At 64.8% G+C, this 113,606-nt stretch carries 103 protein-coding genes and 2 tRNA genes (2 of these 105 only partly in view); 58 read left to right on the top strand and 47 right to left on the bottom strand.

Annotation, left to right across the window (positions count from 1 at the left end):
• From nusA to ACTIEY_RS09830, 8 genes are all read right to left on the bottom strand, one after another.
• On the bottom strand, positions 1 to 979 hold the 5' portion of the coding sequence (nusA, locus tag ACTIEY_RS09865) for a transcription termination factor NusA (RefSeq protein ID WP_439518927.1). The gene continues 521 nt to the left of window position 1, outside the view; only the first 979 of its 1,500 coding nucleotides appear in the window; the start codon lies at positions 977 to 979; its stop codon lies off the left edge, out of view.
• A complete protein-coding gene (gene rimP / locus ACTIEY_RS09860) occupies positions 976 to 1,638 on the bottom strand; it encodes a ribosome maturation factor RimP (RefSeq protein ID WP_439519437.1) in 663 nt (220 codons plus the stop codon). The genes nusA and rimP overlap by 4 nt, the downstream gene beginning before the upstream one ends.
• A gap of 142 nt (positions 1,639 to 1,780) precedes the next feature.
• The gene (locus tag ACTIEY_RS09855; protein WP_439518926.1) at positions 1,781 to 2,002 is read right to left on the bottom strand and encodes a DUF2788 domain-containing protein; all 222 of its coding nucleotides are present in this window, start codon (positions 2,000 to 2,002) and stop codon (positions 1,781 to 1,783) included.
• Between the two features lie 2 nt (positions 2,003 to 2,004).
• Positions 2,005 to 2,760, bottom strand: coding sequence for a DUF2189 domain-containing protein (locus tag ACTIEY_RS09850; protein WP_439518925.1), 756 nt, complete (start codon positions 2,758 to 2,760; stop codon positions 2,005 to 2,007).
• 63 nt (positions 2,761 to 2,823) lie between these two features.
• Entirely contained in the window at positions 2,824 to 4,512 is a 1,689-nt protein-coding gene (locus tag ACTIEY_RS09845) for an ABC transporter ATP-binding protein (protein WP_439518924.1), read from the bottom strand.
• Positions 4,509 to 5,561, bottom strand: coding sequence for an ABC transporter permease (locus ACTIEY_RS09840; RefSeq protein ID WP_439518923.1), 1,053 nt, complete (start codon positions 5,559 to 5,561; stop codon positions 4,509 to 4,511). Before ACTIEY_RS09840 ends, ACTIEY_RS09845 begins: the two co-directional genes overlap by 4 nt.
• Positions 5,545 to 6,573 carry a microcin C ABC transporter permease YejB gene (locus ACTIEY_RS09835; RefSeq protein ID WP_439518922.1) on the bottom strand — a complete coding sequence of 343 codons (1,029 nt, stop codon included), beginning with the start codon at positions 6,571 to 6,573 and terminating at the stop codon, positions 5,545 to 5,547. The genes ACTIEY_RS09840 and ACTIEY_RS09835 overlap by 17 nt, the downstream gene beginning before the upstream one ends.
• Before the next feature lie 5 nt (positions 6,574 to 6,578).
• Positions 6,579 to 8,444, bottom strand: coding sequence for an extracellular solute-binding protein (locus tag ACTIEY_RS09830; protein ID WP_439518921.1), 1,866 nt, complete (start codon positions 8,442 to 8,444; stop codon positions 6,579 to 6,581).
• A 39-nt stretch (positions 8,445 to 8,483) separates the two neighbouring features.
• Here ACTIEY_RS09830 and fabI point away from each other — a divergent pair, with 39 nt between their 5' ends.
• Both fabI and ACTIEY_RS09820 read left to right on the top strand, forming a co-directional pair.
• Positions 8,484 to 9,281, top strand: coding sequence for an enoyl-ACP reductase FabI (fabI, locus tag ACTIEY_RS09825; protein ID WP_439518920.1), 798 nt, complete (start codon positions 8,484 to 8,486; stop codon positions 9,279 to 9,281).
• Positions 9,282 to 9,289: 8 nt separating this feature from the next.
• Entirely contained in the window at positions 9,290 to 10,153 is an 864-nt protein-coding gene (locus ACTIEY_RS09820; RefSeq protein WP_439518919.1) for a DNA ligase, read from the top strand.
• 12 nt (positions 10,154 to 10,165) lie between these two features.
• Here the strand turns inward: ACTIEY_RS09820 and ACTIEY_RS09815 are convergent, their stop codons facing one another.
• Positions 10,166 to 12,442 carry an Orn/Lys/Arg decarboxylase N-terminal domain-containing protein gene (locus ACTIEY_RS09815; protein WP_439518918.1) on the bottom strand — a complete coding sequence of 759 codons (2,277 nt, stop codon included), beginning with the start codon at positions 12,440 to 12,442 and terminating at the stop codon, positions 10,166 to 10,168.
• 234 nt (positions 12,443 to 12,676) lie between these two features.
• Between ACTIEY_RS09815 and ACTIEY_RS09810 the strand changes: the two genes are divergently transcribed.
• From ACTIEY_RS09810 to ACTIEY_RS09790, 5 genes are all read left to right on the top strand, one after another.
• Positions 12,677 to 13,102, top strand: coding sequence for an NfeD family protein (locus ACTIEY_RS09810; RefSeq protein WP_439518917.1), 426 nt, complete (start codon positions 12,677 to 12,679; stop codon positions 13,100 to 13,102).
• A 64-nt stretch (positions 13,103 to 13,166) separates the two neighbouring features.
• A complete protein-coding gene (locus ACTIEY_RS09805) occupies positions 13,167 to 14,081 on the top strand; it encodes an SPFH domain-containing protein (RefSeq protein ID WP_439518916.1) in 915 nt (304 codons plus the stop codon).
• A 22-nt stretch (positions 14,082 to 14,103) separates the two neighbouring features.
• On the top strand, positions 14,104 to 14,496 hold the full coding sequence (locus tag ACTIEY_RS09800) for a DUF2237 family protein (RefSeq protein WP_439518915.1): 393 nt from the start codon (positions 14,104 to 14,106) through the stop codon (positions 14,494 to 14,496).
• A gap of 34 nt (positions 14,497 to 14,530) precedes the next feature.
• Positions 14,531 to 14,620, top strand: a tRNA-Ser gene (locus ACTIEY_RS09795).
• Between the two features lie 295 nt (positions 14,621 to 14,915).
• Positions 14,916 to 15,836, top strand: coding sequence for an FkbM family methyltransferase (locus ACTIEY_RS09790; RefSeq protein ID WP_439518914.1), 921 nt, complete (start codon positions 14,916 to 14,918; stop codon positions 15,834 to 15,836).
• A gap of 16 nt (positions 15,837 to 15,852) precedes the next feature.
• On the opposite strand, the gene ACTIEY_RS09785 is transcribed toward ACTIEY_RS09790, so the two are convergent.
• The 8 genes from ACTIEY_RS09785 to ACTIEY_RS09750 form a co-directional block, all read right to left on the bottom strand.
• Positions 15,853 to 16,860 (bottom strand): glycosyltransferase, encoded by a 1,008-nt coding sequence (locus ACTIEY_RS09785; RefSeq protein WP_439518913.1) that lies wholly within the window; start codon positions 16,858 to 16,860, stop codon positions 15,853 to 15,855.
• Positions 16,861 to 16,927: 67 nt separating this feature from the next.
• Positions 16,928 to 18,331: an oligosaccharide flippase family protein gene (locus ACTIEY_RS09780; RefSeq protein ID WP_439518912.1), complete on the bottom strand. Its 1,404-nt coding sequence runs from the start codon at positions 18,329 to 18,331 to the stop codon at positions 16,928 to 16,930.
• An 80-nt stretch (positions 18,332 to 18,411) separates the two neighbouring features.
• Positions 18,412 to 19,524 (bottom strand): glycosyltransferase family 2 protein, encoded by a 1,113-nt coding sequence (locus ACTIEY_RS09775; RefSeq protein WP_439518911.1) that lies wholly within the window; start codon positions 19,522 to 19,524, stop codon positions 18,412 to 18,414.
• Positions 19,524 to 21,047 (bottom strand): O-antigen ligase family protein, encoded by a 1,524-nt coding sequence (locus ACTIEY_RS09770; protein ID WP_439518910.1) that lies wholly within the window; start codon positions 21,045 to 21,047, stop codon positions 19,524 to 19,526. The genes ACTIEY_RS09775 and ACTIEY_RS09770 overlap by 1 nt, the downstream gene beginning before the upstream one ends.
• Positions 21,048 to 21,173: 126 nt before the next feature.
• Positions 21,174 to 22,016 (bottom strand): CpsD/CapB family tyrosine-protein kinase, encoded by an 843-nt coding sequence (locus tag ACTIEY_RS09765; protein WP_439518909.1) that lies wholly within the window; start codon positions 22,014 to 22,016, stop codon positions 21,174 to 21,176.
• Between the two features lie 40 nt (positions 22,017 to 22,056).
• Positions 22,057 to 23,598 carry a GumC family protein gene (locus ACTIEY_RS09760; protein ID WP_439518908.1) on the bottom strand — a complete coding sequence of 514 codons (1,542 nt, stop codon included), beginning with the start codon at positions 23,596 to 23,598 and terminating at the stop codon, positions 22,057 to 22,059.
• A gap of 13 nt (positions 23,599 to 23,611) precedes the next feature.
• Positions 23,612 to 24,715 carry a hypothetical protein gene (locus tag ACTIEY_RS09755; protein ID WP_439518907.1) on the bottom strand — a complete coding sequence of 368 codons (1,104 nt, stop codon included), beginning with the start codon at positions 24,713 to 24,715 and terminating at the stop codon, positions 23,612 to 23,614.
• Between the two features lie 2 nt (positions 24,716 to 24,717).
• The gene (locus tag ACTIEY_RS09750; protein ID WP_439518906.1) at positions 24,718 to 25,278 is read right to left on the bottom strand and encodes a polysaccharide biosynthesis/export family protein; all 561 of its coding nucleotides are present in this window, start codon (positions 25,276 to 25,278) and stop codon (positions 24,718 to 24,720) included.
• Positions 25,279 to 25,775: 497 nt separating this feature from the next.
• Between ACTIEY_RS09750 and ACTIEY_RS09745 the strand changes: the two genes are divergently transcribed.
• From ACTIEY_RS09745 to ACTIEY_RS09735, 3 genes are read left to right on the top strand one after another with little or no spacing between them, the layout of a single operon-like run.
• Complete coding sequence (locus ACTIEY_RS09745; RefSeq protein WP_439518905.1) at positions 25,776 to 26,750, top strand: glycosyltransferase; 975 nt, start codon at positions 25,776 to 25,778, stop codon at positions 26,748 to 26,750.
• 18 nt (positions 26,751 to 26,768) lie between these two features.
• Positions 26,769 to 27,338, top strand: coding sequence for a hypothetical protein (locus tag ACTIEY_RS09740; protein ID WP_439518904.1), 570 nt, complete (start codon positions 26,769 to 26,771; stop codon positions 27,336 to 27,338).
• Positions 27,335 to 28,180, top strand: coding sequence for a glycosyltransferase (locus ACTIEY_RS09735; RefSeq protein WP_439518903.1), 846 nt, complete (start codon positions 27,335 to 27,337; stop codon positions 28,178 to 28,180). Before ACTIEY_RS09740 ends, ACTIEY_RS09735 begins: the two co-directional genes overlap by 4 nt.
• Before the next feature lie 13 nt (positions 28,181 to 28,193).
• Here the strand turns inward: ACTIEY_RS09735 and ACTIEY_RS09730 are convergent, their stop codons facing one another.
• From ACTIEY_RS09730 to ACTIEY_RS09720, 3 genes are read right to left on the bottom strand one after another with little or no spacing between them, the layout of a single operon-like run.
• Complete coding sequence (locus ACTIEY_RS09730) at positions 28,194 to 29,399, bottom strand: glycosyltransferase (RefSeq protein WP_439518902.1); 1,206 nt, start codon at positions 29,397 to 29,399, stop codon at positions 28,194 to 28,196.
• A gap of 53 nt (positions 29,400 to 29,452) precedes the next feature.
• Positions 29,453 to 30,745 carry a glycosyltransferase family 4 protein gene (locus ACTIEY_RS09725; protein ID WP_439518901.1) on the bottom strand — a complete coding sequence of 431 codons (1,293 nt, stop codon included), beginning with the start codon at positions 30,743 to 30,745 and terminating at the stop codon, positions 29,453 to 29,455.
• Positions 30,746 to 30,749: 4 nt separating this feature from the next.
• A complete protein-coding gene (locus ACTIEY_RS09720; RefSeq protein WP_439518900.1) occupies positions 30,750 to 31,490 on the bottom strand; it encodes a WecB/TagA/CpsF family glycosyltransferase in 741 nt (246 codons plus the stop codon).
• Between the two features lie 215 nt (positions 31,491 to 31,705).
• Here ACTIEY_RS09720 and ACTIEY_RS09715 point away from each other — a divergent pair, with 215 nt between their 5' ends.
• The 7 genes from ACTIEY_RS09715 (at position 31,706) to ACTIEY_RS09685 (ending at position 47,856) form a co-directional block, all read left to right on the top strand.
• Complete coding sequence (locus ACTIEY_RS09715) at positions 31,706 to 32,605, top strand: ExeA family protein (RefSeq protein WP_439518899.1); 900 nt, start codon at positions 31,706 to 31,708, stop codon at positions 32,603 to 32,605.
• 95 nt (positions 32,606 to 32,700) lie between these two features.
• A complete protein-coding gene (locus ACTIEY_RS09710) occupies positions 32,701 to 39,144 on the top strand; it encodes a type I polyketide synthase (protein ID WP_439519436.1) in 6,444 nt (2,147 codons plus the stop codon).
• Complete coding sequence (locus ACTIEY_RS09705) at positions 39,141 to 40,124, top strand: glycosyltransferase family 2 protein (protein ID WP_439518898.1); 984 nt, start codon at positions 39,141 to 39,143, stop codon at positions 40,122 to 40,124. The genes ACTIEY_RS09710 and ACTIEY_RS09705 overlap by 4 nt, the downstream gene beginning before the upstream one ends.
• A gap of 28 nt (positions 40,125 to 40,152) precedes the next feature.
• Complete coding sequence (locus ACTIEY_RS09700) at positions 40,153 to 44,790, top strand: MupA/Atu3671 family FMN-dependent luciferase-like monooxygenase (protein ID WP_439518897.1); 4,638 nt, start codon at positions 40,153 to 40,155, stop codon at positions 44,788 to 44,790.
• A gap of 2 nt (positions 44,791 to 44,792) precedes the next feature.
• Complete coding sequence (locus tag ACTIEY_RS09695; RefSeq protein ID WP_439518896.1) at positions 44,793 to 45,542, top strand: 4'-phosphopantetheinyl transferase family protein; 750 nt, start codon at positions 44,793 to 44,795, stop codon at positions 45,540 to 45,542.
• Positions 45,539 to 47,083: a GMC oxidoreductase gene (locus tag ACTIEY_RS09690; protein ID WP_439518895.1), complete on the top strand. Its 1,545-nt coding sequence runs from the start codon at positions 45,539 to 45,541 to the stop codon at positions 47,081 to 47,083. The genes ACTIEY_RS09695 and ACTIEY_RS09690 overlap by 4 nt, the downstream gene beginning before the upstream one ends.
• Positions 47,080 to 47,856, top strand: a complete 777-nt coding sequence (locus ACTIEY_RS09685) for an SDR family oxidoreductase (protein ID WP_439518894.1) — start codon at positions 47,080 to 47,082, stop codon at positions 47,854 to 47,856. Before ACTIEY_RS09690 ends, ACTIEY_RS09685 begins: the two co-directional genes overlap by 4 nt.
• Before the next feature lie 86 nt (positions 47,857 to 47,942).
• Here the strand turns inward: ACTIEY_RS09685 and ACTIEY_RS09680 are convergent, their stop codons facing one another.
• The 3 genes from ACTIEY_RS09680 to ACTIEY_RS09670 all read right to left on the bottom strand — a co-directional run bounded on the left by ACTIEY_RS09680 (position 47,943) and on the right by ACTIEY_RS09670 (position 51,295).
• Positions 47,943 to 49,130: a branched-chain amino acid ABC transporter substrate-binding protein gene (locus ACTIEY_RS09680; protein WP_439518893.1), complete on the bottom strand. Its 1,188-nt coding sequence runs from the start codon at positions 49,128 to 49,130 to the stop codon at positions 47,943 to 47,945.
• Positions 49,131 to 49,316: 186 nt separating this feature from the next.
• Positions 49,317 to 49,766, bottom strand: a complete 450-nt coding sequence (locus ACTIEY_RS09675; RefSeq protein WP_439518892.1) for a DNA polymerase III subunit chi — start codon at positions 49,764 to 49,766, stop codon at positions 49,317 to 49,319.
• A gap of 23 nt (positions 49,767 to 49,789) precedes the next feature.
• Positions 49,790 to 51,295, bottom strand: a complete 1,506-nt coding sequence (locus tag ACTIEY_RS09670; protein ID WP_439518891.1) for a leucyl aminopeptidase — start codon at positions 51,293 to 51,295, stop codon at positions 49,790 to 49,792.
• Positions 51,296 to 51,320: 25 nt separating this feature from the next.
• Between ACTIEY_RS09670 and lptF the strand changes: the two genes are divergently transcribed.
• Genes lptF through ACTIEY_RS09645 form a run of 5 tightly spaced genes read left to right on the top strand, consistent with a single transcriptional unit; the run spans position 51,321 to position 56,059 of the window.
• Positions 51,321 to 52,439, top strand: a complete 1,119-nt coding sequence (gene lptF, locus ACTIEY_RS09665; protein ID WP_439518890.1) for an LPS export ABC transporter permease LptF — start codon at positions 51,321 to 51,323, stop codon at positions 52,437 to 52,439.
• Entirely contained in the window at positions 52,436 to 53,554 is a 1,119-nt protein-coding gene (gene lptG, locus ACTIEY_RS09660) for an LPS export ABC transporter permease LptG (protein ID WP_439518889.1), read from the top strand. The genes lptF and lptG overlap by 4 nt, the downstream gene beginning before the upstream one ends.
• 6 nt (positions 53,555 to 53,560) lie before the next feature.
• A complete protein-coding gene (locus ACTIEY_RS09655) occupies positions 53,561 to 53,926 on the top strand; it encodes a sirohydrochlorin chelatase (protein ID WP_439518888.1) in 366 nt (121 codons plus the stop codon).
• Complete coding sequence (locus ACTIEY_RS09650) at positions 53,923 to 54,867, top strand: CysB family HTH-type transcriptional regulator (RefSeq protein ID WP_439518887.1); 945 nt, start codon at positions 53,923 to 53,925, stop codon at positions 54,865 to 54,867. Before ACTIEY_RS09655 ends, ACTIEY_RS09650 begins: the two co-directional genes overlap by 4 nt.
• Before the next feature lie 10 nt (positions 54,868 to 54,877).
• Entirely contained in the window at positions 54,878 to 56,059 is a 1,182-nt protein-coding gene (locus ACTIEY_RS09645; RefSeq protein ID WP_439519435.1) for a pyridoxal phosphate-dependent aminotransferase, read from the top strand.
• Positions 56,060 to 56,062: 3 nt separating this feature from the next.
• Here ACTIEY_RS09645 and ACTIEY_RS09640 read toward each other — a convergent pair whose 3' ends face one another.
• Positions 56,063 to 56,779 carry a (2Fe-2S)-binding protein gene (locus ACTIEY_RS09640; protein ID WP_439518886.1) on the bottom strand — a complete coding sequence of 239 codons (717 nt, stop codon included), beginning with the start codon at positions 56,777 to 56,779 and terminating at the stop codon, positions 56,063 to 56,065.
• 286 nt (positions 56,780 to 57,065) lie between these two features.
• On the opposite strand from ACTIEY_RS09640, the gene ACTIEY_RS09635 reads away from it, so the two are divergent.
• Positions 57,066 to 58,022, top strand: a complete 957-nt coding sequence (locus tag ACTIEY_RS09635; RefSeq protein ID WP_439518885.1) for a FecR domain-containing protein — start codon at positions 57,066 to 57,068, stop codon at positions 58,020 to 58,022.
• Positions 58,023 to 58,046: 24 nt separating this feature from the next.
• On the opposite strand, the gene hrpA is transcribed toward ACTIEY_RS09635, so the two are convergent.
• Positions 58,047 to 61,841 (bottom strand): ATP-dependent RNA helicase HrpA, encoded by a 3,795-nt coding sequence (hrpA, locus tag ACTIEY_RS09630; protein ID WP_439519434.1) that lies wholly within the window; start codon positions 61,839 to 61,841, stop codon positions 58,047 to 58,049.
• A gap of 152 nt (positions 61,842 to 61,993) precedes the next feature.
• Between hrpA and argA the strand changes: the two genes are divergently transcribed.
• Positions 61,994 to 63,334: an amino-acid N-acetyltransferase gene (gene argA, locus ACTIEY_RS09625; RefSeq protein WP_439518884.1), complete on the top strand. Its 1,341-nt coding sequence runs from the start codon at positions 61,994 to 61,996 to the stop codon at positions 63,332 to 63,334.
• Here the strand turns inward: argA and ACTIEY_RS09620 are convergent.
• A complete protein-coding gene (locus ACTIEY_RS09620) occupies positions 63,327 to 63,854 on the bottom strand; it encodes a disulfide bond formation protein B (protein WP_439518883.1) in 528 nt (175 codons plus the stop codon). The two genes, argA and ACTIEY_RS09620, sit on opposite strands and share 8 nt — an antisense overlap.
• A gap of 10 nt (positions 63,855 to 63,864) precedes the next feature.
• Entirely contained in the window at positions 63,865 to 64,635 is a 771-nt protein-coding gene (locus ACTIEY_RS09615) for a ferredoxin--NADP reductase (RefSeq protein ID WP_439518882.1), read from the bottom strand.
• Between the two features lie 233 nt (positions 64,636 to 64,868).
• Here ACTIEY_RS09615 and ACTIEY_RS09610 point away from each other — a divergent pair, with 233 nt between their 5' ends.
• Positions 64,869 to 65,147, top strand: a complete 279-nt coding sequence (locus tag ACTIEY_RS09610; RefSeq protein ID WP_439518881.1) for an oxidative damage protection protein — start codon at positions 64,869 to 64,871, stop codon at positions 65,145 to 65,147.
• A complete protein-coding gene (locus ACTIEY_RS09605; protein ID WP_439518880.1) occupies positions 65,144 to 66,304 on the top strand; it encodes an FAD-dependent oxidoreductase in 1,161 nt (386 codons plus the stop codon). The genes ACTIEY_RS09610 and ACTIEY_RS09605 overlap by 4 nt, the downstream gene beginning before the upstream one ends.
• Here the strand turns inward: ACTIEY_RS09605 and ACTIEY_RS09600 are convergent.
• Complete coding sequence (locus ACTIEY_RS09600) at positions 66,301 to 67,113, bottom strand: hypothetical protein (protein ID WP_439518879.1); 813 nt, start codon at positions 67,111 to 67,113, stop codon at positions 66,301 to 66,303. The genes ACTIEY_RS09605 and ACTIEY_RS09600 overlap by 4 nt on opposite strands.
• 168 nt (positions 67,114 to 67,281) lie before the next feature.
• Here ACTIEY_RS09600 and ACTIEY_RS09595 point away from each other — a divergent pair, with 168 nt between their 5' ends.
• From ACTIEY_RS09595 to ACTIEY_RS09550, 10 genes are all read left to right on the top strand, one after another.
• A complete protein-coding gene (locus ACTIEY_RS09595; RefSeq protein WP_439518878.1) occupies positions 67,282 to 68,073 on the top strand; it encodes a sulfite exporter TauE/SafE family protein in 792 nt (263 codons plus the stop codon).
• A gap of 21 nt (positions 68,074 to 68,094) precedes the next feature.
• Positions 68,095 to 69,870 (top strand): nitrite/sulfite reductase, encoded by a 1,776-nt coding sequence (locus tag ACTIEY_RS09590; protein ID WP_439518877.1) that lies wholly within the window; start codon positions 68,095 to 68,097, stop codon positions 69,868 to 69,870.
• 9 nt (positions 69,871 to 69,879) lie between these two features.
• On the top strand, positions 69,880 to 70,269 hold the full coding sequence (locus ACTIEY_RS09585) for a DUF934 domain-containing protein (protein WP_439518876.1): 390 nt from the start codon (positions 69,880 to 69,882) through the stop codon (positions 70,267 to 70,269).
• Positions 70,270 to 70,290: 21 nt separating this feature from the next.
• Positions 70,291 to 71,040 carry a phosphoadenylyl-sulfate reductase gene (locus tag ACTIEY_RS09580; RefSeq protein WP_439518875.1) on the top strand — a complete coding sequence of 250 codons (750 nt, stop codon included), beginning with the start codon at positions 70,291 to 70,293 and terminating at the stop codon, positions 71,038 to 71,040.
• Positions 71,037 to 72,002, top strand: a complete 966-nt coding sequence (gene cysD, locus ACTIEY_RS09575) for a sulfate adenylyltransferase subunit CysD (RefSeq protein WP_439518874.1) — start codon at positions 71,037 to 71,039, stop codon at positions 72,000 to 72,002. Before ACTIEY_RS09580 ends, cysD begins: the two co-directional genes overlap by 4 nt.
• Positions 72,002 to 73,330, top strand: coding sequence for a sulfate adenylyltransferase subunit 1 (locus ACTIEY_RS09570; RefSeq protein WP_439518873.1), 1,329 nt, complete (start codon positions 72,002 to 72,004; stop codon positions 73,328 to 73,330). Before cysD ends, ACTIEY_RS09570 begins: the two co-directional genes overlap by 1 nt.
• 102 nt (positions 73,331 to 73,432) lie before the next feature.
• Positions 73,433 to 73,762 carry a ferredoxin FdxA gene (gene fdxA, locus ACTIEY_RS09565; RefSeq protein ID WP_439518872.1) on the top strand — a complete coding sequence of 110 codons (330 nt, stop codon included), beginning with the start codon at positions 73,433 to 73,435 and terminating at the stop codon, positions 73,760 to 73,762.
• 11 nt (positions 73,763 to 73,773) lie between these two features.
• Complete coding sequence (locus ACTIEY_RS09560) at positions 73,774 to 74,850, top strand: NAD(P)/FAD-dependent oxidoreductase (RefSeq protein WP_439518871.1); 1,077 nt, start codon at positions 73,774 to 73,776, stop codon at positions 74,848 to 74,850.
• A 25-nt stretch (positions 74,851 to 74,875) separates the two neighbouring features.
• Positions 74,876 to 74,951: transfer RNA gene (locus ACTIEY_RS09555), tRNA-Asn, on the top strand.
• Positions 74,952 to 75,201: 250 nt separating this feature from the next.
• Positions 75,202 to 76,086, top strand: a complete 885-nt coding sequence (locus ACTIEY_RS09550) for a J domain-containing protein (RefSeq protein ID WP_439518870.1) — start codon at positions 75,202 to 75,204, stop codon at positions 76,084 to 76,086.
• A gap of 23 nt (positions 76,087 to 76,109) precedes the next feature.
• Here ACTIEY_RS09550 and ACTIEY_RS09545 read toward each other — a convergent pair whose 3' ends face one another.
• The 9 genes from ACTIEY_RS09545 to ACTIEY_RS09505 are packed head-to-tail and all read right to left on the bottom strand — an operon-like array spanning position 76,110 to position 86,039.
• A complete protein-coding gene (locus ACTIEY_RS09545) occupies positions 76,110 to 77,078 on the bottom strand; it encodes an NAD(P)H-dependent flavin oxidoreductase (protein WP_439518869.1) in 969 nt (322 codons plus the stop codon).
• Between the two features lie 2 nt (positions 77,079 to 77,080).
• Entirely contained in the window at positions 77,081 to 79,225 is a 2,145-nt protein-coding gene (locus ACTIEY_RS09540; RefSeq protein WP_439518868.1) for an acetate--CoA ligase family protein, read from the bottom strand.
• A 10-nt stretch (positions 79,226 to 79,235) separates the two neighbouring features.
• Entirely contained in the window at positions 79,236 to 80,108 is an 873-nt protein-coding gene (locus ACTIEY_RS09535) for a MaoC/PaaZ C-terminal domain-containing protein (protein WP_439518867.1), read from the bottom strand.
• Between the two features lie 4 nt (positions 80,109 to 80,112).
• Positions 80,113 to 80,931 carry an enoyl-CoA hydratase/isomerase family protein gene (locus ACTIEY_RS09530; protein ID WP_439518866.1) on the bottom strand — a complete coding sequence of 273 codons (819 nt, stop codon included), beginning with the start codon at positions 80,929 to 80,931 and terminating at the stop codon, positions 80,113 to 80,115.
• Between the two features lies 1 nt (position 80,932).
• Positions 80,933 to 81,928 (bottom strand): Bug family tripartite tricarboxylate transporter substrate binding protein, encoded by a 996-nt coding sequence (locus tag ACTIEY_RS09525; RefSeq protein ID WP_439518865.1) that lies wholly within the window; start codon positions 81,926 to 81,928, stop codon positions 80,933 to 80,935.
• 15 nt (positions 81,929 to 81,943) lie between these two features.
• The gene (locus ACTIEY_RS09520) at positions 81,944 to 83,074 is read right to left on the bottom strand and encodes an acyl-CoA dehydrogenase family protein (RefSeq protein WP_439518864.1); all 1,131 of its coding nucleotides are present in this window, start codon (positions 83,072 to 83,074) and stop codon (positions 81,944 to 81,946) included.
• A gap of 2 nt (positions 83,075 to 83,076) precedes the next feature.
• Positions 83,077 to 84,249, bottom strand: a complete 1,173-nt coding sequence (locus ACTIEY_RS09515) for an acyl-CoA dehydrogenase family protein (protein ID WP_439518863.1) — start codon at positions 84,247 to 84,249, stop codon at positions 83,077 to 83,079.
• Between the two features lie 5 nt (positions 84,250 to 84,254).
• Positions 84,255 to 85,253, bottom strand: coding sequence for a Bug family tripartite tricarboxylate transporter substrate binding protein (locus ACTIEY_RS09510; RefSeq protein ID WP_439518862.1), 999 nt, complete (start codon positions 85,251 to 85,253; stop codon positions 84,255 to 84,257).
• 12 nt (positions 85,254 to 85,265) lie between these two features.
• Entirely contained in the window at positions 85,266 to 86,039 is a 774-nt protein-coding gene (locus ACTIEY_RS09505; RefSeq protein WP_439518861.1) for an SDR family NAD(P)-dependent oxidoreductase, read from the bottom strand.
• A 174-nt stretch (positions 86,040 to 86,213) separates the two neighbouring features.
• On the opposite strand from ACTIEY_RS09505, the gene ACTIEY_RS09500 reads away from it, so the two are divergent.
• The 7 genes from ACTIEY_RS09500 to ACTIEY_RS09470 all read left to right on the top strand — a co-directional run bounded on the left by ACTIEY_RS09500 (position 86,214) and on the right by ACTIEY_RS09470 (position 91,386).
• On the top strand, positions 86,214 to 87,383 hold the full coding sequence (locus ACTIEY_RS09500; RefSeq protein ID WP_439518860.1) for a thiolase domain-containing protein: 1,170 nt from the start codon (positions 86,214 to 86,216) through the stop codon (positions 87,381 to 87,383).
• A 4-nt stretch (positions 87,384 to 87,387) separates the two neighbouring features.
• Positions 87,388 to 87,789, top strand: a complete 402-nt coding sequence (locus tag ACTIEY_RS09495) for a Zn-ribbon domain-containing OB-fold protein (RefSeq protein WP_439518859.1) — start codon at positions 87,388 to 87,390, stop codon at positions 87,787 to 87,789.
• A gap of 67 nt (positions 87,790 to 87,856) precedes the next feature.
• A complete protein-coding gene (locus ACTIEY_RS09490) occupies positions 87,857 to 88,636 on the top strand; it encodes a FadR/GntR family transcriptional regulator (protein ID WP_439518858.1) in 780 nt (259 codons plus the stop codon).
• Complete coding sequence (locus tag ACTIEY_RS09485; protein WP_439518857.1) at positions 88,633 to 88,971, top strand: VanZ family protein; 339 nt, start codon at positions 88,633 to 88,635, stop codon at positions 88,969 to 88,971. The genes ACTIEY_RS09490 and ACTIEY_RS09485 overlap by 4 nt, the downstream gene beginning before the upstream one ends.
• A gap of 30 nt (positions 88,972 to 89,001) precedes the next feature.
• The gene (aat, locus tag ACTIEY_RS09480; protein WP_439518856.1) at positions 89,002 to 89,772 is read left to right on the top strand and encodes a leucyl/phenylalanyl-tRNA--protein transferase; all 771 of its coding nucleotides are present in this window, start codon (positions 89,002 to 89,004) and stop codon (positions 89,770 to 89,772) included.
• A complete protein-coding gene (locus tag ACTIEY_RS09475; RefSeq protein ID WP_439518855.1) occupies positions 89,769 to 90,506 on the top strand; it encodes an arginyltransferase in 738 nt (245 codons plus the stop codon). The genes aat and ACTIEY_RS09475 overlap by 4 nt, the downstream gene beginning before the upstream one ends.
• A gap of 79 nt (positions 90,507 to 90,585) precedes the next feature.
• On the top strand, positions 90,586 to 91,386 hold the full coding sequence (locus ACTIEY_RS09470; RefSeq protein WP_439518854.1) for an IclR family transcriptional regulator: 801 nt from the start codon (positions 90,586 to 90,588) through the stop codon (positions 91,384 to 91,386).
• A 13-nt stretch (positions 91,387 to 91,399) separates the two neighbouring features.
• Here ACTIEY_RS09470 and ACTIEY_RS09465 read toward each other — a convergent pair whose 3' ends face one another.
• The 6 genes from ACTIEY_RS09465 to ACTIEY_RS09440 all read right to left on the bottom strand — a co-directional run bounded on the left by ACTIEY_RS09465 (position 91,400) and on the right by ACTIEY_RS09440 (position 98,960).
• Positions 91,400 to 92,536, bottom strand: a complete 1,137-nt coding sequence (locus tag ACTIEY_RS09465) for a serine hydrolase (protein ID WP_439518853.1) — start codon at positions 92,534 to 92,536, stop codon at positions 91,400 to 91,402.
• A gap of 218 nt (positions 92,537 to 92,754) precedes the next feature.
• Positions 92,755 to 94,296, bottom strand: a complete 1,542-nt coding sequence (locus tag ACTIEY_RS09460; RefSeq protein ID WP_439518852.1) for a 2-isopropylmalate synthase — start codon at positions 94,294 to 94,296, stop codon at positions 92,755 to 92,757.
• A gap of 201 nt (positions 94,297 to 94,497) precedes the next feature.
• Complete coding sequence (gene pssA, locus ACTIEY_RS09455; RefSeq protein ID WP_439518851.1) at positions 94,498 to 95,307, bottom strand: CDP-diacylglycerol--serine O-phosphatidyltransferase; 810 nt, start codon at positions 95,305 to 95,307, stop codon at positions 94,498 to 94,500.
• 201 nt (positions 95,308 to 95,508) lie between these two features.
• The gene (gene ilvC / locus ACTIEY_RS09450; RefSeq protein WP_439517214.1) at positions 95,509 to 96,525 is read right to left on the bottom strand and encodes a ketol-acid reductoisomerase; all 1,017 of its coding nucleotides are present in this window, start codon (positions 96,523 to 96,525) and stop codon (positions 95,509 to 95,511) included.
• Between the two features lie 53 nt (positions 96,526 to 96,578).
• Positions 96,579 to 97,070: an acetolactate synthase small subunit gene (ilvN, locus tag ACTIEY_RS09445; protein ID WP_439518850.1), complete on the bottom strand. Its 492-nt coding sequence runs from the start codon at positions 97,068 to 97,070 to the stop codon at positions 96,579 to 96,581.
• 114 nt (positions 97,071 to 97,184) lie between these two features.
• Positions 97,185 to 98,960 (bottom strand): acetolactate synthase 3 catalytic subunit, encoded by a 1,776-nt coding sequence (locus ACTIEY_RS09440; RefSeq protein ID WP_439518849.1) that lies wholly within the window; start codon positions 98,958 to 98,960, stop codon positions 97,185 to 97,187.
• A 243-nt stretch (positions 98,961 to 99,203) separates the two neighbouring features.
• Between ACTIEY_RS09440 and ACTIEY_RS09435 the strand changes: the two genes are divergently transcribed.
• Genes ACTIEY_RS09435 through ACTIEY_RS09425 form a run of 3 tightly spaced genes read left to right on the top strand, consistent with a single transcriptional unit; the run spans position 99,204 to position 100,758 of the window.
• Positions 99,204 to 99,758, top strand: coding sequence for an RDD family protein (locus ACTIEY_RS09435; RefSeq protein WP_439518848.1), 555 nt, complete (start codon positions 99,204 to 99,206; stop codon positions 99,756 to 99,758).
• A complete protein-coding gene (locus ACTIEY_RS09430) occupies positions 99,755 to 100,174 on the top strand; it encodes a diacylglycerol kinase (RefSeq protein WP_439518847.1) in 420 nt (139 codons plus the stop codon). The genes ACTIEY_RS09435 and ACTIEY_RS09430 overlap by 4 nt, the downstream gene beginning before the upstream one ends.
• Entirely contained in the window at positions 100,171 to 100,758 is a 588-nt protein-coding gene (locus ACTIEY_RS09425; RefSeq protein ID WP_439518846.1) for a TIGR00730 family Rossman fold protein, read from the top strand. Before ACTIEY_RS09430 ends, ACTIEY_RS09425 begins: the two co-directional genes overlap by 4 nt.
• A gap of 4 nt (positions 100,759 to 100,762) precedes the next feature.
• Here ACTIEY_RS09425 and ACTIEY_RS09420 read toward each other — a convergent pair whose 3' ends face one another.
• Complete coding sequence (locus tag ACTIEY_RS09420; protein WP_056274681.1) at positions 100,763 to 101,101, bottom strand: P-II family nitrogen regulator; 339 nt, start codon at positions 101,099 to 101,101, stop codon at positions 100,763 to 100,765.
• A gap of 96 nt (positions 101,102 to 101,197) precedes the next feature.
• Here ACTIEY_RS09420 and ACTIEY_RS09415 point away from each other — a divergent pair, with 96 nt between their 5' ends.
• Positions 101,198 to 102,211, top strand: a complete 1,014-nt coding sequence (locus ACTIEY_RS09415; protein WP_439518845.1) for an asparaginase — start codon at positions 101,198 to 101,200, stop codon at positions 102,209 to 102,211.
• Here ACTIEY_RS09415 and ACTIEY_RS09410 read toward each other — a convergent pair.
• The gene (locus ACTIEY_RS09410) at positions 102,208 to 103,902 is read right to left on the bottom strand and encodes an NAD+ synthase (protein ID WP_439518844.1); all 1,695 of its coding nucleotides are present in this window, start codon (positions 103,900 to 103,902) and stop codon (positions 102,208 to 102,210) included. The genes ACTIEY_RS09415 and ACTIEY_RS09410 overlap by 4 nt on opposite strands.
• Positions 103,903 to 103,958: 56 nt before the next feature.
• On the opposite strand from ACTIEY_RS09410, the gene ACTIEY_RS09405 reads away from it, so the two are divergent.
• Genes ACTIEY_RS09405 through ACTIEY_RS09380 form a run of 6 tightly spaced genes read left to right on the top strand, consistent with a single transcriptional unit; the run spans position 103,959 to position 107,203 of the window.
• Positions 103,959 to 105,140 (top strand): GNAT family N-acetyltransferase, encoded by a 1,182-nt coding sequence (locus tag ACTIEY_RS09405; RefSeq protein WP_439518843.1) that lies wholly within the window; start codon positions 103,959 to 103,961, stop codon positions 105,138 to 105,140.
• 5 nt (positions 105,141 to 105,145) lie between these two features.
• Positions 105,146 to 105,463: a hypothetical protein gene (locus ACTIEY_RS09400; protein WP_439518842.1), complete on the top strand. Its 318-nt coding sequence runs from the start codon at positions 105,146 to 105,148 to the stop codon at positions 105,461 to 105,463.
• An 18-nt stretch (positions 105,464 to 105,481) separates the two neighbouring features.
• Positions 105,482 to 105,910: a bactofilin family protein gene (locus tag ACTIEY_RS09395; protein WP_439518841.1), complete on the top strand. Its 429-nt coding sequence runs from the start codon at positions 105,482 to 105,484 to the stop codon at positions 105,908 to 105,910.
• A 26-nt stretch (positions 105,911 to 105,936) separates the two neighbouring features.
• Positions 105,937 to 106,458, top strand: coding sequence for a bactofilin family protein (locus tag ACTIEY_RS09390; protein WP_439518840.1), 522 nt, complete (start codon positions 105,937 to 105,939; stop codon positions 106,456 to 106,458).
• Positions 106,459 to 106,467: 9 nt separating this feature from the next.
• On the top strand, positions 106,468 to 106,791 hold the full coding sequence (locus tag ACTIEY_RS09385) for a hypothetical protein (protein ID WP_439518839.1): 324 nt from the start codon (positions 106,468 to 106,470) through the stop codon (positions 106,789 to 106,791).
• A gap of 4 nt (positions 106,792 to 106,795) precedes the next feature.
• Positions 106,796 to 107,203: a bactofilin family protein gene (locus ACTIEY_RS09380; protein ID WP_439518838.1), complete on the top strand. Its 408-nt coding sequence runs from the start codon at positions 106,796 to 106,798 to the stop codon at positions 107,201 to 107,203.
• A gap of 4 nt (positions 107,204 to 107,207) precedes the next feature.
• Here the strand turns inward: ACTIEY_RS09380 and ppa are convergent, their stop codons facing one another.
• Positions 107,208 to 107,747: an inorganic diphosphatase gene (gene ppa, locus ACTIEY_RS09375; RefSeq protein ID WP_439518837.1), complete on the bottom strand. Its 540-nt coding sequence runs from the start codon at positions 107,745 to 107,747 to the stop codon at positions 107,208 to 107,210.
• 308 nt (positions 107,748 to 108,055) lie between these two features.
• Here ppa and ACTIEY_RS09370 point away from each other — a divergent pair, with 308 nt between their 5' ends.
• The gene (locus ACTIEY_RS09370) at positions 108,056 to 110,119 is read left to right on the top strand and encodes a sodium-translocating pyrophosphatase (protein ID WP_439518836.1); all 2,064 of its coding nucleotides are present in this window, start codon (positions 108,056 to 108,058) and stop codon (positions 110,117 to 110,119) included.
• Between the two features lie 40 nt (positions 110,120 to 110,159).
• On the opposite strand, the gene ACTIEY_RS09365 is transcribed toward ACTIEY_RS09370, so the two are convergent.
• Positions 110,160 to 110,750 carry a TetR/AcrR family transcriptional regulator gene (locus ACTIEY_RS09365; protein WP_439518835.1) on the bottom strand — a complete coding sequence of 197 codons (591 nt, stop codon included), beginning with the start codon at positions 110,748 to 110,750 and terminating at the stop codon, positions 110,160 to 110,162.
• Positions 110,751 to 110,852: 102 nt separating this feature from the next.
• Between ACTIEY_RS09365 and ACTIEY_RS09360 the strand changes: the two genes are divergently transcribed.
• The 4 genes from ACTIEY_RS09360 to moeA all read left to right on the top strand — a co-directional run.
• A complete protein-coding gene (locus ACTIEY_RS09360) occupies positions 110,853 to 111,683 on the top strand; it encodes a metal-dependent hydrolase (protein ID WP_439518834.1) in 831 nt (276 codons plus the stop codon).
• A gap of 71 nt (positions 111,684 to 111,754) precedes the next feature.
• Positions 111,755 to 112,870: a GTP 3',8-cyclase MoaA gene (gene moaA / locus ACTIEY_RS09355; protein WP_439518833.1), complete on the top strand. Its 1,116-nt coding sequence runs from the start codon at positions 111,755 to 111,757 to the stop codon at positions 112,868 to 112,870.
• Positions 112,871 to 112,873: 3 nt separating this feature from the next.
• Positions 112,874 to 113,497 (top strand): molybdenum cofactor guanylyltransferase MobA, encoded by a 624-nt coding sequence (gene mobA / locus ACTIEY_RS09350; protein WP_439518832.1) that lies wholly within the window; start codon positions 112,874 to 112,876, stop codon positions 113,495 to 113,497.
• 20 nt (positions 113,498 to 113,517) lie between these two features.
• Positions 113,518 to 113,606, top strand: the 5' end (the start) of a protein-coding gene (gene moeA, locus ACTIEY_RS09345; protein ID WP_439518831.1) for a molybdopterin molybdotransferase MoeA. Its footprint extends 1,189 nt past the window's final position; the window shows 89 of its 1,278 coding nt (coding positions 1-89); the start codon lies at positions 113,518 to 113,520; the stop codon falls past the right edge of the window.

Here is a 113,606-nt window from a genome sequence, read left to right as displayed (position 1 = left end):
CGTTCTGACCGCCTCGGCCAATGGCGATGGCCAGGTTCTCCTCGTCGACCACCACGTCCATGGCGTGGCGCTCTTCGTCCACGACGATGGAGACCACGTTGGCCGGCGCCAGCGCGCCAATGACGAACTGGGCCGGGTCTTCCGACCACAGCACGATGTCCACGCGCTCACCGGCCAGTTCGTTGGTCACGCCGTTGACACGCGAACCCCGCACGCCCACACAGGTGCCGATGGGGTCGATGCGGCGGTCGTTGCTGTGCACGGCGATCTTGGCGCGCGAACCCGGATCGCGGGCGCACGTCTTGATCTCCAGCAGGCCTTGCTCGATCTCGGGGACTTCCTGGCGGAAGAGCTCGATCATGAAGGACGGCGCCGAGCGCGACAGCAGGATGGGCGCGCCGCGCAGCGTGAGGTCCACGTCCATGATCATGGCGCGCACCCGGTCGCCCGTGCGGAAGTTTTCCTTCGGGATCATTTCGCTGCGCTTGAGGCGGCCTTCGACACGACCGCTCTCGACGATCAGGTCGCCCTTGTCCATGCGCTTGACCGTGCCCACGAAGATCTTGTCGCCGCGCGACATGAAGTCGTTGAGCAGCATCTCACGCTCGGCGTCGCGGATCTTCTGCAGGATGACCTGCTTGGCCGCCATGGCGCCAATGCGGCCGATCGGCACGCTCTCCACCGGCTTCTCGATGTAGTCGCCTTCTTCAATGTCGGCGAGTTCCTCGCGCGCATCGGTGAGCAGTTCTTCGGCATCTGGATTCTGCAGGCCGGCCTCATCGGGCACGACCAGCCAGCGCCGGAAGGTCTCGTAGGCGCCCGTGTCCGGGTCCATCGCGACGCGGATGTCCACCTCGCCCTTGTAGAGTTTCTTGGTGGCCGAGGCCAGAGCCAGTTCCACTGCGCCGAGCACCACGTCGCGTTCGACGTTTTTCTCGCGCGAGATGGCATCGATCAGCATCAACATTTCGCGGTTCATTTCACTCGCCCACCTTTCCGATTAGCTTGTCCTGTTTCAGGACGCTGGGTTCCATCATTTGCATCTGTCTGCGGCGCCACTGCCGCCCCGGGCGCTTTGCGCCCTTTGAAATCCACAATCGGCGCGAGTCGCGCCTGCTGGACGTCGTCCAGCGAAAACTGCATGGCCTGCATCGGCACGGGCTCGCGCTTCTTGCTCACCCGTTGCCCTGGCTTGGGCTCTGGCGCATCGCTCCAGACCACCTGCCACTGCACACCGTCATCGGCACGCTCGAGCGTGCCGCGAAATTTCTTGCGATTGGCCGCCACATCGGACGCCGTTGCACCAATGGGTGCCTTCAGCGTCAGATCCACCACGTGGCCCTCGAACCGCACATAGTCGATCTCGCGCTTGAGCGGGCGATCGATGCCAGGCGATCCGACTTCCAGGCGCCGGTATTCCAGTCCCTCGACCTCCAGCAGGTAATGCAGCTGCCGCGTGACCTTCTCGCAATCCTCGACCGTGACAAACCGCTCCACCGGCCCCGGAGCCCCTTCCTTGGGCTGCTCCCACGGGTAATCGATGGTGACCCGCAGCAAACCTCCGGCGGAGCGTTCGAGCTCCACCAGATCCAGTCCGAGTCCGGTGACGGTTTGCTCTACGGTTTCTTGCCAGGCCATTGTGGTGTTGCGGTTCCTGAAATCTGGTGCTGAAAAGCGTTCGGCCAAAAAAAATGGGCCGGTAGTTACCCGCCCATTTGGTCGTGAAGCTCGCATTGTAACGCCGATACCCCCCTCTTGCAACCGCTCCAATTCCGGTATTTCAGATGTCCAGCACCCATTGAATGAGGTTCTTGGCGAGGAAACCCAGCATCCCGAAGGACAGCACCAGGAAAAGCACGAATGTGCCGAACTTGCCGGCCTTGGACTCCCGGGCGAGGTTGAACACGATGAACAGCATGTAGAGGATGAACGCACCGACTCCGAAGGTGAGGCCAAACTGGGCAATCTGGCCTTCGGTGAAGCCGAAAACGGTGGGCTCCATGGTCAGCCGCCTGTCCGCCGGCCGGTACTGGCATCCAGCTCGCGGTAGGCGTGCCAGCTGGCGTGTCCGATGAGCGGCAAGGCCACGATCAGCCCCAGCAGCGCAGTGGCCATGCCCAGCACCACGAGCAGCACGATGATCACGGCCCAACAGGCCGCAGGCCCGGGATGACTGGCGACGTCGCGCCAGCTTTGCGCGACCGCCTCACCCACGGACATCGGCGTGTCCACCAGAAGCGGCAGCGCCACCACCGTGGAGGCGTACACCGGCGCGGCCAGAAGCGCGCCGAGCAAGAGCCAGGCCTCGAAGAGGCCGAGCCGCGGTTCCAGCACCACATGGCGCAGGAAATCCACAGGCTTCTGGATGGGTACAGGAGACCACAGCGTGATGAGCCCGGCCGAGGTGAGCACCCAGCCCGTGCCAGCCAGGCCCAACAGCATCCCGAACCGCACCAGACGGCCGTCCCGCGAGCCCCAGAGCGCCAGGACCTCAGCCAGTCCGACACGCCGTCCGGCCTCCCCCGCGCGGCTCACGGCATACAGGCCGGTCGCCAGCACGGGTGCAACGATCAGGAAACCGGAGAAAGCCCCCGCCAGCAGCCAGAAACGGTCGCTCGCGACCCACCACAACGCGGCACCAAAGGCAGCGAGCAACAGCCCGTGGGCCAGGCCGGGCCATGGATTGCGCCTCAGGTCTCCAAAACCCAGGGCGAGCCAGCGCAGCGGGGATCGAAGGGTGACGGGTGGTGTCTGTGCCATGAGGCACTTTTATAGCCCCGCACCCGGGCCCGGCGACTGACCCAGATCAACCGGCCGGCGAACTCACGCGGCGGCCTGCACCAGCACCCGCGTGTAGGGGTGCACCGGGTTTTGAAGCACCTCGTGGACATCGCCGCTTTCCACCACGGCACCGTCTTTCATCACCACCACCTGGTGGGCCATGGCGCGGATCACGTCGACGTCGTGGGTGATCAGCAGGTAGCTGAGCCCCCGCTCGCGCTGCAAGCGCTGCAACAGTTCCAGCACCTGCTTCTGCACGGTCACGTCCAGCGCGCTGGTGGGTTCATCCAGCACCAGCAGGCGGGGTTCGACGATGAGCGCACGGGCAATGGCCAGGCGCTGGCGCTGGCCGCCCGAGAATTCGTGGGGGTAACGTTGCAGCCAGTCGCCGCCGCGAGCTGGATCGTCGACCAGTCCCACGTCGGCCAGCGCGCGCACCACGCGCTCGCGCCGCTCGGCCACCGAAAGGCCAGGCTGGTGCACCAGCAGCCCTTCGCCCACGATCTGTTCGATGGTCATGCGCGGCGACAGGGACGAGAAGGGGTCCTGGAACACCACCTGGATGCGCTGGCGAAGCGACCGCAAGTGCCCGCGTTCTTTCGCCAGGTTCCAGTCGGTGCCCGTGACACTCAGTTTTCCCTGATGCGGCAACAGCCCCAGCGCCGCCAGCGCCAATGTCGATTTGCCCGACCCGGATTCCCCAATGACACCCAGCGTCCGGCCGGCCGCGAGGTCCAGGTCGGCGCCCTGCACGGCCACGAACTCGCCCTTTCTGAACCAGCCCTTCAAGCCCGCCAAAGGCACGGGGTAAACCACCCTCAGGCCGCGGGCCTCGAGCACGGATTCGGCATCGGCCGACGCAGGCGCTTCCTCCACGTGGCGCTCGGGCTTGCTGGCCAGCAACATCCGGGTGTAGCGGTGCTGCGGGGCCTCGAACACCTCGCCCACCACGCCCTGCTCCACCAGGTGTCCCTGCTCCATCACCGCCACGCGGTCGGCGAAGCGGCGCACCAGATTCAGGTCGTGCGTGATCAGCAGCACCGCCATGCCGTGCTGGCGCTGCAGATCGGCCAGCAGGTCCAGAATCTGCCCGCGCAGGCTCACGTCCAGCGCGGTGGTGGGCTCGTCGGCCAGCAGCAGCTTGGGCGCGCTGGCCAGGGCCATGGCGATCATGGCGCGCTGGCGCTGACCCCCGCTGAGCTGGTGCGGAAACGCGGTGGCCCGGCGCTCCGGCTCCGGAATGCCGGTGGATGCCAGCAGTTCGACCGTGGCCGCCAGCGCCTGTCGCGGCGTGAGGCCCTTCTTGAGCTGCAACACCTCGCCGATCTGGTCGCCCACCGAATAGAGCGGGTTGAGCGCACTCATGGGCTCCTGGAAGACCACGGCCACTTCGTCACCCCGCACGGCGCGCAGCTGGCGCTCGGTCAGGGCCAGCAGGTCTCGCCCGTTGAGCAGGGCCGTGCCGGTGACCTCGGCGTTGTGCACGAGGCGCAGCAGCGACAGCGCCGACACCGTCTTGCCCGATCCCGATTCACCCACCAGCGCCAGCTTCTCGCCGGCCCTGATGGAAAAGTCGATGCCGTGAACGACCTCCTGCCCGCCGAACGAAACGCGCAGGTTCTTCACCTCGAGCAGCGTGGGGGCGAGCCCCGCTGCCGGGCCGCCCCAAGGCGGGGCAGCCCCCTCGGGGGGCAGCGAACCACGCGCAGCGGGGAGCGTGGGGGCACTCATTGGTCCGCCTTCCGTGGATCGAGCGCATCGCGCAGGGCGTCGCCCATGAAGGTCAGGAGCAAAAGCGTGATCACCAGCACGGCGAAGGTGGACAGCGAAATCCACCATGCGTCGATGTTGTTCTTGCCCTGGCTGAGCAGCTCGCCCAGCGAAGGCGTGCCGGGCGGAACGCCCAGCCCGAGGAAATCGAGCGAGGTCAGCGCCAGGATGGCGGCGCTCATGCGAAACGGCAGAAAGGTGACCACCGGTGTCAGGCTGTTGGGCAGCACGTGGCGCCAGATGATCTGCCAGTTCGACAGACCCAGCGCTCGCGCCGCGCGCACGTAGTCCAGCTGGCGGTTGCGCAGGAATTCGGCGCGCACGTAGTCCGACAGGCCCATCCAGCCGAACAGGCTGAGCAGGATCAGCAGCAGGCTGATGCTGGGCGAGAACACGGCGGAGAAGATGATGAGCAGGTAGAGCTCCGGCATGGAGCCCCAGACCTCGATGAAGCGCTGGAAAGCCAGATCGGTCTTGCCGCCGAAGAAACCCTGGATCGCACCGGTGATCACGCCCAGCACCACCCCAATGAAGGTCAGCGCCAGCGCAAACAGCACGCTGACGCGGAAGCCGTAGATCAGTTGAGCCAGCAGGTCGCGGCCGCGATCGTCGGTGCCGAACAGGTTGTCGCGCGTGGGCGGCGAAGGATTGGGCAGCTTGGCGAAGTAGTTCAGCGTTTGCGGCCCGTACGGATTGGGTGCGTACACCGCCCAGTTCTCGCCCTTCGTCAGCTGTTCGCGGATGAAGGGGTCGAGGTAGTCGGTGGGTGTGTCGAAGTCCCCACCGAACACCGTCTCCGCGTAGTCCTTGACGATGGGGAAATAGGTCGTTCCTTCGTAGCGGACGATCAGAGGTCGGTCGTTGGACAGCACCTCCGCCAGCAGGCTGCCCACCACCAGCATGCAGAAAATGGTGAGGCTCCAGAAGCCCAGGCGATTGCGCCGAAAGCGCCGCCAGGCTCGCTGGCTGGGCGACGTCGAGGGTGGGACCGCTTCAGTCGAATTTGACACGTGGGTCCACCCAGACGTAGCAGAGGTCGGATATCAGCTTGGTCACGAGCCCAATCAGCGTGAAGAAGAACAGCGTGCCCAGCACCACCGGGTAATCGCGCCGGATCACGCTCTCGTAGCTCAGCAGGCCCAGCCCGTCGAGCGAGAAAAGCGTTTCAATGAGCAGCGAGCCGGCAAAGAACGCGCCGATGAAGGCGGCGGGGAAACCGGTCACGATGGGAATCAGCGCGTTGCGGAAGATGTGCTTCCACAGCACCTGCCGCTCTGAAAGACCCTTGGCGCGCGCCGTCATCACATACTGCTTGCGGATTTCCTCCAGGAAGGCGTTCTTGGTGAGCATGGCGGTCACGGCAAAACTGCCCAGCACCATGGCGGTGACCGGCAGGGTGATGTGCCAGAGGTAGTCCACGATGCGAGCGCCCCAGCTCAGCTCCTCCCAGTTGGCCGAGGTGAGGCCCCGCAGTGGGAACCACTGCAGTTGCCCACCAAAGATCACCAGCAGGGCCACGCCCAGCACAAAACCCGGAATGGCATAGCCGATGAGCACCAGCAACGTGGTCACCAGATCGAACCGCGAGCCGGCACGCACCGCCTTGGCCACACCCAGTGGCACCGCCACGCCGTAGCTGATGAGAAAAGTCCAAAGGCCCAGTGTGATGGAGACGGGCAATTTCTCCATGATCAGCTCCGACACAGCCTTGTTCTGGAAGAAGCTCGTGCCGAGGTCGAAACGAGCGAATTGCCCGACCATCTGGAAGAACCGCTCGTGCGCGGGTTTGTCGAAACCGTAGAGCGCCTTGATCTGCTCGATGCGCTGGGGATCCACGCCCTGCGCGCCCCGGTACACCGATCCCCCTTCGGCACCGGCAGCGCCCGCGCCGGCGCGGGCCTCTGCCAGGTACTGGTCGACGGGACCACCCGGCACGAACTGGATCACCACGAAGGTGAGCAGGAGTACCCCGAACAAAGTCGGGATCATGAGCAGCAGGCGCTTGAGGATGTAGACCCACATGGTGTTCAGTGCTTCGCGGTGGCTGGATCCAGCGCCCACCACGTGTCGATGGCCCAGGTTTCACCGGCGGCATACGGTGGCATGTCTTTGGGCCGGCCCAGCCGCCAGGCGTTGTAGGCCATGCGGTGGGTGGTCGCGGTCCACTGCGGGATCAGGTAGTGGCTGTGACTGATGACGCGATCGAGCGCGCGGCAGGCAGCCAGAAAAGCAGGCTGCGTGCTGGCCGCCGTCATGCGCGAGATGATCGCATCGATCGCCGGGCTGGCCACACCGGCGAAGTTGCCCGAGTCGTCTGTTTTCGCCGCCTGGCTGCCGAACAGGTCGGCGTACTCCGAGCCAGGGTTGTTGGTGCCCTGGTAGTTGATGGAGATGATGTCGAAATCGAACGTGCGCAAGCGCTGCTGGTAGAGCGCGAAATCCACCGGACGGAAACGCAACTCCACGCCCAGCTTCTTCAGGTTGCGGATCCAGGGGGACACGACCCGCGCGCCGGTTTCGTTGCTGTCCAGGTATTCCAGTACCAGGGGTTGTCCCTGGGCATTTCTCAGCTGGCCCTCCTGCACCGTCCAGCCAGCATCACGCAGCATGGCCTGCGCCTTGCGCAGATTGCCGCGCAAAGAACTGTCGCCGTCGGTGCGGGGCGGCTGGACCATGGGCCCGAACACCGCCGGGGGCAACTGCTGGCGCCAGGGTTCGAGCAATGCGAGTTCTTCAGGCGCCGGGGTGCCGGTGGGCGCGCAATCGGTGTTGCCGAACAGGCCCTGCACGCGCTGGTACGCGTTGTAGAACATCTGCCGGTTCATCCATTCATAGTCCATGGCCAGACCCAGGGCCTGGCGCACACGCATGTCATCCAGCGGAGGACGGCGCGAATTGAGCACATAGCTCTGGAATCCCATGGGCAGGCGGTGCGTGAACTCACCCTTGACCAGTTCGCCGGTGTCGAATCGCTTGCCGTTGACGCGGCGTGCCCAGTCGCCGGCGGAGAAGAAGCGCATCAGATCGAACTCGCCGGCTTTCAACGCCTCCAGCCTGGCGGTGTTGTCCTTGTAGATCTTGACCGTGATGCGATCAAAATTGGCGGTGCCACGACGCACCGGCAGGTCGCGCGCCCAGTAGGCAGGGTCACGCACATAAGTGATGTCCTTGCCGAACTGAACTGGCCCGATCTTGTAGGGTCCGCTGCCGATCGGCACGTCCATCACCACCTGATCAAATGCCTTGCGCTGACCCGTCTTGGGGTCGATCGCATTGCCCCAGGCCCGACTGAACACCGGCAACCCACCCACCACCAGCGGCAGTTCCCGGTTGGGCAGCTTGAACCGGTACCGGACGGTGCGTTCGTTGATCACGTCCAGCCCGGCCACATCCTGCAGCACGGTCTTGTAGGCCGGCGAAGTGTGCGGCCCCATGAGGATGTCGTAGGTGTGCTTCACGTCGGCCGCGAGCACCGGGTCGCCATTGTGAAAGCGGGCGGTGTCGCGCAATCTGAAGGTCACCGACAGACCGTCGGGCGCTGCGACCACATCCTCGGCCAGCAGGCCATAGCCCGCTCCGTTTTCATCCATGGCGCCCGACAGGAGCGAGTCGAACATGAGGTTGGACAGGTAGGCCGGTGCGTTGCCCCGCATGGTGAAGGGGTTGTACTTGTCGAACGTGGAGGTGCGCAGATTGCTCACCAGCCGGATTTCTCCGCCTTTGGGCGCCGTGGGGTTCACGTACTCATAGTGCGTGAATCCATCGGGGTACTTGAGCTGCCCCCAGAGGGCATAGCCGTGGGCAGCAAAGGCTTGGGGGCTCCATGCGATCAGCAGCGCGGCCACAGGCAGGGCGGCAAGGCGGTGGCTGAGACGTGTGAAGCAAAAGCGCATGCGACAATTCTGCTGGATTTTTCACCGGAGTTTTCAATCATGGGTTTTCTCGCTGGCAAGAAGCTGCTGATCACGGGCGTGCTGTCCAACCGTTCGATTGCCTATGGCATTGCCAGGGCCTGCCATCAGCAAGGCGCCGAGCTGGCATTCAGCTACGTCGGTGAGCGCTTCAAGGACCGCATCACCGAATTCGCCGCCGACTTCGATTCGAAGCTCATCTTTGATTGCGACGTGGGCGACGACGCCCAGATCGAGAAGATGTTCACCGACCTCGCGCAGACCTGGCCCAAGTTCGATGGTTTCGTGCACAGCATTGGCTTTGCGCCGCGCGAAGCCATCACCGGTGATTTCCTGGAAGGCCTCTCGCGCGAAGCCTTTCGCATCGCGCACGACATCAGTGCGTACAGCTTCCCCGGCATGGCCAAGGCCGCCCTGCCCTACCTCAATGAAAAGGCCTCGCTCCTCACACTGAGCTACATGGGCGCCATCCGCGTCGTGCCCAACTACAACACCATGGGTCTGGCCAAGGCCAGCCTGGAAGCCTCTGTGCGCTACCTGGCCGAATCGCTGGGTCCCATGGGCATGCGCGTCAACGGCATCAGCGCGGGCCCCATCAAGACACTGGCCGCCAGCGGCATCAAGGACTTCGGCAAGCTGCTCAACCTGGTGGCCAGCGCGGCCCCGATCCGCCGCAACGTGACGATCGATGAAGTGGGTAATGTGGCGGCCTTCCTCCTGTCCGACCTGGCCTCCGGCGTGTCGGCCGAGATCACGTACGTGGACGGTGGCTACGCCCAGACCACCGGCGTGAGCCGCGACAGCCAGCCGATGCTCTGACGCGGGGCATGCTCCTGCGAAGACGCGAGCTGCTGTGGCGGCTGGCCGCCGCCGTGCTGGCTGCTCCGCCCCTCCTTGCAAAGGCCGCGACGCCGCCGGCCTTGCTGCAGGCCGCGGTGTACCGACCCGGCATTCCACTCGACGCTTATTGGCTCAGCGAGAAATACGACGGCTTGCGCGCCCGTTGGGATGGCCAGCGGCTGGTCACGCGAGGGGGCGAAACCATTGCGGCACCCGCCTGGTTCACCGCCGGCTGGCCGGCGAAGGCCCTGGACGGCGAACTCTGGGCGGGGCGCGGTCGCTTTGAAGAAGCGCTGTCCATCGTCCGGCGGCTGAAGCCAGATGAGGCCGCCTGGCGCGGCATCCGGTTCATGGTGTTCGACCTGCCCGGTCACCCTGGCGCGTTCAGCGAACGCATTGCCGCGTACCACGGCGTGGTGCAGCAGATCGACCAGGCCTGGGTGCAGGCGGTGAAGCAGGAACGCGTGGCCAGTCATGCCGCGCTCATGGCGCGGCTGGATCGGATGGTGAAGGATGGCGGCGAGGGACTGATGCTCCACCGCGGCGACGCGCCCTACCGCGCGGTGCGCGACGACACCTTGCTCAAGGTGAAGACCCACGAAGACGCCGAGGCGCGTGTGCTTGCGCATCTCCCAGGAAAAGGTCGACACGAAGGCCGCATGGGCGCGCTGCTGGTGGAGACGCCGGAGGGCGTCCGCTTTCGCCTGGGCACGGGTTTCACCGACGCCCAGCGCGAGCATCCACCGGCCTTGGGCGAATGGGTGACCTACCGATTTCGCGGCGTGAGTGCCGCAGGCGTGCCGCGTTTTGCCAGCTTCATGCGCGTGCGACCAGACGCACCCGCTCGCTGAATCGCGCCGTCTTCAGGCGGCCTTTACGCAGTCAGCAAAGTAGGTCTTACGACCGTCCACGTCCGAGACCTCCACCAGACCGTGGATGTCGGTTTCAAAGCCGGGGCATTGCACATTGAATTCGCGAGCGAACTTCAGGTAGTCCACGATCTTCTTGTTGAACACCTCGCCGGGGATCAGCAATGGAATGCCGGGCGGATACGGCGTGACCAGGCTGGTGGTGATGCGCCCTTCCAGCGCATCGATCGGCACGCGCTCGGTGGTTCGCTGGGCGATGTGCGCAAAGGCGTCGCTCGGCTTCATCGCCGGGGTCAGGTCGCTCAGGTACATCTCGGTGGTGAGCCGGGCAATGTCGTAGCGCGCGTAGAGCGCGTGCACATGCTGGCACAGGTCGCGCAGGCCCATCTGCTCGTAGCGCGGGTGCTTCTGGCAGAACTCGGGCAGGATGCGCCACATCGGCTGGTTCTTGGCGTAGTCGTCCTTGAACTGCTGCAGTGCGGTCAGCAACGTGTTCCACCGGCCCTTGGTGATGCCAATGGTGAACATGATGAAGAAGCTGTAGAGGCCCGTCTTTTCCACCACCACTCCGTGTTCGGCGAGGAACTTGGTGACGATGGACGCGGGGATGCCTTCAGGTTCAAACCGACCGTCGAGGTTCAAGCCCGGCGTGACGATGGTCGCCTTGATCGGATCAAGCATGTTGAAGCCCGGCGCCATGTCGCCAAACCCGTGCCAGTCCTTGCCGCCGGGTGCGTCGGGCGGGTTCAGCATCCAGTCGCTGGTGCTGCCCATGCCCTCTTCCGCCAGGTCGTCCGGCCCCCAGACCTTGAACCACCAGTCGTCGTCGCCAAACTCCGCATCGATCTTGCGCATGGCACGCCTGAAGTCAAGCGCCTCGAAGATGCTCTCCTCCACCAACGCCCGTCCACCGGGCGGCTCCATCATGGCCGCGGCCACGTCGCAGCTGGCGATGATGGCGTACTGGGGGCTGGTGCTCGTGTGCATCAGGTAGGCCTCATTGAAGAGGTGGCGGTCGAGCTTGACGTTCTGCGAGTCCTGCACCAGCACGTGGCTGGCCTGGCTGATGCCTGCCAGCAGCTTGTGGATGGACTGGGTGGAATACACCACCGACTCCAGCGGACGCGCGCGCTTCTTGCCCATGGCGTGGAAGTTGCCGTAGAACGGATGGAACGCCGCGTGCGGCAGCCAGGCCTCGTCGAAGTGCAGGTTGGCCACATAGCCGTCCAGCATCTGCTTGATGGCTTCGGTGTTGTAGAGCACACCGTCGTAGGTGGATTGCGTGAGTGTGAGCACGCGCGGCTTCACGGACGTCACGTCAACACCCGCCAGCAATGGATTGGCGCGGATCTTGGCCTGGATGGCCTCGATCTCGAACTCACTCTGCGGAATCGGGCCGATGATGCCGTAGTGGTTGCGCGTGGGCTTCAGAAAGACGGGGATCGCCCCCGTCATGATGATGCTGTGCAGGATGGACTTGTGGCAGTTGCGGTCGACCACCACCACGTCCCCCGGAGCCACGGTGTGGTGCCAAACCATCTTGTTGCTCGTGCTGGTGCCGTTGGTGACAAAGAAGCAGTGATCGGCATTGAAGATGCGCGCGGCATTGCGCTCGCTGGCTCCGATGGCGCCGTTGTGGTCGAGCAGTTGCCCCAGTTCCTCCACCGCATTGCACACGTCGGCGCGCAGCATGTTCTCGCCGAAGAACTGGTGGAACATCTGCCCGACCGGGCTCTTGAGGAACGCCACGCCGCCGGAGTGGCCCGGGCAGTGCCACGAATAGGAGCCGTCCTCTGCGTAGTCCAGCAATGCCTTGAAGAACGGAGGCTGGATGCCTTCCAGGTAGCTCTTGGCCTCGCGGATGATGTGGCGCGCCACAAACTCGGGCGTGTCCTCGAACATGTGGATGAAGCCGTGCAGCTCGCGCAGGATGTCGTTGGGCAGGTGGCGGCTGGTCTTGGTTTCACCGTAGATGTAGATCGGCACATCGGCGTTCTTGCGGCGCACTTCGTCGATGAAGTTGCGCAGGTTCAGCACGACAGGGTCGGTGTCTTCCCCATGGCTGAACTCTTCATCGTCGATGGAAAGGATGAAAGCACTCGCGCGGCTTTGCTGCTGCGCGAACTGGCTCATGTCGCCGTAACTCGTCACACCGACCACTTCGAACCCCTCCGCCTCGATGGCCTGCGCGAGTGCGCGAATGCCCAGGCCCGAGGTGTTCTCGGAGCGGAAGTCCTCGTCGATGATGACGATGGGGAAACGGAATTTCATGCAGATCTCCAGCCGCGACCCACGGCCACCGGAAAAAATAAACCAAGGGGTGGAAACCCGATGACGGCAAAACAGGCGCGAAGTGTACGGAAAACGTGTGGCAGCACGCGCTGGCCGTCGGTGTTTTTGTCGCAGAATGTGGCGCTGGTCAGACAATAGCACCTGCCGTGGAGGGTGGGCTCGCATCGAGTGACCGCGCCCCTGGATCGAAGACAACAAATGAGAGGTGCCTGAATGGCGGAATCAACCCTTTGGTGGCTGCTGGCGGGTTCAGCGGTCGTGCTTGAACTCTTCACCGGCACCTTCTACCTCCTCATGCTCGCGCTGGGCATGGTGGCTGCTGCACTGGCCGCGCACGCGGGCGCCGGTACCACCGTGCAGCTGATCGTGGCAGCCCTGGTGGGCTCGGCTGCCGTCGTGGGCTGGTACCTGGTGAAGAAGCGCCGTGACGGCGATCCCTCGGTGCGGTCCATGCGCAGCGTCAACCTCGACGTCGGCGAGGTCATCCAGATCGACGAATGGAACGCCGATGGCACTGCAAGCGTCAAATACCGGGGCGCACAATGGACCGTGATCCAGCGTCCCGGCAATGCACCCACACCGGGCAGCTACCGGGTGGCCGAACTCGTGGGCAACCGGTTGCTGGTGGACAAGGTCTAGACCCTGCCCTCCCTGCACACACGCCACTCCGCTTCCTGCAACCTTTCAACAAGAACTGCGCACCATGGAAATTGCCATCCTCCTCGTCATCATCGCCGCCATCTTCATTGCCCGCTCCGTCAAGGTGGTCCCCCAGCAGAATGCCTGGGTGGTGGAGCGACTGGGCAAGTACCACTCATCGCTGGCACCCGGCCTGAACTTTCTCGTGCCCTTCATCGACAAGGTGGCCTACAAGCACAGTCTCAAGGAAATCCCGCTGGACGTGCCCAGCCAGGTCTGCATCACCAGGGACAACACCCAGCTGCAGGTCGACGGCATCCTGTATTTTCAGGTGACCGATCCGATGCGCGCCAGTTACGGGTCGTCCAACTACATCGTGGCCGTCACCCAGCTTGCCCAGACCTCGCTGCGCTCGGTCATCGGCAAGCTCGAGCTCGACAAGACCTTTGAAGAGCGCGACATCATCAACGCGCAGGTCGTCCACGCCATCGACGAAGCGGCGCTGAACTGGGGCGTGAAGGTGCTGCGCTACGAGATCAAGGACCTGACTCCACCCAAGGAAATCCTGCTGGCCATGCAGGCGCAGATCACGGCCGAGCGCGAGAAGCGTGCCCTCATCGCTGCGTCCGAAGGTCGTCGTCAGGAACAGATCAACATCGCCACCGGCGAGCGCGAGGCATTCATCGCGCGCTCCGAAGGTGAGAAGCAGGCCGAGATCAACAACGCGCAGGGTGAGGCATCGGCCATCCTCGCGGTGGCCGAAGCAACCGCAGAAGCCATTCGCAAGGTGGCAGACGCCATTCGACAGCCCGGTGGCCAGGAAGCCGTGCAACTCAAGGTGGCCGAGAAGGCCGTGGACGCCTACAGCAAGGTGGCCGCAGACGCCACCACCACCCTCATCGTGCCCAGCAACATGACGGAAGTCTCTGCGCTGATCGCTTCGGCCATGAAGATGGCAGGCACCGGCAAGTCCGTCTGACCCGGTCGGACTCGGCATCGCCATGACCATCTCTCGCAACGTGCTGGGCGGCAAACTGCTGCCTTGCTCCTACGACCCGCTCACAGGTTTCTACCGCGACGGCTGCTGCGAAACCGGCCTTGACGACCAGGGCACACACGTCGTCTGCGCACGAGTCACCGCGGCATTCCTCGACTTTTCGCGCGCGCGGGGCAACGACCTCAGCACACCCAGGCCTGAGTGGCGCTTCAATGGTCTCAGGCCCGGCGATCGCTGGTGTCTGTGCGTACAGCGCTGGCTAGAGGCACTGGCCGCCGACGTGGCGCCGCCCGTAGTGCTCGAATGCACCAATGCAGCCACCCTGGAGCACGTATCGCTGGAGGTGCTGGAGAAACACGCCTGGCGAAAGGCCGCCGACGGCAAGCGCGCAGTCTGAGCCTCAGACTGCCTGATACAATCGCAGGCTTCGCGGAGAGGTGGATGAGTGGTTTAAGTCGCACGCCTGGAAAGCGTGTGTGGGCTAATCCCCACCGCGGGTTCGAATCCCGCCCTCTCCGCCAGTTATGAGTTTGAAGACGTCCAACGACATCGATAACTACCCGTTCAAAGCCCTGCAAATTTCTGATTTGCAGGGCTTTTTGCTTGTCACAGTCCAATCCCGTTCGTCGACACCACGTCCAGCTGTTTACAGGGTGCGTGTTGCCTTGGAGGATGGCTGCAACCAGCGTGCTGCGGTTGAGAGACAACAGCGGACGGAAGTATGTGACTCTGGCGTGTCACGGCTTTGCAGGGATTCGACGGCTGGCTATAGGCTTTTCGCGAAGCCGCTGGTAGAACTCTCGCATACAACCAAGGATGACTATGCCATTCGTAAACGCGCGGCTGCTCAATTCCTACGCAAGATTTTCGCGCCGGCTTGCGCGAATTTTGCCAACTTACGGGGCGATTCGTCTGGCGCGATCTTTGCCTTCGTTGCCCCAACATATCGGGGTGGTCACCGCGCCTAGAGGCGATTTTGTAAGTCTGTGCACAGATCGTGAAGACATCATTTCCAAGTGCTTGTACTGGTTTGGGCGTTTTGATCCCTGGGTAGCCTCCGTAGCTTGTCGAGCGGTTGGACCTGGCTGCCAGGCGTTGGATATTGGAGCAAACCTGGGGGCGGTGACGTTACCGCTGGCGCAGGCTGTCGGGCCGCGCGGTCGGGTTTGGTCATTCGAGCCCGATGAAACCAACTTCGCAAGGTTGTCTGCCAACGTCGCTGCCAATTCCTTGCGGAATGTTCAAGCTGCACGCTGCGCAGTGTCCAGCGCGAGCTTTGTCCGGATTGTTTCCCAGGATGGCGATCCAGGCCATATCTCGACCGCGCCGTCATCGGAGCACGCGCCCGGGGTTGTGCAGGCACGCACGCTGGATTCAATCTGCGATCAGATCAAGTCGGACACAGGATCGTTCGTTGCCCTGTGCAAAATCGATGTTGAAGGTTCCGAACTCGACGTGCTGCGGTCAGGGGAGGCGGCACTTGCAAGCAAGCGTTTGGAGGTGATTCTGTTCGAGAGTCACGAAGGCGTTAAGCCAGGTCATCCTGTGACTGATATCTTGCTTGGTTTCAATTATGAGATTTTCCGAATTCACAAGCTTGCGTACGGTGTTCGACTCGTACCAATTGGCTCGACGAGCAAAGTGGGAATTGCCACTCAAGATTACGTCGCGTACGTGCCGTCGTCTCCCGCTGCGGGCCGCCTCCATTCGCTCCTCTCACGGGAAGCGTTGAGTTAGGGTCGAGCCTACCTGCTCAATAGACGCGCAAGGCTGCCAGGGAATCCGCAAGAAGATTCTTGAACCCAAACCCTCCGGCCGATTTGCCGCGATACGCGCCCCTTAGCAACAACGCTGATACGGCCACAAATGCTTTTGTGAGTCCGATACCCGCGTGAATTGACGAACGTCGTCTCAAGGATTTCACCAAGTCATTCATATAGGTGGTGTATTGAACGTCCACCTGGGCCAAGGGCGCCCGTCCCGATGCTTTGGACTCGGCGACAGCGACAAGCAGCGTCGTGATCCTGCGGAGGTATTGGTCAATATCCTTCCTCTTCGCACTGGCTCGCTCCTGCAGTGTGGGTCGACTCATGTTCTTGCCCGCGGGGGACGTGGCTTGGGCATGCCGTCGAAAAAGCACCAGGGGTTCATCCAGGAACACGATGGGCCCGAGCATTCCCGACACGGTCGGAATCAGCTCATCGAAATTCTGGCAAAGGGTTTCCTGTGTTGCCGTGCTGTGTTCATAGAGTTGCGCCATCACTGCAAAAACGGTCTTCTTGAACACCATTTGATGACCAAATCCATGTATTTGATGGGGGGCAGCGGGAAAGGCAATCGTGTGTGTGCCATGAACCTCCGGCAATATGCGACCCAAGGGAACGAGATCTGAGTCAACGACGACGCTTTTGTGGATCACCAATGCCGCGTCATTGCTCCGGAGCGCATGGAGACACCGTTCAAGCTTGTGGGCGTCCCACACGTCGTCTTGATCACAGTATGCAATGTAGTCGCTTTCACAGGCCTGGAACGCCTTATAAAAATTGACGATCACGCCCTGCCGGACTTGTGAACGAAGAATCGTCACCTTAAATGGCACAGCGGTCGCAAAGTGTTCAATCTTTTCGACCGTGCTGTCGGTAGAGTTATCGTCTGAGACAACCACCTCATCCGGCAGCCTGGTCTGCTGGGCCAAGCTTGCCAACAAGGCTTCGATATATTTTTCACCATTGAACGTTGCGATAGCGATTGAAATCGTCATTTCGAACTTTCCTATTGATGCTCAAAAAATCAATTCGCAGGTGTCGATGACCCGATCTGCAGCAATATCATCTCTGCTTGACGAGAGGAAGCGCATAGCGGAAAAAAAGCGGCGCAAACATGGCACTGATCACGCATGCAAGCACCGCCAGCCGCCAGAACGGCTTCAGTTCAGAGACATATGGCGCCTGCTCAACCAACCAGAAACCAGCAAGGGAAATCAGCATGAAGACAGCGAACATGCCGACTTCCACACGAGCGTTGCGCAGACCAAGGCTGCGTCCCAACCACTGGCCGACGAACCACCGCACCACTTCACTCACCGATACGAAGATCGCGGCATAAATGATGTCGAGCTGTAGGAATGACACAGGCACAAGAAGAATGGCAAACGAAGCCACCTTCGTGCCACTGGTGATCGCCGTCCATTTGGGGCGTCCAGACGCAACAAAGGCAGCCCCGTACATGTTCTCCAGACAGTTGAACCACGCCCCCACAGCAAGAATCGGCAGGAGCACCCCGCCGGTGGCATAGCGGTGGTCATAGGCCAATTCAAAGAAAGACCCGGCTCCCGCAATCAGCATGGCACACAGATAGCTTGAAATCACCATCATCGCCGTGCGCGTTCGGCCGAATGCCACGGGCAGCGACATGCCTTGTTCCAGCATGCGCGAATACCAGGGAAAAAGAACGCTCCATTGGATCTGCCCCACGAGGGTCGGAACAATTACCGCCAAGCTTGCCGCGATGGAATAGACGCCAAACTCCGCAAGGGCATACATACCTCCCAGCACGAGACGATCGGACTGCAGCGCCAAGAAGGTGAACAATGTGCCAACGGTGATCCACTTTCCGAATGAGAATATGGTGCGGATGGCATCCTTGTTCCAGCAGAAGCGTGACTTTTCGCCTTTCAGCATCCAGTAACCCAGAACGGTGAAAAGCAGGTTCGAGACCACCGCACCGATGGCCAACGCGTAGGCCGATTTCAAGTACCAGGCGAGCAGCAGGGTCAGCGCCATGTTCACCGGGCCGACCAAGAGTTCGATCTTGGCGATGTCCTTGATCCTCAGGTGACGGGCCGCTGTCATGTGTTTGGCCGATTGGAAGCCACTGACAATGGAGGCAAGCGCAACGATCGGAATCAGGTAGAGCAGTTCGTAGGCTTTGGGATCATTCGCGCCGTACATTCGAGACAGCGGCCAAGCCATCAACACGGCGACGATGAACAAAGCAAATCCGCGGATCACCTGGAGAGTCCAAGCGGTGTTCAGGAACTCAGGATCATCGCCGCGCTCATTCTGTATGACATTGGTGTTCAAGCCGATGTTCGTGAACATGGCCAACCCCGTCATGACGGCGGTGACAATGGCCATGAGTGCGAACACTTCTTCAAACAGGATGGCCGCCAGAATGATGTTTGTGGCTAGACGCAAGATCTGCCCAAGTCCAAACATGGTGACCATCCACATGGTGCCTGACCGGGCCCGCACACCCATACTTTCTGGAACGGGGGCAGGAAGTGAGGCGTCGTCAGAAATCGTTGACATGCTCACGGACCCTGCCTTTTGACGTTCACCCTTGGCTGGGTGAACTGACGCTGATACGAGTGGAACAATCGGTCGAATTCCTCGTCGGGACAACTGAAGATGGACTTTGACGCAGCAAGAGCAGCGTAGATGCCGCGCGCCTGAGGAAGACTCCAGTCCCTATTGCGCAAATCCTTCAACGCTTCGATCACCAGACGGCGAAGCAACAACTGCCGGTTGAGAACCAGGGAACGTCGGCGATCGCTGCTGTGGATGCGGTGCAGCAAGAGTGGGTTGATCGCGCCCAGGGCGGTTTTAGGGAATGAGGCCATGCGGCCAGTGCCTGCCTCAAGGTGGCAAATCTGCGCATCATGACGCGCCAATATCGGGCCCGTTCGCGTCATGCGGTAGGTGAAATCCGAGTCCTCGCCGGGACAATACCGTTCCAGCCTGCCCTCAAACTTCTCTCGCAATGCCGCGCTGCGGCGGCATGTAAGGCAATAGCCAGCGGCCAGATTGCGCAACGACAAAGGCAGGTCGGAAAGCTCGACCGGTATCACGTGCTGTGGGAAGTCGGCGTCGTAGGGTACGAAACGATCATCGGCCTTCAGCCATCTTCGAACGGCACCTACGAAGGGATGGTATTGAGCGACTGCCCCCTGCGTGGGCAACCCTGCCAGCTCTGCGGCATCTGAACCATCGAAAGCGGCGTCCGGCGGTGTCTTGACGTGAGACGGAATCACCGCTTGAACGACGCCTGCCGAATCCCGTTCGTAAACTTCCATGAGCTTTTCCGCGCAATCCGGGTACAGGAGCGTGTCGTCGTCGATAAGGAACAAAACGTCGGCACTTGCAAGCTCGATGCCTTGGTTGCGCTGCGCTGCCGACGACGCGCGTGTGCCCTGAACATACTCAAGGCGCATCTCAAAACCCATTTCACTGCGATACCGCTCGAAATCGGAGGTCAACAATGCGCGACCTTCTTCCCAGTTCGGACTGGCATCTACAACGATCAGTTCGCTGGGAAGTCGACTCTGCGCAACGACCGTTGCCAGAGCACGACGCAGCACCGCATGGCGCTGATAGGTCGCAATGCACCACGCCCAGGTCAACGTTTGAGACTTACTGGTGTTCATCAGTTTCCTCCTGCAATACCGGCCGTAGGACTGGTTTTTCTGTCCCGCTGCATCGAATTCACCAGAAACCCATAGGACGTGCATAGCCCCACCAATGTCGAGATGAGGATCGGCACGACGGAAATGGCGCTAAGGGTGAAAAGTACCAGCATGAGGCATATCACGATGCTGATCAGTGCCCGACCCAGTTGGCTCAGGTTCGATGAGAACGTACGACTGATCTTTTCGTAACGCCGCACCCACCAAAGAGCTCGCCAAAACATCCCTACAAAAAAGAACAACCCAATCGCTCCGTAGTGAAGCAGGACGGAGAGAAACATGTTCACCAGATCGATGATGCCTTCCCCCTGTCTCATGACCTCGAGTTCGGGTGCCTGGATCACATTCACATCCCCAAGCCAAAAGTTCCTTTCAATGACGGGCATGGCAGCCGAAAACCAGTTGGCCCGGTACTCAATGCTTCCCTGCTCTGCATCGCCAATGATGGGAATCAAATCGATGATCACTTTCCCCGCAGGGAAAAAGCTGAGAACAATCAGCATCAGGAACAATGCTCCAGAGACTTTCGTCAGTTGCCCCATCGCCTTCGGGCCCTGAAGCACAAACAGAAAGAACAGGAGGATGCCTGCGATCCACGGGGCACGAGATAAGGAGGCCAACAGGCCAATCGCAAGGATCGCCCAAAGCATCGCCACGCGCATCTTGCTGGCTACATAGCTCTTCAAATACAGGAGGGCCCCCATTCCAATCAATACCACCAAACCCAGCACGATGGAGTCAAGCAGGGCTGCTCCCGGCCGCAAGAACGGGCCTCGCGTCTTGTAGTGTTGATGAACAAAGAGACCCATCTCTGAGATGGATGCCTGATAGAGCTTCCAACTGCGTAAGACCTCAAAAAGCGCAATGACGGACACCAGCAAAGCGCCGAGAAGAAATCCTGCAAACACGCTTCGTGCGTCATCCTCGCTGCGCAGGCTTCGGCTCGCCACGTAGTACGGCAGGAACCCATCAACGTACTGAAGAAAAACCATTCGAATGGCGTTTGTGGGGCTGGTTTCCAGCATGCTCAACATGCATGTCCAGATGAGGTATCCCGCAATCATCCAGTCCACTGGTGACCTGCCAAAGCGTGGCGTGGCCCGATCCTTCATCAACCGAAGTGCTGCCGGCAAAAGCAGCAGCAGAGCCAGCAGCCGGTAGTGATCCAGCATGAACAGATGATCGACGATGCCCATACCAGGTATGGCCACCTGCACCGCGGGTGCGACGAAGATCATCAGGAAATAGAGACCCAGCGTGTGACTCTCTTTGCGCCGAATGGCGAATACAGCCAGGCCAATCAGCAATACGTAGATCGCAAACCCGCTTGCAAGAAACCAGGCCAGAGTGCCGAAGAGCCAGAGGTTTCTCCAACGGTTGAAAGTCAGAGTGGGGATCAACTGCGCAAAAGATGGCCGCGTGATGACGAACACCGCGCTGCTGAGCAGGAGTATCACGACAAGTGCGCGTAGTGATTCAGACATGGGGCAGCGAAGTTTCTAAGCGCTCTGAATGTGCGCGGCCGAAGTTCTCAAATGGACCTGCTGTCGCCTGCCATGACCACACAGGAACTGAACTCCGCAACAGACTCACGTCTGAGAACCGAGAGCTCAGTAATACTCGTTGTTGCTGGGCGCATCGTCCTTGTTCAGGACCACCCCCAGAAGATTGAACTTGGACAGCCGGCTCATGGCCTCGTCGATTTCCTTGCGCGTCGATGCACCGTTGCCCACCACCATCAGCACGCAATCGATGCGCGGCAGGATGGTGAGCACGTCATCGGCAGCCAGCACCGGCGGCAGATCCACCACCACCACCCGGTCTGCATAGTGTTCGCGGAGCTCGTCAATCAGTGCAGCCACCTTGGTGGAGCCCAGCACCTCTGCCGAACGCGGCAAGGGTTGCTGCGTTGGCAACACCACAAACCGCGGTATGCCGGGATTCACCATCGCTTGTTCGATGCGCGCATTGCCCGCCAGAACCTGATTGAGCGAGATCTCGCGCTTGAGACCCAGCATGCTGGCCACCTGCGGGCGACGCAGGTCGAAGTCCATCAACAACGACGTTCTGTTGGTCTGCTGTGCGATGCCGATGGCCAGGTTGATGGCCACCACGGTCTTGCCCGACGCCATGGTCGGAGAAGTGATGGCGAGCGTGCGCCAACCGTTCTCGTCCATCTTCTGCAGCACCTGGGTTCTCAACAGGTCGAACGCCCAGGACACCGGGTGCTGTTTCTGATGCGCCACGATGCGATGGTTCTCAAGATGCTCCAGATCCAGTTGGACCACCGGCGTCTGCCGGTAATGCACGTCGGTATCCATCTTCGATGGTGGCTCCGTCACCACGACTGGAGCCGGTTTTGCAGCCAGCCGAAGTTTGGCGGCAGGCGACAGCTCGTCGGGAGTGCCGCGTTGCGTCCTCGCCTTTTCAAGGGCTTCTTTGATGCGTTCCATGGGAGCGACGGTTCCTAAGTCTGGGCGTATGTGTAGAGATTCAGCGTGATCGGGAGCGTCCGGCCGTCAGCAAGGCGCTGAACACGGAACCTTTTCGCCATTTCTCAAGAGCGGCGAGTTCGGACCCGATGGGGATGTACGGAATGACCGCCAGGGGCCGCTGGTTCACCGCAGCAGTCAAGGCATTCACCCCCCAGACGCGCGCGAGCAACATTTCCAGCAGAAGTGCGATACCCACGGCCGCTGCGATTGCAGCAGCCAGGCCAGCAGCCAGCAGCTTCTTGCGGCTGGGTTTGATGGGGTGCTCCGGCAGCAAAGGCGGCTCCAGCAGCGTGAAACGTTCGGCCTGTTGACCGCCTTCGAGGTTTTCAACCACCTGGGCCGACATCAACTGGGTTCTCAATTCCTCGTATTTGGTGCGAGCAGCCTCGTAGTCACGTTGCATGCCGGCCAATTGGCGCTCCAACTGGGGCGCCCGGCTGGCCTGCGCGCGGATCTGTCCGATGGAACCTCTCAGGCTTGACTGCTGGCTGGACAACAGGTCTGCCCTGGAGCGTGCTGCTTCCAGCTGGGCCTCCAGCCGCGAGACGGCGAGCCCGGCCTGCTCCCTGGCCGCGTTCCTCGCAGGTGTCTGCGCGCGCGCCTCATTGGCAACTGCCGCCTCCAGGTTGGGGATGCGGCGCACCAGCGAACGGACGTCCGGGTGATCCTCCGAATAGATGGCTCGCAACCCGGCCAGCTGTGTGCGTGCGCGCTCGAGCTCCTGCTCGGCCTGGCTGGGTGGGGATGCGGCCACCACGCCAGATGCAGTCACGCCCCTTCTCGCGGCATTGAGCTCGACTTCAAGGGTGCGAAGTTCACTCACGGCCAGACGGTAGTCGCGCTCGGCATTGCGAAGGTCGGCCTCCAGGGCCGGAAGTCCACCCAGCGTCACCGCACTGCTGTCAGGCAGCGAACCACCGTGCTGCGATTTGAACGTGGCGATCTGGGCCTCCAGTGACTCCAGTTCCTTGCGAACCCGTTCAGCTTCCCCGCTCAGGAAGTCGGTGGTGCGGGAGGCCTGATCGACGCGATCCTGACGGTTGCTGGACAGGAAAAGATTGGCCAGCTCGCGCGTTACGGCCAGGGTTTTTTCCGGATCACCATACTGGAAAGACAGGTTGAACGAAACGGAAGCCGGACGGGGCGCCCAGGGATCGCCTGCTCCACCCATCAGATCGATGCGGATGCTCTGGCGCATGGCGTTCACGATGTCGGTGTCCGAGGGTGTACGCCCATCCTCGCCTGTGAACAACTGGTATTCGCCTGCAACCCTGACAAGGTTCTCCCGGGTCATCAGCCGCTGCCGGATGAGGTTGACACGATCTTCAGGACGAGGACGTGCCGCACCTTCCGTCGCAGCCACCTGAACTTGTGGACCCTCCACGAGGATGGTGGCGGTGGACTCGTAGACCCGGGGCAGGATGAAAACGAAAACCACGGCTGCTGTCAACACGGCGCCGAAAACGAGAATCATCACCAGCGCCCGCCGCCGAAGAATGGAGAGGTAGTCGTGAAGACTGAGCTGGTAATCGCCGAACATGGAAATATCGCCCTCAAAGGCCAGATGAATACGAATAAATCAGACCCGCTCGCACCGCCCATCCGCGACCCGAGAGTCCGCCGAATCCAGTGGATCTCCGTTCTTCAACTCCCAACGAAGACGCCCAGCGAGCGGCCAACTGGTTGTCGAGGGAAACGGCAATCAGGCTGCCGCGACCCGTGGCAACGTCACTGGATCGACTTTGCGAGTAGCGACCGTTCACCGTGGCTGTCTCGGTCATTCGATAGCCAACGCGAACGCCCAGCAACTCGTTCCTCACGTACCGGGAAACCGCTCCGATCGGTGCGACGTCCCGCGACCACTCCAGCCCGGAGGTCAGCCGGCTGCCGGCGTAGTTCAGCCGCGCGCCTCCCACGGTGCCGGTCTCTGTTTGCAGGCCGCGGACACGCGACTGCCCACCAAACGCGTCCAGCGACCATTCCGGGGACAGAGCCCGCGTGGTGCCCGCCAGCCAGCGCGTCTGATTCGAAGTCGGGCCACCACCGAGTGGCGTCAACCTGGAATGGGCCGGCTCGAAGTAATACGCCACCCTCTCGGATTGATCCCAGGTGAACCGACTGGACACCGACAGCTCTCGGTAGTCCTCCAGCAACGGGGTGTCGTAGTCGACCTCCCTATGGGTGGCACCCAGAGTCAGGCGAGTCCGCTCGGCCAATTCCTTGTTCCACCGCGCGCCGGTGAGGAACTCGCGCTCCCGCGCATCCACCGTGACGCGTCCGAAGTCCGCAAATTGTGTGTTTCGAGTGGCTGATTCGGACAGGTTGGCACGCAACTCAAGATCGGACGTCGGCCAAGCGTAACCCCAGGTGTAGCCCACGTTGGGGAAATCGCGGTTCGCCAGCAAAGTGGTGTCGCTCGAGCGCTCGATCACGGCACTGAGCGACAACCTTGACCGGGACCTCTCACCGCGTGTTTCAAAGGCGTAGCTGGGGGAGAAGCGCAGAACGGTCACCCCACCCGGGCTGACGTTGGTGAGCAGAGGGTTTTCGACCCGTTCGACCTCACTCGACATGCTGAAGGTGTGCTGAGCGAGCGCGGTGTTCGCGCTGGCACCCACCGCGGCGGCAATGAAAAGGACCGTCTTGACGCGCTTCATCTTCAGGGCACCAGGATCGTGTCACCGGGCTGGAGAACGACGTTCGTTTCCAGCGAACTGCCGCGAATCAGATCGTCGTAACGCACGGGCAGCACCGTCGTGCCGGCGCTGGTCTGGCGCAACACCTGGATGGCGTTGCCGTTGGCGAACCGGTCCAGACCCCGGGCCTGGCTGATCACCTGCAGCACCGTGGTCGAAGGCGACATCAGCGTGACAGGGCCTGGTTGGGTCACTTTGCCCAGCACATAGACCCGACTGCCTTCGGTGCCCGTCACGGCCACCGTCACGGCCGCTTCCGGAATGAACTTGCGGATCTTGACGGCGATGCGCTCTTCGGCCTGAGGCGTGGTCAAACCAGCCACCTCGACACGGCCAGCCAGCGGGAAGGTGATGCTGCCGTCCGGCAGAACGCGGACTTCCATGCGCAGGGCTTCTTCTTTCCAGACTGAAACGTTCAGAACATCGCCATGGCGCAACTGGTACGAGGCCGCGGTCTGGGACCAGGCTGTGGTGGCAAACAGGAGCAGAAATACAAACCGGAAAAACTGCACTGTAATTTTCATGCTAAAAGCTCCACGTGGATCTGGACAGAAGGCCGACCCCTGCCCTGCCGCTCCGCGAGTTCAGCAGGAACGCGACCGGGCGCAAAGGACGACAAAGGTTAAAAGAGACGCGACGCAAAGACGACACATCTTGTTTCTCTCCGTCCCATGGTAATGCATCGGAGAGGCTACAAAGTGTGACAGATCAACGTTCCAGGCATGTGTTTGAGGTGTCCGTTCACCGAGGGAGTTCTGGAGCCTGAAAGCGCGCCCCGAGGACCGACGCCCCGCGCCCGACTTTCTGGCTGTGTTGTGACAAAGTTGCCCACGCGGGGCCTTTGAATCGTCGTGAACCAGCGCGTCTGTTTACGATCAGACCCTGACTTTCCCGCAATCGCCCGCATGCACCGGCAGTACCGCTTGGTCCGACCGGTCGCCGCAGGGAAGATCAAACAGCGCGCGAGCCCAGGTGGGTGGCGCCGACCGCCAAGCTCCCTCCAGATCTCTTGAATAGACCCATGCCGCAGACGTCCAGAGCCACCATCGGCGCCGTGATCATCGGCCGCAACGAAGGGGAACGCCTGCGACTGTGCCTGGCGTCCGTGTTGCCCTTCACCCGCGCGGCCTGCTACGTCGACTCCGGCTCCACGGACGGTTCCGTCGAGATGGCGCGGTCCATGGGTGCCGAGGTGATCTCCCTTGACCTCGCCACGCCCTTCACGGCTGCTCGAGCTCGCAACGTGGGTTACCGGCATCTGCTGGACCTTCATCCCAAGTTGCGATTCGTCCAGTTCGTCGATGGAGACTGCGAGGTCGTTCCAGGCTGGATCGAGGCGGGCCGCAAATACCTGGAGGCCAATCCGAACTGTGCGGTGGTGTTTGGCCGGCGGCGTGAGCGTTTTCCCGCGAAATCCATCTACAACCGGATCTGCGATCTGGAATGGAACGTGCCTGTGGGCGACGCCCTCAGTTGCGGGGGTGACGCGCTGTTTCGCCTGGACGCCCTCGTCCCGGTCGGTGGCTACAGGGACAGCCTGATCGCAGGCGAAGAGCCCGAGCTTTGCCTGCGGCTTCGGCGCGTGGGCTGGCGTGTGCACCGGTTGGACCAGGAAATGACGCGTCACGATGCGGCCATCACGCAGTGGCGTCAATGGTGGCGCCGGGCCGTGCGGACGGGTCATGCTTTTGCCGAAGGCGCCTGGCTTCACGGCGCGTCGCCGGATCGGCACTGGGTGCACGAAGCGTCACGCTCCGTCCTGTGGGGCATGGCCATTCCCCTCACCATTGCACTGCTGGGCCTGCTGGTCAGTCCCTGGGCCTGGCTGCTGGCCCTGATCTATCCCCTGCAGTGGCTCAAGCTCACCGTTCGCGAGCGCTCTCCCCTTGTCGCCTTCCTCACATTGACCGGCAAGTTCGCCGAAGTCCAGGGTGTGCTCAAGTTCTGCGTGACCAAGTTGCTGGGCCGGACCGGCCGGATCATTGAATACAAGTAGCCAGCAAGGACAAGCCAGATGAACCAGGGATGGATCGGCGCGTGGTCACCGGGCATCGGCGATCCAAGCGTGGGAGGGTGGATCACGGTTGCACTCTACGCAGCGACTGCCTGGGCGTGCTTTCGGGTGTTGCAGCGCGAGCGGCGCAGGCAGGTCCTCCTCGGCAGCAACGAGCAATGGATCTGGCGCCTGCTCATGATGGCAATGGTGGCCTTGGGAATCAACAAGCAGCTTGACCTTCAATCTGCCCTGACCGAATTCGGGCGGGTCCTGGCGTCCGAGCAGGGTTGGTACGGAAACCGGCGCCAGTACCAGGAAGCGTTCATCGCGGGCGTGGTCGTCATGGGGTTGACGGCACTGGCGGCCATGACGGTGCTGGTCTGGCACGCGCCAGCGTCCACCCTCATCGCCTGTGCCGGCGCGGCGGGGCTGATCGTGTTCGTGGCCGTCAGGGCGGCTTCCTTTCACCACATCGACGCCATGCTGGGCTGGCAGTGGGGCGGCCTGCCGTTGAACTGGGTCCTTGAAATGGGTTCATTGGTGCTCATTGGCGGGGGGGCCCTTCGCAGGGCCCGAGTGCCATCGTGAGCGCCAGCGCCACCGGGCTCACCATCATTCTTCCGGCCAACAACGAAGAAGCGTACATCGGTGACTGTCTTCGGGCCCTGCTGGCGTCGGAGCCCACCCATGTCCCGGTGCAACTGCTGGTGGTGGCCAATGCCTGCACCGACGGAACCGTCACCGTGGCGCGATCGTTCGAGGCCGCCGCCACCGCATCGGGCTGGACGATGCAGGTGATCGACCTGCCCGAACCCGGCAAACTGAACGCGCTGAACGTGGGCGACGATCTGGCCCGCGGCGAACTGCGCCTCTACCTCGATGCGGATGTGATCGTGAGCCCGCCGCTGGTTCGCATGCTGGTCTCGGAGCTTGTTGCCACGCCATCACCCCGCTATGCCAGCGGCACACCACGCATTTCGCCCGCCCGTTCGGCGGTCACTCGGGCGTATGCCCGCTTCTGGCAGCAACTCCCGTTTGCGCGCAGCGAAGCCCCGGGCTTCGGTGTGTTTGCCATGAACGCGGCCGGGCGGGCTCGATGGGGCCGTTTCCCAGCCATCATTTCCGATGACACCTATGTGCGGCTGCTGTTTGCGCCTCATGAACGCAAGGGCGTGTCGGCCACCTATGAATGGCCCATGGTGGAGGGCTTCAGCCGGCTCGTGAAGGTGAGGCGTCGGCAGGACCAAGGCGTCAAGGAAATTGCGCAGAAATGGCCTGCACTGCTGCACAACGAAGGCAAGTCCGGGGTTTCAGGGGCTGACATGCTGGGCATGTTCCTCAAGGAGCCCGCAGGATTCCTGGTCTATGCGGTTGTAGCGCTTGCGGTGCGCTTGAAACGCCCGTCGTCCCACTGGACGCGGGGACGTTGACCCTGGCGCGGATTCAATCCGCCATGCGCCGATGTTCGGTGAACAATCGTGAGAACTTGCCAGCAAGCGTGAAGCTGTCAAAGTGCTGGATGGCCCTCGCTCGCGCCGCTTCGCCCAGTTGAACCCTGAGGGAAGGGCTTTCCGACAACAGGCGGATGCATTCGGCGATTGCTCCGACGTCTTTCTGTTCAACCAGAAAACCGTCCTGGCCATGGTCGATCATGTCGCGCGTCCCGCCAATCACCGAACACACCACAGGCAGGCCGCATGACATGGCTTCCATGACCGCAACCGGCGCGGCCTCTCCGAGACCAAAGCTGGTCAACAGCAAGGCATCGCTGGACTGGAGCAGCTCCAGAATCTCCGACTCGGACTTGGTACCGACAAGTCGTACGCAATCAGACAGTCCCAGCGCAAGAACTTCCTGCTCGATCTCCTCGCGGGCGGGCCCATCTCCCACGATGGTGTAGGTGGCGTTGAGGCCACTGTCCCTCCGACTTCTGAGCGCCTGCAAAGCGAATCGGTGTCCCTTGTTGGCATGCAATCGAGCCACGGTCAGCAGTTTCAGCGGCTCAGATGGAGCCTTCGGCGGAAGGTCGCGGGGCACAAAATGGCTCGAGTCCACGCCCATCGACAGGAGATGTACGAATGAGGCAGGTAACCCCAGCCCGTCCACCAACTGCTTTTTCAGCGGCACGGTCACACAGGTCACGAAGCTGGCATGGCGCGTCTTGCTGGCGTGATCCCGTCCATAGACTTCGAGATCCCCGTGCAGCGTGATGCTGTAGTTGCACCCGCCCAGCAATTTGGCCAAGGCCGCCACATGCGCCGCATTGGCGAACGAATGCACGTGAAGATGACCGGCGCTCAACCTGCGAGACAGACGCGCCAGTCGGGCAGCCGGAATGATCAACGGCGCAGCAGACAGCCGCTGAGCCCAGGTGCTGTCCCGCAGACCCATGATGTACCGGGCCGCCTTGACCAGCGCTCCTGGCCTCATCAGCAAATGGAGCATGTCGGGCACCCACTGGGGCGGGAACAGGTAAGTGGTCTGGGCGGCGGCCGCCTTCGCAAACTCATGCCTGCAAGCGTCTGGCGGCGGACGCCGCGTTGACACCATCGTGACCTCCAGGCCCTGGGCCCGAAGTCCCTGCACTTCGCGCCAGAAGAAAGCGTGCGTCTGAGACGGAAACTCAGGCACAAGGTAAAGAAGACGCACGTTGTCCCTCCAGGTCATGGCGGCCTTGGCGGCCCACCCTCAGATACAGGCCGCTACTGCGCAATGGGCGAATCCTTCAGCGGCATCACGTTGCAGAGACGGGCATACAGCGAAACCACCTGCCTGGCCTTCACAGGCCAGATGAACTCGTTCTGCACATGCAGGCGAGCCGTCTCCGAGCGGTTGTAAACCTCGGCGCGCGAAGTCGTCAGGCGAGCGAGCACCGCCCGAAAGCCTGAAACAATGTCGGCGCGCGTGCCAATTGGCACCTTGAATCCGGTGTCCGAGGTGACCAGTTCTCCTGGACCTGCATAGTCGACTACGACCGGTACGACACCCAGCGCCATGGCCTCCAGCACAACGCCCCCCCCGAACTCGCGAATACTCGGAAACGCCAGGATGTCGCACTGGCACAAGATGTCCTGTACCTTCTCGTTCGGCACCCAACCATGCAAGGTCACCGCAGACCCGAGTCCATGCTCGAGGACAGTGGCCCGCAACTCCTCCATCATGGGGCCGTCGCCCACGATGTCGATGGTCAGCGTTCCCTTTTGCAGCAGTTCGCGTGCCGCCTCCAGCAGCATGTCCGCACCTTTGTAAGGGACCAGCCGTCCCACAAAAGCCGCGCGCAATGGTCCATCAGAGCGGTGCTGGACGGTCTGCCAGAAGCGCGCGGGGTCGATCCCGTTCTCCGGCATGTAGATGTACTTGTCCCGGTACCTGGCCGGCAGGTCGCCGAGCGTGAAGCGCGAGCCCACCAACACCTTGGCCGCATGGCGGTAGGTCTGGCGGATTCCCGGCATGTACCGGTAAGCCGTACGCACATAAGAGAGCCACTCCTTCTCCCGGCGACGCTCGCGGTCGAACTCTGCGGGCCACGGCACGCCCCCATTGAGCGGCCCCAGCACAAAGGGCACGCCTGCCCTGGCACAGCGCCGGGCCAGCGAACTGGGCGCCGTGGGTGTCAGCGGCGTGATGCGGTGTACGACGTCGAACTCCCCCGCGCGAATCCGGTCCCCGAACTGCTTCCAGACCAACCGCTCGAAATACGGGTACATCACGCTGGCAAGCGCTGTTTCGGTGGTCCAGCCAATGCCTTGGCCGCCGCGCACCAGGTTCACCAGTTTCCAGAGTCGCCTGCCCACGGCCTCCGAATCGATGGCCGTGAAGTCCACGCCCTCCTTCAATCCGGCCCTCACGAAAGCGTCCCGGTTGCGGATCTGGGTCACGATGTGGGCATCGGTCTCCTTCGCAATGGCGGTGGACAGCGACCATCCGATCAGCGGGACACTGAACCATTCAGGATTCGCCGCCTCGGCAATCAGGAGTGCGCGTGGTCTCTTCATCGGCTTACTTGCTTGCCACCAGGCAGTCCTTGAGCAGGAACCAGATGCCGCGCGGGTAGTTGATGAGGTAACGCCGCCAGAGCCGGCCCGGCTCGTGGCCGAGGCGGTACAGCCATTCCAGCCCGCCCTTCTGCATCCAGCCCGGGGCGCGGCTGCCCTGTGGACCCAGGATTTCAAAAGTGCCACCGATGCCGGTCAATACCAGGTGCGGCAGGCGCCGGCGCAGCTCAAGCGCCAGTTGATCCTGCTTGGGCACACCCAGTGCAATGAAGACGACCTGCGCCTGGCTCCGATTCAGCTCGTCGCAGAACATCTGCAACTGCCCTTCGGAGAGATCGACCTTGCCGTCAAACACAAAGGTGCAGGCTTCGCGAGCTTTCGCGCCGTATTGATCGATGGTGACCAGGGGACTCTGGCCGCCAATGACGGCAAACCGAGGTACGACGCTGGAGCGCAGCAACGCATCGACCAGGTCAACCCCCGTGGTGCGACCGTCAATGGGTGCGCCCTTGCGCTTGAAACCGGACGCCCAGACCAGCGGCATGCCGTCCGCGGTGATGATGTCCGCCTTCTTGATCAGGTTCCAGTAGCCAGGGTCCCGCACACCGCGGGCCAGCATTTCGGTATTGAGCGTCAGCAGCCACGCGCCTTGACCGCGGCTGGCGCGGTCCGTGACTTCCTGCACATGGCTGCCGAGATCGCCGCGGGAGACTGGCAGTCCACATATTTCACATACATCGGTCATAAGTCCATTCGATTCGATCTGACGCTGCCACACGCGACCATTCCTGCGGCATCGTAGTCGATAATGTCCCGACTGAATCGGCGAACCAATGGGCTTGATCGCCCGATGTTGCGACTTCTCGCACGTCGACAGGAACTCTGTCGTTGCTCGTCATCCCAACATGTGGGCCGGGACCGCTCCCCGCCGAATCGGCGGCATTCACCACCACACAGAACATGTACGAATCCTTCTATGGCTTGAAAGAGAAACCCTTCTCCATCCAGCCCGATCCCGACTTCCTCTACATGGGCAAGCGCCACTCGCTGGCGTACACCATGCTGCAGTACGCCCTCCACAACCGGGCGGGCTTCACGGTGATCTGTGGCGACATCGGCTGCGGCAAGACCACGCTGATTCGCCGGTTGCTCAATGAACTCGGCGGCGATGTGAAGGTGGGTCTGGTCACCAACACCCACCCCGACCTCGCCGATCTCACCGAATGGATCATGTTGGCGTTTGGTCAGCCCTACGATGCTCAGTCGCCAGTGGCGCGCTACGACGCCTTCCAGCGCTTCCTCATCAGCGAATACAGCCAGAACCGCAGGGTGGTGCTCATCGTGGATGAAGCCCAGAACGTCAATCCCGCGGCCATGGAATCGCTGCGCATGCTCTCCAACATCAATGCCGACAAGGACCAGCTCCTGCAGGTGGTGCTGGTCGGACAACCGCAGTTGCGCACACTCCTCCAGCGCCCGGAACTGCAGCAGTTTGCCCAGCGCGTGGCAGCGGATTTCTACATTTCACCGTTGAACTCGGTCGAGGTCGGCGACTACATCGATCACCGCTTGAAGGTGGCGGGACGGGAGCGGCAGCTCTTCACCCCGCTGGCGACGTCCAAGATCGCCAAGGCGGCGCATGGCATCCCGCGCAGCATCAACATCCTCTGCGACACCGCGCTGGTTTATGGTTTTGCGGCTGAAGCGCGGCTGATTGATGTGCACCTGGTGGATGAGGTGTTGAACGACCGCAGCCAATACGGCGTGCTCGGCGACGTCAATTTCAAGAACAGCCAGTCCGGCAATAGTCAATTTGGGGACAGTTCGTTTTCCACGCCCTCGGATTCACCGAAAGCGTGACTGAGCACACACTGTTGTTACAAACTGTCGAGTGATAATTACTTACCCATGGGGGGTATTTATCGGGCGAACGTACCTGCGAGAACAGTGTGACTATGCGATCAGACGCATCGAACGACATCGCCATCGTGGGTATGGCAGCCCACCTGCCGGGTGCATCCAACGCAGCAGCCTACTGGTCCAATCTGCGCCAGGGCATTGAGTCCATTCGCCGACTCACCGACACCGAACTCCTCGCCGCCGGAGAAACACCCGAACGCATGCGGCACCGGAACTACGTGCCAGCAGCGGCCGTGCTGGACGGGTTCGAACAGTTCGACGCGGATTTCTTCGGCTTCAGCCCGAAGGAAGCGGCCATCATGGACCCGCAGCACCGCCAGTTTCTGGAAGTGGCGTGGGAGGCGCTCGAAAGCGCGGGCCATCCGCCCGAGAACTTTCCCGGTGCCATCGCCGTGTATGCCGGTTGCGGCATGGGCAGCTATTTCTATTTCAACATCTGCTCCAACCCTGACCTGGTGGCGAACACCGGCATGTTCCTGTTGCGCCACACCGGCAACGACAAGGATTTCCTCTCCACCCGGGTCAGCCACATCTTTGACCTCAAGGGTCCCAGCGTCAACATCCAGACGGCCTGTTCGACGTCGCTGGTGGCGGTGCACTACGCCAGCCAGGCGCTGCTGAGCGGCGAATGCGACATGGCGCTGGCGGGTGGCGTCACCATCGAACTGCCGCACGCGCGCGGCTACATCTTCCAGGAGGGCGAAATCCTCTCGCCCGATGGCCATTGCCACGCCTTCGACCACCGCGCCCAGGGCACGGTGTTCGGCTCCGGCGCGGGCGTGGTGGTGTTGCGCCGACTGGACGACGCGCTGCGCGATGGCGATCACATCTGGGCCGTCATCAAGGGCACGGCCGTCAACAACGACGGTGCGGCAAAGGCTGGCTACCTGGCGCCCAGCGTGGACGGCCAGGCCAAGGCCATTGCCGAGGCGCAGGCGGTGGCGGGCGTTCAGGCCGACACCATCGACTACGTGGAGTGCCATGGCACCGGCACCTACCTGGGTGATCCCATTGAAGTGGCCGCGCTGACGCAGGCGTTCCGCGAAACCACGCAGGACACCGGTTTCTGCCGCATCGGTTCGGTGAAAACCAACATTGGCCACACCGATACCGCGGCGGGCGTGGCCAGCCTGATCAAGGTGGCGCTGGCGCTCAAGCACCAGGAGATTCCGCCCAGCCTGGGTTACGAGCAGCCCAACCCTTCGATCGATTTCGACACCAGCCCGTTCCGGGTGAACCACACGCTGAGTGCCTGGGTGTCCCACAAAGGACCACGGCGGGCGGGCGTCAATTCGCTGGGGGTGGGCGGCACCAATGCCCACGCCGTGCTCGAGGAAGCGCCTGCCGCAGGGCACTCCGAACCGTCTGACTGGCCGTTCCAGTTGCTCGTGGTGTCGGGCCGCTCGCGGGCTGCGGTGGATGCCAACGCCAAAGCGCTGGCGGCTCACCTGCGGGCCCACCCGGAGCAGCCTCTGGTCGATGTGGCCTTCACGCTCAAGGAGGGCCGCCGCGCCTTCGAGCACCGGCGCGTCCTGGTGGCTGCGACACACGAGGAGGCTGCCACCCTGCTGGAGGGCACCGACACGCGCCGGGTTTTCTCCCACAGCCACCTGGGCGAAGACCCCGAGGTGGTGTTCATGTTCCCGGGCGGTGGCGCCCAGTATGCAGGCATGGCGCGCGAGCTCTACGCCACCGAACCGATCTTCCAGGACTGGATGGACCGCGGGCTCGAGATCCTGCAGCGCCAGTTGGATTACGACATTCGCGCCCTCTGGCTGCCCGACGCCGAGCGCCAGGCCGAGGCGGTGGAGAAGCTCAAGCGGCCTTCCGTGCAGTTGCCGCTGATCATGATCGTGGAGTACGCGCTGGCGCAGCTGTGGATGTCGTGGGGCGTCAAGCCCGCGGCGCTGGTGGGCCACAGCATGGGCGAAAACACGGCCGCCTGCGTGGCCGGTGTGATGAGCTTCGAGGACTGCATTGGCCTGGTGCTGCTGCGCGGTCAGTTGTTCGATACGGTGCCTGTGGGCGGGATGCTCAGCGTGCCGCTGCCCGCCGCCGAGGTGCGTGGCCTTCTGGGCAGCGAACTCGACATGGCGAGCGTGAACGCGCCTGAACTCTGTGTGGTCTCGGGACCGCAGCACGCGCTCGACGCGCTCGAAGCCGATCTGCGCGCTCGCGAGATCGAGCCCCAGCGCGTTCCGATCGACATCGCCGCGCACTCGCGCATGCTCGAACCCATCCTGGGTCGCTTCGAGGCCTATCTGCGCAGCATCCCGCTGCAGGCGCCCCGGTTGCCCATTCACTCCAACAAGGACGGGAAGCCCCTGAGCGCTGCCCAGGCCACCGACCCCATGTACTGGGTCGCCCACCTTCGCAACACCGTGCAGTTTGCCGAGTGCATGGCCGCGTTGATGAAGGAAACCGGCCGCGTGTTCCTTGAAGTCGGCCCCGGCAAGGCGCTGGGTTCGCTGGCCCAGGCCAACGGCGTGACTTCGGGTCAGGTGATCAATTCGCTTCGCCACGCCGAGCACGCCATTGCCGACGACGTGTGGTTCCTCGGGACACTGGGGCGACTCTGGGCCACCGGCGTCAAGGTCGACTGGGAGCCCATCTGGGGCGAGGCGCGCCGCCGCCGCGTCCCCCTGCCGACCTACGCTTTCCAGCGCAAGCCGTATTTCATCGAGCCGGGCCAGGCCCGCCAGAGCACGCCCGAGCCGGCGCAACTGGTTCGCACCGACGATGTGGCCCAGTGGGGCTACCAGCCGCGCTGGCGGCCGCGTCAGGCAGACGTCGACTTCGACGTGACCGAGGACCTCGCCAGCACGCCCCCGCAGAGCTGGCTGGTGTTCATGGACGAGAGCGGCCTGGCCGATGCGCTGGTCCAGCGCCTGCGCGGCGCAGGTCACCGCGTCACGCTGGTGCGCGCGGGCGACGTGTTTGCCCGCGTGAGCGAAAACGAGTACCTGCTGGCACCCGAGCGGGGCCGCGAAGGCTACGACGATCTGGTGCGCGAACTCATGGCCACCGGCCAGCCGCCCCAGCACATCGTGCACGCCTGGCTGGTGACGCGGGAAGAGCGCTTCCGCCCCGGCAGCAGTTTCTTCCACCGCAACATCGAACAAGGCTTCTTCAGCCTGCTCTTCCTGGCACAGGCCATTGCCGAGGAGAACCTGCCCAAGCCACTGCACCTTACCGTGCTGAGCACCGGCGCGTCGCGGGTGCGCGGCGAGGCCCTGCCCTACCCCGAAAAGGCCACCCTCATGGGCCCGGCCCGCGTGGCCCCGCGCGAGTTGCCCGGCCTCACGTGCAGCGTGCTGGACCTGACTTTGCCGGCCCAGGACAAAGGCTGGCGAGCCCGGCCGCAGCCCCAGGCGCTGAACGCCCTGACCGAGCGCGTGCTCGAAGAGTTGTTTGCGAAGACCGGCAACCGCGTGGCGGCCTTGCGCGGCGACAAGCGATTCGAACTGGGCTTCGCGCCCCTGGCCATGCCCGAAACCGGGCAGTTGCCCGACTTGCCCGAGCGCGCGGTGTGTTTCATCACCGGCGGTCTGGGCGGCATTGGCCTGACCGTGGCGGAGCGCCTGGCCCGCGAGAACAGCGCGCGGCTGGTGCTGCTGGCCCGACAAGCCCTGCCCTCCCCCGACACCTGGGACGCTGTGTTGCGCAGCACCGGCACGCCCACGGCCCAGGCACAGCGCATCCAGGCGGTGCGCAGACTTGAGGCGTTGGGCGCCGAGGTGATGGTGGTGGCCGCCGACGTGTGCAACGTGCAGGACATGCAGGCCGCCGTCGAGCAGGCCCGCCACCGGTTTGGGCGCATCCACCTGGTCGTGCACGCCGCGGGCGTGGTGGACGACGGCCCCCTGATGACCAAGACCTCCGGCGCGGTCGAGGAAGTGTTTGCACCCAAAGTGCATGGTGTGCAGATCCTGCACGAACTCTTTCCCGATGGCAGCGTCGACCTGATGGTGCTGTTCTCCTCGACCAGCACGGTCACCGCGCCCGCCGGACAGGTGGACTACGTGGCCGCCAACGAATACCTCAATGCCTACGCGCACAGCCGCGCCGGGGGCCACACCCGCGTGCTGGCCATCGACTGGGGGATCTGGAACGAAGTGGGTATGGCCGCCAAGGCGCTGGCCACCCGCCTGGGCGGGAATGCTCCCGCGCCCCGGCATCCCGCCGACCGGCCCCTGCTGGACGAAACCACCTTCGACGCCGCAGGTCATCGCCTCTTTACCGCCCAGTGGCGCACCCGCGACCAGTGGATCCTGGACGGCCACCGCACGTCTTCGGGCCAGGCGCTGCTGCCCGGCACCGGCTACCTCGAGCTGGCCGCCCAGGCCCTGCGCGGCAACGGCGAGAACGGCCCATTCGCCATTCATGATCTGTACTTCTTCCGCCCGCTGCAAGTTTCGGACGACATCGCCCGCGCGGTGCGGGTGACGCTGGCGCGCAGCGACGCAGGCTATGCGCTGGAAGTTCGCAGCGACGTGGTGTTCGAGGGCCGCCAGGGCTTCCAGCTCAACGCGCAGGCCACGCTGGTGCCCGGTGCGCTGCCAGAGGCACCCGATGTCGACATCCAGGCCGTGATGGCGCGCTGCCCGCTGCATCACGCGGCGGATCCCGCCGGCCTGCGCTCGCCGCAGGAGCAACACCTGAATTTCGGGCCGCGCTGGCGCGTGCTGCAATCGGTGGCCTATGGCGAGAGCGAAGGCATTGCCCGCCTTGAACTTCCCACGGAGTTTCACAGGGACCTCGACGAGGGCTACCTGATGCATCCCGCCCTGCTGGATCTGGCCACCGGCTGGGCCATGCAACTCATCGCCGGCTACGCACCCGACCACCTCTGGGTGCCGGTGTCCTACCGCGAGGTGCGCGTGCACCGCCCCTTGCCCGCCACGGTCTGGAGCTGGGTGCGCAACGCCAGGGACAACCGCGCCGACGCGCCTTTTGCGGAGTTCGACGTCAGCCTGTGCAATGCCCAGGGCGAGGTGTGCGTGGAGGTGCTGGGCTTCTCCATCAAGCGCCTGGAAGAAGGCGGGTTCGCCGCCTCCACCAGCCGACTGGATGCGCGGGAACTGGTGTTCGACGACGCCGTCAGCGCTGAGGCGCACAACAAGCTTTCCCCGGCCGAAGAGCAACTGCAATACAACATCTCTCAAGGCATCCTGCCTCCCGAAGGCGCAGATGCCTTTGGCCGCGCGCTGGCCACCGGCCTGCCCCAGGTGGTGGTGTCGTCGATGAACCTGGACGCCCTGGTTCGACAGGCCGGCCAGACCGTGGCCGCGGATGCGGGCTCGGGCCAGAAATTCCAGCGTCCCGACCTGGACAGCGCCTACGTGGAACCGCGCAACGACGTCGAACGCACACTGGTGGGTTTCTGGGAGGAACTCCTGGGCGTGAACCAGGTGGGCGTGGAAGACAGCTTCTTCGACCTCGGCGGTCACTCGCTGATTGCGGTGCGCCTGTTTGCCATGGTGAAGAAGGCCTACCGCGTGGAGTTTCCGATTTCGGTGCTGTTCGAGGCGCCCACCATCGCACTGTGTGCCGCCATGATCCGGGAACGCATCGGCGACAGCGGCTCTTCGGATCCCGCGTCGTCCAGCGCCGGCAGCGCAGCACCCCCACCCAAGCGCCGTTTCATCCACCTCGTGCCCATGCACGATGGCGAGGGCGGTGAACGCACGCCGTTCTTCCTGGTGGCCGGCATGTTCGGCAACGTACTGAACCTGCGGCACCTGGCGCGCCTGCTCGGAACCGACCGTCCCTTCTATGGCCTGCAGGCCCGCGGCCTCTACGGCGATCAGGCACCGCACGAAACCTTCGAGGAGGCCGCGGCCGACTACATCGCGGAAATGCGACAGGTCCAGCCGCATGGCCCGTACCTGCTGGGCGGGTTTTCGGGCGGTGGCATCACGGCCTATGAAATTGCGCGGCAACTGGAGGCCGCGGGCGAAAAAGTCGACCTGCTCGTGCTGCTGGACACGCCGCTGCCGATGCGACCTCTGCTGAACAGTGCCGACCGGGCCATCATGAAGATGACCGAACTTCGGCGCGGCGGTCTGGGTTTTGTCGTCGAGTGGGCAAGCCGGCGGGCGCGCTGGGAGCTCAACCGGTGGCGCAACCGCCATGCACCGCCCATGGCACCGCAGACTCACCAGTTGAACAACGAAGCCATCCAGGCTGCCTTCCTCGGCGCGTTGCCGCGCTACCGCTTGCAGGCCTGGCATGGTCCCGCCGTCCTGTTCAGGCCGCCGCTTGATCGGCACTGGAAGGTCGCCGGGGGCCGCTGGGTCAGCTCTGGTCGCGAGTACGTATTTGCCGACAACGACTGGACGCGTTACATCCCTGCCCTGCAAGTGCTCGAAGTGCCCGGCAATCACGATTCCATGGTGCTCGAACCCAATGTGCGCGTGATGGCCAGCCTCATGAAGGAATGCATCGAAGCGGCCCAGAAATCAGGAAAGACTGTGTGAACCCCTCCCGAGAATCCCAAGTGCTTACCGTGGTGCTCAACTACCGCACGCCCGACCTGACATTGCGCGCCGTGGAAGCGGCGTTGCGCGAAATGGAAGGCATCGCCGGTGCCATCACGGTGGTCGACAACGATTCGCGCGACGGTTCGTTCGAGAAACTGCAGCAGGGCGTGAAGGAACGCGGCTGGGACCGCGTGCGCGTGCTGCAGTCGGGGCGCAACGGCGGCTACGGCGCAGGCAACAACCACGGCATCCGCCAGGGCCTGCCCGACGGGTCTGCGCCCGACTACGTCTACATCCTCAATTCCGATGCCTTTCCCGAACCGGGCTGCATCCGGGTGCTGCTCGAGCACATGGAGCGTCACCCGAGGGTCGGTTTCGCGGGCAGCCGTATCCACGGTGAAGATGGTGTCTACCACCGCTCGGCCTTCCGCTTTCCCACCCCGTTCAGCGAGTTCGAAAGCGCCGCCGCCACAGGCCCCATCTCATTCCTGCTCAAGCGCTACATCGTGCACATGCCCGAGCCCATGGACGCGCTCGAGGTGGACTGGATGGCGGGCGCCAGCCTGATGGTCCGCCAGCAGGTGCTGGACGAAACCGGCGGCTTCGATGAGCGCTTCTTCCTGTATTTCGAGGAGACGGACCTGTGCCTGCGCGCGAAAAGGGCCGGCTGGACGGCGATCTATCTCCCGCAGAGCCGGGTCATGCACATCGGCTCGGTCTCCACCGGCATGCGGACCTGGAAGCGCATGCCGGGTTACTGGTTCGACTCGCGCCTGTGGTACTTCATCAAGAACCACGGCGTGGTCTATGCCGCCGTGGCCACGCTGGCCTATGTCGCTGGATCGCTGGTCCTGCTGACCCGGCAGCTCTTTGGCAAGAAGCGGGACGGAGCGCCCGAACGTTTCCTGAGCGACCTCGTGTCCCACGCACTGCGCAGCCTGTGGCAGCGCCGGCTGGTGGGCGGGCGCCCGAGCTGAACCTGTCCCCCTATTGACGGAGCGATCCATGAGCAATTTTTCCTGTGTGGTGATGGGCAACGAGTCCCTCCTGATCCAGTGCGCAGAACAGCTGCTCAAGGGCGGTGACCGGATCCACGCGGTGGTGACCCGCAACGCGGACATCCGCGCGTGGGCGACCAGCCGTGGCCTGCGCGTGGAAGCGCCGGGCGACGGGCTGTCGGAGCGGCTGGCGGGTGTGAGCTTCGACTGGCTGTTCAGCATCGCCAACCTGTCGGTGATTCCCCAGGCTGTGCTGGACCGGGCCACCCAGGGAGCCATCAACTTCCACGACGGCCCGCTGCCGCGCCACGCTGGCCTGAACGCGCCGGTGTGGGCGATCCTCGAGCAGGAACGCCAGCACGGCGTGACGTGGCACCTCATTGAAGGGGGCATCGACGAAGGCGACATCGTCAAGCAGAAGCTGTTCGACATGGCGCCCAACGAAACCGCGCTCACGCTGAACACGCGCTGCTACGAAGCGGCCATGGAGAGCTTTGTCGAACTGCTGGCCGACCTCCGGGGCCCCGGCCTTCGGCGCACACCGCAGGACCTGAGCGAGCGCAGCTACCACGCCCGCCTGGACCGCCCTGCCGCCGCCGCCCGGCTCGACTTCGCCCAGCCCGCCGCCGCCCTGGTGGCATTGGTGTGCGCGCTGGACCACAGCACCTACTGGAACCCGCTGACCTGCCCCAAGGTGGACATCGATGGCAGCGTGCTGCTGGTCACCGGTGCAGTGGCTGAGCCGGCCGCAGGCAGCGCGGCGCCGGGTCAAGTGCTGGAAGCCACACCGGCAGGCCTGGTGGTGGGCACCGCCACCGTGCCGGTGCGCCTGACCGGCCTGCGCAACCTGCAGGGACAACCGGTCTGCCCATCCACCGTCACACGAGCCGGCGCACGCCTGCCCTTGCTGGACCCGGCCGCAGCCCGACTCCTCACCGATGCCATGGCCCGCGTGGTCGCTGGCGAAGCGACCTGGAGGCGCTGCCTGCTGGCTCCGGAAGCCATCGACCTGCCCTCGGCCGCGGCAGCCCAGGGCCCGGCCACCTGGCGCGAGGCCAACCTGAAGGTGCCTGCATCGCTGGCAGGCGACCGCCTGCTGGCTGCGGTGGCTGCCTGGGTCGCCCGCGTGAGCGGCAAAGCCGCCTTTGATCTCGCCTTGCGCGACCCCGCCGCGCCGCAGGCGGCGGGCTACCTGTCCACCTGGGTGCCACTGCGCCTGGCCGCCTCGGGCGACACGCCGTTCGCCGAATTCAGCGCGACCTTCTCGGCCGTTCTGGAGCAGGCACGTCGCCATCCGGCCTTTGCACTGGATCTCGTGCTGCGCGACCCCGCCATCAAGGGTCTGTCGGTGCCGCAAGTCGGCCTCTCGCTCGCAGCCGGCCCCATCGAAGGCAGCGTGGTCACGGCGGAGTGCAACCCCACGGGCGGACTCACGCTCTGGCACGACGCCACCCGTCTCCCGGACGATGCCGCCACCACGCTCGCTCAGCGCCTTCAATGGGTGCTGGATGCGCTGGGCGACGCGTCTGCCGATGCAACAAGCCTGGGCCGTCTGCCCATCATGTCGGCGGCCGAGCGAGATCAGGTGCTCTACGGCTGGAACGACACCCGTTGCGAGTACGAACGCAACACCTGCGTGCACCAGTTCTTCGAAGCGCAGGTCGCGCGCACGCCGCAGGCCACTGCCGTGGTGTTCGAAGGCACCGCCCTGAGCTATGCAGAGCTCAATGCCCGCGCCAACCGCGTGGCCCATCGTCTGCATGGCATGGGTGTGAAGCCGGGCACGCTGGTGGGCCTGTACACGCCGCGCTCACTGGAACTGTTGATCGGTGCGCTGGCCATCCAGAAGGCCGGTGGCGCCTATGTGCCGCTGGACCCGGCCTATCCCGCCGACCGCGTGGCGCTGTACATCGAAGACAGCGGTGCGCCGGTGATCGTGGCGCAATCGGGTCTGGTGGCGAGCCTGCCGGCCCACAAGGCACAAGTGCTGGTGATCGACCAGGACGCGCAGATCGCCGCCCAGCCCGACACCAACCCGGACAGCGGCGTGCAGCCCGCCGACATCGCCTACATGATCTACACCTCGGGCTCCACGGGACGGCCCAAGGGCGTGATGGTGGAGCACCGCAACGTGGCCAATTTCTTCCGTGGCATGGACGACCGCATCCGCCACGATCCGCCCGGCGTGTGGCTGGCGGTCACCAGCCTGTCCTTCGACATCTCGGTGCTGGAACTGTTCTACACGCTGGCGCGCGGCTTCAAGCTGGTGCTCTCCAGCGACGAGAACCGCGCGCTCGTCTCCAACGGGCGCGCTCCGGTGTCGGCGCAGAAGATGGACTTCAGCCTGTACTACTGGGGCAACGACGACGGCGCAGGACCCAGGAAATACGAGTTGCTGCTCGAAGGTGCGAAGTTCGCGGACAGGAACGGCTTCTGTGCAGTCTGGACGCCCGAGCGCCACTTCCATGCCTTCGGCGGTCCCTACCCGAACCCTTCGGTGACCGGCGCCGCCGTGGCAGCGGTGACGCAGAACATCGGCGTTCGCGCAGGCAGTTGCGTGGGACCGCTGCACCACCCGGCGCGCATTGCCGAGGAATGGGCGGTCATCGACAACCTCACGAATGGACGCGCAGCCCTGGCCATTGCCTCCGGCTGGCAGCCGGACGACTTCGTGCTGCGTCCCCAGAACACGCCGCCCCACAACAAGAAGGCGATGTTCGAGACCATCGAGCAGCTGCGCAAGCTCTGGCGCGGCGAAGCGGTGCCCTTCCCCACCGCCAGCGGCGAGCCCTTCAACGTCATCACCCAGCCACGCCCGGTCTCCAAGGAACTGAAGGTGTGGGTCACCACGGCGGGCAACCCCGAGACCTGGAAGGAAGCCGGTGCCGTCGGCGCCAACGTGCTGACCCACCTGCTGGGCCAGACCGTGGCGGAAGTGGGCGGCAAGATCAAGATCTACCACCAGGCCCTGCGCGACGCAGGCCACGACCCGGCGAACTTCACCGTCACGCTCATGCTCCACACCTACGTGGCCAGCGACCGCGAGCAGGCCCGCACCGTGGCGCGCGACCCCATGAAGGACTACCTGCGCAGTGCCGCAGGCCTGATCAAGCAATACGCCTGGGCTTTCCCGGCCTTCAAGAAGCCGGCGGGCGTGAACAACCCGTTCGACCTTGACCTCCGCTCGCTCAACGACGAGGAGATGGACGCCATCCTCGACTTCGCGTTCCTGCGTTACTTCGAGGACTCCGGCCTGTTCGGCACGGTGGACGACTGCGTGGCCCGGGTCGAGGAACTCAAGCGCATCGGCGTGGGCGAAGTGGCCTGCCTGATCGACTACGGCATTGCCACCGAGCAGGTGCTGCAAAGCCTCGAGCCGCTGGCTGAGGTCTTGCGCCGCACCAACCAGCCCACCACGGTGGCCGAGGACGACTTTTCCATTGCCGCGCAGATCCAGCGCCACCGCGTGACCCACCTGCAGTGCACCCCGAGCATGGCGCGCATGATTGCCATGAACGACGAGGCGCGCGCAGCGCTGGGGCAGGTGGAACTGCTGATGATCGGTGGCGAGGCGCTGCCCGGCACCCTGGTGGCCGAACTGGGCCAGGTCAGCAAGGCGGTCATCGAAAACATGTACGGCCCCACAGAAACCACCATCTGGTCGTCCACCGAAACCGCCAGCGCGGGCGAAGCGGTGATCAACATCGGTCGACCCATCGCCAACACCCAGATGTACGTGCTCGACGAAAACCGTCAGCCCGTGCCTGTGGGCGTGCCTGGCGAGCTCTACATCGGCGGCGACGGCGTCACGCGCGGCTACTGGCAGCGCGACGACCTCACCGCCGAACGCTTCCCCGCTGACCCCTTCGTGCGCCCCGAATGCGCCGCCCCCGCCGGCGCCCGCATGTACCGCACCGGTGACCTGGCGCGCTGGCGAGCCGACGGCCGCATCGACTTCCTCGGGCGCGCCGACTTCCAGGTCAAGATCCGCGGCTACCGCATCGAACTCGGCGAAATCGAAGCCGTGCTGGAGCAACAGCCCGGCGTGCGCCAGGCCGTGGTGGCGGCGCGCGAAGACAACCCGGGCGACGTGCGGCTGGTGGCGTACCTGCGGACCGACCCCGGGCTGCAGACCGACACGCTGCGCGAGGCGATCGCGGGTCAGTTGCCCGAGCACATGGTGCCCGCGCACTTCGTCACCATCGACGAGTTTCCGCTCACACCCAACCGAAAGGTGGACCGCAAGGCCCTGCCCGCGCCCAGCGCCAGCCCGCAGCGCGCGAAGAACGAAGTGTTCGTGGCGCCCGAAAACGAAATCGAGCAGAAGATCTCCGAGATCTGGGCGCGTGTGCTCGGCGTACCGCAGGTGGGCGCCAAAGACAACTTCTTTGCCCTGGGCGGGCACTCGCTGCTGGCGGTGCAGGCCCATCGAGAGATCAAGCAGGCCCTGGGCTCGACCAGACTGAGCATCACCGACATCTTCCGCTTCCCGACGCTGTCCGCGCTGGCCAGGCATCTGGACGACCGACCGGAGGATAAGACGGCCACCGCAGCGGAGTCGGCCGAGCGTGCGCAGATGCGTTCTGACGCCATGTCCCGCCGTCGGGCGATGCGGGGCGGCAAGACCACACCTGAAACCAGCTGACCTTGCCGATCACCGTGACCGCCGCTCACCTGAGTCTGGAAACAGCGCTCCAGTCCAGACTTGGCGCGTTGGGTGTGGCCGTGGTCTGCACCGGCGTGGACGGCGATCCCGACAGCTTGTGGCCAGAAGAAAGGAGCGCAGTGGCCCACGCCATTGCGCGCCGCCAGCGCGAGTTTGCCGCCGGGCGGCAGGCGGCCCGCACCGCCATGCAGCGACTGGGCCATCCCGCCCAGGCCATCCCGGCCCATCCCGATCGCTCACCCTGCTGGCCTCCAGGCCTCATCGGATCGATCTCGCACACCACCAGCGTGTGCATTGCAGTCGTGGGCCCACAGGACGCATGGACGTCCATCGGCATCGACATCGAAGCCGAGGGCGGGGTCGACGAGTCGATGTGGGAGAGCATCTGCACGACCGAAGAATGCCAGCAACTTCGGTCGAAGCCACCTGCTCAGAGGGCCCTGTTCGCCACACAGGTGTTCGTGGCCAAGGAGGCCTTCTACAAATGGCGCTACCCTCAGAGGCGCGTCCTGCTCGATTTTCAGGATGTCTCTTTGCAATGGGATCGCGGGGAGACGCATTTCCGTGCCGTGGTGCACGGCGCTGAGCGAGACCATCCCCCTTCCAGTGGCGTCGGTCATGTCTTTTCATCCGGCGGCTCGGTCGTGGCCTGTTGCGCATCCAGAATCCCGGATTCACCGTGCTTGATGGCGGAAGATCCGCTGCCATGCAACCTGGAGAAACCCGTTTGAACGAACTCGTCAACCGCGAGTGGGACGTGATCGTCGTGGGCACGGGCGTCGGGGGTGGTACCGCCGGGCGCGCGCTCGCCGAGAGCGGCAAGTCGGTGCTGTTCATTGAAAAGGGCCGACAAGGCTTTCGCGCCGAGCGCAACGGCCTGAATGCCGCTCTGGAGGACCCCACGGCGCGCGCCATCAGAGGCTGGTGGCCAGACCCGGTCCACGCCACCATCAATGGAAAGCAGCGGAGTTTCTTTGCGCCGCTGGGCAGCGGTGCAGGCGGCAGTTCCGTGTTCTACGCTGCCACACTTGAAAGACCCGAGTCGCACGACTTCGACGACGAGGCTGGAAGGCCGCATCCCACGGGCGGCTGGCCGACCAGCGCGCAGGCGATGCAACCCTGGTACGAGGCAGCGGAAGTTCTGTACGGCGTTCGCGGATCACATCCGCCTCAGGCCGACCCGTCTGCCCAGCAGGCCAGGCCGACCAATGCCGCTGATGCGGCCGTGATGGAGGGTCTCCGGCGCAATGGGCTTAAGCCCTATCGACTGCATTCCGGGATTCGCCATCTCGATGGCTGTCTCGAATGCGTGGGCGTCAAATGCCCGCGCCCTTGCAAGATGGATGGGCGTTCAGCTGGCCTGGAGCCCGCGCTCGCCACCGGAAATGCCGCCCTGCTCGATCAGTGCGAGGTGATGGCCTTCGGTGGACGGCGTGATCACATCGACCACGTGAAAGTGATTCGCGATGGTCATACTTTCGAGCTTCGCGCGAAGCAGTTCGTTCTGGCGGCCGGCGCATTGAGCTCGCCCCGTTTGCTGCTGGCCTCGCGGACCGACTATTGGCCCGACGGCTGTGCCAACGGCAACGATCAGGTCGGCCGTCACTTGATGTTCCATCTGAACGAAATGTTCGCCGTCTGGCCGCGCGGCGCGGCGAACTCTTCGCAAGCCAGCAAGTCGGTGGGGCTGCGCGACCTCTACATGCTCGACGGCCAACGCATGGGCATGGTGCAGGCCATGGGCGTCAACGTGTCGTACGGTGAGATCGTCCATTTCATCAAGCAGCGGCTTCAGGATTCGGCGCTGCGGCGTCTGGCTCCGCTGGCGCCCTTGGCCGCCGGGTTCGCCTCTTTGGCGATGGGTCAGGCTAAATTGTTCGTGGGCCTGCTGGAAGACCTTCCTTACACGGAGAACCGGGTCGTTTTCAATCCGGAGAGACCGGCGCAGATTCGTTTCGAATACACGCTGCACCCGGAATTGATTCAACGGCGAAAGCAGTACCGAAAAGCCATCAAGCGCGCATTCCGGGGCATGCGGCCAGCCTTCATCGACTGGCGCCCGGATCTCAATTACGGTCATCCCTGCGGCACGCTTCGCTCCGGGAACGACCCCAGAAACTCCGTGCTCAACGCCGAATGCCGCGCGCATGAGATCGACAATCTTTATGTGGCGGACGCCTCCTTCTTTCCGACCTCCACCGGTGTCAATCCCAGCCTCACCATCGCGGCGAACGCACTGCGGGTGGCACATCTGATGAGCAACAAACCATGACCGACCCCAGCAAAGGCCTTGCGATCGTGACCGGTGCCGGCACCGGACTGGGTCAGGCCATGGCGGTGGAACTCGTGCGCAAAGGCGTGCCCGTGGCCGGTTTCGGGCGACGTCCGGACGCGCTGGCAGAAACCGCCCGAATGGCGGGCCCAGGCTTTCACGCCTTCACCGTCGATGTCAGTTCAACGCAGGAGGTCGCGACGGTGGTGGATCGCCTCGCCCGAGAGATCGCGCCGGTCACGATCCTCATCAACAACGCAGCGGTCTACCCCCGATGCGATTTTCTGGACGAAACGCCCGAGAGCTTCATGCACAGCGTCGCGATCAACCTGGGTGGCATGGTCAACTGCAGCCATGCGGCCTTGAAGCAGATGGTGCAGGCAGGGCGCGGCCGCATCCTGAACGTGTCAACTTTTGCCGACCTGTCCCCATTGCCCGCCAGTTCAGCTTACGCGGTGTCCAAAGGCGCTGCACGAATCTTCACCCGGGCGCTGCTGGCGGATGTGGGAGACCGCTTCCCCGACATCGTCATCAACGACTGGATGCCCGGCATGCTGGCCACGGACATGGGCATCGCCCACGGCCTGAGCCCCCAAGTCGCCGCACGCTGGGGCGTCGAACTGGCGCTCTGGAACGACGTCAGCCTGAACGGAACGATCTGGGAGCAGGACACGGAACTGTTGCCACCCCAATCGCTGAAGGGAAGAATCAGGGACCGCCTCATCATGCGATCGCGAAAGCCGCGTCGCCTGGGAGCGGGTCATCCAGGCTGATCACCACCAGACTGGCCTGCCAGCGTCGTCAAGCAAAGAAAAAGCCACCCGAAGGTGGCTTTTTACCTGGTACCGGTTTCGCTGAATCAGCGGATCACGGCGAGGGTGGTGCGCTGGCCGCCCTTGTAGGTCATCAGCGTCAGGGCGCCGTTCTTGATGTCGCCCTTTTCGTCGAAGGCGATGTTGCCGGTCACACCCTTGTAGTTGGTGGACTTCAGCGCCGGCAGGTAGACCTTCGGGTCGGCCGAGCCAGCGGTGACCATGGCGTTGGCCATGACCTTCACGGCGTCATAGACGTAAGGAGCGTACACCTGCACGTCGGCACCGAACTTGGCCTTGAAATCGGCGCGGAACTTGTCCATGCCAGCCTTCTGCTCGCCTTCCACGCCACCGGCTTCAGCACAGAACACGGTCTCTTCGCCCATGCCGTCAGCGGCCAGCTTCGGCAGCTCGCTGGAGCAGATGCCGTCGCCGCCCATGAACTTGGCGTTGATGCCCAGTTGCTTCATCTGCTTCAGCATCGGGCCGGCCACGGCGTCCATGCCGCCGAAGAACACCACGTCAGGCTTCTTGGCCTTCAGGGTGGTCAGGATGGCGTTGAAGTCGGTTGCCTTGTCGTTGGTGAACTCGCGGCCCACCACGGTGCCGCCAGCGGCTGCAACGCCTTTTTCGAACTCGTCGGCAACGCCCTGGCCGTAAGCGGTGCGGTCATCGATCACCGCGACAGTCTTGGCCTTGAGGGTTTCCACGGCGTACTTGCCGAGGGTGCCGCCCAGGTGCACGTCGTCAGCCACCATGCGGAACACGCCGGCGTAGCCCTGGCGGGTGTACTTGGGGTTCGTCGCGGAGGGGGAGATCTGGGGGATGCCGGCATCGTTGTAGATCTGCGAAGCCGGAATGGTGGTGCCCGAGTTCAGGTGGCCGATCACGCCGGCAACCTTGGCATCCACCAGCTTGGTGGCGGCTGCGGTGCCTTGCTTGGGATCTGCAGCGTCGTCTTCTGCCAGCAGTTCGAAGGTGACGGGCGCGCCGCCCATCGTCAGGCCGGCAGCGTTCAGTTCCTCGATCGCCATCTTGGCGCCGTTTTCATTGTCCTTGCCGAGGTGGGCGATGGCGCCGCTGGTGGGACCCACGTGACCGATCTTGATGACCTGAGCAGCAACGGCAGGAGCGGCCGCAGGTGCGGCGGCCGGAGCAGCAGCCTCTTCTTTTTTGCCGCAGGCGGCAAGAGCGACAGCCGCCGCGATGACGGCCAGTTTGATGTTCAGTTGCATGGTTTTCCTCAGAAAGGGTAAGTGTTGGAATGCGGAGGGAACTTTTTTTTCTCCACATCCATAAAGATACTCCAAAAATCGCACGGATTTCGCGGTCATTCGGCGCCCAAAGGCAGAACGAGGGTTTTCCCAAATGCTCATCACCCCATTGAATCCTTCATTAGCGCAATGCATGCAAACAGGGGTTCAGTCTGAATTCCTCGCCTCAGGAGGCGCCAACAGCAGGTCGTGTCGCTGGGGTTCGATTCCGTTCGCTTTGTAGTACTTCCAGCGCTCTCGAGCCTGTTGTCGATCAACGTCATCCGCGGTCACCACCTCGATCACACGGGCGTATCGGTCGAAGCCCGTCGGCGCGTCGCGGCGCAGGTTGACCAGCACGCTAGCCTCGGACTGCGCCGGCAGGCTGCAGGCAAGCTGGATCGGAGAGCGTGAGCGCACGTGAGCCGGATCCGACAGCGTCGAATGGGGAATGAAGGCGCCGGCCGCCATGGTCCAGAGCGCTGTATCCAGTGCGGGGCCGTCCGATTCCTCAACCAGCACGAGAAGGCGGGCGCCGCGCAAGTAGCCCTTGCGCAGCAGTCGGCAGGCGTAGCCCACCTTGTCCGGCGCATTGAAATGAAAGGACACTTCGGTCATCGCGGCGCCGGGCCCAGGCGGTCTCAAGCCTTGCGGGTCCGGCCCGTCGTTGCCTTCTTGGGTTTCGAAGTAGCGGCGTCGAGGGCGGCCTGGTCAATCAGGTACTGCAGCAACAGCGGGACGGGGCGGCCCGTCGAGCCTTTGGCGGCACCACCTTTCCAGGCGGTCCCGGCGATGTCGAGGTGGGCCCACGGCAGGTCGTTGGCAAATTTCTGCAGAAACTTGGCGGCGGTGATGGCACCGCCCGCGCGCCCGGCCACATTGCCCATGTCGGCAAAGTTGGACTTGAGGCCTTCGGCGTACTCGTCGTCCAGCGGCATGCGCCAGCAGAGGTCCTGAGCTGCATCACCCGCTGCCTGCAGCGCCTGGGCCAGATCATCGCGCGGTGAGAAAAGGCCCGAGCGCACACCACCGAGGGCGATCACGCAGGCACCCGTCAGTGTGGCGATGTCAACCACGCTGCGTGGTTTGAAGCGTGCGGCGTACGTCAGGGCATCGCAAAGGATCAGGCGTCCTTCGGCATCGGTGTTCAGGATCTCGATGGTCTGCCCGCTCATGCTGGTGACCACATCGCCAGGCTTAACCGCCAGACCGTCCGGCATGTTCTCGCAACTCGGGATCAGCCCCACCACGTTGATCGCGGGTTGCAACTCGGCGAGCGCGGCAAAGGTGCCCAGCACGCTCGCGGCGCCACCCATGTCGAACTTCATCTCGTCCATTTCCGCCGCAGGCTTGATGGAAATGCCTCCCGTGTCGAAGGTGATGCCCTTGCCCACCAGCACCACCGGCGCACTCGACTTCGCGCCGCCGCTGTACTGCATGACGATGAAACGCAATGGCTCGGCAGATCCCTTGGCCACCGCCAGGAAAGACCCCATGCCAAGGGCTTCCACCTGCTTGGGACCGAGCACTTCGGTCTTGATGCTTGCATGGCGGCCCAGCTTGCGAGCGGCATCGGCCAGCATGCTGGGCGTGGCGTGGTTGGCGGGCCGGTTGGCCCATTCCTTGGCGAACTCCACCCCGCTGACCACGGCCTTGCCGGTCTCGAACCCCTGCCGCACCGACGCGGGCTGATTGACGCCCAGCACCACATGGCGCAGCGAGCGCGCCTTGGCCGAGGGCTTGGTGGTGGTAAAGGTGTAGGTGGCGTCGGCGGCCGCTTGAACCGCTGCGCGCACCGATGCGTCGCTGGAATCCATCAGGCTCAGCACCAGGCCCAGACGCTGCACCCCTGGCTGCCTGAGTGCACCGACGCCCGCCGCCACCGCCTTGCGCACCGAAGCGGCGGAGCCATCGCCCGCGCGCACCAGGCAGACGCGCGCAGCCTTGAAGCCTTCAGGCCGGTAGCAAGCGAGCAGCTTGGCCACGCCGGCTTCGAGATCGCCCGCCTTGTTGACCCGGGCCACAAGTTGGCTCAGTGCATCCGTACCCTCGACCGCAGGCCGCGCATCGGGCACCAGCACCAGCAAGGCGTCGCAGGCCAGTTGGGCTGCCTGGGTGGGTGAAAGGGATTTGAGTTCAAAGTCCATAATCGTGCTTTCCTGTTCTCGATCGATGTTATTCCATTCTTCCATCCGCAAAGAGCTGGCGCGCAGCTTCGGGGCCACCCTCGTGGTCCTGTTCACCATCGTGCTGACCATGCTGTTGATCCGCACGCTGGGCCTGGCATCGCGTGGCAGTGTGAATCCGCAGGAGATCGCACTGGTGCTCGGCTACACGGTGATCGGTCGCATGCCGACCATCCTGACCCTGGCGCTCTTCATCGCCATCGTGTTCACGCTCTCGCGCATGTACCGCGACAGCGAGATGATCATCTGGTTTTCCAGCGGGCGTTCCCTCGGGGGCTTTCTGGGTCCGGTCATGCGGTTCTCCTGGCCCATCCTGCTGGTGATCTCGCTGGGCGTCTTCTTCGTCTGGCCCTGGGCCAACCAGCAAACCGACAACCTGCGTGACCGCTTCGAGCGCCGCGGCGACCTGGAGCGCGTGGCGCCAGGCCAGTTCCAGGAATCCTCCAGTGGCCGGCGCGTGTTCTTCATCGACAAGGACACGGCCGATGGCACCGAGGGTCGCAACATCTTCATCTCCAGCACCGAGACGGACGGGCGGGAGACGGTGACTTCGGCGCGATCGGGGCGAATCGAATGGGTGAAGGACCAGCAGTTCCTGATGCTCAACAACGGCCAGCGGCTGGAAACAGCAGCCGACCAGAGCAGCCAGCGCGTGAGCGAATTCGAGGAGTACGGCACGCAGATCGGCACCTCGGCCGTGGGCGAACGTGGCGCGCAGGCGCTCAAGGCACGCAACAGCTGGGAGCTCATCACGCAGCCCAGCGCGGCCAACCTTGGTGAGTTGGGGTGGCGCATCGGCATGGGGCTGACGTCGCTGAACTTTGTGCTCATCGCACTCGCCACCACCACTGGCAACCCGCGTGCAGGGCGTGGTGGCAACCTGTTCTTCACCCTCTTTGCCTTCGTCTTCTACTACAACCTGCTGAACCTGGGCCAGAGCTGGGTGGCCAATGGCCTGTTCAGTCTGGGCGGCTTCATGCTCCTGCTGCACGGTGGCGTTTTCATGCTGACGGTGTTGTGGCTCATCAAGCGCCACTACAACCTCAGCGTGCGCGGTTGGATCAATGCCAGACGCGCCCGTCGCGGTGCAGAGGTGCCCGCATGAAGACAATCCGTCGCCTGATCTATGGCGAAGTGTTCACCGCCGTGGCCTTTGTGCTGGTGGCCTTTCTTTCGTTGTTCTTCTTCTTCGATTTCGTCGACGAGCTGCCTGCGCTGGGCAAGCCTTCGGTGCTCATGCCCGAGCTGGTGTACGAGGTGCCCCACGCCCTGCTCTACGTCACATTGCTCATGCCGAGCCGCATTTACGAGCTGCTGCCCATCGCGGTGCTGATCGGCGCGGTCTTTGTGCTGGCGAGGCTGGCGCAAGGGTCTGAATACACCATCCTTCGCACCAGTGGGCTGGGACCCTGGCGCGCGCTGCGCATGCTGTTGGGGCTGGGTGCTGTGTTCGTGGTGCTCACCTTTGCCATCGGCGACTATCTGGCGCCCATTTCGGACCGCACGGCCCAGCTGCTCAAGGCGCGGTACCAGGGCAACATCAGCCTGGGCAGCACCGGCGCGTGGTTGAAGGAGCGCCAGCCGTACAGCAACTTTTCCGTGAACGTGGGCTCGATGTCCGCCCAGGGTGCGCTCAGCAACGTGCGGGTGTTCGAGTTCAACAACCAGGGTTTCCTGGTCTCCACCCTGCACGCGGCCTCAGGACAGATCGAGACCGACGATTCATGGACCTTGCGCAAGGTGCAACGCAGGGAGTTCGACACCGCCGGGCTTGCCTCGGGTCGTGTGCAACGCAGAGACCTGGAAACCTTCCGCTGGCCCAGCGGCATCAACGCCGAGATGGTGTCGGTGGCGCTGCTCAAACCCGAGCGCATGCGCACCGCAGACCTGTTCGGCTACATCAGCCATCTCGAAGCCAATGGGCAGACCGCGCAACGCTACGAGATCGAGTTCTGGCGCAAGGTGTTCTATCCGCTGAGCTGCCTGGTGATGGTGGTGCTGGCGCTCCCGTTCGCCTACCTGCACTTCCGATCGGGCAGCATCACGGGGTACGTGTTTGGCGGGGTGATGATCGGCATCAGTTTCTTCCTGCTCAACAACGTCTTCGGCTACATCGGCAACCTCAACCAGTGGCAGCCCTGGCTGGCGGCGGCGTCGCCGGCGCTGATCTATTCGGTGTTCTCGCTCGCGGCCTTCGGCTGGCTGGTCCTTCGGAGGTAGCGCGCCATGCTGGGAGTCATCGTGTTTGCCCATGGGTCGCGCGACCCGCTGTGGCGTCAGCCCGTCGAATCGGTGGCGAGCCAGATTGCGCTCAGCGCACCCGGGTCGGCGGTTTCGTGCGCTTACCTCGAACTTTGCGAGCCCGACATGGCCACCGCCGCACAACAGGTGGTGGCGGCAGGTGCCACCGAGGTGCGTGTGCTGCCGCTCTTCTTCGGCATGGGCAAGCACGCGCGGGAAGACTTGCCGCAGCTCATGGCCGAGCTCGGACGCACCCATCCGGGTGTGCGCTTCGAACAACTCCCGCCAGCGGGTGAGGATCCGCGCCTGACCGCGCTGCTGGCCAGGATCGCTCTGGAGCCCAACGCATGAACCTGCACCAGTTCCGCTTCGTACAGGAAGCGGTGCGCCGCAACCTCAACCTCACCGAGGCCGCCAAAGCGCTGCACACGTCGCAGCCCGGCGTGTCCAAGGCCATCATCGAGCTGGAAGATGAGCTGGGCATCGAGATCTTTGCGCGCCACGGCAAGCGCATCAAGCGCGTCACCGAACCGGGCCAGCAGGTGCTCAAGAGCATCGACATCATTCTTCGCGAGGTGAACAACCTCAAGCGCATTGGCGAGCAGTATTCGGCCCAGGACAGCGGAACGCTGTCGATCGCCACCACGCACACCCAGGCGCGCTACGTTTTGCCCGGGCCGGTGGCGGCGCTTCGGCAGGCCTACCCCAAGGTCGCCATCAGCCTGCACCAGGGTTCACCCGACCAGGTGGCCCGCATGCTGATGGAAGAGGTGGCCGAGATCGGCATGGCCACCGAGTCGCTGGTGAACTACCCCGAACTCGTCACCCTGCCCTGCTACGAATGGCAACACGTGCTGGTGTTCCCTTTCGATCACCCGCTGCTGGAGCGCGAACGCATCACGCTGGACGACCTGGTGCAGGTGCCCCTCATCACCTACCACCCGAGCTACACCGGACGCACCCGCATCGACCAGGCCTTTGCGCTGCGCCACCTGCAGCCCAACATCGTGCTCGAAGCCATCGATTCGGACGTGATCAAGACCTACGTGAAGCTCGGCATGGGCGTGGGCATCGTGGCCGAGATGGCCGTGCAGGGTGAGAACCAGACGCCCGACCTGGTCTCGAGGCCGGCGGCCCAGCTTTTCGGTCACAACCTGGCGCGTGTGGCCTTCAAGCGCGGCACCTACCTGCGCCATTTCGTGCTGCGCTTCGCCGAATTGCTGAGCGACCGGCTCTCTCGCGACCTGATCCTGCGCGCCATGAGCGGCACGCCCGACGACTACGAACTCTGACCCGACCATGATGTCCGAACGCCTGCCCGCCTCCACCCCTTCCGTGGTATCGCGTCTGCCCCAGGTGGGCACGACCATCTTCAGCGTGATGTCGGCCCTGGCGACCGAACACGGGGCGGTGAACCTCGGGCAGGGCTTCCCGGACTTCCACTGCGATCCCGCACTGATCGACGCCGTGGCGCAAGCCATGCAGGCGGGCCACAACCAGTACCCACCCATGCCCGGCGCGCCCGCCCTGCGACAGGCCATGGCGGCGAAGATGAAAGCGCTCTACGGTCTGGACTGCGACCCGAACGCGGAGATCACCATCACGGCGGGTGCCACACAAGCCATCCTCACCGCCATCCTGGCCGTGGTCCATCCGGACGACGAAGTCATCGTGCTCGAGCCCTGCTACGACAGCTACGTGCCCAACATCGAGCTGGCTGGCGGCGTGGCGGTGCGCGTGCCGCTCACCCCGGGCAGCTTCCGGCCTGATTTCGATCGCATCGCCGCCGCCATCACGCCGCGCACGCGCGCCATCATTCTCAACAGCCCGCACAACCCCAGTGGCACGGTGTGGAGTGAAGCCGACATGCTGCGCCTGCAGGACCTGCTGGCACCCACCGACGTGCTGCTGATCAGCGACGAGGTGTACGAGCACATGGTGTTCGACGGCCAGCACCACCAGAGCGCCGCCCGCTTCCCCGGCCTGGCGTCGCGCGCTTTCATCGTGAGCAGCTTCGGCAAGACGTACCACGTCACGGGCTGGAAGGTGGGCACCGTTGTGGCACCCGCGCCGCTCACCGCCGAATTCCGAAAGGTCCACCAGTTCAACGTGTTCACCGTCAACACGCCCATGCAGCACGCGCTGGCCGCCTACATGGTCAACCCGGCGCCCTGCCTGGAGTTGCCGGCCTTCTACCAGCGCAAGCGCGACCTGTTCCGCGAGGGCCTGTCCACCACGCGGTTCCGGATGCTGCCCGGCGAAGGCACCTACTTCCAGTGCGTGGACATCTCGGAGCTGGCCGTGCCGGAGCGCGATCTGCCCGAGGGCGATTTCTGCCAGTGGCTCACGCGCGAGATCGGCGTGGCGGCCATCCCGCTCTCCGCCTTCTATGGCAATGGATTCGACCAGCGCGTGGTGCGCTTCTGCTTCGCGAAGAAAGACGAGACCCTGCGCGAGGCGTTGAACAGACTTTCTCGACTCTGAAAGTCAGCACCGCACCGGGTTGCGGCAGAACTGGTCCAGCTCCCGCACCACCGCCGATCGGGCGACCGCCTGCTTCGCATTCGGCCCGGCTTCCAGGCTCAACTTCATCTCGTACTTCTTGAAAAAGTCGTCGAACAGTTCGCCACCCAGCGTGCCGACCGCCACCAGCCCGTCGGTCTTCGCGTCGTGTTCGATGAGCACCGCGCAAAGGGGTTGCTCGGCGGGTCCACTGAGCACCTGGGCCCCCCGCGCCGGGTCGTACTGGCTGTGGTCGGCACAACAGTGGATCAGGTCGTTGCCTTTGCTCGGCGTCTGCGGATTCACCGCCGCACCCTTGCGAAAGCTGATGAAGCTCAGTTCCTTCGTGGGGTACACCAGCTTGTGGGCACAGATGGCCGAGAACGCCACCAGGCTGCGCTTGGGACCCACGCCACCCGGCCACTGGTAGGCCTGCTTGTCTCGTGTGGCCAGTGCCGTGGGGGTGGCCGGTTTGCCCAGGTCGAGCAGGAACACCGGCGTGGCCTCGAACGGGTAATGGAAGACGTAGTTGGTCTGCGGCTTGAGCTGGGTGGCCTTCAGGGGTTTGCCGAGGTCGTCGAGCAGTTGCACCCGGCCGTAGGAACGGGGCTTCGCGTCGGCCGCCCAGGCGGTGCCCGCCAGCGTTGCGGCGAGCGACCCACCGCCCACCGCGCAGACTTCCACAAATTCGCGTCGATCCATGCTTTTCCGCTCCAGAAGGAATACCGCCCTGCGGGCGCCCGCAACCGAGTGAAACGCATGAGGCCCAGGCATGTCAACCTGCGACCCCTCGCGCCAAAGGTGCACTCACCCCGGCTGGACGCATCGGCGGTGTGTGAACCGCGTCACGACGCGGGCCAAAACGTCGTGACCCTTAAGCCGCAATTCACTCAAAGGTGCATCCGCCGGGCCGAAAAGAACGTAGCTCTGTGAGCCAGGGCTATCGCTCGGGCCACCCATTTCCATCCTGTTTCTGGAGACTGACTGCATGAAGAACCTGTCCACCCGCGTTGTCCAAAAGGGTGTGCGCCGCCGTTCCCTTGTCTGGCAGGCGGGCACCGTGCTGGCCCTGGGAGCGTTGGTCTGGAGCCTGAGCCCACGCGCTCAGGCGGCGCCCAGCGCTACCGTGGTGGAAGCCGTCCAGTTGCCCGCCTGGGTGGAGCGCAACGGCCAACGCCGCCCCGCCCAACCCGGCACCCAGCTGCGCGCCAACGACAAGGCCATCACCGCCAACGGCTCGCGCATGTTGCTGCGCATGGACGACAAGAGCACCATCAAGCTCGGCGAAGACACGGAGTTCCTGATCCAGTCACTCGAGACCACCCGAGCCGGTGCCACCGAACCCAGCGAGCAGAAGAGCACGCTCAAGCTGATCACCGGTGTGTTCCGTTACGCCACCGACTACAGCAGCAAGGCGCTGGGCAACAAGCGCGAACTCAACATCGAACTCGCCACCGCCACCGTGGGCATCCGCGGCACCGACTTCTGGAGCATGACCGACGCAGCGCACGACGCCGTGTGCGTCTTCGAGGGCAAGGTCGAGGTGGTGCGCGACGCCAAGCCGGGGATTGAGCTGGACAAACCGGGCGCGTTCTGGGTCGTGTTCACCGGCCAGCCCGAGAAACCCGCAGGACAGGCCACGCCCGACCAGTTGGCCAAGTTCATCGGCCAGGCCGAAATGCAACCGGGACGGGGCGTGCTGCTGCAAGGCGGCCGCTGGCGCGCCGTGGCGGCCACGGTGCCGGGCGTCACGGACGCTGCCGCATTGCGCAGCCGACTGCAGGCCGCTGGCTACCCCGCTGAAATGGTGACCAAGGACGGCCGGCACGAAGTGCGCATCAACCAGCTGGCCACGCGCGAAGACGCCGAAGCCGTTGTCAAGCGCCTTCAGGCCGATGCCACGCTGGGCGTGCGAGAGGCCCGCGCGGCGCTGGCGGCGAACTGATCGCCGTCCACCTGTCCTGCGCGTTCAAGCGCTCAGCTGGGCCCAGGCCTTGTCCAGTCGCTTGACGCTCACGGGCTGCGGCGTGCGCAACTCCTGCGCGAAGAAACTGACCCGCAATTCTTCGAGCAGCCAGCGCAGCTCCTGAAGGCGCGCGTCCTGCACGCCCTTGCGCTCGGCCACCAGGCGCCAGAAACGCTGGTCCTGCGGGCGCAGATCCGCGAGTCGGGCGGCATCGCGCGCGGGGTCGGCGCGCAGCTTGTCCAGGCGCAACTGCACGGCTTTCAGGTAGCGCGGCAGGTGCTGCAGCTGTGCGTGGGGCGTCTGTTGCAGGAAGCGCTTGGGCACGAGGCGTTGCAACTGCTGCGCGATGTCGGCCGCCACATCGGCCGGTGGCCTGGCGTCCTTGAGCTTGCGCTGAGCGGCGGCGTACTCCGTGAGAATGAGGCCGGCACTTCTGGCGATCTCGTTGGCGATCAAAGTGAGGCGCCCGCGCCCTTCCTCCACGCGGCGCTTGAACGCAGCTTCGTCGGTGGGCAGCGGATCGCCCAGGAAGGCGCGATCCAGCGCCAGCTCCAGGATCTGCGTGCGCAGTTCCTCCAGCGTGCCGCCCCCGCCAGCCTCCTTGCCCACCTGCATGTAGGCCACCCCCATGGCCTGGAGGCCGGGCAGGTTTTTTTCCAGGTACTTCAAGGCGTCACGGATCTGCAGGGCAAACAGCCGTCGCAAACCTTCGCGGTGCCGGGCATGCGCCACCTCGGGCTCGTCAAAGACTTCGATGCGCACCGCCTCGCCGTCGTCGATGAGCGCGGGAAATCCGATCAGCGTCTGTTGTCCCTGGCGGATTTCCATCAGCTCGGGCAGCTCGCCGAAATCCCAGGTGGTGTGGCGCTGGGTGGCGCTGGCCGCCGGCGTGTGGCTGGCCGTCGGCTTCGGCGGTGCGGACGCGGCGCCTGCCCGGGGAGCCCCAGGGGGCGCCTGGCGCAGGTCGTCCATCTTGAGGGCGGCCAGTGCCTGGAAAGCTCCCCGCGCCTGTGCGCCGAGTTCGGCCTTGAGCGCTGCCAGGTTGCGGCCCTGGCCGAGTTGCCGGCCGTGCTCGTCCACCACGCGCAGGTGCATGAAATGGTGGGGGCTGAGCATGTCGGCCTTGAGGTCGGCGCGCTGGATATCGAGCTGCGTGGCCTCGCGCACCTGCTTCAACACCGCATCGACGAAGTTGCCGGCGCCGAACACCGCCGGCTCACCGAGGACCTTGGCGAAGCGCTCGGCAGTGGCGGGCAAGGGCACCAGCCGCGAGCGCGGGCGTTGGTGCAGCGTCTTGAGCAGGGCCAGCACCTTCTCCTTCAACATGCCGGGCACCAGCCAGTCGCAGCGGTCTTCACTGGCCTGGTTGAGCGCAAAGATCGGCAGCGTGACGGAGAGCCCGTCGCGGGGATCGCCGGGCTCGTGCAGGTAGGCGCAGGCACAATCCACGCCGCCCAGGCGCAGCGTCCTGGGAAAAGTCTGCGTGGTGATGCCTGCAGCCTCATGGCGCATGAGCTCTTCGCGTGTGAGCAGCAGCACCTTCGGGTTCTCGCGCACCGCATCGCGGTACCAGCGCTCCATGCTGGCGCCGTTGCAGATGTGCGCGGGCAACTGCTGATCGTAGAAGGCGTAGATCAACTCGTCGTCCACCAGCACGTCCTGGCGGCGCGATTTGTGCTCCAGCTCGCCCACCTGGCGCACCAGCTTCTGGTTGGCCGCGAGGAACGGCAGCTTCGTGTCCCACTCACCGGCCACCAGCGCCTCGCGGATGAAGATCTCGCGCGCGCCGGCCGGGTCGACGCGACCGTAGTCGGTGCGGCGGTTGCTGTACACCACCAGACCATAGAGCGTGGCGCGCTCCAGCGCGGTGACCTGCGCGGCCTTCTTCTCCCAGTGCGGGTCGAGCAACTGCTTCTTGATGAGGTGGCCGCCCACCTGCTCCAGCCAGAGCGGCTCGATGGCCGCGATGCCCCTTCCGAAGAGGCGGGCAGTCTCCACCAGTTCGGCGCACACGATCCAGCGGCCTGGCTTCTTGCTCAGGTTCGCGCCGGGGTGGCGGTAGAAGCGGATGCCTCGAGCGCCCAGGTACCAGTCTTCGGCTTCGCTCTTCTGTCCCACATTGCCCAGCAGGCCGGAGAGCATGGCCAGGTGCAGTTGCTCGTAGCTCGCAGGCTGGTCGTTCAGCTTCCACCGGTGTTCGGCCACCACCGTGTGCAGCTGCGTGTGGATATCGCGCCACTCCCGCACGCGGCGTACGTTGATGAAGTTCTCGCGCAGCACGTTCTCGTACTGGCGGTGGCTGAGCTTGTGGTCCTTGCCGTGCCCGCCCTTGGTCTCTTCCAGCCACTTCCAGAGCTTGAGCGTGCCGGTGAACTCGCTCTTCTCGTCGTCGAACTTCGCCTGGGCCTGATCGGCCTGGGCCTGTTTGTCGAGCGGGCGGTCGCGCACGTCCTGCACGCTCAGGGCCGAGGCAATCACCAGCACCTCGTCGAGCGCGCCGCGCTGCTGGGCCTCCAGGATCATGCGGCCCACGCGCGGATCCAGGGGCCATCGGGACAGCGTCTGACCGATGGGCGTGAGCTCGTTGGCTTCGTCCACGGCGCCGAGCTCGGCCAGCAACTGGTAACCGTCGACGATGGCGCGCTTCTGAGGTGCCTCGATGAAGGCAAAGTCTTCCACCGCGCCCAGGCGCAGCGCCTTCATGCGAAGGATCACACCCGCCAGCGAGCTGCGCAGGATCTCGGGATCGGTGAACTTCGGTCGGCCGATGAAGCCGGCTTCGTCGTACAGGCGGATGCAGATGCCGTCGGCCACGCGTCCGCAACGCCCGGCGCGCTGGTTGGCCGCCGCCTGGCTGATCGGCTCCACCATGAGCTGCTCCACCTTCTGGCGGAAGCTGTAGCGCTTCACGCGCGCCGTGCCGGCGTCGATCACGTAGCGAATGCCAGGCACCGTGAGCGAGGTCTCGGCCACGTTGGTCGAGAGCACGATGCGCCGCCCGCTGTGGTCCTGGAAGATGCGATCCTGCTCGGCCTGGGAAAGGCGCGCAAAGAGCGGCAGCACCTCGGCATTGCGCAGCGTGGGCAGATGGCTGAGGTGCTTGCGCAGGTGGTCCGCAGCCTCCCGGATCTCGCGCTCACCCGGCAGGAACACCAGGATGTCGCCGCCGGCCGGTCCGCGCCAGAGTTCGTCCACCGCGTCGGTGATGGCGCTGTTCAGGTCGTACTCGCGGCTTTCCTCGAACGGGCGCCAGCGCACTTCCACCGGAAAGGTGCGACCCGACACCATGAGCACGGGGGCCGGCCCGTTCTTCGACGCGAAATACAGCGCGAACCGGTCGGCATCGATCGTGGCCGAAGTCACCACCACCTTCAGGTCGGGTCGGCGCGGCAGCAACTGACGCAGGTAACCCAGCAGGAAATCGATGTTCAGGCTGCGCTCGTGTGCCTCGTCGATGATGATCGTGTCGTAGGCGCGCAGGTCGGGATCGGTCTGCGTTTCGGCCAGCAGGATGCCGTCGGTCATGAGCTTGACGGATGCGTCCTTCGAGAGCCGGTCCTGGAATCGCACCTTGTAGCCGACCACCTCGCCCAGTGGCGTCTTGAGCTCTTCGGCAATGCGCTTGGCCACGCTGGATGCGGCGATGCGCCGGGGCTGCGTGTGGCCGATGAGCTGGCCCCGCTGGCCCGGCCTGGCATTGAGGCGCCCTCGCCCCATGGCCAGCGCGATCTTCGGGATCTGCGTCGTCTTTCCCGAGCCCGTCTCACCGCAGACGATCACGACCTGGTGCTCGCGCATGGCCGCCTCGATCTCATGGCGACGCGCCGAGACGGGCAGGGATTCCGGGAATTCGATGTGCAGCGGTGTGGAGGACAACGGGGAAAACTCGGTCAAAATCGGGCAGCCGGCCATTATCCGCGCCCGGCCCACTGTCTGCCCGCCCGCCATCCATGTCCAACGTCTTCAACTTCACCTTCGTTCCCTGGTTCCGCTCGGTCGCGCCGTACATCCACAAGCACCGCGGCAACACGCTGGTGGTGGGCATCGCCGGTGAGGCCATTGCGGCAGGCAAGCTGCAGAACCTTGCGCAGGACCTCGCGCTCATCCAGAGCATGGGTGTGGAAATCGTGCTGGTGCATGGCTTTCGGCCGCAGGTGAACGAACAGCTGCGCCTGAAAGGCCACGAGGCGAAGTACTCGCACGGCATGCGCATCACCGACGAGGTGGCATTGGACTGCGCGCAGGAAGCCGCGGGCCAGTTGCGCTATGAAATCGAAGCCGCCTTCAGCCAGGGCTTGCCGAACACGCCCATGGCCGGCGCCACGGTGCGCGTGATATCGGGCAACTTCATCACGGCGCGCCCGGTGGGCCTGATGGACGGGGTGGATTTCCAGCACTCGGGCCTGGTGCGCAAGGTCGACACCGAAGGCATCCAGCGCACGCTGGACATGGGCGCCATGGTGCTGCTCTCACCATTTGGCTTCTCGCCCACGGGCGAGGCCTTCAACCTCACGATGGAAGACGTGGCCACCTCGGTGGCCGTGTCACTCCAGGCCGACAAGCTGATGTTTCTGACCGAGGTGCCTGGCATCCGCGTGGACGATGCCGACCCCGAGAGCGGCATCGACACCGAGCTGCCGCTGGCCGATGCCAAGAAGATGCTCGCCGCCCTGCCCGCGCCCACGCAACCCACCGACACCGCGTTCTATCTGCAGCACTGCATCCGCGCCTGTGAAGGCGGCGTGGACCGCAGCCACATCCTGCCGTTTTCGGTGGACGGTGCGCTGCTGCTGGAGATCTACACCCACGACGGCATCGGCACCATGGTGGTGGACGAAAAACTGGAAAGCGTGCGCGAAGCCACCATGGACGACGTGAGCGGCATCGTGGCGCTGATCGAGCCGTTCGAAAAGGACGGCACGCTGGTCAAGCGCGACCGCACCGAGATCGAGCGCGACGCCGGCAACTACACCATCATCGAGCACGACGGCGTGATCTTCGGCTGCGCGGCGCTCTACCCCTACCCGGAAGCGCGCACGGGCGAGATGGCCGCGCTCACCGTGTCACCCGACACCCAGAGCCAGGGCGATGGTGAACGGCTGCTCAAGCGCATCGAGACGCGCGCCAAGGCACAAGGCCTGCAAAGCATCTTTGTGCTCACCACGCGCACCATGCACTGGTTCATCAAACGGGGATTTGTTCAGGTCAGCGCCGACTGGTTGCCCGAGGCGCGCAAGCGCAAGTACAACTGGGACCGCAAGAGCCAGGTGCTCGTCAAGAAGCTCAGCTAGACGGTCGCTTCACCCACAGCGCCACGGCCAACAGGGCAATGGCGCTGAAACACAGGAACGACCAGTTCGCAATCGACAGACCCAGAAAGGTCCAGTCGATCACCGAGCAGTCGCCGGTGCCGCGAAAGATCATGGGGATGGCACGGCGCAGCGGGAAGGATTCGATCATCCCGAAGAAATCGCGCCCGCAGCTCATGATCTCGGGCGGGTTCCATTGCAGCCAGCTCTGGCGCGCGGCCACGAAGGCGCCGAACGCAGCAAACACGCCCATCTTGATCACGCCGCCATACAGCCAGAAACGACGCTTGAAGAAGGCGCTGACGCCCGCCACCAGCGCCACCAGCACGAGCGCATAGCGCTGCACGATGCACATCGGGCACGGCTCCAGCCCCACCACGTGCTGCAGGTACATGCCGTAAGCCAGCATGGCCACGCAGGCCAGGGCGATCAGCGCCAGGATCTGGCGGGGGTGGCTCGCCAACGGCGAACCCGGCGATGCGGTGGACAGGCTGGCGAACAAGGCGGACTCCTCAGCTCACGAAGGCGCGTTCGATCACGAAGTCGCCCGGGGTGGTGGTGTTGCCTTCCTTGAGTCCGGTTTTCTCGCAAAGTGCCTTGAGGTCGCGCAACATTTCAGGGCTGCCGCAAATCATCACCCGGTCTTCGGCGGCGTTGAAAGCCGGCAGGCCGAGGTCCTTGGCGATCACGCCCTCACCAAGCAGTTGTGGAATTCGTCCCTGGTGCACGAAAGGCTCGCGGGTGACGGTGGGGTAGTACAGCAGCTTGCCCTGCACCAGCTCGCCCAGAATCTCGTCCTTGACCAGGTCGTTCGACAGCAGCTCGCGGTAGGCCAGCTCATTGACCTGGCGCACGCCGTGCACCACGATCACCTGTTCGAAGCGCTCGTAGGTTTCGGGGTCGCGCACGATGCTCAGGAACGGAGCCAGCCCGGTGCCGGTGCCCAGCAGGTAAAGGCGTTTTCCGGGCAGCAGGTAATCGATCAGCAACGTGCCGGTGGGCTTGCGGCCGACGATGATGGTGTCGCCGACCTGGATGTGTTGCAGCCGCGAGGTGAGCGGGCCGTCCTGCACCTTGATGCTCAGGAACTCCAGGTGATCGGCGTAGTTCGGGCTGACGATGCTGTAGGCGCGCAGCAGCGGTTTGTCGTTGACGCGCAGGCCGATCATGGTGAAGTGACCGTTGGAGAACCGCAGCGACGCATCGCGCGTGGTGGTGAAACTGAACAGCCGGTCGGTCCAGTGGTGGACGCTCAACACGCGCTCTTCCTGAAATGCACTCATGAAAACTGATCCTGTGGAACGGTAGCCCGGTATTGTAGAAACTCATGCGTGGGGTGCTGGCGCGGCCTTGTCTGCCGTCGCACCCAAACCTTGCTACAGTGGCGCTCGGCTTTCAGCCCGGAGCCCAAGAACACCCGCAAACCGGGGATCATGCCGGTGATCCACCTGTTCTGGAACGAATAATTTCTTCCATTCGTTATAACCAGATCGTCTAACCCATCTCTAGGAACGCCATGGCACGCACCGTGAACTGCATCAAGCTCGGCAAGGAAGCCGAGGGACTCGACTTCCCGCCCTACCCCGGCGAACTGGGCAAGCGCATCTATGAGAACGTGAGCAAGGAAGCCTGGGGCGCGTGGCTCAAGCACCAGACCATGCTGCTCAACGAGAACCGGCTCAACCTGGCCGATGCCCGCGCCCGCCAGTACCTGGCACGGCAGATGGAGAAGCACTTCTTCGGCGAAGGCGCCGACGCCGCCGCCGGCTACGTGCCGCCGCCCCGGGACGAGTGAGCCCAACCGTCGCCACGCCTCGCCAGGCGATGGTGATCGGAGCCGGCCTGGCCGGCGCTGCCGTGTGCGCCCAGCTGGCGCGGCGGGGCTGGGAGGTCGCCCTGGTCGACGCGGCCAGCGGTCCCGCCCAGGGCGCCTCGGCACTGCCGGTGGGCATGCTCAGCCCGCACGTCACCCGGGCACCCACACCCCTCTCCCGCCTGTCTGCCCTGGGTATGCAGGCCACGCTGGCCGAACTGCAGCGCCTGGTGCTGCCCGGCCGCGGCTGGCAGGCTTGCGAGGTGGACAACCTGGGCCACGACCCGGGCCGCTGGCCCGCCGCGCTGGTTCGGCCTGCCGCGTTGGTGCAGGCCTGGCTCGAAGAAGCCGCCGCGCGCGTGACGCGGCACTGGCACGCACGCGCGCACCGGCTGGAGCGCACGCCCTCGGGCCACTGGCGGGCGGTGGATGCCGCCGGCAACACCCTGGCGGAAGCACCGGTGGCAGTGGTCGCTGCCGCCCACGGCAGCCACCGTCTGCTCGTCGACAGCGCCCTCATGGAGCCGGATCACCTGCCTTTGCGTCCTGTGAAGGGTCAAATGAGCCTGGCCGAGCTGCGCGGCGCGCCGCTGGCCGATCGGCCTCGGCGCGACAGCGGCGTCTTCGTGCCCGTCTACGAAGACAGCGGCCTCCCGCCCGACTGGCCGGTTCGGCTCTGGGCCATGGGCTCCACCTACACCCGCGGCGACTCCACCACCCACCTCACGCCACAGGCCCATGAAGCCAATGCGGCCAGCCTGCAGTCGATCTGCCCACCCGCGGCGGAACGCTTGCGAAGCTTGCAGGCCAGCGGCGCGCTGCTGGGGTGGGCGCAGGTGCGTTGCGCTTCGCTGGACCGTTTGCCGCTGGTGGGTGCCGTGCCCGACGCCGGAGCACTGCGCGAGCTCATGACCCAGGCCGGTGTGCGTCGCGGCCGTGTTCCGCTGCACGAGACGCCCAGGGGCAAGGACCTGTATGTATTGAGTGCACTGGGCTCACGCGGCATCACGCTGGCCCACCTGTGCGCCGGCTGGCTGGCCGCTGGCATGGAAGGCGAACCATCAGGCGCCGAGGCCGATCTGCTCGCCACGCTGGACCCTGCTCGCTTCGCCTGGCGGCAGGCCCGCCGCCAGCCCTAGATCAGTTCCAGCCACTCCGAGATCTGACGCGGTTGCAGGGGGCGCTCCAGCAGCGCGGTCACGCCCACGCGATGCGCGTCGCGCCGCACGCGCCGTCGACGCCACCAGCCCGCCAGCGGTCCTGCCAGCTCGCTCGTGGCCAGCGCCAGGGCCTGGGGATTGCGCTGCACGAACACCCGCATGAGCGACCACACGTCCATGTGGTGGTCATCCAGGTTGAAAAATCCGCAAAGGTAGGCCTGGCGGCCGAGCAACTCCACCGCCATCTCGGTGTCGAGCACCTCGTCGACATGCACCACGCCGGCCAGCGCCAGGCGCGTGCGCAGGTAGGTGCGTTCCTCCGGGTCTGCGCTCACGACCAGGGCGCGCCGCACCGGCTCCACGCCGGTTTCCATGTCCAGGTCGAGCGCAAGGTCCAGGGGAGAAGGCGATGTGACGTCCAGGTCGAGCAGGCCGGAATCCGCCTGGCGAGCCGCGAACACGGCGTCCAGATCGTGCAGCACCGCGGCCCATTCGATGGGTCTGTCCAGAACGCGCCAGGCGTGCCGGGGCGCGTCGGGGCCCACCCAGATCAGCCGCTGTCCGGCCGGCATCTCCTTGGCGTGCGCCAGCACCGCTTCTGCACTTTCGCCATCGACCAAAGCCACCTGGGCCATGCCGGTGGGCGCCTTGCCACCGGGCGGGGTGAGCGGAGCCCAGGGCGCATAAGCCACCTCGCGCTCCTGGGACAGGCGAAAGATCGTGTTGAGCGCGTGCCGCTCGACATCGGAAAAACCCACCACGCTCACCAGGATCTTCTGTTTCTGCATGCCGCGAATGGTACGACGGCCAAGGCGATGTGCGGTCGATCTGGAGGGACGAACGGAAATTTCTCTCTCGCTGGTCGCGCGAGCCCGGGATTTGCATATGCATCCCAGCTATATCCCCATGAGCAAAAAATCGTTTGGGATATATGCCTCGTTCCCTAAAGTCGGCGCATGCCTGACATCGCCATCATCCTGGCCGGATTCGCCGTGGGACTCATCGTGGGTCTCACGGGCGTGGGTGGCGGTTCGTTGATGACGCCCATCCTGATCTTCTTTTTCGGTGTCAAACCCTACCTCGCCGTGGGCACCGACCTGCTCTTTGCCGCCTTCACCAAGATGGGCGGCACGCTCAGCCTGGCCCGACAGAAGCTGGTGCCCTGGCGGGTGGTGGGCCAGCTCAGCGCAGGCAGCATCCCGGCGGCCATCGTCACGCTGCTGGTGCTTCGGCAGCTGGGTCCGGCGAGTGCGCAGGTGCAGTCGCTCATGACCAGCACGCTGGGCCTGGCGCTGTTGCTGACGGCCGCGGCCATGCTCTACAAGGCCGCACGCGGCAAACAGGTGCCACGCAGCCTGCCCGAAGCCGATCTGCACAAGGCCACCCGCGCGCGCCACTGGAGCCTGCCGGTGCTCTTCGGTGCGGTCATCGGCGCGCTGGTCACGCTCACTTCCGTCGGCGCGGGCGCCATCGGCGTCTCCGTGTTGCTGTTGCTGTTTCCCCTCTTGCCGCTGCCCCGCATCGTGGCGGCAGACATTGCCTACGCCGTGCCGCTCACGCTGGTGGCAGGCCTCGGTCACGCCAGCCTGGGATCGGTCGACTGGCCGCTGCTGGGCAAGCTGCTGGCGGGCTCGCTGCCCGGCATCTGGCTTGGCACCCGCCTGATGAAGCACACGCCAGAGCGCCTGGTGCGCTCCGCACTCTCGGTGCTGCTGGCCTATGCCGGTTTCAAGCTGATCGCTTTCTGACATTCACTGCCCACGACGACGATGTACCAATATTCCGAATTCGACCGCCAGTTCGTGCACCTGCGTGCCGCCCAGTTCCGGGACCAGCTCACTCGCTGGCAGGCGGGCACGCTGGGTGAAGACGAATTCAAGCCGCTGCGCCTGCAGAACGGCTGGTACGTGCAGCGGTTCGCACCCATGCTGCGCGTGGCGGTGCCCTACGGCGAGATCTCCAGCGCACAGCTTCGGGTGCTGGCGAAGATCGCACGGGAATACGACCACAAGGAAGTGCACGACACGTCCAAGGCCAACGCTGGCCTGTCCGAAGTGCCCACGCTGCCGGATCGCACCGCGCACTTCACGACGCGCCAGAACGTCCAGTACAACTGGATTCCGCTGGCGCGCTCGGCCGAGGTGATGGACCTGCTGGCCAGTGTGAACATGCACGGCATCCAGACCAGCGGCAACTGCATTCGCAACATCACCACCGACGCACTGGCCGGCATCGCCGCCGATGAGGTGGCCGACCCGCGCCCCTTTGCCGAGATCCTGCGGCAGTGGAGCACGCTGCACCCTGAATTCGCCTTCCTGCCACGCAAGTTCAAGGTGGCCATCACCGGCGCTCGCGAAGACCGTGCCGCCACCGCCTGGCACGACGTCGGCCTGCGCCTGCTTCGCAACGTGGACGGCGACCTGGGCTTCCAGGTGCGCGTGGGCGGCGGCATGGGCCGCACGCCCATCATCGGCAGCGTGCTGCGCGAGTTCCTGCCCTGGAACCAGATCCTGAACTACCTGGAAGCCGTGGTGCGCGCCTACAACCGCTTCGGCCGCCGCGACAACATCTACAAGGCCCGCATCAAGATCCTGGTGAAGGCCGAAGGGCAGGCCTACACCGACCAGGTCGAAGCCGAATACCGCGACATCCTCGAGAAAGACGGCGCGCCGCACACCATCACCCAGGCCGAGTTGGACCGCGTGAGCGCTTTCTTCGTCACGCCGCCGCTGAGCTGCGACCGCAAGAGCGCCGACGCCAAGATCGCCCACATCCTCAAGGCCGCTGCCGAGGACGACATGGAGTTCAGCCGCTGGCTGCAGCAGAACGTGAAGCCGCACCAGAACCCCGACCTGCGCGCGGTCACGCTCTCCTTCAAGCGCTTTGGCCAGGCCCCGGGCGACGCCACCGCAGACCAGCTCGACCGCGCCGCCGACTTGGCCGACCGCTTCTCGTCGGGCGAAGCGCGCGTGACGCACGAACAGAACCTGCTGCTGCCGTGGGTGCGCTGTGATGCGTTGCCCGAGCTCTGGCGCGAAGCACGCCGCCTGGGGCTGGCCAAGCCCAATATCGGCCTGCTCACCGACATGATCGCCTGCCCGGGCGGCGACTTCTGCGACCTGGCCAATGCGCGGTCCCTGCCGCTGGTACAGGCCATCCTGGGTCGCTACACGGATCTGGACGAGCTGCACGACCTGGGCGAGATCGACCTGCACATCAGCGGCTGCATCAACTCCTGCGGTCACCACCACAGCGGCCACATCGGCATTCTGGGCGTCGACAAGGACGGCCAGGAGTGGTACCAGGTCACGCTGGGTGGTTCGGATGGCACACGCCTCTCGGGCGAATCGACACCGGGCAAGGTGATCGGCCCGTCGTTTGCCGCCAGCGAAGTGCCCGATGTGATCGAAGCCCTGCTCGACACCTACCGGGCGCAGCGCCAGACCGGCGAGACATTCATCGCCACGCTCAAGCGCGCCGGCGCCGACCCGTTCAAGGCCGCGGCCAACGCGGTGCGCGTGAGCACCGCCCGCGCGCCCGCCTGAGGAACCGACATGAACCAGTCCCTTGACGTTTTCAGCGCCAGCAACTTTGAACCCCGTGAGCCGCAAGAGCGGCGCCTTGCCATCGCCAACGACGCCGACCCGCGCGAAGCCGACCTGACCGGCATCGACGTCATCGAGCTGAACTTCCCGAAGTTCAGCGATGGTCGCGCCTTCAGCCAGGCCTTCCTGCTGCGCCGCCGCCTCGGCTTTGCGGGCGAGATTCGCGCCACCGGCGACGTGCTGATCGATCAGCTCGTGCAGATGCAGCGCAGCGGATTCAGCCAGGCCGTGCTGCGCGCCGACCAGGACCTGGCACACGGCCGCGCCCTGCTGGCCCACTACCCGGCGTTTTACCAGGGCGATGCGGTGCATGCCGCACCCCATTTCGCCTCCGCCTGAGAAGCGCACACAGCCACCGCCATGAACGCTCTATCGCTCTACGACAAACCCTCGTCTGATTTCGCGGCCAAGGTCTCGCGAGCCATCGCGCTGCTGCGCGAGGCTGCCGCCAGCCATCCCAAGATGACTCAGGCATCCAGCCTCGGCGCAGAAGACATGGTGATCACGCACCTGCTGCACCTGGCCGACGTGAGTGCCAGCGTGTTCGTGCTGGAGACCGGCAAACTGCACCCAGAGACGCTGGCGCTCATCCCCCGCATCGAGCGGCGCTACGGCATGAGCGTGCAGGTGTTCCGGCCGCGCCAGGAATCGGTGATCTCGTTCGTTCGCAAGAACGGCGAAGAAGCCATGTACCAGAGCATCGACCTGCGCAAGGCGTGCTGCGACATCCGAAAGATGGAGCCGCTCGCGCGCGCGCTGGCCGGCCAGGATGCGTGGATCACCGGCCTGCGGCGTGAGCAGTCGAACGCGCGCGCCGAGGTGGGTGAGCTGATCCAGGAACCCGGGCGCGTCAAGGTCAGCCCGCTGGTGGAGTGGACCTGGGGCGACGTGTGGCATTTCATCGGCCTGCACGCGCTGGACTACAACGCCCTGCACGACCAGTTCTTTCCCAGCATCGGCTGCGCCCCCTGCACGCGCGCCATCAGCGTTGGCGAGGATTTCCGCGCCGGGCGCTGGTGGTGGGAACAGGAAGGCGCCAAGGAATGCGGCCTGCACGTGCAGCCTGTGGCCTCGCCGCTTGTCTCATCTCTCGAACGGACCCCTTCATGAACGCCCGCACCGAACCCGACGTGATCCAGAGCGCCCTGCAGCACGCCATCACCGAACAGCACCACCTGAGCAACGCCCACCTGGACGCGCTGGAGGAAGAGACCATCTTCATCCTGCGCGAGGTGGCTGCCGCCTTCGAACGCCCGGCGCTGCTCTTCTCGGGCGGCAAGGATTCGCTGGTCATGCTCAAGTGCGCCGAAAAGGCCTTTGGCGCGGGTCGCATCCCCTACCCCTTGCTGATGATCGACACCGGCCACAACTTCCCCGAGGTGACGGATTTCCGTGACCTGCGTGCAAAGGAACTGGGGGCCGAACTGATCGTGCGCAGCGTGGAAGACTCCATGGCGCGCGGCACGGTGCGCCTGGCACACCCCGGCGAGAGCCGCAACGTGCACCAGTCGGTGACGCTGCTGGAAGCGATCGACGAATTCCGGTTTGACGCCCTCATTGGCGGCGCGCGGCGCGACGAGGAGAAGGCCCGCGCCAAGGAGCGGATCTTCAGCCACCGCGACAGCTTCGGCCAGTGGCAACCCAAGGCCCAGCGCCCCGAGCTCTGGACGCTGTTCAACACGCGCCTGCAACCCGGCGAGCACTTCCGCGTGTTCCCCATCAGCAACTGGACCGAGCTGGATGTGTGGCAGTACATCGCCCGCGAGAACATCGCCCTGCCCTCGATCTACTACACCCACCCGCGCGAGGTGGTGGACCGCCGCGGCCTGCTGGTGCCGGTGACCGCGCTCACGCCCCCGCGCGACGGCGAAGCCGTGCAGGTGCGAGACGTGCGTTTTCGCACCGTGGGCGACATCACCTGCACCTGCCCGGTGGAGAGCACGGCCGCCACGGCAGACGACATCGTGATCGAAACCCTGGCCGCCGAGGTGAGCGAACGCGGCGCCACGCGCATGGACGACAAGACGTCCGATGCCTCCATGGAAAAACGAAAAAAGGACGGGTACTTCTGATGACCACGATCACTTCCGTTCGGGCCGAGCCCGTCGAAACCCTCGCACAGGACACGCGTTCCGCCCTGCGGCTCATCACCTGCGGCAGCGTCGACGACGGCAAGAGCACGCTGATCGGCCGCCTGCTGGTCGACAGCAAGGCCGTGCTGCAGGACCACCTGGCCGGCGTGCAGCGCCAGGGCCAGACCGATCTGGCCCTGCTGACCGATGGCCTGTCGGCCGAGCGCGAACAGGGCATCACGATTGACGTGGCCTACCGATACTTCAGCACCGAGGCGCGCAAGTTCATCATTGGCGATGCACCCGGCCACGAGCAGTACACGCGCAACATGGTCACCGCCGCCTCCAGCGCGGACGCCGCCGTGGTGCTGGTGGACGCCACCAAACTCGACTGGGCCGCCCCCGATCTGAAGCTGCTGCCGCAGACCCGCCGACACAGCCTGCTGCTGAAACTGCTGCGCGTGCCTTCGGTGGTGTTCGCCGTGAACAAGCTCGACGCCGTGTCCGACAGCGCCGCCGCTTTCGAACACATCGGCGCTGCGCTGCGCCGCTTCGCCCAGCAGGCGGGCCTGCCCGTCACCGCCGTGGTGCCGATCTCGGCGCTCATGGGCTGGAACGTGGTCGACGCCAGCGAATCGCCGCAGTGGTGCGGCTACACCGGTCCCACGCTGCTGGAGATCCTGGAAGGCCTGCCGGTGACGGCGGCGGACACCACGCTGCCCTTCGCCTTTGCGGTGCAGTGGGTGGAGAAATTCAGCTCGTCGTCCGACACCTCGCAGGGCCGGCGCGTGTTCTGGGGCCGCGTGGCCACCGGCGGCGTACAGCCCGGTCAGCCGGTCCGCATCATGCCCAACGGCCAGACCGCGGTGGTGGCCCAGGTGCTCAACCATGTGCGCCAGCCGCAGGCCGTGCTGGCGGGCCACAGCGCCGGGATCGTGCTCGACCGCGAGGTGGACGTTTCCCGCGGCGACTGGCTGCTGGCTGAAGACGACGAGTCGTCGCCGGACGCCATCCATGGCAGCCGCGAGCTGCGTGCCACGGTGGCCTGGCTGGACGACGAAACGCTGGTCCCCGGGCGCGTCTACTGGGCGCTGCATGGCCACCGCTGGGTGAAAGCCAAGATCAAGCGCATCGTGCACCGCCTGGACATCCACACGCTGGCCGAAGAAGACGCCACGCAACTGGAGCCCAACGCCATCGGGCACATCGAGCTCACCCTCCAGGAACCCCTGGCGACGCTGCCTTTCGCGCGCTCGCGGGCCCTGGGGTCGCTGGTGCTGGTGGACACCGCCAGCCACCGCACGGCGGGCGCCCTGCTGGTCCTCTGAGGCCGGCGCGGTCTTTAACTTGCATCAAGGCCAGGGGCATACCCCGGCCCCATACTCCCGGAAACCCTAAAATCCGGGACTTCCCCGATTCCGATCACCACCATGACCCACGTTGTCACCGAAGCCTGCATCCGCTGCAAATACACCGACTGTGTGGACGTCTGCCCCGTCGACTGCTTCCGCGAAGGCCCCAACTTCCTCACCATCGACCCGGATGAATGCATCGATTGCGCCGTGTGCATTCCCGAGTGCCCCGTGAGCGCCATCTACGCCGAGGAAGACCTGCCCAAGGACCAGCAACACATGATCGTGTTGAATGCGGAGCTTGCGCGCCTGCCGGGATGGAAGAGCATCACCAAGCGCAAGGCCCCTTTGCCCGACGCAGACGACTGGAAAGATCGCACCGACAAGCTGTCCGAGCTCACACGCTGAGCTCGCGCGCCATGGCCGGGTCGAGCGTGCACGAAGGCGCCATCGAAACCGATGCGGTGATCGTGGGCGCCGGACCCGTGGGCCTGTTCCAGGTGTTCGAACTGGGCCTGCTGGAAATCAAGGCCCACGTGATCGACTCGCTGCCGCAGCCCGGTGGCCAGCCCGTGGAGCTGTATCCCGACAAGCCCATCTACGACATACCTGGCATCCAGGTGTGCACCGGCCAGGAACTCGCTGACCGGCTGCTCCAGCAGATCAAGCCCTTCGGCGCCACCTTCCACCTGGGACAGGAAGTGAGCACGGTGGAAAGACAGGCCGACGGGCGCTTCTTCGTGGCCACGTCAAAGGGCACCCGTTTTCTCACCCGGACCCTGTTCATCGCAGCCGGCGTGGGCGCCTTCCAGCCGCGCAGGCTCAAGGTGGAAGGCCTGGAGGCCTTCGAAGGCGCACAACTGTTCCACCACGTCGCGAACCCCGCCCAGTTCGCCGGCCAACAGCTGGTCATCGCGGGCGGCGGAGATTCCGCGCTCGACTGGGCCATCGACTTTGCCCGACCCGACAGCCCGCACCGTGCCAGCAGCGTGGTGCTGCTCCATCGACGCGACGGCTTCCAGGCCGCGCCCGCCAGCGTGACCCGCATGCGCGAGCTTTGCGAGCGCGGCGACATGAAGTTCATCGTGGGCCAGCCCACGGGACTTGAGCTCGATGCAGCCGGGCAACTGCGCGCCCTGAAGGTGACAGACCCGGATGCCGTGACCCAAGTCGTGCCGCTGGACACCCTGCTGGTCTTCCTCGGACTTTCGCCCCGCCTCGGCCCCATCGCCGACTGGGGCCTGGACATCGAGCGCAAGCAGTTGGTGGTGGACACGGAAAAGTTCTCCACCAGCGTCCCCGGCATTTTCGCGGTGGGCGACATCAACACCTACCCCGGCAAGAAAAAGCTCATCCTCTGCGGCTTTCACGAATGCGCGCTGGCCGCCTTCGGTGCCATGCCGATCGTCTATCCGGACCGCCCCGTTCAGCTTCAATACACCACCACCAGCCCCCGGCTGCACAAGGTGCTGGGCGTCGATTCCGAAAGCCCCTGAAAACGACGCTATAATTCGAGGCTGTTCCCTGATAGCTCAGTCGGTAGAGCGACGGACTGTTAATCCGCAGGTCCCTGGTTCGAGTCCAGGTCGGGGAGCCAAAAATTCCGATATGAAACAAGCCTCCAGGTCGCGTGACCCAGAGGCTTTTTTCTTGGGCGGTAGAACGTTGTTTTCCGGTCGAATCGCGGGCCTGGAACTGCGACAAGTCGCACACAGGTGCGCCGCACCGCATCATCGGATCGCATCTCACCGCTTCTGTGCGCGATATCTCACGTTCGCCGTCACTGCCCTACTCCGATACTTTCCAGCCAACCGGCTTGCGCCGTGGAAAGAGAGGAGGTTTGCTGCATGGCGGAGAAGCTGCATACCCATTACGCCAATCTCAAGGTCACGCAGAACGCGCCGGTCGAGGTGATCAAGGCCGCCTACAAGGCCATGGCGCAGAAATACCATCCCGACCGCCATCCCGGGGATGGCGCACAACGCGTGATGCAGGGTCTGAACGAATCCTGGAACGTATTGAGTGATCCGGTCTTGCGGGCCGAACACGACGCCTGGATCGCTGAACAGGAGGCGATCCGCCTGCCGCCTCGCCGCCGTCGCAGCCGCAAGACGGTTTCTGTCCGCCGACCGGGAGCCCTGGCCTCCCTGTCGATCTTTGTGGCCGTCTCTTCGGTCAGTGTGGCTGTTTACAGCGCACTGAGCGATGATTTCCGGGCACCCGCTGTGGCGCGCCCGGACGCCGCAGAAAGACCGCTCGCTCTGGTGCGTGTGCCACAAACCCCGGCCTCCGCACGCGAACACCCGAAGGATGACGGCCGCAGCGGGCGCGCCCTGCTCGAGTTCGGGCAGGCCTTGCCAAAGGCCTCCGGGCCCATCATCGGCGCGCGCCAGACCAAGGGCGCTGGCCGCGCCCGGGTGACGATCGATAACCCCCATGAGACGGCGCCGGTGGTGGCCAAGCTCTGCCACGCGGTGTGGTCGCACTGCTGGCCACTGCAACACGTCTACATCGAACCTGGCGGGAGCTTCACCTTGAAGAACCTGTCGCCGGGCAAATACGATGTGCGCCATGTCAACCTGGACTCTGGTGGCATCTACAGGTCCGGCATGTTCGAGGTGCTGGAGCCTGAGGGCGCCAAAGGGGCCTACTACACCGCCGAGCGGCTGCAGCTCCAGGAGCCTGCGGATGGCCAGTCCGGGGCCACCCGCATCGACCTGCACCAGTTCTGACCCGCGCCGCTTGCGCGCACGCCTCAGCCTGTGTGCAGGAACGCCGGCGCCTGGCAAGCCTCGCGGTACTCGACCTTGAGCCGCGCCACCAGCTCCGCCACGGTAGGGACGTCGTGGATGAGGTCGATGCCCTGCCCTGCGCTCCAGATGTTTTTCCAGGGCGCGGCGCCCTCGGGCAGGTGGTCGTGGCGCATGCCGCGGCCCAGCGGCCTGGGCAGGTCGTCCGGATCCAGGCCCACGGAGCGGATGGAGGCCACCAGCCAGTTCGCATGCACACCGGCGATGCCGTCGGTGTAGCGCAGGTCGGCCGAGGTCTGCGAGACCAGCAGGTCCTTGTAGGCCTGTGGCGCGCGCGATTCCTGTGTCGCGATGAAGCGCGTGCCCAGGTAGGCCAGGTCGGCACCCAGGATTTCGGCGGCGCGGATGGTCGCGCCGTCGGACACCGCGCCGCCCATGACGATGGTGCCCTGGTAGATCGAGCGCACGGTGCGGATGAGCGCCAGGTGGCTGATGGTGCCGGAGTGCCCACCACCGCCGGCGCCGATGCAGTTGAGACCGTCGGCGCCGGCAGCGATGGCTTTCTCGGCAAAACGGATGGACGTGATGTCGTGGAACACCAGCAGGCCCGCGTCGTGCGCATGGCCGATCAGGGCCGTGGGGTCGCCGCCCACGGTGATGAGCACCCTCACGCCATGGCGCCGGCAGGCCTCGAAGTGCCGTCCCAGCTCGTCTTCAGCCACGCGGGTGGCCAGGTTCACCGCGAGCGGCCCGGCCACCTGACCGGTGGCCTGCTCGTGCTCGTCCAGCGCCTGCCGGATGTGCGCCAGCCACTGTTCGAATTCCTCGAAGGTGCGCGCGTTCTGGCGGGGCAACCCGCCCATGAGTCCCGCCTTGCAGGCTGCCGTCACCAGTTCGGGCCCGCTCACGAGGAACATGGGTGCACAGACGGCGGGCAGCGCCAGCGCGGCACGCAGGGCTGGATCCAGCGCCATGCTCAGGCTCGCACCACGAGGCCGTCCACCGCCACCACGCGCGTGTCGCTGCAGATGATGGGATTCACATCGATCTCTGCAATGTGCTCGCGCTCGCTGTGGATCAGCATCGAGATGCGCGAGATCGCGTCGGCCAGGGCGTCCACGTTCGCCGGCGGGCTGCCTCTGAAGCCCTGCAGCAGGCGGTAGCCGCGCAGGCGCCGCAGCAAGGCGTGCGCGGCGGTGGGGTCCACCGGCGCGAGCGAAGCCACCGTGTCCTTGAGCAATTCGACCAGGATGCCACCCATGCCGACCACCACCATGGGACCAAAGAGCGGATCCACGCGCGCACCCACCATGATCTCGACCCCGGCCGGGATCATGGGCTGCACCAGCACGCCGTTGATGCGCTCGGCCGTGCTGGCCTTGAGTGCGTTGGCCATGATGGCGGCGTACGCCTCTCGCACGGCGGCGGCGTCCTTCAGGTTCAGGCGGAGCACGCCCGCGTCGGTCTTGTGCGGGAGGTCCGGCGTTTCCACCTTGAGCGCCACGGGGTAGCCCAAATCCTTCGCGGCCGCGATGGCGTCGTCGGCGGTGTTGACCAGGCGGTTGTTCACCACCGGCACACCGCACGCCTCGAGCAAGCGGCGAGATGGCCCTTCTGGCAACGTGCGCTCGGCGCCAGCGGCTTGCAGGGCGGCACGCACGCGCTCGACCGAGTCTGCTGCGAGTGAGGGCAACGTGCCGGCCGCTGGCCGAGCCACCTGGCGAGACCATCGGTGCCAGGCCGCCAGCGTGCTGAAGCAACTGGCAGTGGAGCGGAACACGGCCAGGTTCGGGCTCATCTCCATGTCCCTCACCCCGGGGCCCTCCTGCCATCCCGTCAGCTCGAACACGCAGGCCATCTTGCCGTGCGCCCGTACCTGGTTGCCCAGGTCGATGTTGCGCTGGGCACTGGCCTGGATGGCCGTGGGAAACGGGGTGACGATGGCGCCGATGTTGTCTTCGCGCAGGAAGGCTTCGGCGCAGGCGGGAAACGAGGCCGGGTTGTTGAGGATCTGCGCGGTCACGTCGCAGGGGTTGCGCGAGGACCCGAATTCGGGAATGTGCGATTCAAGGACGGCGCGCAATTCAGGCCCTGGCTGGGGCAGGGACACGTTGAACACCTCCGCCTGGTCGGCCGCCATGATGCCGGCGCCGCCCGAAGGCGTGAGCACCGCCACGCCTTCGGCCCGTGCGGGCGGGGCCTTGGCGAAGAACGCGGCCGTCTCCAGCAGGTGTTCGTACTGGTCCACCACCACGAAGCCCGCACGCTCGAACAGCGCGTTGTAGCCCGCCGCCGAACCGGCGAGCGCGCCCGTGTGGGAGAGCGCCGCCTCCGCACCGCTTTCGCTGGTGCCGATCTTGTAGACCACCACCGCCTTGCCCGCCTGGCGCGCCATCTCACCCGCCTCGATCAGCCGGCCCGGATCGGTCACGCCCTCGAACACGCAGGCGATGGCATCGCAGTCGGGGTCGTTGGCGAGGTAGGCAATCTGGTCGGCAGCGTCCACGTCGCAACCGTTGCCCGAGGTGAGCACGTGGCTGAACGACACGCCGCGTTCCACCGCCTGCGCCATGCCCACGCCCAGCGCACCCGACTGGCTGATGAGGCCGATGGAACGGCAGCCTTCGAGCCGCAGGCGAACGGGTATGTGGGTGAACGTGCCGAGCGCACCGTTGACGGCGTTCATCATGCCCAGGCAGTTCGGTCCGAGCAGGCGCGTGCCGGTGTCGCGTGTCATGTCGACGATGTCGCGCTGGAGCGCCTGGTGCTCGGGGTTGCTGCTCTCGCCCAGGCCGGACGCAAAGATGACGACGCCGCCCACGCCCAGCCGAACACACTCTTCAATCACCGGCTTGACGGCATCGCGCGGCACGGCGACGAACACGCAGTCGGGCACTTCGGGGAGCGCAGTGAGCGAGGCGAAGCAGGGCCGTCCGTCAATCTCCTGGTAGCGGGCGTTCACGAGATGGATGGGGCCGGCGTAGCTGTGCAGGTTGCCCACGGTGCGGGCACCGAAGGAAGCCGGGTTGGCGGACGCGCCGACGATGGCAATGCTGGTGGGTGCGAGGAGTCGGCGGGTCTGGTCGTGGCGGTAGACGGGACGGCTGGCGGCGAGTGACATGGAATGGGGCTCAGGAGAAAGAAAGTTCGGCGTGCCCATGGGACAGCACGGTCACGTCGCGCGCGGGAATGCGTGCGCGAAACGCCACGCCCTCGGGCTGGCGCCAGCACTCGACGCGGATGGTTTCGCCGGGAAACACCGGCGATGACATGCGTGCGCGCAAGGACTTCAGCCGCGATGGGTCGTTGCCGCAGAAGGCGGCGAGCAACGCGCGGCAGGTGACGCCGTAGGTGGCCAGCCCGTGCAGGATGGGCTTGGGGAAACCCGCCCTGGCGGCCACGTCCGGGTCGGCATGCAGGGGGTTCAGGTCGCCCGAGAGGCGGTAGAGCAAGGCGGCGTCGGCGCGGGTAGGCATGTCCACCACGTGGTCGGGCTCGGTGTCGGGTGTGGCGGCCAGAGCCGGGCCGGCTACGTCACCGCCGCCGGCTTTCGAGAAACCGCCGTCGCCGCGGCAGAAGACCGCCTGCTCCACCGTGGCCAGCAACTGCTCTGTGGCGGCGTCGAAGAGCTTCTTTTCCGTCTGGATGATCGCGCCCTTGCCCTCCCCCTTGTCCACCACGCGCGTCACGCGCGTGCGGCCGATCACGGTGCCTTCTGCCGGCAGGGCGGCGTGCAGCGTCACGGCCTGTTCGCCGTGAACCAGCTTCACCGCATCGATGCCGAGTTCCTGGCGTTCGCGCATCCAGAAACCGGGCGACGCAAGCACGCTGGCCATGGCGGGCACCACCTGCAGGTCTTTTTCATAGACAAAGCGCAGTTCACTGCGGTCCAGGGGGTCGCTGCCCATGCCGATGCCCAGTGCATAGAGGATGGTGTCGCGGGTGGAGTAGCTGTGGCGCACGTCGTCGAACTGCGCGTGGCGGGTCTTCTGGTAGTCGAGCATCTTGTCACTTGAGGGTGGGGGTGTCCTGGCGCGCAGGCCAGCGAAATTGGGCGGGTTCCTTGGCCACGAAACGCCGGGCAGACTCCTTCATGTAATCGCCGCTCAGCGCCACCGCCTGCCCGGTGGCCTCGAGTTCGAGCATGGTGGGAAGATCGCTGCCCAGCGACGCATTGAGCCCCCGCTTGGCGATGCTCAGCGCGGCCTCCGAGGCGCCACAGAAGCTGGCGGCCAGCGCCAGCGCGCGGGGCATGAGCTCGGCGGGCGGCAGCACTTCAAGCGCGATGCCCATCTGCAAGGCCTCCTGCGCGCCGATCTCGCGCGCGGAGAACACGAGTTCCTTGGCGCGCTGAAGGCCCACGCAGCGCGGCAGCGTGTACAGCGCGCCGAAGTCGGGAATCAACCCGATGCGCTGGAACACCATGCACAGGCGCGCGCGGTCGCTCACGAGCACGATGTCCGCCAGCAGCGCCAGGCTGAAGCCGGCGCCATAGGCCACACCATCCACCGCCGCAATCACCGGGCGGTCCAGGCTCATGAGCTCTTCGGTCGTGCGGCGGTAGCGCTCCATGCCACTGCGAACCTGCGCCGACGTGCGGGGCCCGGCCTCGTTCATGCCCCGAACGTCGCCGCCCGCACAGAACGCGCCGCCGGCCCCGGTGAGCACCACGGCGCGCACGGTGGGATCGCGCTTGATCTCCACCACGGTCTCGCCCAGTTCCCTGGACAGGGTCGGGCTGATGGCGTTCTTCGTTTCCGGCCGGTTCAGCGTGATGGTGGCCACGCCCTCCGAGACTTCGTAAAGGATGGTTTCGAGCGTGCCCATGTCACTGCAGCTTGATGTTGTTCTCGCGAATCACGGTGGACCATTTCTGCATCTCGTCGTCGAGCTGCTTCTTGAACGCTTCCGGCGTGTTGGTCATGGGCTCCCAGCCGAAGCTCACCACCTTGGCCTGCACGTCCGGCGCCGCCAGCACCTTGGCCACGGCCTGCGAGTACTTGCTGACGATGGCCGGTGGCGTGCCGGCTGGCAGAAACAGGCCGGTGAAGCCCGCCAGATTGGCCTCGGCATAGCCCGCTTCGCCCAGCGTGGGCACGTTGGGAAAGGCCTTGAGGCGGTGCGGGCTGGCCACCGCCAGCAGCTTCACCTTGCCGCCCGCGAGCTGGTTGGCGTAGAAGCCCACCGAGCCCCAGGCGGTGCTGACCCGTCCGTTGACCATGTCCGAGAACGAGTCGGTTTCACCCTTGTAGGGGATGTGCGTCATGTCGACGCCGGCCTTCTTGTTGAGCGCCACGCCAATGATGTGCGCACCGGAACCGACGCCGTAAGAACCGTAGCTGATGGAACCAGGCTTCTGCTTGGCCAATGCGATCAGCTCGGCCAGACTGGAGGCCGGCAACTGCACCGGCGCAGCCAGTGCGATGGGCAGGATGGCGACCATGGAAACCGGCGTGAGTTCCTCCATGCGGTAGCCCGGCGTGGGTTGCAACAGCAGGTTCTGCACGATGCTGCTGAGCGACATGTAGATGGTGTAGCCATCGGCCGGCGCCTTCACCAGTGCCTGCGCGGCGATCATGCCGTTGGCCCCCGTGCGGTTCTCCACCACCACCGGCTGGCCCCAGGCCTGGGAGAGGCCATCGGCAATCATGCGGGCCGTGGCATCGGCACTGCCGCCGGGCGCGGTGGCCACCATGAGCTTGATCGGTCGGCTTGGAAAGTCGCCCGACTGCGCTGCGGCCGTTTGCGGCAGCGCGAACATCACGCCAGCGGCCACGGCCAGCGACGTCACAAGGGAGAAGGAACGCAAGGCAGGTGTTTTCATGATGTCTCCAGGGGGTCAGGTTGTTGTTTCCAGCAGGCCGGCCAGACGCGAAAGCTGGGTCGCGCTGTCACCAAAAAGCTGGTCGATCACCGCGATGCGCCGCAGGTAGTGGCCCACCGCGTATTCCTCGGTCATGCCGATGCCGCCATGCAGCTGGATGGCGCTCTGGCACAGGTTGCGGCCATGGCGGCCGATGATGAATTTGGCGCGGGCCAGGTCCTCGCGCTGCACCGAGCCAGGATCGTCGATGGCACACGCCGCCAGAAAGGCCATGCTGCGGGCGATTTCCAGCTCCACCATCATCTCGGCCACGCGATGGCGCAGGGACTGGTTCTCGCCGATCAGCCGGCCGAACTGCTTGCGGGTGTTGAGGTACGCCACGGTCAGCTGGTAGGCGCCTTCCATGGCACCCACGGCGTCGGCGCACAGCGCTGCCACACCGGCCTGGCGCGTGGCTTCGATGACCTCACCCGCTCGCCCGGGCTCGCCCAGCGGCCTGGCCTGCACCCCGTCGAGCTGCAGGTCGCCAGCCGGTGTGTCGTCGATCAGGCGGTAGGTGCGCAGCGTCAAGCCTGCGCTGCCCGCGTCCACCAGGAAGAGGCCCAGCCCTTGCGCATCCCCCGGCTCACCGGAGATCCGGGCGCTCACGATGAAGGCATCGGCCTGTGGCGCATTGAGCACCAGGGCCTTGCTGCCCGTGAGGGTCCAACCCCCGCCCTGCTGGCGCGCTTGCGTTTCCACCCAGCAGGCGGCATGCCGCCCGGCGGGCTCGTCGCTCGCCCAGGCCACGATGCGCTCGCCGCTGGCCACCTGCGGCAACAGCGCGTGGCTGGTGGCGTCGCCCGAGTGCGACAGCGCCGTGGCCCCGAGCACCGCAGAAGCCAGAAAAGGTTCGGTGAGCAGCGATTGGCCGAAGGCCTGCATGACCACCGAAAGATCGGCCGCGGAACCGCCGAAGCCACCGTGTTCTTCGGCGATTCGCAAGCCGCTCACGCCCAGGCCACAAAGCCTTTGCCACACCGCAGGGCTGGTGCCCCCGGCGGTGGCGGCAATCGCTCGCCGTTGTTCAAACGGGTAGTGGTCGGCCAGCACGCGCGCGACGCTGTCGCGCAGCTGAACCTGGTCTTCATGGAGTTCGAAGTTCATGCCTATCCCAGGGCCGCCTTGGCCAGAATGTCTTTTTGAATCTCGCTCGAGCCGCCATAGATGCTGGCCGCGCGGGACTGCAGGTAGCGCAGGTTGCCGGGCGCGGCCCAGTGCTCGCTGCCCTCGCCTTCGCCGGGACGCCGCTCCAGCGCCGTCAGGCCGCCCAGACGAGCGATCAGCGCCACCAGATCCTGCTGGAGCTCGGTCCCCTTGAGCTTGAGCACCGAGGCAAACGAAGGACCGGCCAGCGCCGTCTGCGGCGCCAGCAGCATCCGCCAGTTGGTCACTTCCAGCGCGCGCACTTCGGCATCGAGCGCCGCCAGTTCGGCCTGCAGCACGGCGTCCTCGGCCAGCGGGCGGCCCGCCTGGGTGAGCTTGCGGGCCAGTGCGCGCGCGAAGTCCAGCCGCTCACGGCAATAGGCCACGTTGGCAATACCGGTGCGCTCGTTGCCCAGCAGGAACTTGGCACAGTCCCAGCCCCGTCCTTCTTCGCCCACCAGGTTTTCCACCGGCACGCGCACGTTGTCGAAGAACACCTCATTGAGGTGGTGGGCGTGATCGATCGACACGATGGGCCGCACGGTGATGCCGGGCGTGCGCATGTCGATGAGAAGGAAGCTGATGCCGTCCTGCTTGCGCGGCGCCTTCTCGGTGCGCACCAGCGCAAACACCCAGTCCGCCTGGTGCGCCGAGCTGGTCCAGATCTTCTGGCCATTGACGACGTACTCATCGCCTTCACGGCGCGCCGACGTGCGCAGCGACGCCAGATCGGAACCCGAACCGGGTTCGGAAAAGCCCTGGCAGAACCAGAGCTCACCGCTGGCCAGCCTGGGCAGGAAGTGATCCTGCTGTTTTGCGGTGCCGAACTTCAGCAACAGCGGGCCGAGCATCACCACGTTGAAGATCGACGGCATCGGTGCGGGTGCGCGCTGTATTTCTTCCTGCAGGATCAGCCGTTCGGCCTGACCGAGGTCGGCTCCGCCATGGGCCCTGGGCCAGTGCGGCGCGGCCCATCCGCGTTCGTGGAGGATGCGCTGGAAACGCACCACATCGTCCTTGCGCGCAGGGTGGCCCATGGCCAGGCGCTCGCGGATGTCTTCGGGCAGGCGTTCGCGGATGAAAGCTCGCACCTCTTCTCTGAAGGCCTCTTGCTCTGGGGTGAGTCGGAAGTCCATGTGCATCAGTCCACCTTGATGTCGTTCTGCTTGATCACCCGGGACCAGGTGTCCATCTCGGTGGCGATGTAGCGCGAGAACTCTTCGCTGGAGTTGCCCACCGGCACGAAACCGACTTCCTCGATCTTGGCCTGCACCTCGGGCAAGGCCACGATGCGGCGCACTTCATTGGAAAACCTGGAAACCACCGGCTTGGGCGTGCCCGCCGGCAGGAAAAGCCCGTACCAGCCGGGCAGGTTGGCGCCGGGAAACCCGGCTTCAGCCAGCGTCGGGATGTGCGGATACCGCGCGACGCGCCTGGGCCCCGTCACCGCGAGGACCTTGACCTTGCCGGAGGCTTCCTGTGCGGCGTAGAAACCCGCCGAGCCATAGCCCACCGTCAACTGTCCGTTGAGCAAGTCGGGCAGCGAACTCACCTCTCCCTTGTAGGGAATGTGCGTCGCCTTGAAGCCGGCCGCGCTCGCCAGCGCGGCGCCCACCAGGTGCGAGCCCGAGCCTGCGCCGGACGTGCCGTAGGTGATGCCTTCGGGCTGGCCCTTGGCGTACTTCACCAGATCGGCCACGGTCTGGATGCCCAGTGACGAACTCACGCCGAAGGCAATGGGAATGGTGGCCACCAGCGTGACCGGCGCCACCTCTTCCATCTTGTAGCCCGGGTTGGGCCGCAGCAGCACGTTCTGCACCATCGAGCTGATGGAGAGGTACGCGGTGTGGCCATCGGGCGGCGCCTTGGCCAGCGCAGCGGCAGCGATCATGCCGTTGGCACCCACGCGCTGCTCCACCAGGACAGGCTGGCCCCAGGCGGCACTGAGCTTGTCGGCGATCAGGCGGGCGAGGATGTCGGTGGCGCCGCCCGGCGCGGTGGCCAGCATCAAGCGCACTGGCTTGTTCGGAAAGCTGGTCTCCTGCCCCACGGCCGCGCCGCTGATGCAAAGTGCCAACGTGGCCGCCACGGCAGACAGGACGTGGCGGCGTGCGGGGATGTGGTGTCTTGGGGTGGTCATGCGCATGCGTCCTCAGACACTGATGTGGAAGCCACCATTGACCCCAAGGTGCTGTCCCGTGATGTACGAAGAGCCGTCGGACAGCAGGAAACACACCGACTTCACCACCTCGTCTGGCGTGGACCACCGACCCAGGGGAATCTGCGCCAGCATCTTGTCGCGGAATTTCTCGCCTCGCACCACTTCGGTCATGGGTGTTTCCACGACGCCGAAGCAGATGGAATTGGTGCGGATGTTGTAGCGCCCCCATTCCTTGGCGGCCGTCATGGTCACCCCGAACATGCCGGACTTCGCCGCCGCGTAGTTCACCTGGCCGATGGCGCCCTTGCGGCCGGCATCCGACGAGATGTTGACGATGGATCCTCCGGTGGTGTCCCCCGCCTTGGAGCGCTCGATCATGTGGCGACCGACCGCCTGCAACCAGTAGAACGTGCCGCTCAAGTGCACGTCGATGACTTCCTGCCATTGCTGCAGCGTCATCTTCTCGATCATGGCGGGCCGGATGATGCCGGCGTTGTTCACCAGGCCGTGCACCGATCCGAAACGGGCAACGGCGTCAGCCACAGCGCGGGTGGCAAGTTCGGGATCGGCCACGCTGCCCACCACGGCCATCACCCGGTCTGCGGGCAGTGCATCCGTGGTGGCTTTCAGGCCTTCGGCGTTGAGGTCCACCGCCACCGCATTGCCCCCGAGCTCGATCACCCATTCGACGATGGCCTTGCCAATGCCCTGTGCTGCGCCGGTCACCACCACGGTGCGGCCTTGCAGCGAAACGATCTGCGTCATGTCTGTTCTTTCCTGTTCAAAAAAGTGGGTTCGAAGTCCCGTTGCAAATTTTGATTAGTTTTAAGGTCTGACCAATGGTAGCATCGGTTTGCTCGGTCACTGAACGCGGGAAATCCCTAGGTGAACGGGCCATTCCGAACAGACTCATCGACAAGGAAAGGCAACGCACCAGCTATGACGATCAAGAACAAGGCGTGCATCGCGGGGGCCTGGGAGCACCCCACCCGCAAGGCGCCCGACAAGACCACGCCGCAACTCCACGCAGAATGCGCACGCGGCGTCCTGGCCGATGCCGGCCTCTCGCTTTCGGACGTGGACGGCTACTTCTGCGCGGGTGATGCACCGGGGCTGGGTGCCCTGAGCATGGCCGACTACCTGGGCCTGAAACTGCGCCACACCGACACCACGGACACGGGCGGCTCCGCACCCCTCATCCACGTGGCCCATGCAGCGCAAGCCATTGCGGCCGGCAAATGCAACGTCGCACTGATCACGCTGGCAGGCCGTCCGCGCAGCGAAGCCAGCGGCGTGGGCGTGCAACCCCGCAACGTCACGCCCGCCACCCCCGACGTGGCGTTTGAAATGCCGTACGGCCCCATCACGGTGAACATGTACGCGCTGGCCGCCGCACGCCACATGCACGAGTACGGCACCACCGCCGAGCAACTCGCCTGGATCAAGGTGGCCGCCTCCACCCACGCGCAGCACAACCCGCACGCCATGCTGCGCGACGTGGTCACGGTCGAGGACGTCGTCAACTCGCCCATGATTTCCGACCCGCTGCACAAGCTGGACTGCTGCGTCGTCAGCGACGGCGGCGGCGCCTTGCTGGTGGTCCGCCCGGAAATCGCGCGCTCGCTCAAGCGCCCGGTGGTGAACATCCTGGGTGCTGGCGAGACCATCAAGGGCCAGTCGGCCGGACAGGTCGATCTCACGTACTCGGGCGCGGTGGTCTCCGGTCCGATCGCCTTCCGGGAAGCTGGCGTCCAGCCCGCTGACATTCAGTACGCGTCCATCTACGACAGCTTCACCATCACCGTGCTCATGCAGCTGGAAGACCTGGGCTTCTGCAAGAAGGGCGAAGGTGGCCGGTTCGTGATGGACGGCAACCTGATCTCAGGCGTGGGCAAGCTGCCCTTCAACACCGACGGCGGCGGTCTGTGCAACAACCACCCCGCCAACCGCGGCGGCATCACCAAGGTGATCGAAGCCGTGCGCCAGCTGCGCGGCGAGGCGCACGCCAGCGTGCAGGTTCGCGACTGCCGCCTGGCGCTGGCGCAGGGCACCGGCGGCCTGCTGGGCTCGCGCCACGGCAGCGCCACCTTGATCATGGAAAGGGAGTGAAGCGATGAGCACGATGTACCAGGAACGTCCGGTCGGCAACCTGATCATGGACGCCGCCACAGAACCCTACTGGACCGCCGCCAAACAGGGCATCCTCAAGATCAAGCGCTGCATCGGCTGCAGCAAGGTCCACTTCTACCCCCGCGCCCTGTGCCCCTACTGCCTGTCTGACACCGAATGGATCGACGCCAGTGGCCTGGGCACGATCTACAGCGTCACCGTCACGCGCAAGGCAGGCCCCATCGCCTACGCGCTGGCGTATGTGACACTGGATGAAGGTGTTTCGATGCTCACCAACATCGTCGACTGCGACCTCGACACCCTGCGCATCGGCGACCGCGTGAAGCTGTGCTTCAAGTCCGCCGACGCAGAGAACCGCGTGCCGATGTTCACGCCGGTCGTGTAGGTGGACGGGGTGGCCGTCCGGGCTGTGCGATCATCGGCGGCGGCCCCTTCCACCCCTCCTGTTTTCCATGCGCAGAACCAGTTCCTCGATGCCTGTTGGCGACACCGAAGCGCCACCGCCCGACTCGGATCTGATCGAAGGCCTCGGCCTTCGTGAAGTTCGCAGCCAGCGCGGATTCGAGGCGGTCTGCGACCAGATTCGCCAGCAGATCTTCCGCGGCGAGCTGCGCCCTGGCGACCGGCTGCCCGGCGAGCGCGAACTGGCCGAACAGCTCGCGGTGAGCCGCAGCGTGGTGCGCGAAGCCATCCGCAGCCTCGAGTCGATGGGCCTGGTGGAATCGCGCATGGGCGCCCACGGGGGCATCTACATCCGCACCAGCACACCCCACGGCATCACCCAGGCCATGAGCGACATGGTGGCGCTGGCGCAGATGCCCATCGCCGTGGTGACCGAAACGCGTATCGAGCTCACGTGCATGGCCATTCGCCTGGCCTGCGAGCGCGCGACAGAGGCCGAGCTCGACGCGATCGAGGCCGACAACGAATACCACGCGGAGCTCTTTCGCAAGGGCCAGGGTTCGCGCAACGCCCGGTCGCTTCACCGCTTCTACCACCTCCTGGCCGTGGCCACGCACAACGACCTCACGGTGATGCTGGTGGATGCGGTGTCCGAGGTCATGCGCATGATCCTGCTGCGCATCGATCCCCAGCCGCACCCCGACATGGTGGCCGTGCGCAGGAAGGTGCTGCGCCACCTGCGTGCCCGAGACGCCGCGGGGGCCAGCGAGGCGATGCGGGTGCATCTGCACCACCTCACCGCGTACCTGGAAGCGGAGAGCAAGGCGTGATCCGCACGCTCTTCTGGCTCAGCGTGATCGGCATCACCATCGCATCCCTCACGCCAGTGACCATGCTGCCGCCCCAGGCCTTCAGCCTTTGGGACAAGGCCCAGCACGCCATCGCATTTGTCTGGCTGGGCGCTCTGGGATTTATTTCCTATCCACAGCATGCGGTGCGAGTCGCTGTGGGGCTGCTGGTGTATGGCGGCGCCATCGAACTCGCCCAGACCGCCACGGGATGGCGGTTCGGCGAATGGGAAGACCTCGTGGCGGACACGGTGGGCATCGGGCTCGCCGCCACCGCTTGGCTGCTCCTTCGGCGCCGCAGGGCAAACCGGGCTTGATGTTGTGGAGCCGCCGCGCACAATAGCGGCATGACGCAGACCCCTCCCACCCGCGCCCTGCCCTGGCTGGAACCCGGCCAGGCTTTTCCGCCTGTGGAGAGTGCCTGGGGAACCCGCGACCCGGCACCCGGGCTGCTGGCCGCGGGCGGCGTGCTGGACGTGCCCACGCTGGTGGCGGCGTATTCGCGTGGCATTTTCCCCTGGTACAGCGCCGGTCAGCCCATCCTGTGGTGGAGCACCGACCCCCGCATGGTGCTGGAAACGCGGGCGTTCCGCCTGCACCGATCGCTGCGCAAGACCATCCAGCAGTGGCTGCGCGAGGGCCGGCTGGAGATTCGGTTCGACGACGAGTTCGAGCGCGTCATCCGGGCCTGCGCCCACACCCCGCGTGAAGGCCAGACCGGCACCTGGATCCTTCCGGCGATGGTGGAGGCCTACATCCGCCTGCACGACGCCGGCATGGCGCACAGCGTGGAGACCTGGATCGACGGCGAGCTCTGCGGAGGTCTCTACTGCATCAACCTGGGCAACATGGTGTACGGGGAGTCGATGTTCAGCCGCCAGAGCAATGCCTCGAAGGTCGCGCTGGCAGCGTTGGTGGCATTCTGCCGCGCGAAGGACCTGCCGTTGATCGACTGCCAGCAGGACACCGCGCACCTGGCCTCGCTGGGCGGACGTCTGATGCCGCGCGATGAATTCTGCGCCCATGTGCGGACGGCCCTGCCGCACCCCGCGCCCCAGTGGCATTTCTCACCCGTATACTGGCAAACACTTCTTTTCGACGACGGTCGTCTCGCGTGACGCATCTCAAAGAACTTCCCCTTCAGGCGCTGCAGTTCTACGCCACGGCACCCTACCCGTGCAGCTACCTGCCTGACCGGCAGGCACGCTCCCAGGTCGCCACCCCCAGCCATCTCATCCACAACGACGCCTACTCGGACCTCGTCACGCACGGCTTCCGGCGCAGCGGCATGTTCACCTACCGTCCGTATTGCGACGGTTGCCAGGCCTGCGTGCCGCTGCGCGTTCCCGTGGTGCAGTTCAAGCCCAACCGCAGCCAGCGTCGCACGCAAGCGCTGCACCGTCATCTGCAGACCCGGGTGCTCAAGCTGTGCTTCATTCCCGAGCACTACCAGCTCTACCTGCGCTACCAGAACAGCCGCCACGCCGGCGGTGGCATGGACCACGACAGCATCGACCAGTACACCCAGTTCCTGCTGCAAAGCCGGGTGAACTCCCGCCTGGTCGAGTTCCACGAACCAGCGGTGGGGGACCAGCCCGCGAAGCTCAAGATGGTGTCCATCGTCGATGTGCTCAACGACGGCCTCTCCGCCGTCTACACCTTCTACGAACCCGATGACAAGGCCAGCTACGGGACCTACAGCGTGCTCTGGCAAATCGCACAAGCCCGGGCACTCGACCTGCCGCACGTCTACCTGGGTTACTGGATCGGGGAGAGCAGCAAGATGAACTACAAGGCGGGGTTCCACCCTCACGAACTGCTCGTTGAAGGCCGCTGGACGCCCGCGGATTGAATATGCTCCGGCAGGGTATGCACACCGTTTCGCGGGCGCCAATTTCATCTTGTAAAATCGCGGTCAACCCACCGCACCCATGACCAAACGATCTGAAAACCTGGCCGCCACGCCCACCGTGCAGGTGATCGAGCGCATGTTCAACCTGCTGGAGGTGCTTGCATCCCGGGAGGATCCGGTCTCGCTCAAGGAGATCAGCGAGAAGACCGGCCTGCATCCGTCCACCGCCCACCGCATCCTCAACGACCTGACCATCGGGCGTTTCGTGGACCGACCGGAAGCAGGCAGCTACCGCCTCGGCATGAGGCTGCTCGAACTGGGGAATCTGGTGAAGGCGCGCTTGAGCGTTCGTGACGCAGCGCTGCTCCCCATGCGGGAACTCCACAAGCTCATCCAGCAACCGGTGAACCTGAGCGTGCGCCAGGGCGACGAGATCGTGTACGTGGAGCGCGCCTACAGCGAACGCTCAGGCATGCAGGTGGTGCGCGCCATCGGTGGACGCGCCCCGCTGCATCTCACCTCGGTGGGCAAGCTCTTCCTGGCCGACGACGAAGCACCGCGCGTGCGCGCCTATGCCACCCGCACCGGCCTGGCCGGCAACACGCGCAACAGCCTCACGCAGCTCCCCACCCTGGAGCGCGAACTCGCGCAGTGCCGTCAGGCCGGCCTGGCGCGGGACAACGAAGAACTGGAACTGGGGGTGCGCTGCATGGCCGCCGGCATCTACGACGACCAGAGCAAGCTGGTTGCGGGCTTGTCGATCTCAGCGCCGGCGGACCGCATCGACGAGAACTGGGTGCCCAAATTGCGCGCCACGGCGGCTGAAATATCCGCCGCGCTGGGCTGCCCCAAGGTACCGGTGCCCGCGGCAGCGCGCTGAACGCGCCCGGGCTTCAGCCCTGAGGCTGGTGGCGGGCCAGAGGCTGCGTAGTGCCGGTCTGAACTTCCACCCAGCGGCGCACGCGCTCGGCGTCCTGCATGCGGCTCACCTTGCCGGCCGAATCCAGAAACACCATGATCAATTGGCGACCGGCCACCTTGGCCTGCATCACCAGGCAACGTCCTGCTTCGGAGATGTAGCCGGTTTTCTGCAGACCGATGTCCCAATCGGGATTCTTGATCAGGCGGTTCGAATTGTTGTAGTGAAGCGTGCGGCGCCCCAGATCCACCTCGTAGCCGGGGGACGTGGAGAGGCTGCGCAGGATCGGGCGCTGGTAAGCCACCGACACCAGCGTCGCGAGATCGCGGGCACTGGACTGGTTGAGACTGGAGAGGCCCGTGGGCTCCACATAGCGCGTGTCGGCCATGCCAAGGGTTGCAGCCTTCTGGTTCATCAAACGGACGAATTCCTGCAGCCCGCCCGGATAGGTGCGACCGAGCGCGTGCGCCGCCCGGTTTTCGCTCGACATCAGTGCCAGGTGCATCATCTCGCCACGGCTCAGGGTCGTGCCCACGGCCAGCCGCGAGCGACTGCCCTTGACGGTATCGATGTCGTCGCCGGTGATCGTGATCATTTCGTTCATGTCCAGACCGGCATCGGCGACCACTAGGCCGGTCATGAGCTTCGTGAGCGACGCAATGGGCAACACCGCCGCATCGTTCTTGCTGAAGAGGACTTCGTTGGTCTGCTGGTCGATCACCAGCGCCACGCTGGAATTGAGCTCCAGCGGATCGTCATTGCCGCGCAAACCCAGCGTCTCGCCCATCGACGGACGGTGAACAATGGCAGCGCGAATCACATTGGAACGCGCAGAGGGCTTCTGCTTGACGGAGACCTTGTGCAGCGATGTGGTGCGTCCACCCGCCATCTGCACCTTCACGCGGGTGTTGCGAGCACTGACCGCCTTGACGGTCTTGCGAACCGGCGCCTTGGCCACTTTCGCCTGTGATTTCTTCACCACCACGGTCTTGCGCTGGGTGGCCTTCTGTGCGCTGGTCGACTTCTTGGACTTGGCGACCTTGGAAGTGCTGGTGGCCGCCTGGGTCGCGGTAGGCGTGCTCAATAGGGCCAGCCCCGCCGAAAGGGCCATTCCAACCAGGATTTTGTGAAACCGAACAACGCCCATGACTTTGACTCCACTCCAGCTAGATGCACCACGCTGGAGCGGAGTATAGACACCCAGAAAAAAACTAGCAATATCAAATGCTTGTAAAGTCTTCTTCAGTGATCGGTAGAACAGATGCTACTTTTGGCATCAATTCTTTCGTTCAGGAAGCGAAAATCAGCAAGTATTTGATTTCAAAGGATTTATCCTTGGGCCGCGACCCGGTCAGCCTTGCTGTGCAATTTGTTGAGGGCGCTCAGGTAGGCCTTCGCAGATGCCACCACGATGTCCGGGTCCGCGCCCACGCCGTTGACCACGCGGCCGCCATGCTGCAGACGCACGGTCACCTCCCCCTGGCTCTCGGTCGAACCGCTGGTGATGGCGTTGACCGAATACAGCACCAGTTCGGCACCACTTTTCACGTGGTTCTCGATCGCCTTCAATGAAGCGTCCACAGGCCCGTTGCCGTCGCTTTCACCCTGGATTTCGTGACCGTCGACCGTGAAAACCACATTCGCATGCGGCCGCTCCCCGGTTTCGCTGCGCTGCTTGAGCGAGACCAGCCCGTACTGCTCCTTTTCCGCGGTGACGCTTTCATCGCTGCACAACGCCAGGATGTCTTCGTCGAAGATCTCGCTCTTGCGATCAGCCAGCTCCTTGAATGCTGCGAAAGCGGTGTTGATCTCGCTCTCGGATTCCATCTCGATGCCCAGATCCTGCAGGCGCTGCTTGAAGGCGTTGCGGCCACTGAGCTTGCCCAGCACGATCTTGTTGGCACTCCAGCCCACGTCCTCGGCGCGCATGATTTCGTAGGTGTCACGCGCCTTGAGCACGCCATCCTGGTGGATGCCGCTGGCGTGGGCAAAGGCGTTCGCCCCGACCACGGCCTTGTTGGGCTGCACCACAAAGCCGGTGGTCTGGCTGACCATGCGGCTGGCCGGCACGATCTGCGTGGCGTCAACGCCGACGTCAAGGCCGAAATAGTCACGACGCGTGCGCACCGCCATCACGATCTCTTCCAGCGAGCAGTTGCCGGCACGCTCGCCCAGGCCGTTGATGGTGCACTCCACCTGACGCGCACCGCCGATCTTCACGCCCGCCAGTGAATTGGCCACCGCCATCCCCAGGTCGTTGTGGCAGTGCACCGACCAGATGGCCTTGTCGGCATTGGGCACGCGTTCCCGGAGATTCCGAATGAACTCGCCATAGAGCTCGGGAATGGCATAACCCACCGTGTCAGGAATGTTGAGCGTGGTCGCCCCTTCCTTGATCACCGCCTCCAGCACGCGGCAAAGGAAGTCGGGGTCGCTGCGGTAGCCGTCCTCGGGGCTGAACTCGATGTCGTCCACCAGGTTACGGGCGAAACGCACCGACTGCACGGCCTGCTCCAGCACCTGCTCAGGCGTCATGCGCAGCTTCTTCTCCATGTGCAGCGCACTCGTGGCGATGAAGGTGTGAATGCGGGCGCGTTGAGCGCCTTTGAGCGCCTCGGCCGCACGAGCAATGTCGCGGTCGTTGGCCCGTGCCAGAGAGCAGACGGTAGAGTCCTTGATGGTGTTCGCAATGGCGTGCACGCAATCGAAGTCGCCATTCGAACTGGCGGCAAAACCGGCCTCGATCACATCCACCTTCAGGCGCTCCAGCTGCCGCGCGATGCGCAGTTTTTCGTCCTTGGTCATGGACGCGCCGGGCGACTGTTCGCCATCGCGCAAGGTGGTGTCAAAAATGATCAGTTTGTCGCTCATCTCAGTGCTCCGGTGTGTCGCCTTGTGGGCGGCTCTTAGATAAACCTGCAGTCCCAAAACAAAACGGCCCGCTGCAGGTGCAAACGGGCCGTTGTGGAGGAAATCGCTCGCGCGTTACCAGACCTGCCCGTGACGGACACCCAGTAGTAGCGAAATCGAAATCTGGAACATAAACGCGAATGTAGCACAAAGGCTCGTCAATCAGTCATGCAGGCCGCGCTCATCGGGTTCGTCGGTCGACGTGCTGATCACGCTCGTGGGGCGGCCCTTCGACTTGCGCCAGAAGTACAGCGCGTAGCCCGACAAGCCATACACCACAAACAAGCCAAACAGCACCGTGGGTGGGTGGATGTTGATCACCGCGATGCCCAGCGCAACGAGCACGATGGCGGCAAACGGCACACTCTTCTTCAGACTCAAATCCTTGAAGCTGTAGAACGGCACGTTGGTGACCATGGTCAGGCCTGTGTAGAGCGTGAGGGCGAACATGAACCAGGTCACGTCCTGAGGCGGAATGCCCAGTTCTGTCATCAGCCAGATGAAGCCGGCCACCAGCGCTGCGGCCGCAGGCGAAGGCAGTCCCTGGAAAAAGCGCTTGTCGACCACAGCGGTGTTGACATTGAACCGCGCCAGGCGCAACGCTGCACATGCGCAGTACACGAAGGCAGCGATCCACCCCCACCGGCCGAGGTCGCGCAGCGTCCATTCGTAGGCGATCAGCGCGGGTGCAGCGCCGAACGAAACCATGTCGGAAAGCGAGTCCATCTGCTCACCGAATGCGCTCTGTGTGTTGGTGAGGCGCGCCACGCGACCATCGAGACTGTCGAGCACCATGGCCACGAAGATGCCGACCGTGGCGAGGTCGTAGCGGCCGTTCATGGCCATGACCACGGAATAGAAACCGCCAAACAGCGCAGCCAGCGTGATCATGTTGGGCAACATGTAGATGCCTTTGGCGCGCTTGGGGCGCTCGTCGCTGGGCGCCATGTGGGATTCGGTGCCGTCGTGCATGGTGTCTCTTGGTCGCCCGGGGAGCCGGGGATGTCGAAAAGCCCAGTGTAAGGCAGTCGCGAAAACGAAAAGGGCCACCGAAGTGACCCTGAACATGCGCCCAGCGAGCGTGGTAGCGGCGGGATCCGACGCCTGGCCGCCCCAAGTCGGATCAGCCCCCTCGGTGGGCAGCGACCCGCGCAGCGGTGGAGCGTGGGGGCATCAGTTCCGCGTCTGGTCCACGAGCTTGTTCTTGGCGATCCACGGCATCATGGCGCGCAACTGCGCACCCACCACTTCGATGCTGTGGTCGGCCGTGGTGCGCCGGCGCGCCGTCATGCTCGGGTAGTTGGTGCGGCCCTCGGCGATGAACATCTTGGCGTACTCGCCGTTCTGGATACGCTTCAAGGCATTGCGCATGGCCACGCGCGACTGCTCGTTGATCACCTCCGGCCCGGTCACGTACTCGCCGTACTCGGCGTTGTTCGAGATCGAGTAGTTCATGTTCGCAATCCCGCCTTCGTAGATCAGGTCCACGATCAGCTTCAGCTCGTGCAGGCACTCGAAGTACGCCATCTCGGGCGCATAACCCGCTTCCACCAGCGTCTCGTAGCCCATCTTGATGAGCTCGACCGCACCACCGCACAGCACCGCCTGCTCGCCGAACAGGTCGGTCTCGGTCTCTTCCTTGAAGTTGGTCTCGATGATGCCGGCCTTGCCGCCACCGTTGGCCATGGCATACGACAGCGCCAGGTCGCGCGCCTTGCCGCTCTTGTCCTGGTGCACCGCCACCAGGTGGGGCACGCCCCCGCCCTGGGTGTAGGTGTTGCGCACGGTGTGGCCCGGCGCCTTGGGCGCGACCATCCACACGTCCAGGTCGGCGCGCGGCACCACCTGGTTGTAGTGCACGTTGAAGCCGTGGGCAAAGGCCAGCGAGCCGCCCTGCTTGATGTTGGGCTCCACGTTGTTCTTGTAGACCTCGGCGATCTGCTCGTCGGGCAGCAGGATCATGACGACGTCAGCGGACTTCACCGCTTCCTTGACCTCGAGCACGTTCAGGCCGGCCTTGCCGACCTTGTCCCACGATGCGCCGCCCTTGCGCAGGCCCACCACCACCTTCACGCCGCTGTCGTTGAGGTTCTGCGCATGCGCATGGCCCTGGCTGCCGTAGCCGATGATGGCCACCGTCTTGCCCTTGATCAGGGAGAGGTCGCAGTCTTTGTCGTAGAAAACTTTCATGGGTTGCTCCAGTTGAAATGTGTTGTTCGGGTTGAAAAAAACGGGTGATTGTCTTACACGCGCAGGATGCGCTCGCCGCGGCCAATGCCGCTCGCGCCGGTGCGCACGGTTTCAAGAATGGCACCCCGGTCGATGGCTTCGAGGAAGGCGTCGTTCTTGCCCTGGTCGCCCGTGAGCTCGATGGTGTAGCTTTTCTCGGTGACGTCGATGATGCGACCGCGAAAGATGTCGGCCATGCGTTTCATCTCTTCACGCTCCTTGCCCACCGCGCGCACCTTCACCATCATGAGCTCTCGCTCGGTGTAGGAGCCTTCGGTGAGATCGACCACCTTCACCACCTCGATGAGCCGGTTGAGGTGCTTGGTGATCTGTTCGATGACGTCGTCCGACCCCGTGGTCTGGATCGTCATGCGCGAGAGGCTGGGGTCCTCGGTGGGCGCCACGGTGAGCGATTCGATGTTGTAGCCACGGGCGGAGAACAGGCCGACCACGCGTGACAGGGCGCCGGGTTCGTTTTCCAGCAGGACAGCGATGATGTGTTTCATGTGCGATTCCTCTTTTCGCCGCCCTCCCCTGCGCACGGTAATGCACAGGCTCGGCGGACAATAGATTCGTCTAGAGGGATGAAGCAGCGGGCTTGCGCTCGGCTTCGCGAAAAATCAGAGGTCTTCGGAACCCAGCAGCATCTCGGTGATGCCCTTGCCGGCCTTGACCATGGGGAACACGTTTTCCGTCGGGTCGGTGCGGAAGTCCATGAACACGGTGCGGTCCTTGAGCTTGCGCGCCTCGCGAAGGGCGGGTTCCACATCCTGCGGACGTTCGATCAGCATGCCCACATGCCCATAGGCTTCGGCCAGCTTCACGAAGTTGGGCAAGGCGTCCATGTAGCTGTGGCTGTACCGACCTTCGTAGTCGATCTCCTGCCACTGCCGCACCATGCCGAGATAGCGGTTGTTCAGCGCCACCACCTTGATCGGCGTGTTGTATTGCAGGCAGGTGGAGAGCTCCTGAATGCACATCTGCACGGAGCCTTCGCCCGTCACGCAGAACACCTCGCTGTCGGGCTTGGCGAGCTTGATGCCCATGGCGTAGGGAATGCCCACACCCATGGTGCCCAGGCCGCCGGAGTTGATCCAGCGGCGCGGCTCATCGAAGCGGTAGTACTGCGCCGCCCACATCTGGTGCTGACCCACGTCGGACGTGATGTATGTGTCGGCGTCCTTGGTCATGTTCCAGAGGGTTTCCACCACGTATTGCGGCTTGATCACGTCCTGGTTGCCGCGGTCGTATTTCAGGCAGTCCTTGGCACGCCAGGTCTCGATCGTGTCCCACCAGGCGGAGAGCGCCTTGCCATCGGGCTTGATGGCGCTTTCACGCACCATGTTGATGAGTTCGGTGAGCACGTCCTTGACGTCACCCACGATCGGCACGTCGACCTTCACGCGCTTGGAAATGCTCGACGGATCGATGTCCACGTGAATGATCTTGCGCTCGTTCTGCGCGAAGTGCTTGGGGTTGCCGATCACGCGGTCGTCGAATCGCGCGCCCACAGCCAGCAGCACGTCGCAGTTCTGCATGGCATTGTTGGCTTCGATCGTGCCGTGCATGCCCAGCATGCCGAGGAACTTGCGGTCAGAGGCCGGGTAGGCGCCCAGGCCCATGAGCGTGTTGGTGACCGGGTAGCCCAGCATGTCCACCAGCGTGCGAAGCTCGTTGGTGGCGTTGCCCAGCAGCACGCCGCCGCCGGTGTAGATATAAGGCCGCTTGGCTGAAAGCAGCAATTGCAGTGCCTTGCGGATCTGTCCACCATGGCCTTTGCGCACCGGGTTGTAGGAACGCATCTCCACCGATTCCGGGTAGCCGTGGTAAGGCACCTTGTTGAAGGACACGTCCTTCGGAATGTCGACCACGACCGGGCCGGGCCGGCCGCTGCGAGCGATGTGGAAAGCCTTCTTCATGACCATCGCCATGTCGCGCGCATCCTTCACCAGGAAGTTGTGCTTGACGATGGGGCGCGTGATCCCCACGGTATCGCACTCCTGGAAAGCGTCCAGACCGATCGCCGCCGTGGGCACCTGTCCGGTGACGATCACCATGGGGATGCTGTCCATGTAGGCCGTGGCAATGCCGGTGACGGCATTGGTGACGCCCGGGCCAGAGGTGACCAGTGCAACGCCCACATCGCCCGTGGCGCGCGCGTAGCCATCGGCAGCGTGCACGGCGGCCTGCTCGTGACGCACCAGCACATGCTGGATGGTGTCCTGCTTGTAGAACGCGTCGTAGATGTGGAGAACGGCGCCACCGGGGTATCCCCAGATGTACTTCACGCCTTCGGCCTGCAGGGCCTTGATGAGAATTTCCGCTCCGCGGAGTTCCTGGCTGCCCGCGCTGTTGGCGGCGGCAGCCGAGGCCAGTTCGGCCTTGCTGATTTCCATGATGAACCTTTCGAGAATTTCTCTGACGAAAAACCTTGGGTGCCTCTAGACCAACTCTTGTGGAATGGTTTCGAGACTTGAGACCAGTGGCCATGAGCGGACACATACTCCGCCGGACCCTGATCCGTTTGCCTGATTGAATGCAGCGCGCATTATCGCACTGCAACATCGCCTGTCGGCGGGGCACGCTGAAAAATTGGCTTCCGCAGGGTCGCCATGGCGCCGATGCGACAATTCCCGGACATGACCGCGACGATCGACACCTCTCCCACGTTTCCCCAGATGGCCCCCTCGCTGCGCCGCCGCATGGCCTGCTGGCTCTATGAAGGCATGCTCATGTTCGGCGTGGTGTTCATCGCCGGATACCTGTTCTCCACCCTGACGCAAACCCGCAATGCGCTGGACAACCGCCACGCCCAGCAGGCCTTCCTGTTCGTGGTGTTCGGCATCTATTTCACGTGGTTCTGGGCCAAGGGCCAGACGCTGGCCATGAAGACCTGGCACATCCGCGTGGTGAATCGCCAAGGCGGCGCAATCAGCCAGTCCCGCGCCCTGTGGCGCTACCTGCTGTCCTGGCTATGGCTGCTGCCGCCGCTGGCGCTCTCGTCTGCGCTGCAGACCTCCGGTGCCGAACTTTCTGTCCTGCTGGCGGGCTGGATCGTGGTCTGGGCGCTGCTCTCCCGATTTCATCCCGAGCGCCAGTTCCTGCACGATGCACTGGCGGGCACGCGCCTGGTCCATGAAGCGCCCGCTGCCCGCGTGCGGCCAGCCAAGCGCAGCACTGCTTCCACGCCATGACCGCCAGCGCGGAACGCGAACCCCCCAATGCGCAGAAGCAGCGAGGTGGACTCTCGCGCATGTGGCATGCGTTTGGCTACTCCCTGGCGGGACTGCGCGCGGGCTGGGGCGAGACGGCATTCCGACAGGAGGCCCTGGCCGCGATGGTGATGGTGCCGGCCGCGTTCTGGGTGGGCCAGACCTGGGTGGAAACGGCTTTGCTGGCGGGTTCCGTCGTCTGGGTGATGGTGGTGGAGTTGCTCAACACCGGGATCGAAACCGCCATCGACCGCATCGGACCTGAATGGCACGACCTGTCCAAGCGAGCCAAGGACATGGGCAGCGCGGCCGTGCTGCTCAGCCTGCTGGCGTGCGTCGTCATCTGGCTGGCCGCCTTGTGGTCGCGCTGGGGAGTTTCACTGCATCTCGCACCATGACCGAACCGACCTTTTCACTTTGCGTCTACTGCGGCTCCCGTCCGGGCAATCAAGGCGCCTTCTCCGAAGCCGCGCAAAGTGTGGGCGAGTGGATCGGGCATCGCGGTGGACAACTGGTCTACGGAGGCGGGCGCAATGGGCTCATGGGCATCGTCGCCGAAGCCACGCTGGCCGCCGGCGGCCGGGTGGTGGGCATCATTCCCAAGGCATTGGTGGAAAAGGAATGGGCACACCAGGGATGCACCGAACTGCACGTGGTGGACACCATGCACGAGCGAAAACGCCTCATGGCCGACCGTGCCGACGCATTCCTTGCGTTGCCTGGCGGCATCGGCACCTTCGAGGAATTCTTTGAGGTCTGGACCTGGCGCCAGCTGGGTTACCACGACAAGCCGGTGGGCCTGCTCAACGTGGCGGGTTACTTCGACGGCCTGATGTCGTTCATCGGCACCAGCGTCGAACATCAGTTCATGAACGAATGGCAGATGGGCCTGATCCGTGTGGGCAGCGACATCGCCACGCTGCTGCCCGCCCTCGTGCAGGATGCGGGCATGGCCTCCGAAGCCCGCATCGAGGAAATCTGAACGCTCAGACGGCGGTTTCGTCCTCTTCGCCGGTGCGGATCCGAACCACGCGTTCGACCGAGGTCACGAAGATCTTGCCATCACCGATCTTGCCCGTGCGAGCCGCGCGGATGATGGCGTCCACGCAGCGCTCCACATCCACGGTCTTGACCACGACCTCCACCTTGACCTTGGGCAGGAAGTCCACCACATATTCGGCGCCACGGTACAGCTCCGTGTGACCCTTCTGGCGTCCGAAGCCCTTGACCTCGGTCACGGTCAAACCGGTCACGCCCTGTTCGGCCAGCGCCTCGCGAACCTCTTCAAGCTTGAACGGTTTGATGACGGCGGTGATCTGCTTCATGGTTGTCTCCAGGGCAATGCGGGGTTTGTCGTCTGATTATGCCCAAGGCGTTCTGCGCCGTTCGTACACTCGGGCATTGCCTTCAAGAGACATCACATGACCCTCACCTCATTGCCGGTTCACGTGCCCCTCACCGTCACGTTTCGAGGCGGCCATCCCGAAAACGTGCACCACGGCTCGCTGGCGGTGGTGAACGCCCAAGGACAACTTCTGGCCAGTGTGGGCGATGTCCGCGCGCCGATGTTCACGCGCTCGGCGCTCAAGCCCTTCCAGGCCATGCCGTTGATCGCCCAGGCCGCCGATCGCCTGAGGCTGGAGGATGCCGATGTGGCACTGCTCTGCGCCAGTCACAGTGGCGAACCCGTGCACGTGGAACGCGCCGCCTCGTTGCTGGCACGCATTGGCGCGGACGAATCATCGCTTGCCTGCGGCACCCACGTGCCCTTCTTCTTCGGCGCCACCGGAAAGACGCCCGAGCCCGGTGCACAGTTCAACCGCCTGCACCACAACTGTTCCGGCAAGCACACCGGCATGCTGTTGCTCGCCGACTCACTGGGTGCGCCGCTGGCGGGCTACCTCGATCCTTCGCACCCAGTGCAGCAGGAGATCGCCCGCAGCGTCAGCCACTTCACTGGCGTGCCCGCGGACCAGCTCGTGCTCGGCATCGACGGCTGCAGTGCGCCCAATTTCGCCGTGCCGCTGCAGGCGCTGGCACACGGCTTCGCCCGCCTGACCCTGGCCGGACCTGACCCGCTGTTCGGCAACGCACCGCAGCGCGTCGCGCGTGCCATGAGCCGCCATCCCGATCTGGTCAGCGGACAGGGCCGCAACGACCTCGCCCTGATGCGCGCGGGGCGCAGCGACTGGGTCAGCAAGGTGGGCGCCGACGGTGTCCAGGCCCTGGCCAGCTTCAGCCGGGGCATCGGCATTGCCGCCAAGGTCAGCGACGGCCAACTGGCGCCGCTCATGGTGGCCTTTGTGTCCGCGCTGGACCAACTCGGATGGCTCGACGACGAGAGCCGCGCCGCGCTGGCGTCACTGATGCCGCCGCCGCTGAAGAACGCCGCCGGCATCGAGGTGGGGGAGATGCGCGCCGTGCTGAAGCTCTAAGCCCGGTACTTGCTCGTGATCGGGTAGCGCCAGTCCTTGCCGAAGCTGCGGTGCGTGACGCGAATGCCCACGGGTGCCTGGCGACGCTTGTACTCGTTGATGCGGATCAGGCGCACCACTTTGTCGACATCGGCGCGATCAAAGCCCGCGGCCACGATGCTCTCGGGGCTCTGGTCGTTCTCCATGTAGCGCTCGATGATGGCGTCCAGCACCGGGTATTCCGGCAGGCTGTCCTGGTCCTTCTGGTCAGGACGAAGCTCGGCGCTGGGTGGACGCGTGATGATCCGCTCCGGAATGGGGTTGGCACCGGTGCCGTACGGGTCGTGGGCGTTGCGCCAGCGGGCCAGCTTGAACACCATGGTCTTGGCCACGTCCTTGATCACCGCAAAGCCGCCAGCCATGTCGCCGTAGAGCGTGCAATAGCCCGTGGCCATCTCGCTCTTGTTGCCGGTGGTGAGCACGATGCTGCCGAACTTGTTGGACAGCGCCATGAGCAACGTGCCGCGGATGCGGGCCTGAAGGTTTTCCTCGGTGGTGTCCTCGGGCAGCCCGGCGAACTCGGTCGCCAGACTGGCCTTGAATGCCTCGAACTGCGGCGCAATGGCGATCTCGTCGTAACGCACGCCCAGGCGTGTGGCCATGTCGCGCGCGTCGATCCAGGAAATGTCGGCCGTGTAAGGCGAAGGCATCATGACCGTGCGCACCCGGTCCTTGCCGAGCGCGTCCACCGCAATGGCCAGCACCAGCGCGGAGTCAATGCCGCCGGAAAGGCCAAGGATGGCGCCGGGAAAGCCGTTCTTGCCCAGGTAGTCGCGCACGCCCAGCACCAGCGCGTACCACAGATCGGCTTCCGGGCTGTGCGCGCGATCGGTCTCCGCCGTGATCTTCCAACCCTCGCCTGTGCGGGCGAGTGCCACATCGAACAGGGTTTCCTCGAAGCTCACCGCGCGTCCGGCCAGCGCGCCCCCGGCGTCCAGCACGAAGCTGCGGCCTTCGAACACGATCTCGTCCTGCCCACCCACGAGGTGGGCGTACACCATGGGAAGACCCGTGGCCTGCACGCGGTCCCGCATGGTGGCTTCCCGCTCGCCGCCCTTGCCGGCGTGGAAAGGGGAGGCGTTGATGACGATCAGCAGATCGGCACCAGCCGCCTTGCAGTCGGCCGCGGGCGCGTCGAACCAGGCGTCTTCACAGATCAGCAGGCCCGCCTTCACCGGCCGGCCATCGTCCCCCGACACCTCGAACACGCACGGCGCGTGGCCTGGCACGAAGTAACGGCGCTCGTCGAACACCTGGTAGTTGGGCAGCTCTCGCTTGGCGTAGGTGTGGGTGATGCGACCTTCGCAGACCACGCTGGCCGCGTTGTGCAGATGCGCCACCGAGACGCTGCGTTCGCGCCGCAGCCCTGCGGCCTCCATCGGGCGCGCAGGATGCCCCACCACGATGTGCAGGCCTTTGAGGTGGGCGGTCTCACGCACCACGGTTTTGAGGGCATCATCGCAGGCATCGACGAATGCGGGACGCAGGTAAAGGTCTTCGGCGGCATAGCCGCAAATGGCGAGTTCTGGGGTGAGCAGCAGGCGCACTCCCCGTGCATGGGCCCGCTGCGCGGCGTCGATGATTTTCCGGGCGTTGCCCGCCATGTCGCCCACCACGAAGTTGAGCTGGGCCACGCAGATGGAGAGAGTCATGGGGTCTGGAAATCTGGCTGAACGGGCCGCGAAAGCGCGGCGGGCGGAGGCGTTGCTTGACTGAAAACGATTATGTCACCCGGGTTTTTCACTCGCCGGGGGACATTGCCCCTTCAACCTGGAATGCGCTGCTGGCCACCGAGCCCGACCCCAGCCCCTTCATGCGCCACGAATACCTGGCGGCGCTGCATGAGAGCGGCTGCGCGCGGGAAGCGGCGGGGTGGCAGCCCAGTTTCGTGACGCTGTGGAAGGGCGATGACCTCCAGGCCGCCTGCCCGATGTACCTCAAGAACCACTCCTACGGCGAGTACGTCTTTGACTGGGCCTGGGCCAATGCCTACGCACAGCAAGGTCTGGACTACTACCCCAAGGCGCTGGTCGCCGTGCCCTTCACGCCGGTGCCCGGCGCCCGGCTGCTGGCTCGGGACGAACACGCGCGCGCGGCGCTGGTCAGGGCACTCATCGGGCACGCCCGGGAAGAGGAGCTGTCCTCGCTGCACCTGCTCTTCACCCAGGCTCAGGACGTGGCCGCCGCCGAACTCGGTGGCCTGCTGCTGCGCCACACCGTGCAGTTCCATTGGACAAATGAGAGCCCCGCTGGCGGCCAGTACCTGAATTTCGATCACTTCCTGGCCAGCCTGCAGCAGGAGAAACGCAAGAAGATCCGACAGGAGCGCCGCAAGGTGGCCGAAGCCGGGGTGGGCTTTCGCTGGTCGCAGGGTGCCGACATCTCTCGCGACGACTGGGCTTTTTTCTACCGTTGCTACGAACGCACCTACCTGGAACACGGCAACGCGCCTTACCTCAACCGCGACTTCTTCCAGCGCATGGCGCAATCCATGCCCGAGAACTGGCTGATGTTCGTCGCCGAGCGTGAAGGTCGGCCCATGGCCTGCAGCCTGATCGGCATCGACCCCGAGCGGCGCGTTGCCTACGGGCGCTATTGGGGTGCGCTGGAACGCGTGGACTGCCTGCATTTCGAGGCCTGCTACTACCAGCCACTCGCGTGGTGCATCGACCACGGGTACCAGCGCTTCGAGGGTGGCGCGCAGGGCGAACACAAGATGGCCCGTGCCCTGCTGCCAGTGGCCACCACCAGTGCGCACTGGCTCGCGCATCCGTCGTTTGCCGAAGCGGTGGAGCGTTTCCTGGAACGCGAAGGTCAGGGCATCGAGCAGTACCTGGATCACCTCGCGCTGCGCAATCCCATCAAGCGCGACCCCGCTTCTATAAACTAGCTCGCATGGACGACACGGACGCCTTCTTCACCCAGACGATCGTCGGGCCACCCTTGTCGGTGCTCATGGGCCGTCAGCAGGACGCCGAACGACTGGCGGCCCAAGGTCTGGATGTCAACCTCGCCAGCGGGCACGCGCTGCTCAGCGCACGGTGGCAGGAATGGATCCTCCTCGGCCATGGAGCGTCAACCCTGGGCCGGCCCCGCCAGCGTCCTGGCGTCTGGCGCCGCCGCCTGGAGCGGCACGCCTTGTGGATCGCCCTCCTTGGCGTTCTGTGCCTGATCGTCTCGGCCGGCTTCTGGGTGGCTGTGAGTTACCGCTGAATCCCCCTCGCCCTTCCCATGGACCTCAAGACGCAGCAGGACACGCTGACCATCGATCCGATCGCGATGGTGGTGATCAACCGGGTGGCCGCTGGCAGTGTGCTCAGTGGCGATCTCGAATTCGAAGGCGGTTTGCTGGTACAGGGCGCACTCACCGGCAACATCCGCGTCCGGGGGCGTCTCATCATCTGGACGGGCGGCGTGGTGCGAGGGCGCGTCCAGGTGGACGACGATTTCTACCTCTTCGGCCAGCTCGGCGCCACGGGCGGCAGCGCGCACGACACCAGCCTGGAATGCCAGGGAATGGCCTTTGTGTCGAAAACAGGCGTTTCCACAGGCACCTTGATGGCGCGCCGGTTGCAGCTCTACGAAGGTGCAAGCTTGCAAGGCCCGTTCAAGACGCTCAAACTCGGCGGCCAAGGTCCGTCACCCCAAGACAGAGCGTGATCCGCACCGCCTCACCACTGCCATCCATGAACGACTCCTACCAGGCTCCCGATTTCGACCCGACCGCCGTCGCCTACCCACCCAGCTTGCCGACGCCTTATGGCCAGTCGCTGCAGGTGCAGGTGGGCAATGCCCTGCCCTCCACAGCGAGCGGGGGTCCGCCCCAGGTGCAACCGGTGGTATTGACCGATGCCATTCAAGGCTTGCCCTCGCGCAGCATGGTTGCCGAGGGCATGCAGTTCACGGGCAACGCCCAATTGCGCGGCCCATGCAGCATCGCCGGAGTGGTCGAGGGCAACCTTACCCAGGCAGCAGGTTCCGAAGCTGCGGTGGTGGTCACCGAAACCGGACGCGTGAAAGGCGACATCACGGCAGTGAAGATTTCCGTGATGGGCCAGACCGACGGCATTCTGGATGCCGGCCAGGGCGAGGTGTCGCTGCACGACACGGCCCGGGTGCAAGGAGTCATCCGTTACGGCCGCATCCAGGTCAATGGCGCCGATCTCAACGCCACGCTGGAACGCGCCTTGCCGACGGGCCAACAGTGAAACAGCGCCGTGTCGCTCGACCCCCCGGATTCCCGCGCCCTGCGTCCCGATGCCGAGGCCTTGCGCCAGGCGGCCCTGCGCGCGAGCTGGACGCGCGACCGCCGGGTGGCGCGTCGGCGCGTGGCCATGCGCTGGCTGGCCTGGGCGTTCTGGCGCTACGGACTGGCCCTGCTGATGGTGATGGCGTTCGCTGCTGCGGTGGCGGCGTGGATGCTGAACGTGTCTCAGGCCGGCCTCCGTTCGCCTCGCTTCACGGTCGTGCCGGCCCCATCCGTCACGGACGCTGCGTCTCCACGTTCTACCGAAACCCCTCCGAACCGTCAGGAACCCTGAACCCATGAACGCCCAACCGACCCCCTCGCGGCTCGTGCCGAGCGAGCGCCTGAACGCCATCACCAGCCTGATTGCAGAAGGCTCCGCGTTCGAAGGCCACTTCCAGTCCAGCCGGGACCAGGGCATCAAGGTGGACGGCCATCTCAGTGGCAACATCAGCTTCGAAACCGGCGGCACGCTGCACGTGGGGCCCACGGGGGTGATCGAGAACACCCGCCTGGAAGCGGACTATGTGTTCATAGAAGGCAAGGTGACCGGCACCGTGATCGCGCGCAAGGCGCTCGAGATCACGGGTTCGGCCACGCTGATGGGCGACGCCAGCTACGACGAGCTGATCGACATGCACCCACGCGCGCGGGTGCGCGGCAAGATTGAGTACCGCGGCGACCTGGGACCGACCGCCGCGGTGTGACGCTTCAAGCCTTCTGCGCGCGTTCGTAGTTGGCGATACCGTCCAGGATTTCCTGGTGTGCGGCGTCCTTGCCCTCCCAGCCCAGCACCTTCACCCACTTGCCAGGCTCCAGGTCCTTGTAGTGCTCGAAGAAGTGCTGAATGGTGTTCAGGCGCATCGGGTTCAGGTCCGAGGGCTTCTGCCACTGCGTGTAGATGGAGAGGATCTTGTCGATCGGCACGGCCAGCACCTTGCCGTCCTCGCCCGCCTCATCCTGCATCTTCAGAATCCCGAGCGCGCGGCACGGCACCACCACGCCAGGAATCAGCGGCACCGGCGTGATCACCAGCACATCCACCGGATCGCCGTCGCCCGAGATCGTCCTGGGCACGTAGCCATAGTTGGTCGGGTAGTGCATCGCGGTGCTCATGAAGCGGTCCACGAAGATCGCACCGGTTTCCTTGTCCACTTCGTACTTGATGGGGTCCGCGTTCATCGGAATTTCGATGATCACGTTGAAGGATTCAGGAACGTTGTTGCCGGGCGTGACGTTGTCGAGTGACATGTTCGAGGGGAGGTTGGTTGAAAACGGTAGCGCGCCACCCGCACGGATGGCCGCCTGACAGCCGGAACGTCGCGCAAAGCGAGCCGACCGCCTAGGATTTACCCTGATTTTACTGATTCCAGGCTGACTTCCTGTTGCGGCCAGCGTGCATTTCGCCCGATTGGGGCTAAATTCGATCCGTTGGCCAATCGCCCTGTTTGTGCGCTGCTTCTGCAGCGCGACCGGCAGCGAGGAAGCAACGCAGCGGGGGCAGCCCCGGAGGCGTTGCCCCCTCCAAGTCGAACATTTGAAACAAGCAGGAGTCTTTCATGGTTGGACAAAGTGCGCTGATATTCGCGCTGGCCTGTGGGCTGGTGGCCGTCATCTACGGGTTCTGGTCTCGCAGCTGGATCCTTTCGCAGGACGCGGGCAACGCCCGCATGCAGGAGATTGCCGGAGCGATCCAGACCGGCGCCGCGGCCTACCTGGCGCGGCAGTACAAGACCATCGCCATCGTCGGCGTGGTCATCACCATCCTCATCGGTTTCTTCCTGGGCACCACCACTGCCATCGGTTTCGTGCTGGGCGCGGTGCTCTCGGGCGCGTGTGGCTTCATCGGCATGAACATCTCGGTGCGGGCCAATGTGCGCACCGCGCAGGCTGCCACCAAGGGCATCGGCCCGGCGCTGGACGTGGCCTTCCGCGGCGGCGCCATCACCGGCATGCTGGTGGTAGGACTGGGGCTGCTGGGCGTGGCCGGCTTCTTCTGGTTCCTCGTCGGCAACGGCAACCTGACGCCCGACAAGAACCTGGCTGCGCTGCTGAACCCGTTGATCGGTTTTGCCTTTGGCTCCTCGCTGATCTCCATCTTTGCGCGACTGGGCGGCGGCATCTTCACCAAGGGTGCGGACGTCGGCGCCGACCTGGTGGGCAAGGTCGAGGCCGGCATTCCGGAAGACGATCCCCGCAACCCGGCGGTGATCGCCGACAACGTCGGTGACAACGTGGGCGACTGCGCCGGCATGGCCGCCGACCTTTTCGAGACCTACGCGGTGACGCTGATTGCGACCATGGTGCTCGGCGCGCTCATGGTGGCAGCCGCACCGATGCAGGCCGTGCTGTACCCGCTCGTGCTGGGCGGCGTGTCCATCCTGGCGTCCATCGTCGGCTGCTTCTTCGTCAAGGCCAGCCCGGGGATGAAGAACGTGATGCCCGCGCTCTACAAGGGCCTGGCGATAGCCGGCGTGCTCTCGCTCATCGCCTTCTGGTTCGTCACCGGCTGGATCATGCCCGACAACGCCATCACCGCCACCGGCAGCCAGTTGCGCCTCTTCGGCGCCTGCGCCGTGGGCCTGGTGCTCACTGCCGTGCTGGTCTGGATCACGGAGTTCTACACCGGCACGCAGTATTCGCCGGTCAAGCACATCGCGCAGGCTTCCACCACCGGTCATGGCACCAACATCATTGCCGGCCTGGGCGTGTCCATGCGCTCCACGGCGTGGCCGGTGCTGTTCGTGTGCGTGGGCATCATGGCCTCTTACCAGCTCGCGGGCCTGTACGGCATTGCCGTGGCCGCCACTGCCATGCTGAGCATGGCGGGCATCGTGGTCGCGCTGGACGCCTACGGCCCCATCACCGACAACGCCGGTGGCATCGCCGAGATGGCAGAGCTGCCGAGCAGCGTGCGCGACGTGACCGACCCGCTGGACGCCGTGGGCAACACCACCAAGGCAGTGACCAAGGGCTATGCCATCGGCTCCGCCGGCCTGGCCGCCCTGGTGCTTTTCGCCGACTACACCCACAAGCTGGAGACCTACGGGCACCAGATCAAGTTCGACCTGAGCGACCCGATGGTGATCGTGGGCCTGTTCATCGGCGGCATGATCCCCTATCTGTTCGGCGCCATGGCGATGGAAGCCGTGGGGCGCGCCGCGGGCTCGGTGGTGGTGGAAGTGCGCCGCCAGTTCAAGGAAATTCCCGGCATCATGGAAGGCACGGCCAAGCCCGAATACGGCAAGGCGGTCGACATGCTGACCACGGCGGCCATCAAGGAGATGGTGATTCCCTCGCTGTTGCCAGTGGTGGTGCCGATTCTGGTGGGCGTGTTCCTTGGACCGAAGGCGCTGGGTGGCCTGCTGATGGGCACCATCGTCACCGGCCTGTTCGTGGCGATTTCCATGTGCACCGGCGGCGGCGCCTGGGACAACGCCAAGAAGTACATCGAAGACGGCCACCACGGCGGCAAGGGCAGCGAGGCCCACAAGGCCGCCGTCACGGGTGACACCGTGGGCGACCCCTACAAGGACACCGCAGGCCCGGCTGTGAATCCGCTGATCAAGATCATCAACATCGTGGCGCTGCTGATCGTCCCGCTGCTGCCGCTGGCGGCCTGATCTGCTCCAGACGCTTCAAAGGCCCGCGCAAGCGGGCCTTCTACTTTTGAGCGCCTGCGAGCAATCGCACCACCACGCTGGCACCCGGGGTCAGGCGCTCGAGTTCGGCGGCCTCTCCGCGCTCGATCGCCTGGAGCACGAGCTCGTGGATGCCGCCCACCGCCGCCATGGCCAGCGCAGGCGTGAGAGCGGAACGGTCCTGGATGGTCTCCAGCATGAAATCGGCCAGGGACTGCATCACCTCCCGCCGCACGGCGGCGCCGACCTCGCCGAGCTGGTGAATCTCGACGAACAGCATGCGAACCAGTTGCGGACCCGCCGCCAGGTGCGCGAGGTAGGCGCCCAGCGCGTGTTCCACCTGGTCCTGCCAGGGCTGGGTGGGATCCACGGCCTCGCGCAGGGTGCGCAATGCCGACGCGCTCGCCGCGCGGTAAAGGGCCAGGAAACAGTCGTCCTTACCGGTGAAGTGCTCATAGAAGGTGCGCTTGGACACCCCCGCCTCGGCCACCACCGCGGCAATGGAGGCTGCCGCCAGTCCCTGGCTGGCCGCCACATGCGCCATGGCCTCCAGCAGGCGGCTGTGGTGGTCGTTTTGCGTCTCGTCGACGTGGCTCGGTTCCCGGGTTTTCATGACACGGCATCTTAGGCCCTGGCTTGACAGGACACCTTGCAAGGGGCACGATGCGTCCAACTGGTACCACGCGGTACCAAACCAACTCCCTCCTCTACCGCCATGACCGAACTCGTCGTCCGCCGCCTCCTGATCGACCTCGAACAACCCGTGCAACGGCACTGGTGCTCGGGCGATCCTTTCCTGACTGCCTGGTTCAACGCGCTCTCGATGAGCTTTCCCGTCGGCGAACAGTTCTTCATCGACTCAGTGCGCGAGGGTCTGAAGGCGCTGCCCGCTGATCAGCAAGCGCCGCTTCGCGCGGAGGTACAGGGTTTCATTGGCCAGGAGGCCACGCACCGGCGGATCCATGCGCTGTTCAACGCCCGGATCGAGCAACACGGCCTGGTGAACGCCTGGGCGCCTCGCGCGGATGAGCGCATGAAGTTGCTGGAGGGCACCGACCCGCGCCACAGCCTGGCCATCACCGCCGCCAACGAGCACTTCACCGCCCTGTTTGCCGAGTGGATGCTGTCCCATCACCAGGTGCTCGATGGTTGCGAGCCGCGCCTGAAGACCCTGTGGCTCTGGCACAGCGCCGAGGAAGCAGAGCACAAGTGCACCGCGTTCGATCTCTACCAGGCGCTGGGGGGCAGCCATGCGTGGCGCGTCAAATGGATGCGGCGCATCACGCTGGTGTTTCTCACCGACGCCCTTCGGCAGACCGTGAACAACCTGCACCGCGACGGCACGCTCTGGCGCTGGAGCACCTGGCGCAGCGCGGCACGGCACATGCTGGGTCGCGAAGGCCTTCTGCGCACCTGCTACCAGCCGTGGCGTGCCTACTTCCGCGAGGACTTTCATCCCGCCCAGCAAAGCAGCGACCTGTCGGACAACTGGCTGCGCGACCACAGCGATCAGTACATTCCGGTGGGTCGGCCCGCGGCCGCCTGATCCCACGCCGGTACCGAGGCGACAGGCCGGGCAGGCATGCACCACCCAGTACCCTCGCCCATAATCGGCGCATGTCCGAACGCGTCATTCCCCTGATCGATCAGCGCCTGATCACGCAAGCCGTGCCCATCCCCTTGCAGCCGATCGCGGCCACCGGCCTGCTGGGCGATGCGCTGGGCCGCCCGTTGCGCGACCTGCGCATCAGTGTGACCGACCGCTGCAACTTCCGTTGCAGCTACTGCATGCCCAAGGACATCTTCGACAAGGACTACCCTTACCTGCCACACAGCTCCCTGCTTACCTTTGAAGAGATCACCCGGGTGGCGCGCCAGTTCGTGGCGCACGGTGTGCAGAAGATTCGTCTTACCGGCGGCGAGCCATTGCTGCGAAAGAACCTGGAAATCCTGATCGGGCAGCTGGCCGAGCTGCGCACCGTGGAAGGCCAGCCGCTGGACATCACCCTGACCACCAACGGCTCGCTGCTCGGGCGCAAGGCCACGGCCTTGAAGGCCGCCGGATTGCAGCGCGTCACCGTCAGCCTGGACGGCCTGGACGACTCCATCTTCCGCGCCATGAACGACGTCGACTTTCCCGTGGCCGACGTTCTGCATGGCATCGAGGCGGCGCAGGCCGCCGGCCTGGGTCCGATCAAGGTCAACATGGTGGTGAAGCGAGGCACCAACGACCACGAGATCCTGCCCATGGCGCGCCACTTCAAGGGCAGCGGCATCGTGCTGCGCTTCATCGAATACATGGACGTGGGCGCCACCAACGGCTGGCGCATGGACGAGGTGCTCCCCAGCCGCGAGGTGGTCCAGCGCATCCACCGGGAGCTGCCCCTCGTCCAGCTCGATCCTTCGGCTCCGGGGGAGACGGCCGAGCGCTGGGCCTATGCGGACGGTTCCGGGGAGATCGGCGTGATCAGCAGCGTGACCCAGGCCTTCTGCCACGACTGCAACCGAGCACGCCTGTCCACGGAAGGCCAGCTCTACCTCTGCCTGTTCGCCAGCCAGGGACACGACCTGCGGCACCTGATCCGAGGCGAAGCGACCGACGAAGAACTCGCCAGCGCGATCGCTGCCATCTGGCAGGGCCGCAGCGATCGCTATTCGGAACTGAGGGCGACCCTGCCTCAGGACACATCCACCGGAAAACGCCGCGTGGAAATGAGCTACATCGGCGGATGACCCATGATCAACGCACCTGACATCACCGGCATCGTGCTCGCAGGCGGGCGAGGCTCCCGCATGGGCGGCGTGGACAAGGGCCTGCAGAACTTCAATGGCACGCCGCTGGCGCTGCACACCCTGCTGCGGCTGCAAATGCAGCAAGGCGGCCTGCTGAGCGAGCAGATGATCAACGCCAACCGCAACCTGGCCGCCTACGAAGCGTTCGGCGTGCCTGTCTGGCCCGACACGCTGACCGACTACGCCGGACCCCTGGCGGGCTTCATGACCGGCCTGGAGCGCTGCGAATCGCCCTACCTGCTCACCGTGCCCTGTGACACACCCTTGTTCCCGCTCGATCTGGCCGAACGACTGGCCCAGGCCTTCGACGACGACAGCACGGAAATCGCCATGGCCGCCGCGCTGGAAGAAGACGGCCAGTTGCGCCCCCAGCCGGTGTTCTGCCTGCTGCGTCGAGAGCTGCTGGAGAGCCTGGTCGAATTCACCCAGGCGGGTGGTCGCAAGATCGACCAATGGACCGCCCGCCATCGCACGGTGATCGTGCCTTTCGATCAGCCGGGCGACGAGCCGCGCGCCTTCTACAACACCAACACCCTGGCCGAGCTGCACGCGCTGGAAAAGGGCTGAGCGCTCCTACCGTGGTTCCCATGAAATCCATCGAGCAGATTGCCGCCGAACTGCAGGGCTACGACCCCAAGGCGCTCAGCGCCGATCGCGTCAACGAGTTTCTGACCCA

The sequence above is a fragment of the Hydrogenophaga sp. genome, assembly GCF_051858985.1.
In the GTDB taxonomy this organism is placed as follows: domain Bacteria; phylum Pseudomonadota; class Gammaproteobacteria; order Burkholderiales; family Burkholderiaceae_C; genus Hydrogenophaga.
Note: the sequence above shows the minus strand (reverse complement) of the source record. Positions and strands in the feature narration are given on the sequence as shown.

Coding starts and splice junctions, on each gene's coding strand:
- rimP (WP_439519437.1), bottom strand. CDS start 1,638: ATGGCCTGGCAAGAAACCGTAGAGCAAACCGTCACCGGACTCGGACTG.
- ACTIEY_RS09855 (WP_439518926.1), bottom strand. CDS start 2,002: ATGGAGCCCACCGTTTTCGGCTTCACCGAAGGCCAGATTGCCCAGTTT.
- ACTIEY_RS09850 (WP_439518925.1), bottom strand. CDS start 2,760: ATGGCACAGACACCACCCGTCACCCTTCGATCCCCGCTGCGCTGGCTC.
- ACTIEY_RS09845 (WP_439518924.1), bottom strand. CDS start 4,512: ATGAGTGCCCCCACGCTCCCCGCTGCGCGTGGTTCGCTGCCCCCCGAG.
- ACTIEY_RS09835 (WP_439518922.1), bottom strand. CDS start 6,573: ATGTGGGTCTACATCCTCAAGCGCCTGCTGCTCATGATCCCGACTTTG.
- ACTIEY_RS09830 (WP_439518921.1), bottom strand. CDS start 8,444: ATGCGCTTTTGCTTCACACGTCTCAGCCACCGCCTTGCCGCCCTGCCT.
- fabI (WP_439518920.1), top strand. CDS start 8,484: ATGGGTTTTCTCGCTGGCAAGAAGCTGCTGATCACGGGCGTGCTGTCC.
- ACTIEY_RS09820 (WP_439518919.1), top strand. CDS start 9,290: ATGCTCCTGCGAAGACGCGAGCTGCTGTGGCGGCTGGCCGCCGCCGTG.
- ACTIEY_RS09815 (WP_439518918.1), bottom strand. CDS start 12,442: ATGAAATTCCGTTTCCCCATCGTCATCATCGACGAGGACTTCCGCTCC.
- ACTIEY_RS09810 (WP_439518917.1), top strand. CDS start 12,677: ATGGCGGAATCAACCCTTTGGTGGCTGCTGGCGGGTTCAGCGGTCGTG.
- ACTIEY_RS09805 (WP_439518916.1), top strand. CDS start 13,167: ATGGAAATTGCCATCCTCCTCGTCATCATCGCCGCCATCTTCATTGCC.
- ACTIEY_RS09800 (WP_439518915.1), top strand. CDS start 14,104: ATGACCATCTCTCGCAACGTGCTGGGCGGCAAACTGCTGCCTTGCTCC.
- ACTIEY_RS09790 (WP_439518914.1), top strand. CDS start 14,916: ATGACTATGCCATTCGTAAACGCGCGGCTGCTCAATTCCTACGCAAGA.
- ACTIEY_RS09785 (WP_439518913.1), bottom strand. CDS start 16,860: ATGACGATTTCAATCGCTATCGCAACGTTCAATGGTGAAAAATATATC.
- ACTIEY_RS09780 (WP_439518912.1), bottom strand. CDS start 18,331: ATGTGGATGGTCACCATGTTTGGACTTGGGCAGATCTTGCGTCTAGCC.
- ACTIEY_RS09775 (WP_439518911.1), bottom strand. CDS start 19,524: ATGAACACCAGTAAGTCTCAAACGTTGACCTGGGCGTGGTGCATTGCG.
- ACTIEY_RS09770 (WP_439518910.1), bottom strand. CDS start 21,047: ATGTCTGAATCACTACGCGCACTTGTCGTGATACTCCTGCTCAGCAGC.
- ACTIEY_RS09765 (WP_439518909.1), bottom strand. CDS start 22,016: ATGGAACGCATCAAAGAAGCCCTTGAAAAGGCGAGGACGCAACGCGGC.
- ACTIEY_RS09760 (WP_439518908.1), bottom strand. CDS start 23,598: ATGTTCGGCGATTACCAGCTCAGTCTTCACGACTACCTCTCCATTCTT.
- ACTIEY_RS09755 (WP_439518907.1), bottom strand. CDS start 24,715: ATGAAGCGCGTCAAGACGGTCCTTTTCATTGCCGCCGCGGTGGGTGCC.
- ACTIEY_RS09750 (WP_439518906.1), bottom strand. CDS start 25,278: ATGAAAATTACAGTGCAGTTTTTCCGGTTTGTATTTCTGCTCCTGTTT.
- ACTIEY_RS09745 (WP_439518905.1), top strand. CDS start 25,776: ATGCCGCAGACGTCCAGAGCCACCATCGGCGCCGTGATCATCGGCCGC.
- ACTIEY_RS09740 (WP_439518904.1), top strand. CDS start 26,769: ATGAACCAGGGATGGATCGGCGCGTGGTCACCGGGCATCGGCGATCCA.
- ACTIEY_RS09725 (WP_439518901.1), bottom strand. CDS start 30,745: ATGAAGAGACCACGCGCACTCCTGATTGCCGAGGCGGCGAATCCTGAA.
- ACTIEY_RS09720 (WP_439518900.1), bottom strand. CDS start 31,490: ATGACCGATGTATGTGAAATATGTGGACTGCCAGTCTCCCGCGGCGAT.
- ACTIEY_RS09715 (WP_439518899.1), top strand. CDS start 31,706: ATGTACGAATCCTTCTATGGCTTGAAAGAGAAACCCTTCTCCATCCAG.
- ACTIEY_RS09710 (WP_439519436.1), top strand. CDS start 32,701: ATGCGATCAGACGCATCGAACGACATCGCCATCGTGGGTATGGCAGCC.
- ACTIEY_RS09700 (WP_439518897.1), top strand. CDS start 40,153: ATGAGCAATTTTTCCTGTGTGGTGATGGGCAACGAGTCCCTCCTGATC.
- ACTIEY_RS09685 (WP_439518894.1), top strand. CDS start 47,080: ATGACCGACCCCAGCAAAGGCCTTGCGATCGTGACCGGTGCCGGCACC.
- ACTIEY_RS09680 (WP_439518893.1), bottom strand. CDS start 49,130: ATGCAACTGAACATCAAACTGGCCGTCATCGCGGCGGCTGTCGCTCTT.
- ACTIEY_RS09675 (WP_439518892.1), bottom strand. CDS start 49,766: ATGACCGAAGTGTCCTTTCATTTCAATGCGCCGGACAAGGTGGGCTAC.
- ACTIEY_RS09670 (WP_439518891.1), bottom strand. CDS start 51,295: ATGGACTTTGAACTCAAATCCCTTTCACCCACCCAGGCAGCCCAACTG.
- lptF (WP_439518890.1), top strand. CDS start 51,321: ATGTTATTCCATTCTTCCATCCGCAAAGAGCTGGCGCGCAGCTTCGGG.
- lptG (WP_439518889.1), top strand. CDS start 52,436: ATGAAGACAATCCGTCGCCTGATCTATGGCGAAGTGTTCACCGCCGTG.
- ACTIEY_RS09655 (WP_439518888.1), top strand. CDS start 53,561: ATGCTGGGAGTCATCGTGTTTGCCCATGGGTCGCGCGACCCGCTGTGG.
- ACTIEY_RS09650 (WP_439518887.1), top strand. CDS start 53,923: ATGAACCTGCACCAGTTCCGCTTCGTACAGGAAGCGGTGCGCCGCAAC.
- ACTIEY_RS09645 (WP_439519435.1), top strand. CDS start 54,878: ATGTCCGAACGCCTGCCCGCCTCCACCCCTTCCGTGGTATCGCGTCTG.
- ACTIEY_RS09640 (WP_439518886.1), bottom strand. CDS start 56,779: ATGGATCGACGCGAATTTGTGGAAGTCTGCGCGGTGGGCGGTGGGTCG.
- ACTIEY_RS09635 (WP_439518885.1), top strand. CDS start 57,066: ATGAAGAACCTGTCCACCCGCGTTGTCCAAAAGGGTGTGCGCCGCCGT.
- hrpA (WP_439519434.1), bottom strand. CDS start 61,841: ATGCGCGAGCACCAGGTCGTGATCGTCTGCGGTGAGACGGGCTCGGGA.
- argA (WP_439518884.1), top strand. CDS start 61,994: ATGTCCAACGTCTTCAACTTCACCTTCGTTCCCTGGTTCCGCTCGGTC.
- ACTIEY_RS09615 (WP_439518882.1), bottom strand. CDS start 64,635: ATGAGTGCATTTCAGGAAGAGCGCGTGTTGAGCGTCCACCACTGGACC.
- ACTIEY_RS09610 (WP_439518881.1), top strand. CDS start 64,869: ATGGCACGCACCGTGAACTGCATCAAGCTCGGCAAGGAAGCCGAGGGA.
- ACTIEY_RS09600 (WP_439518879.1), bottom strand. CDS start 67,113: ATGCAGAAACAGAAGATCCTGGTGAGCGTGGTGGGTTTTTCCGATGTC.
- ACTIEY_RS09595 (WP_439518878.1), top strand. CDS start 67,282: ATGCCTGACATCGCCATCATCCTGGCCGGATTCGCCGTGGGACTCATC.
- ACTIEY_RS09590 (WP_439518877.1), top strand. CDS start 68,095: ATGTACCAATATTCCGAATTCGACCGCCAGTTCGTGCACCTGCGTGCC.
- ACTIEY_RS09585 (WP_439518876.1), top strand. CDS start 69,880: ATGAACCAGTCCCTTGACGTTTTCAGCGCCAGCAACTTTGAACCCCGT.
- ACTIEY_RS09580 (WP_439518875.1), top strand. CDS start 70,291: ATGAACGCTCTATCGCTCTACGACAAACCCTCGTCTGATTTCGCGGCC.
- cysD (WP_439518874.1), top strand. CDS start 71,037: ATGAACGCCCGCACCGAACCCGACGTGATCCAGAGCGCCCTGCAGCAC.
- ACTIEY_RS09570 (WP_439518873.1), top strand. CDS start 72,002: ATGACCACGATCACTTCCGTTCGGGCCGAGCCCGTCGAAACCCTCGCA.
- fdxA (WP_439518872.1), top strand. CDS start 73,433: ATGACCCACGTTGTCACCGAAGCCTGCATCCGCTGCAAATACACCGAC.
- ACTIEY_RS09560 (WP_439518871.1), top strand. CDS start 73,774: ATGGCCGGGTCGAGCGTGCACGAAGGCGCCATCGAAACCGATGCGGTG.
- ACTIEY_RS09550 (WP_439518870.1), top strand. CDS start 75,202: ATGGCGGAGAAGCTGCATACCCATTACGCCAATCTCAAGGTCACGCAG.
- ACTIEY_RS09545 (WP_439518869.1), bottom strand. CDS start 77,078: ATGGCGCTGGATCCAGCCCTGCGTGCCGCGCTGGCGCTGCCCGCCGTC.
- ACTIEY_RS09540 (WP_439518868.1), bottom strand. CDS start 79,225: ATGTCACTCGCCGCCAGCCGTCCCGTCTACCGCCACGACCAGACCCGC.
- ACTIEY_RS09535 (WP_439518867.1), bottom strand. CDS start 80,108: ATGCTCGACTACCAGAAGACCCGCCACGCGCAGTTCGACGACGTGCGC.
- ACTIEY_RS09530 (WP_439518866.1), bottom strand. CDS start 80,931: ATGGGCACGCTCGAAACCATCCTTTACGAAGTCTCGGAGGGCGTGGCC.
- ACTIEY_RS09525 (WP_439518865.1), bottom strand. CDS start 81,928: ATGAAAACACCTGCCTTGCGTTCCTTCTCCCTTGTGACGTCGCTGGCC.
- ACTIEY_RS09520 (WP_439518864.1), bottom strand. CDS start 83,074: ATGAACTTCGAACTCCATGAAGACCAGGTTCAGCTGCGCGACAGCGTC.
- ACTIEY_RS09515 (WP_439518863.1), bottom strand. CDS start 84,249: ATGGACTTCCGACTCACCCCAGAGCAAGAGGCCTTCAGAGAAGAGGTG.
- ACTIEY_RS09510 (WP_439518862.1), bottom strand. CDS start 85,253: ATGACCACCCCAAGACACCACATCCCCGCACGCCGCCACGTCCTGTCT.
- ACTIEY_RS09505 (WP_439518861.1), bottom strand. CDS start 86,039: ATGACGCAGATCGTTTCGCTGCAAGGCCGCACCGTGGTGGTGACCGGC.
- ACTIEY_RS09500 (WP_439518860.1), top strand. CDS start 86,214: ATGACGATCAAGAACAAGGCGTGCATCGCGGGGGCCTGGGAGCACCCC.
- ACTIEY_RS09495 (WP_439518859.1), top strand. CDS start 87,388: ATGAGCACGATGTACCAGGAACGTCCGGTCGGCAACCTGATCATGGAC.
- ACTIEY_RS09490 (WP_439518858.1), top strand. CDS start 87,857: ATGCGCAGAACCAGTTCCTCGATGCCTGTTGGCGACACCGAAGCGCCA.
- aat (WP_439518856.1), top strand. CDS start 89,002: ATGACGCAGACCCCTCCCACCCGCGCCCTGCCCTGGCTGGAACCCGGC.
- ACTIEY_RS09470 (WP_439518854.1), top strand. CDS start 90,586: ATGACCAAACGATCTGAAAACCTGGCCGCCACGCCCACCGTGCAGGTG.
- ACTIEY_RS09465 (WP_439518853.1), bottom strand. CDS start 92,536: ATGGCCCTTTCGGCGGGGCTGGCCCTATTGAGCACGCCTACCGCGACC.
- ACTIEY_RS09460 (WP_439518852.1), bottom strand. CDS start 94,296: ATGAGCGACAAACTGATCATTTTTGACACCACCTTGCGCGATGGCGAA.
- pssA (WP_439518851.1), bottom strand. CDS start 95,307: ATGCACGACGGCACCGAATCCCACATGGCGCCCAGCGACGAGCGCCCC.
- ilvC (WP_439517214.1), bottom strand. CDS start 96,525: ATGAAAGTTTTCTACGACAAAGACTGCGACCTCTCCCTGATCAAGGGC.
- ilvN (WP_439518850.1), bottom strand. CDS start 97,070: ATGAAACACATCATCGCTGTCCTGCTGGAAAACGAACCCGGCGCCCTG.
- ACTIEY_RS09440 (WP_439518849.1), bottom strand. CDS start 98,960: ATGGAAATCAGCAAGGCCGAACTGGCCTCGGCTGCCGCCGCCAACAGC.
- ACTIEY_RS09435 (WP_439518848.1), top strand. CDS start 99,204: ATGACCGCGACGATCGACACCTCTCCCACGTTTCCCCAGATGGCCCCC.
- ACTIEY_RS09430 (WP_439518847.1), top strand. CDS start 99,755: ATGACCGCCAGCGCGGAACGCGAACCCCCCAATGCGCAGAAGCAGCGA.
- ACTIEY_RS09425 (WP_439518846.1), top strand. CDS start 100,171: ATGACCGAACCGACCTTTTCACTTTGCGTCTACTGCGGCTCCCGTCCG.
- ACTIEY_RS09420 (WP_056274681.1), bottom strand. CDS start 101,101: ATGAAGCAGATCACCGCCGTCATCAAACCGTTCAAGCTTGAAGAGGTT.
- ACTIEY_RS09415 (WP_439518845.1), top strand. CDS start 101,198: ATGACCCTCACCTCATTGCCGGTTCACGTGCCCCTCACCGTCACGTTT.
- ACTIEY_RS09410 (WP_439518844.1), bottom strand. CDS start 103,902: ATGACTCTCTCCATCTGCGTGGCCCAGCTCAACTTCGTGGTGGGCGAC.
- ACTIEY_RS09400 (WP_439518842.1), top strand. CDS start 105,146: ATGGACGACACGGACGCCTTCTTCACCCAGACGATCGTCGGGCCACCC.
- ACTIEY_RS09395 (WP_439518841.1), top strand. CDS start 105,482: ATGGACCTCAAGACGCAGCAGGACACGCTGACCATCGATCCGATCGCG.
- ACTIEY_RS09390 (WP_439518840.1), top strand. CDS start 105,937: ATGAACGACTCCTACCAGGCTCCCGATTTCGACCCGACCGCCGTCGCC.
- ACTIEY_RS09380 (WP_439518838.1), top strand. CDS start 106,796: ATGAACGCCCAACCGACCCCCTCGCGGCTCGTGCCGAGCGAGCGCCTG.
- ppa (WP_439518837.1), bottom strand. CDS start 107,747: ATGTCACTCGACAACGTCACGCCCGGCAACAACGTTCCTGAATCCTTC.
- ACTIEY_RS09370 (WP_439518836.1), top strand. CDS start 108,056: ATGGTTGGACAAAGTGCGCTGATATTCGCGCTGGCCTGTGGGCTGGTG.
- ACTIEY_RS09365 (WP_439518835.1), bottom strand. CDS start 110,750: ATGAAAACCCGGGAACCGAGCCACGTCGACGAGACGCAAAACGACCAC.
- ACTIEY_RS09360 (WP_439518834.1), top strand. CDS start 110,853: ATGACCGAACTCGTCGTCCGCCGCCTCCTGATCGACCTCGAACAACCC.
- moaA (WP_439518833.1), top strand. CDS start 111,755: ATGTCCGAACGCGTCATTCCCCTGATCGATCAGCGCCTGATCACGCAA.
- mobA (WP_439518832.1), top strand. CDS start 112,874: ATGATCAACGCACCTGACATCACCGGCATCGTGCTCGCAGGCGGGCGA.